Genomic DNA, 115,343 nt, shown 5'->3' on the forward strand with positions numbered 1-115,343 from the left:
TGCTCACGAGAGGGTCGTCATGCGCGAAGTAAGCCTTCGCCGCGTTCCAGAACGTCCTCAACATTCCCGATCGAACCGGCGTTTCCAATCTCATGCGGCCGCGCGCAGGCGATAGTGGCTGACGCCCCATTCCTCGCCATTCTTGTGTCCGAACAGCCCGGCGGTGGCGAGAAAAAACAGACGCCAGCGCCGGCGCCAGATCAAGGCCTCCTTGCCGTAGACCTCGGCGAGAATGCGGTCGATCTCGGGCAGGTTGGCGTCCATGTTGACGAGCCACTGGTTTGCGGTGCGCTGGTAATTGCGGCCATTCCATCGCCATTCCTGCTCGACGTCGAACAGGGCCGGGAAATGCCGGATCAGATCGTGGCTCGGCATGATGCCGCCGGTGAAGAAGTGCTGGGCAATCCAGTCGGATTTGTCGCGATGGTCGAATCGATAAGACCGGCTCTTGTGGGTGAAGACATGGATGAAAAGCCGCCCCTCCCGCGTCAGCCAGGAGTGCACGCGTTCGAGCAACTTTTGCCAGTTCGACATATGCTCGAACATCTCGACCGAGACGATCCGGTCGAACATGCCGTTCGGATGAAAACTGTTCATGTCGGCAGTGATGACGCGGATGTTGGCGAAGCCCCTCTCCCGAGCCTGCGCTTCGATATACGCCCTCTGAGGTGCCGAGTTGGAGACCGCGGTAATCCTGGCGGCGGGAAAACGCTCCGCCATGAACAGCGTCAGCGAACCCCAGCCGCAGCCGAGTTCGAGGATGTCCTGGCCATTGGCGAGATCGGCGTGAGCAACGGTTTCCTCCAGCGCGAGCAGCTCGGCCTGCGCCAGGCTTTCATCACCGCGCCGGTAAAGACAGGAGGAGTATTTGCGCCGCGGCCCGAGCACCAGCCCAAAGAAAGCCGGCGGCAATTCGTAGTGCTGTTCGTTGGCGGCTTGCGTGTGCTCGGCTATCGGATGATCGGCCATCGCGTGAACGAAGGCCTGCTCATGCATACCGGGGTTTTCGAGTAGATTTCGGCGCGTGCGTCCGACCAGGAAGTCGATCCCCGTCCGGGTCACGGGATCGGGAAACGGGCTGCGTTCGACGGTGCGTATGGCGGATGCGATGAGGCTCACGATGCCTGGCCTTTCGATGTCTGTGGAGGGATATTGCGGGGCGGCCCCGGCCAGAACGCATTGACGCGCGCCTGGTAGGTTCGGAACGCTTCGCCACGCGATTTCAGCATGTGCGCTTCAAGCGGCGGGATGCCGGACACATGGACCAGGAGCCAGTACATGAAGATCGGGCCCGAGATGGCGACCCAGCCCCATGGGTAGGCACCGGTGAGGTCCAACGCGATCGCGACATAGGCCAGCCAACCGAACCACTCGAAGAAATAGTTGGGATGGCGTGAGAGCCCCCAAAGCCCGACGTCACAGACTTTTCCGCTGTTAGCAGGATCTTTGCGAAACAGCGCAAGCTGGCGGTCGGCCAGGCCCTCGCCAAGAATGGCAATCGCCAGGATCGCGATGCCCAGCCAGTCGCCGATTTGCAGATGCGGCGCCGGATTGCGGGCTGCGGCGAAGATGGACAGCACAAGCAGCAAGGCAGCGCCGGCCTGCACCTGCAGAAACAGAAAAAGCCGGCGTGGAAAATCCTTACCCCATTCGCTGCGCAATTGCGCGTAACGCGGATCGTCGCCACCGTGCAGGGTCCTGGCGACGATATGCCAGCCAAGCCTGACCGACCAAATCGCCGCGAGCAGGGCGACGATGACAGGCCTTGTCATCGATTGCTGCCAGCCGGACAATGGAACCAACGCCATGGCGATGCCGGCGGCGCCCACCGCAAACGACCAGATCGCATCCACCCAGCCGGACTTGCCGCTTCGAATGGCAATCGCCCACGCGATCGCCATCACAAGCGACAGACAAATGGCTGCACCGAAAAACAAGCTTGCAAACGTCACATCGTAGCCCTGCACGATCATCGCGATCTGTTGCGTGAGGTACGGATCGGTGTGGAGGCAAGTTTCCCGCGCCCCACCCAAATGCGAACCGGCAAGCCTGCCACAAGCTTGTTGAGGCATGGTCAGGCTAAGGAAACCCGGCAAAAAGGCGGACTTTCTTGGCGATTTCACCACCCAGCGAGCGCCGGGCAAGAAAGTCGGCCTCATTGCCGCGGCAAGCGTGCGCACCGACATGGTCGAGCGCCTACAAGGACGTGCGCAACCGCGACGAACACGAGAGCACCGACCGCGAGCGTCTGGGCCTGATCGCGCAGAAGCGCCACGAGGACTAGCTGCGGAACCTGGTATGATCCGGAATTGACTCTTACGGGCGGCGCGACGTGAACGACTGTCGCTTGCGCCATGCAGTGAAGCCTGGCCCGAATCGGTTCAAACTCTAAATCTTCATACTGATGTCAAACCCCGTAGTGAACGTTTACCGTTCAACCAATTCAAGATCGTACTTCACATCGATCCAGATCCAGTGTGAATATGGTTTTGGCAAACAGCCTGCAAAAAGAAACACGGCATCGGTGACCTCTTGCTTCCGCATATTGTTGCGAATTATAGTTTCTGCTAGTTGTCTCGCTGCCATCCGAATTATCAATTTAATTGCACGACGCATTGACAATCGGCGCCAGCCTGGAAAGAGCCGAAATGGATAACACTGATCCGCGTCCGGAAGAATCGGCGCCACTGTATTCAGAATATACGGTGTCGGTCGAAAATGCTCCGCCAGGCCGCGTGAGATTTTTTATCCGGTGCGAGGCTAATGGCAAGTATAGAAACTGGGAAGGCTGGCAGGATGAGGAGTTCTGGTTCCCTCCGTCAATGCTTCACATCAAAAATGATAACTGCGTGTCCTTTTCCCGCGCTCTGGTGTGGGATGTAGAGGATCAAGAACGCATGCTTTTGGGACTGGATGGAGAGTCCTCTTTCAAGTTTCCATTTGTTTACTCTGCTCCAGCCGCGTCGCCAACGAAAGCGAACGCGGATCCCTTGAGCATGCTTCTCGCAGAAATGAACCGCGCTGATGCGAGCGTCCAAAGTATTGCCAATACTCAGGCGGGCAATGGCAGCCTGAACGCACCATCGGCCAAAGGTCCCACATCCACTGCGCCCAAACCTCGAAAGCTGCTGATCACCACGATTGCGGTCGCTGCGGTTGCGTGTTGCCTGATTGTTGTTGCCATTAATCTTAACGCCAGCCGGTTGGCCTCGGGCAACGGGGACAAAAGCGGGGCGTCGCAAGAGGTTGTGGCTGCACAAGATGCGACACCGGAACCATCGCCAGCAAAGCAAGCAAGCGCTCCATCAATCGACTCTCAGACGGCGACAGCTCAATCGGCACCATTGGCGACTGTCGCCGAGGCGCAGAACCTGCGGCGTGAAAAGGAAACGCAGCCGGCAGCTCAGCAGCCGCGCATTGCCGAACAGCCTCCTATTGCCGAGCACCCGCCCGTTGCTGAACAGCAGCTCGTTGCCAAGCATCCGCCCGTTGCCGATCAGCCGCCCGCTGCCGACCAGCAGCGCATTGCTGAGCAGCAGCTAGCTGCTAAGCACCCACCCGTTGCCGATCAGCCACCTGTTGCCGACCAGCAGCGCATTGCTGAGCAGCAGCGTCTTGTCGACCAACAGCGTCTTGCCGACCAGCAGCGCCTTGCCGAGCAGCAGCGTCTTGCCGAGCAGCAGCGTCTTGCCGACCAGCAGCGCCTTGCCGACCAGCAGCGCCTTGCCGACCAGCAGCGCCTTGCCGACCAGCAGCGTCTTGCCGACCAGCAGCGTCTTGCCGACCAGCAGCGCCTTGCCGACCAGCAGCGCCTTGCCGACCAGCAGCGCATCGCCGAGGAGCAGCGAAAGGCGCAAGAGTTGGAGCTGGCCCGCAAGGCACAAGATGAACAAGAAGACGTACTTAGACAGAAGGAACAGCAGCAACAGGAAGACAATCGACAAGCTGCGGAGCAATGTGATCTTTTGGCGGGAAATCCTAACGATCCGCGGCGAACAGGCGACGGAGCTTCCTTTGACGCCCTGAAGAACCAGGTCCAGGCAGCGATAGCGGCCTGTAATCGGGCCACATCGGCTTTCCCTAATGAATTGCGGTACCAGTACCAACTAGCGCGGGCAACACAAGCGGTTGACAAGCCCAAGGCCTTCGGGATGCAGAAGAGGGTTGCCGCGCAAAACTATCCTGCGGCCTTCGACAATTTAGGCTGGCTCTATATGATTGTGGCACGGAACAAGGCAGCCGCCGTTAAGCAGTTCCGGATTGGAGCCCAGCTCGGCGATCCGGATTCGATGGTGAGTCTCGCTGAGATGATTGACAAGGGGATCTATCGTCCGGCTGACCCGGTCGGCGAGAAGATCCAACTTTATACACGCGCAGCCTCACTGGGTCATCAGGGTGCTGTATTGGCACTGGAGGATGCAAAGCAGGAGGCTTTTCAGATGGAACAACAGCGTGCATCGGATCAGCAGGCCCAGCAGATGTTGCTGGGAGTGTTCGGCGCGGTGCTGAATGGGGCGCTGAAGAAGAACTGAGTAAGACGCCATAGATCTACGAAATTATATTACCGTCAACGGCCGCGCGGCCGATCTTTTTGGCGCTTGATGGTACGATCTGTTTTGGGGGGCTGTAAACTCGGACTCGTGTTGTTTTCTGGAACCGGTTGCCGTTGCGGAATTTCCGAGGCACGCCCCGCCGAACGGACCTCGCGGCCCAGCTTTCTCGATCGCTCCCGATCTTCGGCCAATTGCCCAGCGGCATCCAAGGCAGTATCTGACGCATGCTCTTTTTTTTCTCGCCTTTGCTCAACAAGCTCCTTGGCAGCATCGGGTTCTAGTTTCCTTTGCTCTTCGCCAGTCAGTTGTGGAGTGTAGACAGAGCCCCGCGCCACTAAACTGATACCTATCAAGCCCATTCCCACTGCTGAAGTGACTTGATCTCCCAACGCTTTGCGAGGCGGTCGCCCGGTCGGCCGTCCATCTCCCATGAGAAATTCCCCCTGCTTTAGAATGAAACAGTATTAGCATGGACAGCTCGGTTGTCCGCGAGATCGAATTTCAACCTCAATCACTCTTCGACTGTCAATTGACACGAATTTTAGCTCTTGCTCAAGGCCGAGGATTGCGAATTCTGCAGTCGTCGGGTATCGCTGGAATATACCATCGCGGGTTCTTCTAAACTGGTGAGCGCTTGTCGTACCTGAAGGTTCTGGGCTCGGTTGCAAACCTAGTTGCCGCGGTGGCAAACAGCAGACGCTATCGCAGCGCTGTTCGCAGCCTGGCCAACAGCGATGCACATGGCAGCGCACGATTCCTTACACCAGCCGAAATAGTCGATGAAGAGCTTACTGTCACTGCGATAGGACAACCGAACGGCTTACTTTTGGGTGGCAGTGATCCAGAAGAAGGCGGAGAAGTTGTCATCTGCTATCCCGGCGATAGGCATCTCATCACGTTTGCCCCAACGCGATCAGGCAAAGGAGCCTGCCACGTCGTTCCCAATCTACTTTTTTACACCGGTACCGCGTTCATCATCGACGTGAAGGGGGAGAACTTCCTGGCAACCCAGCGTCGGCGGCGTGCGTTCAGTCAGGTCCATGCCTTCGCACCTTACGATACCAGAATTCCTTCTTCACGGATCAACCCCATGGATTTTGTCCGGGTTGGTACAGTCAATGAAGCTGATGACGCTCGCACCCTTGCAGCATTGCTCGTCGAGGCAACCGGCTCAGACAAGGACAAGTTCTGGGAAGAATACGCACGCACCCTGCTGAGTGGGCTGATCCTCTTCATGGCCCATGAGGGCTCGGCGACCCAGCGCACCATATCCGGCGTGGTCAAACTGTTGTCGATGCCGGTGGATAAGCTGGAGGCAATCGTCCTTGCCATGAGCGGTCACCACGTGGGCGCGGTCGCGACGACTGGAGCGACCTTCGCCAGCATGTCCGAAGACATGTTTCGCAACGTTCTGGCAAGCCTTGCGCCTCATCTCGCTTGCTGGGCACCAGGTGGCCCCCTCGAGGCGCTGACTGCCGAGAGCGATCTTTCCTTGGAGACGCTTCGCGACCAGCCAACCAGTTTCTATCTGATCATCCCGCCTGAGCGCATCAGGGAAAACCGGAGCGCTCTCAGAGTGTTAAGTGGGATCGCGGTGCGCACGCTCGCGCGGTCTTGGCCAAAGCCTGGCGACAAGCCCATCCTCTTTGTATTGGATGAGTTCGCCAACCTTGGCCGAATGGAAGATATCGAGGATGGCATTACATACCTGGCAGGAAGCGGCATCCAAATTTGGATGATTGTGCAAGACTTCAGCCAATTAAAAAGCATATACAAGGAAAAGGCAGACACTATTTTCTCCAACTGCGGTGCCCGTATATTCTTTAGTATCCAGGATCTCGATACAGCCAAAAAAGTCTCGGAAATGATCGGCAACCGCTCAATTTTGATTGAGACACCCACGAAAAGCGGCGGTGGCTTCCTGAACCCAGGAACTGTTAGCACAAGTCATTCCGTCACAGCTCGCCCCTTGTTGAGCCCGGACGAGTTGATGCGGCTCGACCGGCGAAAGCAAATCATATTCCTTGACGAAAAGCGGCCCATCTCGGGGCAGAAATGGTTCTATTTCGAGCGCCCCGAAATGCTTGGTCTTTACGATGATCCCCGACCTCTGCTGGGCGCCAAGAGCTTGTCGCTTCCGCCACGGCCAAGTCCTCCACCCGGGCCGGTGGCTTTGGCCACGCCAGCTACCACTTCTTCCGCTCCTCCTGTTTCCGTGTCCTCGCCGCCGTCAGCCGCCTCCCGGCAGGTTGTGGGGCGCCCGGCGCGCGGCTTGCCGTCACCTCAGATCCCGAGCCCCCCTGCTTCACCAGGCAAGGTTGCCGGCAACTCGGGGCAATTGAAGGGGCGGCCACCTCGAGTGGCACCCGGGAAGAGCTGACTTGGAGAATCGGGAACATGCTCTTTTGCTGAGCTTGTAAAAGCGTGCGACTTAGACCAGACGTGTTAACTTCCAATTCTGATGACATATGAGGGGCAAAAGGTATGTCGAGCAAAAAGGTAGATGACTTCGAGTTTGCGTTGAACCAGGAAGACCGCTGTCCGGTTGTCTTGCTTCTGGATGTGTCTGGCTCCATGAATGAAGACGGAAAGATAGATCGTCTCAACGAGGGCCTTTCTGTATTCAAGAGCGAGATTCTGGCCGATGCAATCGCTGCGCTGCGGGTGGAAATCTCGGTTATCACCTTTGGTGATGGGGTCAGCGTGGTGCATGAATTCTCTTCCGCAGATACGATGAATTTGCCCACTTTGCAGGCTAGTGGTCTGACCCCGATGGGCGAGGCAATGGACGCAGCCCTTGCCGAAATCGAGCTTCGGAAAAATGACTACCGTGCCAACGGCGTAAATTACTACAGGCCCTGGATCTGGATCCTCTCCGACGGATCGCCGACCGACAACTGGCAGCCTTCTGCCGAGCGCGCACGGCGCGCGGAAGCCGAAAAGAAGGTCAGAGTCTACTGCGTCGGTGTGGGCCAAGACGCCAACACGCAGATTCTCGGCCAATTTTCAGCAAGTACGCCGCTAAAGCTTGAGGGATTGCAATTCCGAGAGATGTTCAAATGGTTGTCATCATCTCTGGCGAAGGTCTCACAGGCGAAGGCGGGATCGGGCGATCAAGTCGCCCTTCCTCCGGTTCAAGGATGGACGAACGTGCTGGCGTAAGGAGAGACATGCATGTCATGGCTCGCTGGTCATGCCAGCACGCGCGGCGTTGGCCACATAATCAATGGAACGCCCTGCCAGGATTCTTCCAATATCTGGCAATCGCCCGATGGACGGTTTCTGGTGGGCGCTGTCGCGGATGGTGGTGGTTCTTTGACTCGATCCGAGATTGGCTCGGCGATAGCCGCCTCGCTCGTCGTATCGGCAACCGCGGCCAAGCTCCAAAGTGGCTTTCTTGAAACAGGATCGAGCCACGATTTCGAGCTCCACTGGCGCTCCGTTATTCGTGATGTTCGTGCCACTATCGAACTGGAAGCACGGATGACACCCGGCGCGTCCGCGCGGGATTACGGAACCACGCTTATTGCCTTTGCGATGATGGAAAACCGGTGCGCAGCCGTTCAGGTCGGCGATGGGTTTCTGGTTCTTGGTTCCGACTCAGCCAAAGACAATCCGAACTACCAACTCGTGTTCGACGCGAGACCTGTTGAACATGTTGGAGAAGTGGTCTGGTTGACGAGTTCTGCTTGGGAGGAAGACTTTCGCTGCGCATTGCTCGAGACCGACGCCGACCTCGTGGTGGTTTCGACCGATGGCTTGGAGAAAGTCGCCATCCTGCAGCGCGGTCAGACACCATTTCCCGGCTTCTTCACGCCGCTGGCGCAGCGAGTTCGTCAGGCCCGGTCGGGCGAAGACGTAACAACTCTCGTGACTTCCATCGTGACGATGAAGGAGCTTGATACCAAGACCGACGATGACAAGACACTCATTGTGGCGACGCGGCTACCATGAGCCAGCGCGGGGCTCTGACAGGTCAAACGTTCCTGCACGGCGGCAGCAAACGCTTGTCGGTTAAACTGACGACTTTGATCGCGTCGAGTGGGGAGGGCTTTGTCTACAATACCAGTCAGACGGGAAGTGTTGCCAAAATATACAATGCGCCGCAGGCCGATCATTTTCGAAAACTTTCGGTTATGATTGCCAATCCCCCGCGCGACCCCGCTGCCCCGGCTGTGTCCATCGCTTGGCCGACATCTATACTGACGCGCGCTGGAGGCGAACCGGTAGGCTTTCTCATGCCGGAGATTGCCGACGCCAAGCGACTTGTTATCCTTTATGTGCCCAAGACGCGACTTGCCAGTGCTCCCGGAGTGGACTGGTTTTATCTACATTCCGCGGCGCTCAACTTGGCACGGCTTTTCCGCACCATTAATGGCTTCGGTTACGTCGTAGGCGACGTGAAGCCCGAAAACCTGCTTGTCAATTCTTCGATGCAGATTTGCGCAATTGATACGGACTCGTTTCAAGTCAAGGATCCCATCACCGGAAGTGTCTATCGATGTCCCGTTGGCACTGCAGATTATACACCCCCAGAACTGTTCGGACTGGAATTCAAGGAGGTCGATCGGACGGCCTCCCACGATCTCTTCGGGCTGGCAGCTTTGATTTACCTGTTCTTGTTCGGGAAGCATCCCTTCAGCGGAGGTCGCCTTCCTGATCGCCTGGTCGGCATGGAAACAGCCGAACGGATAAAGAACGGCTTGTGGCAATGGAATCGAGCCAACCCTTTGGCCCCTCATCGCGGTTCGTTGCCGATTGACATTGTACACCCCAAATTGGAACAGCTTTTCAGGAGATGTTTTGACCGCGGTGCGCAGAAACCTGAAATGCGACCTACAGCCGAAGAGTGGGAGCGCACACTTGAAACGGCGATCGATGATCTGGTCTGGTGCAAGACGTCGTCACTACATGTCCACGCTAGCCATCGCGGTTGCCCCTGGTGCAAGAGCGTGCGCCAAGGCGTCGACCTCTTCCCCACCAAACCCGGACTGTCGAGTTCCTCGTTTTCAAACGTCCTCCGTCGTCTTGATCTGCACATCCAAAACGGCGATTTGACAGCGGCTGCAAGTATTATTGAAAAAAACCCCCAGCTTAAGACGGATATTCGCGCCACGAAGGCGCGCGCTGCGATAAATAAAAATGCTAAAATTTTGACTCAATTTACGCGGTTCAAAGAAGCTATTTGCCGAGCTCCAGAACATGATATCGAGAACCTGGCGGCATTGCGATCCGTGCCGCAAGAGCTGCTCTCTCTGGCAGAAAAAAACCAAGCGACAGCCCAGCCGCTTCTGCGTTTGCGGCAACTGGCACTAGCTATCGACGATGTCGAAAAAGCGGTCCAGAGTGCGAGGCCAAAAAATGCACTCTATGGCGCAAAGGGCGAAGAGGCCTTGCTTGCAGCCGTGCGTACCTATGCGCAGGTGCTAGCCAGCTCCCCATCCACCTTCCCGCGCTATAAGGACCGTCTGCGTGATGCGTGGGCGCGCACAGAAGCGATGCAGGCGCTTACCAAGGCCGAGGGACACGGCCAGTTGAGGGCGACGGCACTTGCGCTTGCTAGCCATTGGAGCCGCCTTAACGAGCTTGCGGAGTTTCGCGCGCGCGAAACGCACTACCGCGAAGTTCGCGAACTTGCAGATAAGATTGCAAGCTTCGTTGCGACCGCCGATCGGCCTGGCGCGGATCCGGACGTGGTTTGCGCCATTTGGGAGGCCGCCCCCGATCTGGCCACCTCCGGCCTAGCGAGAGAGCCGCTGGCAAACGAAGACAGACGCACCCCCAACGCCATCTACGAACAATTTGTGAGCCGCCGACAGGAGTTGAAGCACCTGTCCGAAACGCTCAATACGATCGTACCGCCAGGTCACCCATACACCGAAGCCGCCCTCAAGGCCGCATCCACCCGGGTCAAGAGCCACATAACGAAACATGGCGAAATCCCCGCGCTTTCAGCGCTTTTTGGACGGATTGCGACGTTGAATACCGCAGCGGGGATGTTCGCCGACATCCGCAAGCTAGTTGAGGGTGGAGAGGAGCGGCTGTTGGACCTTGGGCTGACTTACCGCGGCTATGACGGTCCTACACTTACGGTGGCTCCTGATCTCGACTCAGCCATAAAGCGAGCTGCCGCACTTCTTTCTTACGTGGAAGCCTTTTCTTCTGCCGCTGCCGACCCGGCGAAAACCGAGGCGGATCTGGTGCACCTGTGGACCAGCGGGAACCTTGCACATCCGGCGGCCGCAAACACGCCGATCAACGGTTCGACAATTCAGGAGCGAGTTGCCCTGGCTTCACGTCGAATAACTGTCGGCGCAGAGATAGAGGCCGCCATCGCCACTGCCGATTCGGACCCGATGCGCACGCACGAAGCCGAATCCGCGATTCTCAAAATTTGGGCCGACAGCCATGAACTGCTGGCTCCCTGGGGCGGTGCCCAAGTCCGATTGCGGCCAAGGGTGGAGGCTGCGCGAGACCGGCTGATGCGGGCTCGCGCTTTCATGAAAGCTCTAGCTGAAGAGAAACCGGAAGAGGCGGCGCGTGCTTGGGGGACGGATGGCTGTCTTGAAACATTCGAACAAACCAGCGAGTACGCTCGGACGGCTGTGGAGGCAGCCACGGTAGTAGAGACGGCAGAGCGAGTTGTGTTACAACTGGCGGCGGCCCCGAGCGATGAACAGAGTGCTGTTGAAATGATCGCGCCAGCAGTCGAAGCTCATCCAATATTTTCGAAGGCACCGTTGTCTGGGCTCAAAGGACGCTCACTAAGCTTGCTGCTGGACCACTTGCGCGCGCGCGCCGCATTCCGCAGAAAGCTGGAAGCGTGCGATATGGCACGAGGCCATGAGCTTTTCGCCCTTGCCAACGACTGGGACCATACATACGGCCAAGATGACCCTCAACTCGCCGCCACGACAACGCTGAAGGAAGCCGTCGCGCTCAGGGCCAGATGGACGCTTCTCTGCAATGCCTTGCGCGAGAATGATGATGGCACGGTTGCAAAACTCTGGGGGGACGCCCGCCTGGAGGGCGCTGCGGATTTCAACGCCAACGCAGGCGCTATCCAGGGCTCATTGCAGCGTCACCTCGATTCTAAATCGCGCTTTCAGCCTCTGGCCAGAGACGCTGTGAAAGCGCACTCCTTCCAGAAGACTTGTCTTACTTGGCAATGGGAAGATGCCTGCGTAACACATGCGGTGATTATGCTTGGTGACAGGGCCGTCGACGCAAGCGATCGACAGAAAACGATAACTCGTCACGTTGTGAGCCGCGCAGCATTCGAGTCTGAAGGCGGGGCACTTCTCCCCTTCTCCGGCCGAATGATGACGGCACTGGTTTTTCCAGCTTTCAAGATTCGTGACTTGCTGGTGCATGCCGCAGAGCCGATCGCGTTACAGGAGCAAATGCGTCGACATTTGCGTTACCGGGTGCAAGGCAATGCCCCGCACAGCAAGACGCGGGAGCTAGAGCTCATCGCAGATCGGTCGTTGCTTCTTCCTCCACTTTGCCTGGTGGTCGACGAAGCAGGAACCTCCGCTGAGATCGTGGCGCATTTCCCATCGGTCGCGCTCGATAAGGATGCACGCATGGTCCTGCCGCTCTCAAGTCGGTCGAGCTTATTAAGTGTCAAGAAGCTCGTTCGGCTGGACTACGGCACGCCAGAGGACGCGGAGTGGCTTCAAATTGAGCATCCGGACCCCGCAGATCGCAAAATCGCAGTGGCGAGATAGCCGATGACGGATGAACGCAACAAGTGGTCGAAACACGAGTTGGCTCTATTGGCAGCTTCGCATTTGGTGAAGGAGTTGCCGGTGTCAGCCTTGGAAAATCACCATGCCGCGGAGCCGGAGCCATGGGTTCTCGACTTGATTGCACGCGCTGAACAGACTTGGAAGCATCGGTCGAGTCCTGCACCCTTGGTCCAGTCGATCCAAGAGCATCTCGGCTCTGCGTCCGATGACGAGAAATGCATGGCACTCGCGGCTGTGCTCAAGCTCGGAGCTGTCTCTCCAGAGGCGCAGGCCATGGTAACGGGCGGTATCTGTGCGGAGTTTACGACAATCGTGGCCGCCGATCCCGCACTTGGCCCGGCGCTGGAGGGGGCTTATCAAGTCTGGCCAAGGACTGCACAAATTCTCTATACAATCCGCCTCCTGCGATCGCCCTTGGCGATCGGTGCGCCAATAACTGACTTGCTAGGCTCGATTGGTGCACTCATTGAAGCGTGCTCACACAGTGAGAGACCGGAAGATGTCCCATTCGAGATGAGTCTTGGGTTTCTTCAAGCCGTAAATTCGTCTGACTTGCTTCCGCAGAAGCAGCGCGACGCCGCACTGCTAGGAGCAGATGCATTGCTGTTGATGCGTCGAGAAGTTTGCCCGTCTGTCTTAAGCCGAATCCTGCATCGGCATTCTGAAAGAATCCATGAAATAAGTGCTTTGGCTCGCACGAGGAGGATTGTTGAAAGTTCAAATATAGTTGATTCACTCACAAACCCCCTTTTAGTGCATGTCGCCATCCTTATTCTCTTTGAAGAAACCAACCTGGACGTGAGGGAGGTGTATGCCACCCTGAGAGGGATAGCGGAGGAGAGCAAGCAATGGACACCTGGCTGCCAACTTGAAATCTCGTTCAATGAAGCGGCGGAAGCCACCTCGGACGGCATGTTCTGCCGCGAATTCATCGGCGCCCCGGCATCAACGCGATTTTGATATGCCCTCGCCTCTGGTGGGAGCGTTTTTAGCTAATTTGAATCAGAAGCTTGATCTGACGTCTGCTAAGCCGCATATCGGGTCAGCAATCCGCTTGCAGCCCGAAGCGGATATCCGATCCCACCTCTCCTCCCCCGCAAGCCTGCCACAAGCTTGTTAAGGCATGGTCCAGCTAAGAAAAACCGGCAAAAGGCGGACTTTCTTGGCGATTTCACCACCCAGCGACATCGTTATGGATGTCGCCCGAGCTGCCGATCCAATGGATATCGAGGCTGCCCGCGCCGCGCTGACCAAGCGTGCGGGCGGCGCCGCTGGCACGTTCTCGGTCGACACCGCGGCATCCGTCGATGCCGGCTCGATCCTGTCGCGCGCCACGGCCGACAAGGCGGCGGCGACAGCCGATCCGGCCAAGAAATTCAAGAAGTTCGAGGCGATGGTCTTGCAGACCTTCATCCAGAACATGCTGCCCAAGGACACCGAGGGCGTCTATGGCAAGGGCCTCGCCGGCGACATGTGGAAATCGCAGCTGGCCGAGCGCGTCGCCGACGTCATGGCCGAGCGCGGCGGCATCGGCATCGCCAAGTCGCTGCTCGCCGACCACTATATGGACGGCAAGCGCAAGGTGCCGATCGGCCCGGTCTCAAACGGACCGGAAAAGACCGAGATCGATCAGCAAACCCGTCTGTCCACCTCGCTCGTCCAGGAATTGCAGCGCAAGGCCGCCAGGTCGATGACCGGCGACGAGACAACCATAAAAACAGATATCAAGATCTAGGCTGGGAAACACCATGACCGACTCTTCCGAATTCACCGCCAACCTGCCGGCGCGCACCACCGCGTCGGAAGCTCCGATACCGTTCGCACGGCCCGGGAACCTTGCCGCCATCATCGGCCGCATCGAGGAGGTGGTCGAGGAAGAGACCGCCGGCATCCGCAGCGATACCAGCTATGACCTCAAGGCGTCGAACGCCCGCAAGAGCCGCTATCTCTACGAACTGACCCGCGCCATGAAGGGCGGCAGCGAAGCCGAGTTCCTCGAACAGCACCGCGAAGGCCTGACCCGGCTGCGCCAGAAACTGGCGAAGAACGAGGCGGCGATCCTGGCGCATCTGAGCGCCGTCAACGAGGTCGCCAGCCTGCTGCGCAGTGCCATCCAGCGCGCCGAAACCGACGGCACCTACTCCGCCGGCGAATTCGGCCGGATGAAAGGCTAGAGCGCGATGAAGTCGGGCTCGGGCTCTGAATGATCAAGGTCATCGCCATCGCGATCTGGGTCTGCGCCGCCACGCTCGGCGCGGTGTTCTATTCGTTCCAGGCCGCCGGTGAAAAGGGCGTCGGCGAAAAACCCAAACCGATGCTGGGCGGGCTGGATTACGTCAAGACCGACGTCATTTCGGTGCCGCTGATCCGCGACTCCAAGATCGGCGGCTATTTCCTGGCCAAGCTGGTCTACACCGTCGAGCCGGAGCAGATAAAGAAACTGTCGATCCCGGCCGAGGCGCTGATCACCGACCAGGTCTACAGCTACCTCTACTCCAATCCCCAGATCGACTTCACCAAGAAGGCGACGATCGACCTTGATGCCTTCCGCACCGCGATCCGGGACGCCATCAATACCCGCGTCGGCGCAACCCTGGTGCATGAGGTTCTGATCGATCAGGTCAACTTCCTGGGCAAGGACGAGATCCGCGACAACTGGCTGCGCCGCCGGCAGGATTCCGACACCACGGCGTCCGATACCGCCAAGCCGGTCGAAGCAGAGGCGCCGCCGGCCCACTGACCACTGATGCCCCACCAGCTTGCCCGGTGCGGCGATAGGATCCAGCCCCGAGGATTCGCGTTGACGTAAACGTCAACCCGAAGCTATATGCGGCAGCGATCATAATCGCCGAAGAGGCAGCATGGGTTTCGGTCGGACCGGAGCACCGTCGCGACAAATGCAACCAGACAGGAGAACAGCGTGAGCGTTCAGGAGATTGCCGAGAAGATCAAGTCGCGCGTGGCCAGCAGCGGGTTCGATCGTTCCGTGAAGTTCGACACCGGTAGCGACGGCGTAATCGTCATCGACGGCGCAACCGTCTCGAACACCGATGCCCCCACCGATTGCACCATCAAGCTCTCGCTCGACGATCTCGATTCGCTGATCGCTGGCGACCTGAACCCGACCATGGCGTTCATGACCGGCAAGATCAAAGTCGAAGGCGACATGACCGTGGCCATGGCGCTCAGCCAGTTGATCGGCTGACGGCATGGATGTCGCAAGCCATACGGTGGCTTGCGCAGACATGCATTAAGACAAGGCCGAAGCGCGCCACATGATCCATCTGGACGTGCTTTGGCCCTTGTCGGGACACCGTTTTCAAGACGGCACATTCGTTCCACAGGCTTCGGCAATCTTGGCACGAAACCTTCACGCGGCAGGGAACCGCAAGCTGCTCATACCTTTGATTGTGAAATCATCCATTTAGTCTGACCTCGGCTCCATAAGGGCGGCAAAGCAGCGAGGTCGATAATGAATATCCATAGTGTTCGAGCAGTGGCGCGCGCGGTGCTCATCGCTGCCGTGGTTTCGGTGACAGCGGCGGCCGCCGCCGACGAACATGTCCTGATTTCCTACGAAGCCACACCTTCCCTGGGCTTCGACCTGCCAAAACTGAAGACGGCCGGCTACGCTGAACGGGCCGCCTTTTCGGCGCAGGTGCTTGAGAAAATCGTGCCAAAAATTGTCGCCAGCATAGGCGTCGATCCTGCGGTGCTCGAGACGGAAGTCACACCGGGCGGCTACCTCCTCAAGACCAACGCCTCGCTGCAGACCGAGGCAACGCTCGACGACGCGACCGCCGATCGACTGGCCGCCGCCTTCGGCTACATTTTCCACCAGCACAGCGTGCTTGTCTCTCGGCTGGACGACAGCAGCGGCAGCACCGGCTTCGTCACCGTCCGCTTCCCCAAGGATACGCTCGATGCCACTGTGGCGCAGCGCTTCTTCGAAAAAGCCGATGCCGTGGAAAAGGGCCTGGGCGGCGGTTACACCGCCTTTGGCGACGAGCAGATATTCCTCAATGTCGTGGACGGCAACGGCAAGCCCTATAGCGGCCTCGACAATGCAGCATTTCTGGATGGGCTGAAGCGCACCGCAGCCACGTTCGGGCCGCCGGCGCCGCAAGTATCGGACTCCGGAACGGCAGCGGCCCGCTTCATCGGCAACGACTGGGACAAGGCCCCCAAAGGCGAGGACTACTTGGCTCGCCTCGGAGGTGCCGGTTCCCCGGCCGTGACCGGCCTGGATGCCGTTGCGGCCGAGTATGCCGCGCTGGTTTCAGCCAGCGCGTTGCACTTCGGCTGGAACTGACAGCTTGCGGCCGGACGCCTTCAGCGTGCCGTGCACGCCATCAAGCGCGCCGTCCACCAGTTCCAGCGCCAGCAGTCGGTGCCGCTCATAGGGGCCAGGCATCGCCAGCCGGCCCGTCTTGTCGGCCGAGAAGCCGAAGCGTCCGTAGTAGGGCGCATCGCCGACCAGCAGGATGGCCGCGTGGCCGAGACGCGCCGCCTCGGCAACGGCATGGCGCATCAGCGCCGAGCCGATGCCGGCATTCTTGAGCGACGGATCGACGGCGAGCGGGCCAAGCAGCAGCGCTGCCGGACCGTCCTCGCCCAGCCTGACATCCCATAGCCGCACCGTGCCGGCGACGCCGCCCGACGCATCGCGCGCGACGAAGGCCAGGCCTTCCGACGGCCGGCGGCCCCGCCGCAGCTTCTCGGACGATTTTTTTCGCCGCATCGGGCCCATGGCACGATCAAGCAAGGCTTCGCGCGCAGCTATGTCGGCGACGGTTTCGGCGACCATGGAGAAGGCCGGCGCATGAGCTACGATTTCAACTGACATTTCCATTTCCGCAATCCCTGGCGAGCGGAGATCTGTTCCACAAGCGAAGCCGGGCGGACGACAAGCGCCCGCGCCGGATGATCTGATCGGCTCTCTCAGCGCATTTTCGGGCGAAGTGGTGTCCGAAAATGTACCAAATAAAGAACCGTCAGATCACGTAGGATCGGAGAGGCTCGAAGCCGTTGAACGCGACCGCCGAGTAGGTGGTCGTGTAGGCGCCGGTGCCTTCGATCAGCACCTCGTCGCCGATGGTCAGCGACAGAGGCAGCGGGTACGGTGTCTTCTCGTACATCACGTCGGCCGAATCGCAGGTCGGGCCGGCGAGCACGCAAGGCGCGGTCTCCGAGCCGTCATGGCGGGTGACCAGGGGATAGCGGATCGCCTCGTCCATCGTCTCTGCCAAGCCGCCGAATTTGCCGATGTCGAGGAACACCCAGCGCACATTGTCGTTGGCGGCCTTCTTCGAGATCAGCACGACTTCCGACTTGATGACACCGGCATTGCCGACCATGCCACGGCCCGGCTCGATGATGGTTTCCGGAATGGCATTGCCGAAATGCTTGCGCAGCGCCGAGAAGATCGCCTGGCCATAGGCCTGCGCCGCCGGCACGTCACGCAAATATCGCGTCGGGAAACCGCCACCCATATTGACCATCTTCAGCACAATGCCTTCCTCGGCGAGCGTGGCGAACACCTTCTTGGCGTCGGCCAGCGCACGGTCCCAGGCGGTCAGGTCGGTCTGCTGCGAGCCGACATGGAACGACACGCCATAGGCGTCGAGGCCGAGGCCCTTGGCATGGCGCAGCACGTCGACGGCCATCGCAGGCACGCAGCCGAACTTGCGCGACAGCGGCCATTCGGCGCCCTCGCCATCGGTCAGCACGCGGCAGAACACACGCGCGCCGGGAGCGACGCGGGCGATCTTGTCGACTTCCTCGACGCAATCGACGGCAAACAGCCGGATGCCGAGCTGGTAGGCGCGTGCGATATCACGCTCCTTCTTGATGGTGTTGCCGAAGGAGATGCGGTCCGCGGGCGCACCCGCGTCCATCGCCATCTCGACTTCGGCAACGGAAGCGGTGTCGAAGGACGAGCCCATCGCAGCAAGCAGGCGCAGGATTTCCGGCGCCGGGTTTGCTTTCACCGCATAGTAGATCTTGGAATCGGGCAGCGCCTTCTCGAAGGCGCGGAAATTGTCGCGCACGACATCGAGGTCGACGACAAGGCAGGGGCCGGACGGACGTCGGGTGGCGAGGAAGTCGAGGATGCGCTGGGTGGCCATAGGATATCTCCAAACACGCCTTTCGGCGCGCACAAGGGTGCGGACGCGGGCCTTCGGCCTCGCGAACACGCGGTCAAACAAAGGCGGGACGGAAATTCATGGACCCAGCCGGTGGAGACCCCGGAACCATGAAACGCCGTCTCGCGGCGATGAACCTTGGCCTTGCCCGGCTTCGGTTCGCTTTGTCTGCCTTGGCTTGGATTGGGAGAACCCCGTTCCGCACTGCCGGCAATGAAGGTGTGCCTCTTTAGTAACCCCGGTCTTTGGACAACCGGAAGAGAACCAGAAAGGCCCGCACCGTCGTTGCTTCAAGGTGTCCTCGGGCTGGCGGTTGGCCGCTAGACCGACTGGAGGGGTTGGCTCCAGTTACCTTACCGATTTCCCTCACCATTCGAGGATCGGCGGACACCCACAGGCACGTGCGACTTTGGGCAAGCGCGATATATGGCTGGTTGCCGTCACAATCAATAAAAATCGTATCCAAGGTTGTAAAATTTCTGGCATCGAACAATGTTGGCGCAACCGTATACGGATATCGAACGATGACAGGCACGCACGGCCCCTACAACGCCTTCCTCGATCTCCGCCAGATGCCGGTGGCCCATGCCGAACTCGGCCCGCTTGCCGGCCTGCGGCTGGCGGTCAAGGACATTTACGACGTTGCCGGCTACCGCACGGGTTGCGGCAATTCCAGGAAATTCGCCGAAAGCCATGCCGCCTCGCGCACGGCGCCCGCCGTGCAGACGATTCTCGATGCCGGCGCACGCTTCGTCGGCAAGACGCAGACCGACGAGCTTGCCTTCGCGCTGTTCGGCCAGAACGCGCATTTTCCGTTTCCGGTGAACCCGGCCGCCCCCGACCGTGTCACCGGCGGCTCGTCGTCCGGATCGGCTTCGGCGGTGGCGGGCAGGCTGGCCGACATCGCCACCGGCTCCGACACTGGCGGCTCGATCCGCGCCCCGGCGAGCTTTTGCGGACTGATCGGGCTGCGCACCACGCAGGGCCGCATTGCGCTCGATGGCACGATGAAGCTTGCGCCAAGCTTCGACACGTTCGGCTGGTTCGCCGACGACATCGAGACCTACGAGACGGTCGGCAAGCTGCTGCTTGGCCGCGATCCGCATCAGCATATCCTGGACCGGCCGCTGTCGCTCACCTGGCTGGACGAGATGGTCGCCCGCCCGGCGCTTGCCGAATATGCCGGGATGAAGGGACTGGCGAGCGCGGTTTTCGGCGCGCCGGCAACGCCGGTGATGCATTTCAGCTCTACCCCCGATGAACTCTACTGGTGCTTCCGCCGGCTGCAGGCCAGGGAAGCCTGGGGCGTGCATGGCGACTGGATCACCAGCGGCGAGCGCGACCTGGGCCCCGGCGTCGAGGAGCGTTTCGGCTTTGGCCGTGCCGTCGATGACCGGACGGCCCAGGCCGAGAAGGTGCGCCGGCTGACCTTCCGCGGCGAACTGAGCGCCCTGCTCGGCAAGGACGGCTTCCTTGTCCTGCCAACGGTGCCGGGCCCCGCCCCCTATGTCGACTCGACGCCGGAACAGTTCCAGGCCTATCGCGAGCGGGCGCTGCATTTGCTGTGCCTAGCCGGCCTGTCGGGCTTTCCGCAAATCACCTTGCCCATCGGTTCCGTCGCCGGCGCTCCGTTCGGCCTGTCGTTGTTAGGCCCTTCCGGTAGCGACATTGCCCTGATACGGCTCGGCCGAAAACTTCTCGACGCAGCACAAAGGGCCTGAGCCATGGACACACTGACCCGCATGCGCGCCTTCATCGACGTCGTCGAGGCCGAGGGCTTTTCGGCGGCGGCGCGCAAGATCGGCCGCTCCAAGGCGCTGCTGTCAAAGTATGTGCGCGAGCTGGAGGACGAACTCGGCGCCCTGCTGCTAAACCGCACCACACGCCAGTTCTCGATGACCGAGGCCGGCCACACCTATTACCGGCGAGCCTCGGAGATCGTGCGCGAGGTCGACAGCCTGGCCGACGCCGTGCGTGAATCCTCCGGCGACGTGCGCGGCAGGATCAAGCTGTCGGCGCCGCGCACTTTCGCCGACGCGCCGATCGGCCAGTCGCTGATCGACTTCGCCAAGCAGCACCCCGACATCGTGCTCGACATCCAGCTCGATGACCGCTTCGTCGACCTGGTCGAGGAAGGCTTCGACCTCGCGGTGCGCATCTCGCGCCTGGAGAATTCGTCGTTGATCGCCAGGCGGCTGGCGCCATTCTCCATAAAGCTCTGCGCCTCGCCCGAGCTGATCGCCAAGCACGGCATGCCGACGCGGCCGCAGGATCTCGGCCACATGCCTTGCATCGTCGACACCAATGGCCGCGGGCTGAACAACTGGGCGTTCAAAGGCGACAACAACGATCAACTGAGCGTCGCCGTGTCGGGCCCGATCGAGGTCAACAGCCCGATGGCGGCGCGGGCCGCGGCCCTGTCCGGGCTTGGGTTTTGCATCCTGCCGGATTTCATCGCCGCCCCCGATCTCAAGAGCGGCCAGTTGGTGACGGCGCTCGACGACCGCATCCTGTCCGGCGGCGGCATTTTCGCCGTCTACCCGCACCGCCGCTATCTGCCGGCCAAGGTCCGCGTTTTCGTCGACTTCCTGGTGCAGTGGTTCAGGACTCGTGAGGTCGTTTGACCTGCCCCGGGCTCTTGTTGCGTGCCTGTCGTAGTCCCAAAACCGCTGCACACTTTTGGGTGACACGCTTTGAGCCTTATGCGTGTCATTCCCCCAAAACCGCTGCACACTTTTGGGTGACACGCACTGGCGGTCCCATTTTCGCCCCCTTTCTGGTAACCTTCGGTTTCTCGCCAAAGCCAAGGGAATCGCGACCGGGAATGCACCTCAAACGGCACGCAATCATACTGGCTTCGGCCTTGGCGGCGACCTTTGCCGCCACGGGGCCGGCTTATGTGCATCCGCACGTTTTCGCCGAGGCCCGCCTCGACGTGATCCTCTCCCCGGATCACCAAAGTGTGAAAGCGCTGCGCCATCTCTGGCGCTTCGACGATCTGTTTTCGAGTACGGTGATGATGGAGTTCGACAAGAACTCCGACCTGAAGCTTGACGACAAGGAGCTGAAGGATGTCGCCGACACCGTTCATGCCTCGCTGGCCGAGTTCAACTATTTCCAGCTCGTCACGCAAAACGGCAAGGATGTGGCGATGACGCCTCCACCGCATCTGATGGCCAATTTCGACAACGACCAGTTGATCATCCTGTTCGAGTCCGAACCCAAAGTGCCGATCAAGCTGACCGGCACGATCGATATCGGCGTCTACGATCCGACCTTCTACACGGCGATCGACTTCACCGAGGATTCCAACATCACGGTTGAAGGCCTGCCGTCGAATTGCACCAGCAAGGTGATCCGTCCGGACCCCGATGAAGCCATCAAGGAAAACCAGAAGACCTTGACGGACGCCTTCTTCAACGACCCGACAGGCACCGACATGAGCAAGATCTTTGCCACCAAACTCGAACTGACCTGTCAGCCAGAAGGATGAAGCCGGTGACGAAACCGTCCCTGCGTTTGGCACTCGGCCTGTTGGCCCTCACCGTTGCCGCGATGCATTTCGCCAATGCCGCCCATGCCCAGTCCTCGCTCGGCATCGGCGTCAATGACGGCATGGCGCCGACCACCGGTCCGTTCGCCCACATCCTGATGTGGATCAATCTCAGGCAACAGGAATTCTATCGCGCGCTGGCGACAGCCATGAAGGCGATGCGCCAGGACAACAGCAAGATCTGGATCCTCATCGGTCTGTCCTTCGCCTATGGCATTTTCCACGCCGCCGGCCCCGGCCACGGCAAGGCGGTGATCTCGTCCTACATGGTGGCCAATGAAGTGGCGCTGCGGCGCGGCGTTCTGTTGTCCTTCGTCTCGGCCCTGCTGCAGGGCCTGACGGCGATCGCGGTCATGCTGCTCGCCTATTTCGTCCTGCGCGGCACCACCATCTCGATGACCGACGCGGCCTGGTTCATGGAGATCATGAGCTTTGCCCTCGTCACCCTGTTCGGCGCCTGGCTGCTATGGCGCAAGCTCGGCCCTTCCGTCCTGCGCCTGTTCGGCAAGGCACCGGCCTACAGCCTGTCGGCGGCCCATGCCGGACATTCGCATGGTGGCCACTCTCACGCCGGCCACTCTCACGCCGGGCATTCTCACGCGGGTCATTCCCACGCCGGCCATTCGCATGCCGCGCACAGCCATTCGGCAGATGCTCATTCGCATGCGCTGCAAGTGCATGACGACCACGACCATGTGCATGAGCATTCGCACGATCACCACGACCACGGCGTGCACGATCATGATCATAGTGCACATGATCATGCGCATCATGACCATTCGCATCACGACCATGCGGCGGACGAAGTCTGCGAAACCTGTGGCCACTCGCATGCGCCGGATCCGGCGCTGCTGTCGGGCGATCGCTTCGACTGGCGCACCGCCTGGTCGGCGGTGGCCGCCGTCGGCATCCGCCCCTGCTCCGGCGCGCTGATCGTGCTGAGCTTCGCCCTCCTCAACGGGCTCTGGCTCGGCGGCCTGCTGTCGGTGCTGGCGATGTCGCTGGGAACCGCCATCACCGTCTCGGCACTGGCAACGCTCGCCGTGACGGCCAAGAACTGGGCGGTGTATTTCGCCGGCGACGGCCGCATGGGCAACCGCATCCATTCGATCGTCGAGATCGGCGGCGCCGCCTTCGTCTTCCTGTTCGGATTGCTGCTGTTGTCGGCCAGCCTGACGGGCAGCGTTTGACCATACGCAGCACCCGAAGGTGTGTTGAGATTCAGGTCAGGCCGTGCCGAGAAGGGTTGATACCGAGAACCGGAGCGGAGCGTACTGTTCGTACGTGAGCACCGGAAGCGCAGGTATCAGCCGTTCGCAGGCCGGCATCACCTGAATATCAATACACCTTGCCGCCCAGCTCATCCTCGATATGGGCGCGGATGATCTCATCAAAGCTCTTCTCGGCGCTGAAGCCGAGTTCCCGTGACCGTCTCGCCTCGAAGCGGGTCGGCCAGCCCTTGACGATCGCCCAGATCGTCTCGTCCGGCTCCTCGCGGATCAGGCTTACCGTCTTCGGCCCGGCGATGCGCTCCAGCGCCTCGATCTGCTCACCAACGGTGACGGCGACGCCGGGCATCGTCAGATTGCGGCGCGGCCCGACGGCAGCGCCGTCGATCCCGGCTGCATGGATGAGGAAATTCACCGCCGAGCGCGGGCTGGCATGGGTGTGCACGACCGAGCGCGGCACCGGCAGGATCGCCTCATGGCCGCTCAACGGCTCGCGGATGATGCCGGAGAAGAAGCCGGAGGCCGCCTTGTTCGGCTTGCCGGGCCGCACGCAGATCGTCGGCAGCCGGATGCCGATGCCGTCGAAGAAGCCGCGCCTGGAATAGTCGGCGAGCAGCGCTTCGCTCATCTGTTTCTGCGTACCGTAGGAGGTCAGCGGCGTCGGATGGAATTCATCAGGGATGACATCCGGGAACGGTGCGCCGAACACCGCGATCGACGAGGTGAAGACGACGCGCGGCGCAAAGCCCGCTAGCCGGATGGCATCGAATAGGGCGCGCGTACCGTCGAGATTGACGCGGTAGCCGAGATCGAAATTGGCTTCCGCCTCGCCCGACACGATGCCGGCAAGATGGAAGACGACGTCGGGGCGCGACGCGACCAGGCTTTCGGCGGCGCCCGCCGTGGCGAGGTCGCCGGTATTGGTGTTGATGCTGACCCCATCCATGGCCGGGGCCTGTGGCGGCACGATGTCGTGCAAATCGAGCGCGGTGATCTTCTTACCGCGCAGCTTGCCGTCCTTTGCCAGCCTGGCGATGAGCTTGCGGCCGACCATGCCCGCGGCGCCGGTGATCAGAATGCGCATGTCAAAATTCCCTTACTTGCCCTGATTTTTGCGCTGGGTGCGCGCGCGCAGCCAGAACACGAGGAAAAACGCCAGCACGAAGACAATGCCGAAGATACCCGCCAGCACGGTCGAAAAACTGCCGAGTGCCAGCATCACCGTCGGCAGGTAGAACGCCGCAATGCCGAACAGCAGCATGATCCAGACCGCCGCGATCGCCGCATTGCGCGTGTCACGGTCCATCATGCCGCACCGGAGCGGCGGTCGTTCGTCGGGCTGGGTTTCAAAGCTGGAGAACTCCTGAGGCAGGTCCGATCAATGGTCATCAATCGGGCCTAGTGATGGTGGCCGTGATGCGCAGCCGCATCGTGCTCATGCTCATGCTCGTGGTCGTGGTCGTCGCCGTCATCGGCGCATTGGCCGAATTCCGGTTCCACGGTGGCATGGCTGATGCCGTGCTCGCTGGCAAGCCGCTTCTTGATGGCGCTGACCGCCTGATACGCATCGACGCCCTCGTCGAGGCAGGCATGCAGCGTCGCCATGTTGCTTGACCCATCGAGCGACCAGACATGCATGTGGTGCACTTCGCGCACGCCCGGGATCGTCGTTTCCAGGTCCTTGGCAACCAGGTCGCGGTCGAGACTTGGCGGCACGCCCTCGAGCAGAACATGGGCCGCGGCGCGCATCAGCGACCAGGCCGTGGACAGGATCAGCAGCGAGACCAGCACCGACAGGATCGGGTCGATCGGCGTCCAGCCGGTGGCAAGGATTACCAGTGCCGCCACGATCGCCGCCGCAGAGCCGAGCAGATCGCCCAGCACATGCAGGATGGCGCCGCGCATGTTGAGGCTTTCACGGTCGCCGCCATGCAGCACGAAGAAGGAGCCGAGATTGACCAGCAGGCCGAGGATCGCCACCACCAGCATCGGCCCACCCAGCACCGGTGCTGGTGTGAGCAGGCGGTCCCACGCCTCGTAGCCGATCCACAGCGCGATAACGAAGATGGCGATGCCGTTGGTATAGGCGACCAGTGTCTTGACCCGGCCGAAGCCATAGGTGAGCTGGCCGGTCGCCGGCCGTCCCGCAAGATGGAAGGCATACCAGGCAAGGCCGAGGGCGATAGCGTCGGCAAGCATGTGGCCGGCGTCCGCCAGCAGCGCCAGCGACCCGGTGAAGAGACCGCCAAGCGCTTCCGCCACCATGAAGCCCGCCGTCAGGCAGGCCGCGATCAGCACGCGCTTCTTGTCGGTCGAGCCATGCACATGGCCGGCGCCGCCGTGGTCATGCCCGCTATGGTCGTGGCTGTGTGCCAATGGCAAATTCCCGTTATGCGCCGAAGCTCAGGCGCCAAATTCCGCGCGACAATCCTCGAGACGTCGCTTCTGCTGGCCGTCGCCATCGAAATTGGCCGGATCGAGCCACGCCTCATAGGCCTTGCGCAAGGCCGGCCATTCCTTGTCGATGATCGAATACCACGCAGTGTCGCGGTTTTCACCCTTGACGATGAGGTGCTGGCGGAAAATGCCCTCGAACTTGAAACCGAACCGTTCGGCGGCCCGCTTCGACGGCTCGTTGCGGTTGTTGCATTTCCATTCGTAGCGGCGGTAGCCGAGCTCGTCGAAAATGTATTTCATGAACAGGAACTGCGCTTCCGTCGCCGCAGGTTTGCGCGAGATCAGCGGCCCCCAATAGATGTTGCCGATCTCGATGACGCCATAGGCTGGATCGATACGCATCAACGTCTGGCGCCCGGCGATCTTGCCGCTGGCTTTGTCGATGACGGCAAAGAACAGCGGGTCTTCGCTCGCGGCCGATTTCTCCAGCCATGGCTGCAAGGCGGCACGGTTCTCGGGCACGGTGTCGAAGAGCCAGCGAAACCGCGTGTCGCCATCGGCGACAGCCGAGGCCTCGTACAGGCCGTCACCATGCTTTTCAGCGCTCAACGGCTCAAGACGGACAGTGCGCCCCTCCAGAACTTTCCGTTCCGGACGCGGGCGTGGCTGCCAATTCGCGAGATTTTCCGACACCCAAAACTCCAATCCGTTTGACTTTTGCCTGGTGAAGCTCACAAAAACGCAACCCAACAGCAAGAACCACACGGACGGGAAAAATGCTCCACACGATTTCGGCCTTCGACCGTCTCGGCGAGGAAAATGCCTTCGCGGTGCTGGCGCGGGCGACCGCATTGGCGAGCCAAGGCCGCGACATCGTCAATCTCGGCATCGGTCAGCCCGACTTCAAGACGCCGCAGCACATCGTCGAGGCGGCGATCAAGGCGCTGCGTGACGGCCACCATGGCTACACGCCGGCCAACGGGCTGCTGGCGACGCGCGAGGCGGTGGTGCGCCGCACGCTGACCACCACCGGGGTCGAGGTCTCGCCCGAGACGGTGATGATCCTGCCCGGTGGCAAGCCGACCATGTTCGCCGCCATCCTGATGTTCGGCGAACCCGGTGCCGAGATCCTCTATCCCGATCCCGGCTTTCCCATCTATCGCTCGATGATCGAGTTCACTGGTGCCGCACCGATACCCGTGCCAATGCGCGAGGAGAACGGCTTTGCCTTCTCGGCCGAGGAGACGCTGGCGCTGATCACCTCGAAGACCAGGCTGCTGATCCTCAACTCGCCGGCCAATCCGACCGGCGGCGTCACGCCGCGCGCTGAAATCGAGAAGCTGGTCAAGGGCCTGGAGAAGCACCCCGATGTCGCGATCCTCTCCGACGAAATCTACGACGTCATGACCTATGACGGCGAGACGCATTGCTCGCTGCTCGCCTACCCCGAAATCCGCGACCGGCTGATCGTGCTCAATGGCTGGTCCAAGACCTGGGCGATGACCGGCTGGCGCATGGGCTGGTCGATCTGGCCGAACGGCGACAAGGGCGCACATCTCTATGACAAGGTGCGCAAGCTGGCGGTCAATTGCTGGTCCTGCGTCAACGCGCCGAGCCAGTTCGCCGGCATCGCGGCCATCGACGGCCCGCAGGACGACGTCGACACCATGATGCGCGCCTTCGACAACCGCCGGAAGATCGTGGTGGAGGGGCTGAACGCTCTGCCCAACATTTCCTGCATCACGCCCAAGGGCGCGTTCTATGCTTTCCCCAATGTGTCGAAGACTGGCTGGAAGGCCAAGAAGCTTGCCTCCGCGCTGCTCGACGAGGCAGGCGTGGCGCTGATCGGTGGCCCCGATTTCGGCATTCTCGGCGAAGGCTACATCAGGCTCTCCTACGCCAATTCCGAAGAGAACATTTTGCGCGCGCTGGAACGGATCGGGGCGTTCCTGGCGAAGTAATGTTCAGCTAGTGCTGTCGAGATAGGCTCTTGCGATCGACCGAAGCTCGTTCTGGTCGATCGGCTCGCCGTGCCCGCAATAGGCGCGGCTGAACTCGACCTGCAAAAGCCGCTGCATCGTCTTCCGGTAGGCCTGCACGTCCGAACCCGGAAGATCGTCGATCAGCCGGCCGCGATAGATCGCATCGCCGGCAAAGAAGTCGCCACTTTTTTCATCGAGAAGCCCGATCGATCCCGGCGAATGACCCGGCAGATGCAGAACCTGAAGCGACTTGTCGCCGGTTTCGATCCAGTCGCCCTCGTCCAGAATGCGGGTCAGCGGCGCCGGCCTGACTTGGAAACGCTGCGATGACCATGCCCCGTTCGGCAAGCAGTCGACGGCTTCCGGTTGCGCACGAAAGAGATGCGCCAACGTATGTTCATCCGCCATGTCTTCGAAAAAAGCAGCCTCCTGGCGGTGGCCGGCTCTGGTCGCGAACTCGCTCAAACCGCCGACATGATCGACATGGATGTGCGTCGCGACGGCCAGGACCGGCTTGGACCGGGGCAGGCTCAGCCCCGGCCTGAGAGGCACGAGGCCCATGCCGGCATCGATGACTAGATCGACATCGCGCCCGCCAACATGAAAGATATTGCTTCTGAAATAGGGATGGACGTGCTGCTCCCATATCCGCGTGATGTCCCGCCCCACGACTTCGTGGGAAAACCAGTCGGAAGCCTGGGTTGGCGCGATCGCCGACATCAACGATGGCCTCGCGCAAGCAAGCGCTCGAGCTTGATCTGGACGACGGTCAGCACTGAAACCATCGACATGTAGTAGATCAGCGCCGCGCCATACCATTCCAGGAAACGAAAGCTGGTGGCGATGGCAAACTGGGTAACTGTCATGAGTTCCTTCAAGGAAATGACCGTCGCCAGCGACGTTGCCTTCAGCAACGAAATGAACTCGTTGACCAGCGCTGGCAGCGCGACGCGAAGCGCCTGGGGCAGGATGATCAGGAAGAATATCTGGCCCCGATGCAGGCCAAGGGCCGCCGCACCCTCGGACTGCCCCTTGCCGATCGATGCATAGGAACTGCGCAGGATCTCGGTCAGGTAGGCGATCTGGATCAGGGTCAGGGCGAGAAACGCCGCCACGAACGGGCTGAACCAGTCCGACCGGAACACCGCCGAGATCTGCGGCAGCCCATTCCAGATGAACAAAAGCACGAGCAGTGCCGGCGCACCGCGAAAGAGCCAGACAAAGGCGGCGATCGACAGGCGGATCCAGCGCCGCTTCGACGTCGCAAGTGCCGCCGTTGCCAGCGATATCGCCAGGGCAACGGTCATCACAAGGACCGAAAGCACCAAGGTCAGCAAAGCCCCCTTGGCGAGGGGCCAGCCGAACAGGGCCGTCATGAAGAGCTTGCTGTCGAACACCTCGCACGTCCCTTAATTGGTCGCGTGCTTGACGTCGGTGGCGGTCTCGGGAAGGTTCCACTTCTGCAGCAGCGCCTTCATCTCGCCATTGGCTTGCAAGGTCTCGATGGCCTTGACCAAGGCCGCGCGGTTGTCGCCACCCTTTCTCAGATAAATCCCATAGGTTTCGCCGTCGCCATAGTTGTAGGGGACCTGCAGCCGGCCAGGCATCTGCTTGATGCGGAATGCCGCCGTCGTGTCCTGGGTAATCGTCGCCGCGGCCCGGCCGACCAGGATCTGCTCGATGACGCCGGAGGCGGACGGATAGGTCTGTATCTGCACCGGCGGCTTGCCGGCATTTGCCAGTTCTGCGTTCAGCTCCGCCGCTGTCTTTTCGTAGGTGGTGCCCGCTTCGATCGCCAGCACCTTGCCGCTGAGGTCGAGTGGCGACTTGGTCTCGGAATCCGAGGCCGATGTCACCATCACCACGTTGGAGACGAAGTAGGGAACAGCATCATAGGCCTTGAGGCGCTCCTTGGTCACCATGATGCCGCTTGCGACGAGATCGCAGCGCTCGGCGCCGAGCGATGGCAGGAGCCCCTTGAAGTCGCCGACCACATATTTTGTGGTGCCGCCCCATTGTTTGGCGATGGCGTCCACGACATCGACTTCGAAACCGACAAGCTTCTCGTCGCCGGGATTCTCATAATATTGCATGGGCGGAAAATCGCCGCCGGTGCAGACATTGAGCACGCCGTCACGGACGAGACCCCCGGCCTGCGCTGCCGGCACGGCGGCGGTGAGGGTCATGACGACCAGTCCACCAAAGCTGATTTTCGCTGCGAAGGCGATGCGCGTGTGAAGCATATGCAGTTTCCCATTTTTTGTTTTGCGATGCCGTTTTTCGGCTGCCGGGGACCTTATGTTGCGATTATCTGGAGACAAGCTAAATCTTTAGTGGCAATAAAGAGCAGTTTTTCTAAACTAAGGTGCTGAATGGCCGTTCCTTCCCTTCATTCGCTGCGAGCCTTCGAAAGCGTTTCGCGGCTGGGCAATGTCGCTGCCGCGGCCGCCGAGTTGCATGTGACGCCGGGCGCCATCAGCCAGCAGCTGCGCGCCTTGCAGCTGTCGCTGGGCATCGACCTGTTTCGGAAAAGCGGCCGCCGCCTCGTGCTGACGGAACGCGGCGCGACGCTGCAGAAGAGCGTCGGCATGGCCATGCATCAGATCGCGGATTCGATCCGCGACATTTCGGCCAATGCCTACGCCACGACCGCGAGGGCGGAGCTGCGCGTATCGGCGCCTTCGGTCTTTGGAACAACCTGGCTGGCGGCGCGGATCTTTCAGTTCCTGGATGCCAACCAGGACATTCGCATGCAGATGCTCACCGCGGTGGCATTCGAGGACCTTGACTGGCGAAAGGTCGACGTCGCCATCGTCTACGGCAGTCCGCCCTGGCCCGGATTTTCGTGGCAGCTGCTCCACAACATGCACGCGGCGCCAGTCTGCAGCCCGCAATTGCTGCGCGGGCCGCACGGCATCCGCGAACCGCGCGATGTCCTGCATCATCGCCTGCTCCATGAGGACGACGGCAGCCAGTGGCGGCAATGGCTGATGCAGGCGCGCGTGCCGCACACCATGCAGTCCGACATCTATTTCGACAATTTTGCCATGGTGCTTCAGGCAGCCCGCGACGGTCACGGCGTTGCCCTGACCAACGACATCATATCTTTTCGCGATCTGGATGAAGGGCGCCTCGTCCAGCCGCTCACCCTGTTCACACCGGCGGCCCGAAACTACTATTGCATATGCCACGAAGAGGGCCTGGCGAACCCGGTCATCGCACGGTTTGTCGACTGGCTTGTCGATCAGGCGACGAAGCCATCGCGCTGAGATCGAGCGGGATATTCTCTTGTTCCCGTTCGCCCGACTTTCTACGATCGGCCTGTTTGAATGACGTTTCGAAAGGGTGATGTCGGATGTTCTATGCAATCCTTGCCTATCACGTGGAAGATGCGATCAAGGCGCTGACGCCGCAGGAAGATGCGGCTCTGATGGCCGAGTTGCTGAAGATCAACACCCAGCTTCATGAGGAAGGCACGCTTGGACCGTCCGCGCGTCTGGGGGCGACACAGGATGCCATCACCTTGCGCGGCCCGGGCGACGGCGTGATCATCGACGGTCCTTTCGCCGAGACCAAGGAACAGTTGCTCGGCCTCTATGTCGTTGACTGCGCCACGCGGGACGAGGCCATCGCGATCGCCCGTGACCTTCGCCGCGTCAATCCGACCGCCGTTTACGAGATCAGGCCCATTCTGCTGTTCAAGCCCGGCGTGCCACTTGCGGGCAAATGAGCTGGCGGCGCCAGAACCCGCCGCTCACCCACGTCCCACGAACGGCATCTTGGTCGCCATCACGGTCATGAACAGCACATTGGCGTCGAGCGGCAGGCTGGCCATGTGGACGACGGCGTCGGCAACGCGCTGGACGTCCATCACCGCTTCGGCGGCGATCGAGCCATTAGCCTGCGGCACGCCCACGGTCATCGGCTGCGCCATGTCGGTCAGCGCGTTGCCGATGTCGATCTGGCCGCAGGCGATGTCATAGGGGCGGCCGTCGAGCGCCAGCGTCTTGGTCAGCCCCGTAATGGCATGCTTGGTCGCCGTATAGGGCACCGAGCCCGGGCGTGGCGCATAGGCCGACACCGAACCGTTGTTGATGATGCGGCCACCCATCGGCCGCTGCTTGCGCATGGCGCCGAAGGCGGCGCGGGCGCACAGGAACGAACCGGTGAGATTGACGCCGACGATATCGTTCCACACCTCGACCGGAATCTCGTCGATCGGTGTCGACTTGTAACCCATGCCGGCATTGTTGAAGAGCAGGTCGACGCGGCCGAACGCTTCCGTCACCGTCTCGAACAGATCGTCGACCTCGCCGGCCTTGCTGATGTCACAGGCAACCGCCAATGCCTTGGCCTCAGTCGGGCCTGCCTCGGCGATCGCGGCATCCAGCACCTGCTTGCGGCGGCCGCAGAACACGGTGTTCCAGCCGGCCTTGAGCAGCGCCGTGGCGACGCTCTTGCCGATGCCGGTGCCGGCGCCGGTGACGATGGCGGTTTTTTGCTCGGTCATATCTATCCTCCGGCAGCGCCGCGCGTGCCTAACTTATTTCTGGGGATTTGGCTCGGGAAGAAGGCATCGCAAATGACGGTAGCTATGGCAAGCAGGCCGTCGGGCCGTGATCCCGAAAAGCTCGATCAGTTTTTGGGGAGCCCTGACAAGGACCGACAAAAAGGGCGGTCATTGGCGACCGCCCTGATCTGAACCGGGCTTGGGAGGAGGAAAAGCCGATCCGACTGTTAGAATCATGCGCTTCCTGAGTTAACGAAAGGTTAACGCCGGAAAGGCGGCCTGTCCCGATCTGACCCTACCAGCGCGGATTGGGCGAAGTCCCGGTCTTTGCTGAGGGACCCTTGGCGGCCGAAACCGTCGCCTCGACATGGTCGACAAGCGCATCCGGCAGGCCAAGCCGGCCGGCGAGCAGGTCGAGATAGCCGCGCTCGGCGCGCGTGTCGGGATCGATGGTGAGCCGCGAGGCCGTATAGAGCTCGAGCTTCTGCGCCTCGGTCTTGGCGCCTGCCACCAGCGTGTCGAGATCGAGCGGGCTCTCAAGCTCCGCCATCAGGAACTTCTCGGCATCGGAGCCGATCCCCGAAAGGCTGAGCTTGCCGGCGATCTTCTTGCGCTCCTCGTCGTCGACATGGCCATCGGCCTTGGCCGCCGAGATCATTGCCCGCACCAGCGTCAGCGTGAACTCATCCTCGCCCTGCGGCGCCTGCGACGGGTGGAAGGCGGTGTCCTTGGGCGGCGGCAGCAATTCCGGTTCGCCGGCTGCGGGCGCCTGTTCCGGCGCATTGCCGGCCTTGTAGTTCTGGTAGGCCTTGTAGGCGAGGCCACCGATCGCGGCCAGGCCACCGAGCTTCACCGCGGCACCGGTCACTTCGCGGCCGGCACCTGTTCCAAGCAGCACTGCCGCAAGCGCACCGGCGGCCAGCGGGTTGTCCTTGGCCATCTGCACCGCTTGTCCAGCCTTGTCGCGGACGGTGCCGCTGGTGCCGGGAATTTGCGAGCCGAGCAGATCGTCGAGAAGCTTCTTGGGATCGAACATTCAGTGCCTCCAGCATATGCCCGGCCGAACGGGCAGGTTTCGAACGCCGAAGACGTAGGTCCCGAAGCTTGACATTGCAATGACAGGCCACCGCTTTGCCCCGGCCACGGTGCCCGGATCAGGACCCGATATGCGGCCCCTTGCCCCGCGCCTCAGCGAGTTCGACCTGCCGCTGGCGCTCGGCATAGCGCTGGCGGTCCTCGTCGGTACGGGCATCGAAACAATGCGGGCAAGAGACGCCTGCGGCATATTTCGGCGACGCCAGCTCGCTTGCCGTCAACGGATGGCGGCAGGCGCGGCACAGTTCCGCGTCACCCTCGGCGAGGCCGTGCGACACCGAAACCCGCTCGTCGAAGACGAAGCACTCGCCTTGCCACAGGCTCTGTTCAGCCGGAACCTCCTCCAGATATCTGAGGATGCCGCCCTTGAGATGGAACACGTCCTCGAAGCCGAGCGACTTGACGTAAGCCGTCGCCTTTTCGCAGCGTATGCCGCCGGTGCAGAACATCGCCACCTTGCGGCCTTCGAGGTCCGACCGGTGCGCTTCAACCCAGGCCGGGAACTCGCGAAAGCTCGCTGTCGCCGGATCGACCGCGCCCTTGAAGGTGCCGATCGACACCTCGTAGGCGTTGCGCGTGTCGATGACGATCGTGTCTGGCTCGGAAATCAGCGCGTTCCAGTCGGCGGGCACGACATAGGTGCCGGCGCTCGTCGCCGGATCAATGTCCTCGACGCCCATGGTGACGATCTCGCGTTTCAGCCGCACCTTCATGCGGTGGAACGGCATGTCCGCGGCTGCGCTGTACTTGACCTCGAGGCCGGCCAGACCGTCGACGGCTTCGATATAACAGATGAGCTCGGCGATCGCGGCTTCGCTGCCGGCGACGGTGCCGTTGATACCTTCATGCGCCAGAAGCAGCGTGCCCTTGATGCCGCGTCCGCAGCAGAAGGCCGCGAGCGGCGCGCGCAGCGTCTCGAAGGCGTCAAGCCGGGCAAACCGGTAGAGCGCGGCGACGCGAACGGGCTGGAATGGAGCGGACTGTGTCATTGCCAGAGCAACTAGACGCTCGTAAAAGCCGTTTCAAGGCGAAACGGGCCTCGGTGCCTGTCATGACCTTGTCGGCGAACAGCCCGTAAGCTGTCCGACAGCGCGTGACATCGCGACACGCCTGGTTTCGTGGACAGGCAAACACCCGTCTGCTAATCGGTTGAAATGACGCCTGCTATAGCTTGATACGGAGAGACAGATGCCCAGCAAGACCGAAAAACTCCTGTCGCTCCTCAACGGCCAGCCGGTCATCCCGGTGCTGAAGATCACCGATGTCGCCAACGCGGTGCCATTGGCCCGTGCGCTGGCACGCGGCGGCCTGCCGGCAATCGAGATCACGCTGCGGACCGCTGACGCGCTGGAAGCGATCCGGCGGGTGGCGGCCGAAGTCGAGGAAGCCATCGTCGGCGCCGGCACCATTCTGGATGCCAAGCAGTTCGACGAAGCAGCCAGCGCCGGCTCGCGCTTCATCGTCAGCCCCGGCATCACCCGCGAGCTTCTGGCCGCCGCCGCCGACAGCGAGGTTCCGCTGCTGCCCGGTGCCATCACGCCCGGCGAGATCATGGCCGCGCGCGAGGCCGGCCTGCGCTTCCTGAAATTCTTCCCGGCCGAGCAGTCCGGCGGCATCGCCTCGCTGAAGGCCTTCGCCTCGCCGCTGGCCGATGTCAAATTCTGCCCGACCGGCGGCATCACCGGCAAGAACGCCGCCGACTATCTCAGCCTGTCCAACGTCATCTGCGTCGGCGGCTCCTGGGTTGCGCCCGACGATCTGGTCAAGGCCGGCAAGTGGGACGAAATCGAAGCCCTCGCCCGCGCTGCCAGCCAGCTCGGGAAATAGCCTTCGCTCACCAGGGCAACGGACCGTTCTCATCGAAATAGCCGCCGGTAGGCCCGCCGGCCTTCAACGTCGCCAGCTGCACGATGATCCCGGCAGCCTGCTGCACTGTTCGGCCACCCTTGTGTGCGTTGAGATCCGTCGCGGTGTAGCCGGGAGCGGCGGCGTTGACCATGATGCCGCGCGGCGAAAGCTCCCGGGCGAAGGCCACGGTGATGGCATTGAGCGCTGTCTTCGAGCTGCCATAGCCCATGACATTCGGCGACTGACTGTTGCCCTCAGCGCGCGCGATCGAGCCGAGATTGCTGCTGACCATGACGATGCGGGCAGCAGGCGATGCCAGGAGCAGCGGCAGGAATGCCTGGGTGACGCGGACTGGGCCGAAGACGTTGACGTCATAGGTGGCCTTCATATCAGCGACATCCTCGCGGCTTGGCGGCCGTTCGTAGCGGCCGTCCGGGCCGAGTGCGTCGACATAGCCGGGCGCAATGCCGGCATTGTTGACCAGCACGTCGAGGCTGGATAGCTGCGCCGTCAAGGCCCTCGCCGCGGCAGCCACACTGTCGTCGCTGGCGACGTCAAGCTCGAGCCATTCGACGTCGAGCCCTTCGTTGCGCAAGGCCTTTGCCGCGGCCTCCCCGCGCTCGGCATCGCGGGCGCCGAGCCAGACCTTGAAGCCTTTTGTCCCCAGCCGGCGAGCGGTCTCGAGGCCGATGCCCTTGTTGGCGCCGGTGACCAGCGCATTCATGCTCGTCGTCATGTCCATGTCTCCTTCTTGGTGACTGGATTTGACGTGCGTCGGCCAATTTCGCGCGCCGGATACTCGCGCCCTCTTGCCTAATCCTCTCAACCGGTTGCGCAGTTCGCATGGATCAGCAATGCTGAAGACATGGAAGAAACCTTGCAGGAATTGATCGCGATCGCCGGCCGCCATGCGCATGGGCGGCGCACCAAAACAGCCATCCCGCGTGTCACCATCGGCCGCAGCGAGGTTCCGACCTCGCCGCTGCCCGAACTTTGCCAACCGACGGCGCTGTTCGTGCTGCAGGGGACGAAAACAGTGCTGATCGGCGACCGCACGCTGCGCTACGGCGCCGGCAGCTATTTCGTCTATGCGGTGGAGACGCCCGCCACCAGCCAGCTGCTCGAGGCGAGCAGCGCCCGTCCTTATGTGGCCATCGCCTTCGCCCTCGATATCGAGCTGATCGCCGCCCTGATCATCGACCACAAGCCGGCGCTCGAGGGCGACAGTTTCGTGACCAACCGGGCCGATGACGAAATGCTCGATGCCTGGCACCGCATGCTGCGGCTGCTCGACCGGCCAGCCGAAATCCCCGTGCTCGCGCCCATGCTCGAACGCGAGATCGCATTCCGCCTGTTGCAAGGTCCGCAAGGTGCGAAGCTGCGCCAGCTTGCGCGTGCTGACGGCCGCCTGTCACAGATCCGCCGCGCCACCGCCTGGATACCATCGCACTACAACGAGCCCATCGACGTGACGGAGCTGGCTGGGCTCGCGCATATGAGCAATGCTTCGTTTCACCGCCACTTCAAGGCGGCGACCGCCATGAGCCCTATCCAGTATCAGAAACAGGTCCGTCTGCTGGAGGCGCGTCATCTGCTGATCGCCGAGCCGGGCAACGCCACGCGTGTCGCCTTTGCCGTAGGCTATGAGAGCACTTCCCAGTTCAGCCGGGAATATGCGCGCCATTTCGGACTGCCGCCGGCACGTGACGCCGCCCGGCTTCTGGCAAAAGGCGAGGCCGCCACGCTGGAAATCGACTGATGCATGTCGCTAAGAAGTGACTATGGGCACAAATGAAAAGCCCGGTCGACTCTCGCCGACCGGGCTTTTTCTCCGGATCCTATCGGTTCCGGATCAGTGGCAGACCTTGACCTGCTCGGTCACCCTGTGATGGTGAACCCAATGCGTGACCAGCTTGGTCCTGCAGTGATGCCTGCCATTCTTGATGATCACGGTTTCGGCTTGCGATGGAGCGATCGCAGCCGATGCTGCAACCAATGCCAGAACTGATGCCAGTAGTATCTTCTTCATGAATATCCCCAGGTTGGAACGCACCCTTACTAACCCGGAAATGGGCCGGCCGTTCCGGCTTCACGAGAAGTTCAGCCGCGCGTGATCTGCAGCGATCGGGGCGCTACATCGATCGCGCCTTTGGGCAGCAAAAAAGCCGCGCCGGTCGCCCTGCGCGGCTTCGGTCATATCTGGCCGGTCCGTTACTTCGTCTGGAAGCGGGCGACCGACATGAACTTGACGGCATTGCCGGTGAAGCGATTGACGTCGGCCACCTCGTTGCTCGGCTGGAAGCCGGCCGTGTAGACCTCGCTCGGCGGCGTATGCACGATATTGTAGGCGTAGCCCGGCGCCGTCGTCGCGCTCGAAACGGCAGCGACGTTCTCACCGCTGGTCAGCGCCCAGCGGGCGGCCTGCGGTGCCGCGGCGACCACCATGGCCCTCGGGCCGGGCTTCTGGTCGCGGGCTGTGGCCCTGGCTTCCTTGCGAGTCGTCTTCACGCCGGCGCCGATCGCGGCGGCCGGATCGGAACCAGCCGGACGGCCGGCGACGGCCTGGCGCGGCGTGGCGACATCGACATAAGACGGATCGTTGAAGGCCGAGCGCGGTTCTTCGGGCAGCGACGCAACCTGATATTCGTCGGCATTGCCGGCCTGGGCGCTGACTTGGGCGTTGGCCTCGTCGAGCACGGCCTTGACGGCATCCGGCTTGGCCGGCTCGGGCCGCGCCGAAGGCAGAACCGAGAACGCATCGGTCGCGGTGCTGCCTTGTTCGGCCGTATCCGCCAGCGCCATCAGCACATCCTTGCTGGGCGGCGGTGCGAGTTCCGCCGGCAGCGTGCGTTCGGGACGCCATGTCGGCAAGGGGATGTTGTTGACGGCAACCTGCGCCGGATCGGCTGCAGCAGCCGCCGATGCCGCGACAGGGTCAGCCTTGCTGAAAGGCATGTTCGCCGGCGCCTGCGCGGTCGCCACGGCCTGTTCGGTGGTCGCCGTCGCGTCCGCCATGGCGAACGGAACATTCTCAGGCTGCGCGCCGACATCGACCTTCGGCCGCGGCGCGAAATCGGGCACCGGAATTTCCTTGGCCGGCAGCGCGGCAATGATCGTTTCCGGCGTATCCTTTTCCGGTTCCGGAGCCTGCTCGTCGGCAATCTGCGGAATGTTGGCGCGCTGCGCTTTGTCAGGCGCGACGATGGCAATGCCAGGCAGGTTGCTGCTCTTGGCGGCAGCGGCCGGCTTCAGGTTTCTCGGCTTGGGCGCGGGAGCAGCCGAAGCGGTCTGGGCATCGGCGCTGTCATCGGCCTCGTCGTCGCCGCCACCGCCGAAGAAGGCAGAGAGGAACCCGCCGGATTTCTTGCTGCTGCCGCCGGCGCTGGCCATTTCGATGTTGGGTGTGCCGGAGCCCTTGCGGGACTTGTAGGACGCAAGCGCCTGTTCATAGCCGGGCAGCGGCCGGCCGTCGCTTGGCACATGCAGCGTCTTGCCGTTGGGGAACAGGCTGACCAGTTCCTGGCGGCTGATGCCGGGCCAGTGGCGCACATTGCCGACATCCATATGCACGAACGGCGAACCGGAGGTCGGATAGTAGCCGACGCCACCGCCCTGCATCTTGAGGCCGATGTTGCGCAGCTTCTTCAGCGGCACGCCGGGAATGTAGAAATCCATCGCCTTGCCGAGCATATGCTGGCTCTTCTCGGCGACACCCCGGCTGCGGCTGCGCAGCATCGAGTTGGTCGACGGCGAACGGTAGCCGCACACGACCTGGATATAGTCGGTGGCGCCGCTTTGGCGATATGCCTCCCAGACCAGGTCCAGCAGGCGCGGATCCATCTTGGTCGGCTCGTTGCGGCGCCAGTCGCGCAGGATGATGTTGATCTTGCGCAGGCCCTCGGGATCGTAGCGGCCATTGCGCTTGTAGACGATCTCCGCCTTCTCATGCGTGTGGAGGTGGTAGAGCTTCAGCGAACGAACTTCGGCCTGGGCGCCCGTGGCGACCGCGGCAACCAAACCAAAAGCGACAATCACCGCTGCCAGCCATCTCGGCCAGACGCTCAAATGATGATGCCGCCCGTTTGTGAGTCGTTCGATTCTGTTCAAATCAAAAGGCCTTGCAGGCTGCCGTTTGTCCCCGGATTTGCCCAAACGGACGTGTGGTTTTCACATCCGAATATCGATCCTAATGGTTAATCATCGCTTATTGAAGCCGAAATGCGGTAACACCATGGCGATATCCCGTCAAAAATTGTTCACAAGGTTTCTTGGTAAACCGCTGGTTTAGATCAGGATTCCGGCTTTGGCCGAACACGATCTGTTACCGTTAGCCTTAATGCGTGAACAGAGCTGTCCACAGGCTTGCCATATTCCAGTCGAACCCTCCGATACAGGGCCAACTCTGGCATTGCAAGCTGGTCCCGGCCTTGCGGCGGAAGCGTGATCGCGACCTTCAGTCCAGGTGGGGTGCAAACGAACAGACAGAATCCGGATCGATGGATGGAACCCGCTCTAGGAGGCGAGCCGGTCGACGCGACCGGTTTCCGGGTCGATGCCGTATTCCTTGAGCTTGCGGTAAAGCGTCGAGCGGCCGATGCCGAGGCGGCGCGCGACTTCGCTCATCTGGCCGTTGTAGTGGTCGATGGCGAGCTTGATCATCTCGAGTTCGACGTCAGCCAGCGCCCGCACATTGCCGCGTTCGTCGAGCGCCCGCAGCGTACCGAACCTGGGCTGAAGCACGGCTGGCCGGTCCGGCTCGGCCATCGGGATGGAATCGCCGTCCGCGATCTCCTCATCGCGCGGTCCTGGAGCAGATGAAAAATGCGGTGCCACATCGTCCGTTTCGAGATTGACGGTGCCTTCCACCTGCGCCCGGATCTGTGGGAAATCATCGACATCGAGCACGTCGCCGTCACACAGCACCGAGGCGCGGAAGACGGCGTTTTCGAGCTGCCTGATGTTGCCCGGCCAGTCATAGGCCTGCAGCACGGCAAGGGCTGCCGCCGAAATGCCTTGCAGGCGGTGGCGCGGGTCGGCGGGCGCCACCTTTTCCATGAAGTGCGTGACCAGATGCGGAATGTCGTCGCGGCGGTCGCGCAGCGGCGGCACGAAGATCGGATAGACGTTGAGCCGGTAGAACAGATCCTCGCGGAACTTGCCGTCCTTGACCTGCTGCAGAAGATTGCGGTGCGTCGCCGAAATCAGCCTGATGTCGACCCTGACGGTCGAGCGGCCACCGACCGGATCGACCTCGCCGTCCTGCACGGCGCGCAGCAGCTTGACCTGTACGTCGAGCGGCAAATCGCCGATCTCGTCGAGGAACAGCGTGCCCGAATGCGCTTCGACGAACTTGCCGGTGTGCTTGTCGGTGGCGCCGGTGAACGAGCCCTTCTCATGGCCAAACAGGATCGATTCGACCAGATTGTCGGGAATGGCGCCGCAATTCACGGTAACGAACGGTTTCGAGCGGCGGTCGCCGGTGCCCTGGATGGCGCGCGCCACCAGTTCCTTGCCGACGCCGGATTCGCCTTCGATCAGGATCGGGATGTTGGAGGCGGCTGCTTTCTGTCCAAGGCGTATCACCCTGTCCATGGCCGGACTGTGGGTGATCATGTCCCTGAAGGTCAAAAGCCCGCCGCGCTTGCGCGATGTGCGCTTGACCTCGCCCTCGACTGCCTCGACCTTGAGCGCATTGGCGATCGACGCCTGCAGCCTGTCGGGCGACGCCGGCTTGACGACGAAATCGAAGGCGCCGTGCCGCATCGCCGACACCACGGTTTCGATGCCGCCCTGCGCGGTCTGGACGATGACCGGGACGGTGATGTCGCGTTCGCGCATCGCCTTCAGCACGCCGATGCCGTCGAGACCGGGCATGACCAGGTCGAGGATCACCACCGAGACGTCGCGGGCGCCGGGTCCGTCGAGCACGTCGAGGCCGGCGGCGCCGCCGTCGGCGACGATTGCCGTGTGGCCGAAGCGCGTCACCGCGGCCTCGAGCAACCGGCGTTGCACGGGATCGTCATCGACTATGAGTATGGAACCTGTCATGACTTTCTCAGTCGCCCGCTCGAAATCCCCATGGATCATCTTGGCACAGGGTTCTAAATAAGGTTTCAAAAAACCCGGTGAACGAATTGCTTAGGATTTGACCGGCTTCTCTGTTCCCCCTTGAATTCTCTCTCCTTGATGCAAAGAAGGTATTGTCGATGCGCATGATGTTTGGTCGGCGGCTTGCGGCACCAGCGTCCGGTCAGGGCGCGGCCGAGCTTGGCGATCTGCCGGAATGGAACCTTGCCGACCTCTATGCCGGCATGGAAGCCCCGGAACTGAAGCGTGACATCGCCAGGGCCGCCGCCGACGCGATCGCTTTCGAGAGCCGCTGGAAGGGCACGCTCGCCGCCGAGGCCGGGCGCGGCAGCACCGGCAAGCTTGGCGAGGCGCTGGTCGCCTACGAGGCGCTGGAGGAACTGATCGGCCGCATCGTCTCCTATGCGGGCCTGGTCTACGCCGGCAACACCGCCGATCCGCAACGCGCCAAGCTCTATGGCGATATCCAGGAGAAGATGACCGACGCCAGCGCGCATCTTCTGTTCTTCGCGCTCGAACTGAACCTGATCGAGGACGCCGCGATCGAAGGCGCACTGGCCAGCGATTCCGCTTTCGGCCACTACCGGCCCTGGGTGCTCGACCTCAGAATGGACAAGCCCTACCAGCTCGAGGACCGCGTCGAGCAGCTTTTCCACGAGAAGTCGATCACCGGGCGCGGCGCCTGGAACCGCCTGTTCGACGAGACGATGACCGACCTCCGCTTCGACATCGATGGCGAGGAACTGACGCTGGAGCCGGCGCTCAATCGTCTGCAGGATGCCGACAGCGAGGTGCGCCGCCGCGCCTCCGAGGCGCTGGCCGCGACCTTCCGCAAGAATTTGCGCACCTTCACGCTGATCACCAACACGCTGGCCAAGGACAAGGAAATATCCGACCGCTGGCGCGGCTTCGAGGACATCGCCGATTCCCGCCATCTCGCCAACCGCGTCGAGCGCGGCGTGGTCGATGCGCTCGCCACCGCAGTGCGCGAGGCCTATCCGCGCCTGTCGCATCGCTACTACGCGATGAAGGCGCGTTGGCTCGGCATGGACGTGATGAACCACTGGGACCGCAACGCGCCGCTGCCGGAGACACCGCAGGCGGTGATCGGCTGGGACGAAGCCAGGAACACAGTGCTGTCCGCCTATCAGCGCTTCTCGCCAGAGATGGCCGAGATCGCCCGCACCTTCTTCGACCGCAACTGGATCGACGCCCCGGTCCGCCCGGGCAAGTCGCCAGGCGCTTTTGCGCATCCCACCGTGCCGTCGGCCCACCCCTATGTGCTGCTCAACTACATGGGCAAGCCGCGTGACGTGATGACGCTCGCGCATGAACTCGGCCACGGCGTGCACCAGGTGCTGGCCGCCGGCCAGGGCGCGCTGATGGCCTCGACGCCGCTGACGCTGGCCGAGACGGCTTCCGTCTTCGGCGAGATGCTGACCTTCCGCTCGCTGCTCGAGCAGACCTCCGACCGGCGTGAGCGCAAGGCCATGCTCGCCCAGAAGGTCGAGGACATGATCAACACAGTGGTGCGCCAGATCGCCTTCTACGAATTCGAGCGCAAGGTGCATGCCGAGCGCCGCAACGGCGAACTGACGTCCGACAGGCTCGGCCAGTTCTGGCTGGAAGTGCAGGCCGAAAGCCTCGGTCCCGCGATCAAACTGCGCGACGGCTACGAGGTGTTCTGGACCTACATCCCGCACTTCATCCACTCGCCCTTCTACGTCTATGCCTATGCGTTCGGCGACTGCCTGGTGAACTCGCTCTACGCCGTCTACCAGAACGCCGAACGCGGTTTTCAGGACAAGTATTTCGAGATGCTGCGCGCCGGCGGCACCAAGCATCATTCGCAGCTTCTGGCGCCCTTCGGCCTCGACGCCACCGACCCCGCCTTCTGGCAGATCGGACTTGGTGTCATCAGTGGCCTGATCGACGAACTGGAAACGCTCGACGGTTGAGACCTCCGCCTGCGAAAAACAGTTTCGCCGGAATGCATGTTTGGGCCGCACTATTCCTGCGCTAAATATTTGTTCTTGAAGAACTCTCGACGGACGTTTTCCCGTAGCTTTCCGCAAGCTCTATGATAGCCTTCGCCGCAAGCTCAGCCGGAGCGCATGCGGATCGGCGAGGGAAAATCTCAGCCGGACGTGACGCTCAGGCGAACGCGACGACGGCCGTTGGCCATGGGCAAGCAAAGCCGATCGCCGACCGCTCGAACCGAAGCCGGCTGTTCTGCGAACCCGCGGAACCATCATCGAGTAGTCCATCGCCAAAGGTCATGACCCACGGCAGACGGATCTGACTGGAGAGAGACAATGGGCACTTTTTTCTATGTGGTCCTGGCGTTCCTGGTAGGCGTGTTGGTCGGCTGGTTCATCTGGGGTCGCCTGCGTGGTGAGCTTGACAGTCTGCGCGGCGACCTCGACCGCACCCGCAGCGAGCGCGACCGGCTGCGCGCCGACAGCGATCGCCTGACCGGCGAACTCAATGCATGCGGCAAGACCCGCGCGGACCTCGAGCGCCAGTTGCGCGACGCGCAGGCTTCGACGGGTGGCGGAGCAAAGGCCGCCAGTCAGCCGCCGGCAGCCCTGTTGTCGACGCCGGCCGCGGCCAAATCCGCTCCGGCGGCAGCCAAGCCAGCGCCTGCCAAACCAGCCGCGAAGGCCGCGCCGGCGAATGCCACCACCGCCAAGTCGGCAGCACCGAAGCCAGCGGCCGCTAAACCCGCCGCGAGCAAACCTGCAACCGCCACGGCTTCGGCGGCGAAGAGTTCGCCCGCGCCCGAGCCAGCAGCCGCCAAGAAGGCTGCACCGGCGGCAGCCAAGCCAGCCGCAGCCAAGCCAACGGCGGCCAAAGCCGACAATCTGCGCCGGCTGATCGGTATCGGCCCGGTCAACGAAAAGCTGCTCAAGGCGCAAGGCGTCACCAGCTTCGCCCAGATCGCCGCCTGGACCGCAGCCGACATCAAGCGGATCGAGGATGTGATGAACTTCGACGGCCGCATCGCGCGCGAACGCTGGATCGAGCAGGCCAAGCTGCTCGCCGCTGGCAACGAGGCGGAATTCGCCAAGCAATTTCCGACAGCCGGAACCGCCAGCAACACCTGAGCCACACAGGCAGACTGTTAAATCGGCGGGGCCAGAAAGCCCCGCCGATTTGTTTTGGCAGGCAAGGCCGCCAATAGGTCGGCTTTGAGGGGCAAGGTGCCGTTCCCTCGATTGCACGCGGGCGGCCCCCCATATAGAGCGGTCAACGGCTTCATCGATCCCGGTTCCCATGTCCCTGCCCGCCGCCATTTTCCGCAACGACGAAAGCGCGCGCCAGCTCGTTTTCGACCGGCCGGCCGACATCATCGTGGCGCATGAGGCAAAGGACTTCCCGGCGGCATTGCAAGCAGCACAGGCCGCGCACGATGCCGGCAAATGGCTGGCCGGCTATTTTTCCTATGAGGCGGGTTACCTGCTCGAACCGAAACTCGTTCCCTTGCTGCCGAAGGGACGCCGCGCACCCCTCATCTGCCTCGGTGTCTTCGACGCGCCGGCAGAAGAGGCGGTGCCGCCGCGCAGCACAGCGGCGACCAATGGCCCGATCTTCGATGCAAGGGCGGCCTGGTCGTTCGAGGATTACGAGAAGCGGTTCTCGCGGCTGCACCAGCACATCAGGCAAGGCGATTGCTACCAGGGCAATCTGACCTTTCCGGTGCAGGCGCAATGGTCCGGCGATCCGCTCGCCGCCTTCGATGCGCTGACCGAACGCCAGCCGGTGAAGTATGGCGCGCTGGTGGCGCTGGGTGACCCGATCGTGCTGTCGCGCTCGCCCGAACTGTTCTTCGAGATCGATGCCGCGGGGATGATCGAGACCCATCCGATGAAAGGTACGGCACCGCGCGGTGCGACCAAAGCCGAGGACGAGCGGCAGAAGACCTTCCTGCGCAATGACGAAAAGAACCAGGCCGAGAACCGGATGATCGTCGACCTCCTGCGCAACGACATCTCGCTGATCAGCGAGGTCGGCACCTTGGAGGTGCCGGAACTGTTTCGCATCGAGACCTACCCGACCGTCCACCAGATGGTGAGCGACGTCAGGGCGAAGCTGCTGCCGGGGCTCTCGATCCGCCAGATCCTTGCAGCACTCTTTCCCTGTGGCTCGATCACCGGCGCGCCGAAAATCCGCGCCATGGAAATCCTGCACGACCTGGAGGGCACGCCGCGCGATGTCTATTGCGGCGCCATCGGCTGGATTGCACCTGGCGGCACGATGCGCTTTTCCGTGGCGATCCGCACCATCTCGCTCTTTGCCAGCGGCGAGGCCGTTTACAATGTCGGCGGCGGCATCGTCTTCGATTCGACGCCTGAGGAGGAGTATCAGGAGTGTCTGCTCAAAGCCCGCTTCGCGACGGGGACACCGCCGATTTCGAGCTGATCGAGACCATGCGCTGGCAGCCCGAGACTGGCTTCCTGCGCTTCGATCGCCACCTTGCGCGCCTCTATGGCTCGGCTGCGGAGCTTGGCTTCGCCTGCGATCCGCAGGGAATGGGCGCGGTGCTGGGCAACGCCATCGACGGCTCCCGAACCGCCATGCGCACGCGGCTCGCCTTGGCGCGCAACGGCGAAGCCACCGCCTCGGCGCAACCCTATGAACCGCTCACCGCCGACAAGGTCTGGATACTACGGCTGGCGCGGACGCGGCTTGATTCCGGCGACACGCTGCTGCGCCACAAGACCAGCCGGCGGCAGCTCTACACACACGCCCGTTCCGAATATCTCGTCACCCAGGCCGACGAGGTGATCCTCGCCAATGAGCGTGGCGAAATCTGCGAAGGCACCATCACCAATGTCTTCGCCGATTTCGGCGATGGCGTGCTGGCAACGCCCCGGCTCGATTGCGGCCTGCTGCCTGGCGTATTGCGCGCCGAGCTTCTGGATGAAGGCCGGGCGCAGGAAGCGATCTACAGCTATGACGATCTGAAGTCGGCCAAGGCAGTCTTTGTCGGCAATTCGCTGCGCGGCTTGATCCCCGCAAGGCTGGCGTGACCAGGAGAATGCCATGTTCGTCGTATCGCTGAACTACAAGGTGCCGCTGACCGAGATCGACCAACTGCAGGCGGCGCATATCGAATGGCTGACGGCCTGCTATGCGGAGGGTGTCTTCATTGCCTCCGGGCCGAAGAAGCCGCGGACCGGCGGCGTCATCGTCGCGCAATGCCCGCGCGAGATCCTCGACGCCAGGCTGGCTGCCGACCCCTTCGCCAAGGCAGGCGCCGCGGACTACGATGTCACCGAATTCCTGGCCAGGATGACCGCCACCGGTCTCGACGCTTTTAAGGAAGCTTGAGCTTGGTCGAGGCCCTGCCCACCCATACCCCCTATGACGGCTCGTCGAAGCTGTTCAATATCGGCCTGAAGCCGCTCGACCCCGCAAACTGGATCGAGGTCGACAGCCATCTCCTGCCCTATCTCGCCGAGAAGCGCCGGCTTTATGCCGAAATCCCCGAACGGGTCTTCGTCGAAGAGGACGGCACGCGCGACGCCCAACGGGAAGTGCTAGACTTGCTCGGCGCGTATCTGCCGGAGCGCTTTCCGAACACCCATCGCCGCACCGATGCGGGCATCGAGGTCGTGGGCGCCGCGAACCACCCTGCTTTGCCTTCGGACCTTGCCGACGCGCCGCTGGTCGCAGCCTCGCTGCTGGTGCAGGAAGACCTGATCCTGATGCGCCGCGACGACAGCGGCTGGCGGCTCGCCGCCGGTTCCCTGTGCTTTCCCTCATCCTGGTCGCTCACCGAAAAATTCGGCAAGCCGCTGCAGCAGATCCACGAGCCCGTGCCGGGCTTCGGTCCGGGCACGCGCCCGGCCGCATTGATCAACCGCATGTTCGACGGCCTGCAGGGCCAGGCGGTCGAACGCTTCAACTGGTCGATCCAGGCCGACAATGCGCTCTACCATCCGCTGTCCAATGTCGAGCGCATCGACCGCGCCACCAACCGGCCGACACGCTTCCCCGACGGAGACGTCAAAGCGCATGCCTTCATCCGCGTCGAGCGTCAGACGCTGCGCAAGCTGCCGTCCTCACGCGACATCCTGTTCACCATCCGCATCCATCTCGACCCACTTGCCGTACTGGCGCGGCACCCCGACCGGGCGACCCTCGCAGTGTCCTTTGCCGCCCAGCTCGAAGCGCTTGATCTCGACCAGCTCGACTATAAGGGCCTGACATCAGACCGCGACCGGCTGATCGAACTTTTGAACACGATGACGCGCTGAGCCACGCTACAGGCTGCCCGCCAGGAAATCGACGAATGTCCTTGCCCTGGCGCTCGCCTTGCGTCCGGCAGGAAACAGCGCCCACAGTTCAACAGGTGGCAGCGCCCAGTCGACCAGGATCGGCCGCACAGCGCCGCTGCGCAGGTCCCGGTCGAACATCCATTCGGAGCCGACCGTGAAGCCGATGCCGGCAAGCACCGCCTCACGCACTCCTTCGGCCGACGTCACGCGCAGCCGCCCCTGCCCAGCAAGCGAAACCTCTTCGGCGCCTCGCCGGAACGTCCAGCGATTGGAGACGCCTGCCTGGACGAAAAGGATCGCCTCGTGCCGCGACAGCTCATCCGGCGCCATGGGTTCGCCCTCGCGCGCGAGGTAGGAGGGTGCCGCCACCACGAGACGACGACAGGTGGCGATCTTGCGCCCGATATGAGCGGCGGCGAAGCTTTCACCCAGACGCAGCATGACATCCACCCCTTCCTCGACGAGGTCGACATTCCTGTCGTCCATCGCCACCTCGACGTCGAGCTTCGGGTGAGCGTCCAGAAAGGCTTTCAGCCGCGGCACGACATGCAGGCGGCCGAAGGTTACGGAAGTGCCTATGCGCAGCAAACCGGTGAGTGCCGCCGCCGCGCCCCGCGCCGCGTTCTCGGCTTCGTCGGCTTCATCGACCGCACGTTTGGCGCCTTCGTAGAAACCCAGGCCGGCGTCGGTCGGCGACAGACCTCGGGTGGTGCGCGACAGCAGCCGCACGCCGAGCCGTTCCTCTAGCTGCGCGATCGCCTTCGAGACGGCAGGCTGCCCGACGTGCAAATGCCGTGCGGCGGCCGAGAACGAACCGGTTTCGACGACCCGTATGAAGGTGTTCATCGCTGCCAGCCGATCCATCTATTCTCTCCAGGAATTAGTTATATGGCAATTATCGATCTACCTGAATGATTTTGGAATAGCCAATTGCCCTGATGTCAAATCCATCCAGCTATTCGGAGAAACAAAATGGGCAAGCTCAAGAACAAGGTCGCCATCGTCACCGGCGCCGCGCGCGGCATCGGTGCGGGCATCGCTAAGCGGTTGGCGGCGGAAGGCGCCGCCGTCGTCGTCAACTACGCCACCAGCCATGAAGCCGCCGAACGCACGGTGAAGGAGATCGTCGCCAGCGGCGGCAAGGCGACCGCGGTTCAGGGCGATGTGGCCGAGGCCGCCGATGTCGAAAGAATTTTCGAGGCTGCAACGATCGCATTCGGCAAGCCAAGCATTCTGGTCAACAATGCCGCCACGGCGGTCTTCGGCGCCTTCGAGGAAGCGAGCGAGGCGGACTATCGCCGGTTGTTCGACACCAACGTGCTGGGCACCATCCTGACCATCAAGGCGGCGATGCGGCACTTCCCTAAGAGCGGCGGCAGCATCGTGAACATCGGCACGATCAGCAGTTGGAACCCGGTGCCAAACACCAGCCTCTATTCCGCGAGCAAGGCGGCGATCGACACGCTGACCCTCAGCCTGTCGAGGGAACTTGGGTCGCGCAATATCCGGATAAACATCGTGGCGCCCGGCTACACCCATACCGAAATGACCGAGGGCATGGTTGGCACCGATTTCGGCAACATGCTGATTGCCGGCGTCCCACTTGGTCAGCGCTTCGGTAAGCCCGAGGACATTGCTCCGAGCGTGGCCTTCCTCGCCTCGGATGAGGCGGCCTGGCTGACCGGCGAGCGCATCAGCGCATCCGGAGGCGCTCGCTGATACAACGCCGGCTCAACATTCGCCATCGGGCAGGCCGCGGCCTCCCGATGGCATCGACGAACGCCTCCGACACGGGCCAGCCCGAGCGTTTTCGCTGCTTTTCCCTTTATTGTGACAATGATCTATGGTTTGTCGCGCGGCGGCCAGGCTGCCGTGGTGAAGCGTTGTCCGAAGGAGTGCTCGATAAAATGGCGAATGAAAACTGGCCCGTTTACGGTGAGATCACCGGCCCCGTGGTGATGATCGGCTTCGGCTCGATCGGACGGGGAACGCTGCCGCTCATCGAACGCCATTTCAAGTTCGACAAGTCGCGCATGACGGTCCTCGACCCACGCGATACCGACCGCAAGCTGCTCGACGAGCGCGGCATCGCCTTCGTCCAGGAAGCGGTGACCGAGAAGAACTACAAGAAGCTTCTGACGCCGCTGCTGACCAATGGCGGCGGCCAGGGCTTTTGCGTCAATTTGTCGGTCGATACCGGCTCGGTCGACCTGATGCGCCTCTGCCGCAAGCTCGGCGTGCTCTACATCGACACCGTCGTCGAGCCGTGGCTCGGCTTCTATTTCGACGCCAAGGCCGACAATGCCAGCCGCACCAACTATGCGCTGCGCGAGGCGCTGATCAAGGAAAAGCACGACAGGCCGGGTGGCGCCACCGCCGTCTCCACCTGCGGTGCCAACCCCGGCATGGTCTCGTGGTTCGTCAAGCAGGCGCTGGTCAATCTCGCCGCCGATCTTGGCCTCGAATTCTCGGAGCCCGCGCAGGAGGACCGCGAGGGCTGGGCCAAGCTGATGAAGAAGGCCGGCGTCAAGGGCATCCACATCGCCGAGCGCGACACCCAGCGCGCCAAGAAGCCGAAGCCGATGGATGTGTTCTGGAACACCTGGTCGGTAGAGGGCTTCATCTCCGAGGGCCTGCAGCCGGCCGAACTCGGCTGGGGCACGCATGAGAAGTGGATGCCGAAGAACGGCAAGAAGCACAAGCACGGCTCCAAGGCCGCGATCTATCTGGAGCAGCCCGGCGCCAACACGCGCGTGCGCTCCTGGTGCCCGACACCAGGCCCGCAATACGGCCTGCTGGTGACGCATAACGAGGCGATCTCGATCGCCGATTTCTTCACCGTGCGCTCCAAGAAGGGCAAGGTCCAATACCGCCCGACCTGCCACTACGCCTATCACCCCTGCAACGACGCGATGCTGTCGCTGGACGAGATGTTCGGCGCCGCCGGCAAGCCTCAAGCTGTGCACCATGTGCTCGACGAGAACGAGCTGGTCGACGGCGTCGACGAGCTCGGCGTCCTGCTCTACGGTCACGACAAGAATGCCTACTGGTACGGCTCGCACCTCTCGCTCGCCGAGGCGCGCAAGCTGGCGCCCTATCAGAACGCCACCGGCATGCAGGTCACCTCCGCGGTTCTGGCCGGCATGGTCTGGGCCCTGGAAAACCCGGATGCCGGCATCGTCGAGGCCGACGAGATGGACTACAAGCGCTGCCTGGAAGTGCAATCGCCCTATCTCGGACCGGTCGAAGGCCATTACACCGACTGGACGCCGCTCGACAAACGCCCGGGGCTCTTCCCGGAGGACCTCGACCGCAGCGATCCGTGGCAATTCCGCAACATCCTCGTCCGATAGCACGCAGCAGAACACGCCTCCCTGCCTTGCAATCGCCCGGAAATCGGGCGATTGAAGGCATGCGGACTGAGGAGAGGATTTTCATATGAACATTGCGCGCAAGATTGTTTCGATGAGCGTTGCAGCAGTTGCGTTGGCGGGGCTTACTGCCTGTACGACCAGCGGCCCCAGTGAGCCGCCGATGGCAGCGGCGCCGAAAGGCGTCGAAGGCTCGTGGATCGACGGCACGGGCAAGGCGCTTTCGACATTCAACGGCGGAAAATACAAGACTGTTTCCGCCGAAACCGGAGAGCCGTTCGCCGAGGGCACTTACGCCATGACCGGCGCCACATCGCTCGAGATCACCGGCACCTCGTTGATCCGCCACACGCAGATCAACACCAACTGCCTGATGGTGTCCATCAATCAGCTCAACTGCACGGACTCGGCCGGCAAGAACTTCGTGTTTACGCGTCGTACTTGAACCAACGCCGATCAGGCATAAAGATTGGGACGGCGGCCACTGGCCGCCGTCCTTTTTTGCGCCGGCAAAATCTTCCGGTTTTGCGCTCGCAAACAACCCCCGGGCATTTCCGCTTGCGTCAGCCGGAACGCGATGGGAACATGGTCAAAACGCTGGCTGTTATACCCCAGTCAAGCAAAGGCGCTAAACGCCTCTGGTCAGCCTACCGGGAGACGAAGATGAAGAAGCTTGCCGCCATTGCCGCCCTGTCCGTATCGACGCTTGGCCTGTCGGCCGGCGCATCCTTTGCCGACTACACACTGAACATTTTGCATTTCAATGATTGGCACAGCCGCATCGAAGGCAACAACAAATATGAATCGACCTGTTCGGCCGACGAAGAGACCAAGGGCGAATGCATCGGCGGCGCCGGCCGGCTGATCACGGCGATCGCCCAGGAACGCAAGAAGCTCGAAGGCCAGAACGTGCTGCTGCTCAATGCAGGCGACAGCTTCCAGGGATCGCTGTTCTACACCACCTACAAGGGCGCCGTGGAAGAGGAGTTCCTCAATCAGATCAAGCCCGACGCGGTGACGCTCGGCAACCACGAATTCGACGACGGCGAGAGCGCGCTGGTGCCTTACCTCGACAAGGCGAAGTTCCCGATCGTCAGCGCCAATGTCGTACCCAACGACAAGTCCGGCGCGGCCAGCAAGATCAAGCCGTCGATTGTCGTCGAGGTCGGCGGCCAGAAGATCGGTATTATCGGTGCCGTGACCAACGACACGCCCGAACTCGCTTCCCCCGGCCCCAACATCGCCATCGCGGACGACGTCAAGTCGATCACCGCTGAAGTCGAGAAGCTGAAGGCACAAGGCGTCAACAAGATCATCGCCGTGACCCATATCGGCTATAACAGGGAGCGCGACGTCATCGCCAAGATCCCGGGCATCGACGTCGTCGTCGGCGGCCACAGCCACACGCTCTTGTCGAACACCGATCCGAAGGCGGCAGGCCCCTACCCGACGATGGTCGACAACCCCGACGGCTACAAGGTGCCGGTGGTGCAGGCGGCGTCCTATTCGAAATATCTCGGCGAGTTCAAGATCGTGTTCGACGACAATGGCGTCGTCAAATCCGCCAGCGGCGACCCGATCTATCTCGACAAATCGATCACGCCCGATCCCGCCGTGCTCGCCCGCATCAAGGAGCTCGGCGCGCCGATCGAGGCCCTGAAGAACAAGGAAGTGGCCGAGACCACCGACGTCATCGACGGCAGCCGCGAGAATTGCCGCACCAAGGAATGCGCGATGGGCAACCTCGTCTCCGACGCCATCCTCGACCGCGTCAAGGGACAGGGCGTCGAGATCGTCATTTCCAATGGTGGCGGCCTGCGCGCTTCGATCGACAAGGGCACCGTCACCATGGGCGAGGTGCTGACCGTCCTGCCGTTCCAGAACACGCTGGCGACCTTCAAGATTTCCGGCAAGGACCTGGTGGCAGGTCTCGAAGGCGGCCTCAGCCAGATCGAGGACGGCGCCGGCCGCTTCCCGCAGGTTGCGGGCCTCAAATATTCCTTCGACAAATCGGTCGCGCCCAATGCCGGCCGCGTCAAATCCGTCGAGGTGATGGAGAACGGCGCCTGGACACCGATCAATCCCGACAAGGACTATCTCGTCGCCACCAACAACTATGTCCGCCAGGGTGGCGACGGCTACAAAATCTTCGCCGAAAAGGCCAAGAACGCCTACGACTACGGTCCGGGCCTTGAGCAAGTGGTGGCCGACTATCTCGGCGCCCACCGACCCTACACGCCCAAACTCGACGGCCGCATCACCGAGATCGCCGCGACAGTCGCGGCGGCGCCTGCCGCCGAGCCTGCCAAGCCAGCCGAACCGGCAAAGCCCGCGGATGCGGCTCCGGCAATGCCCGCATTGCCCGCCAACTCGGGCGATATCGCCAACACACCACCGGCCATATCGACGGAGGCAGCGCCTCCGCCACCGGCCCCGCCGGCTCCAGCGGCTCCAGCACCTGCACCAGCCGAGCCGGCAAAACCGGCAGAAGCGGCACCAGCGGCACCGGCACCGGCGCCGGCAGAACCCGCGAAGCCAGCCGAAAGCAGCCATGTCATCGTTGCCGGCGACACCTATTGGGATCTGGCCAAGAAGGCCTATGGCGACGCGACGAAGTGGAAACAGATCTATGACGCCAACAAGGGCCAAAGGCCCCACCAGCTCAAGCTTGGCGCGACGCTGACCATCCCGGCCAAGTAATCTCGCTTCGCCTTTTCAGGAATGAAACCCGCCTGGGAAACCGGGCGGGTTTTGCGTTTTCGGCCTAAGGTGCGGCCAGACGCGGCATTGAAAGCCCGCGCAAGATGGTTAGGTTCGCGTCTCCTGGAGAAACCCGTATGACGCTTTCCACCCCTGTCGATCCCAAAGCCGCGAAAGCCCTCGGCCCGCAGCCGGCCGGGCATCCGCCGGTCAAGACTGGCAAGATCGGCGTCATGCTGGTCAATCTCGGCACGCCTGACGGCACCGATTTCAAGCCGATGTGGCGCTATCTCCGCGAATTCCTGTCCGATCCGCGCGTCATCGAGCTCAACAGGGCGATCTGGTATCCGATCCTCTACGGCCTGGTGCTCACCACGCGGCCGAAGAAGTCGGGCGCCAACTATGCCCGGATCTGGAACCGGGAGAAGAACGAGTCGCCGCTGCGCACCTACACCCGCGCCCAGGGCGAAAAGCTGGCCGAGGCGTTGCGCGACCTGCCCGATGTCGTCGTCGACTGGGCGATGCGCTACGGCAATCCTTCGACCGCCAGTGTCACTGAGAGGCTGGTGGCACAGGGCTGCGACCGTATTCTTTCGTTCCCTCTCTATCCCCAGTATTCGGCAACCACGACGGCAACCGCCAACGACCAGCTGTTTCGCGCTTTGATGAAGATGCGCCGCGCGCCTGCCGTCCGCAGTGCGCCGCCTTACTATGACGAGCCGGTCTACATCGAGGCGCTGGCACGTTCGATCGAGCAGCATCTGGCGACGTTGGATTTCGAGCCGGAGGTGGTCATCACCTCCTATCACGGCATCCCGAAGCCCTATTTCGAGAAGGGTGATCCCTATTATTGCCACTGCCAGAAGACGACACGGCTGTTGCGTGAACGGCTGGGCTGTGATGACAAGAAACTGATCATTACCTTCCAGTCGCGCTTCGGCGCACAGGAATGGCTGCAACCCTATACCGACAAGACGGTTGAAAAGCTGGGCCAGGACGGCGTGAAGTCGATCGCCATCGTCAATCCCGGCTTTTCCGTCGACTGCATCGAGACGCTGGATGAGATCGGCCGGGAAGTGGCCGAGACTTTTCATCACGCCGGCGGCAAGAACTTTGCCCACATCCCTTGCCTCAACGACAGCGCCGAAGGCATGGCGGTGATCGAGGCGATGGTGCGGCGTGAACTGTCCGGCTGGGTCTAGGAGAAATTCCAGGAAAAGTGTGAACGGTTTTCCGTCCGGAATTTCGTCAACCAGAGAGTTAGAGCGGCTTGCCGCTCTAACACCGGAACAACGCTCGCTTCGGGGCGTTGAACGGCACCCTCCGGAGAACTTGATGCCCCGCAAACTCGACCTCAGAACTGGCCGGCCCGTCTGGTCCGCCTATCGCGCCCCTGCCGTGCCGACGTCGGCACTGACCCGCGACGCCAAGACCGACGTGCTGATCATCGGCATGGGCATCAGCGGCGCCATGATGGCCGAGGCGCTGACGGCGGACGGCCATGCGGTGATCTGCATCGACCGGCGCGGGCCGCTGAAGGGCTCGACGCCAGCGACCACAGCACTGGTGCAGTTCGAAATCGACCAGCCGCTTTCGACGCTCTCGAAGATGATCGGCAAGACCTCTGCGCAACAGGCCTGGCGACGCTCGCGGCTAGCCGTGACCAATCTTGCTGGCCGTATCGCGGAACTTGGCATCAGCTGCGGCCCAAATCGCACCCAGTCACTCTATCTGGCAGGCACGGTGCTGGGTCCGTCGGAACTGCGGGAGGAAGCCGACGCGCGACGGCAAGCTGGCATCAGGGCGACCTATCTCACGCCGGCGCCGCTGGCCGAGCGATACGGCATCGACCGGGAAGGCGCCATCCTCAGCCACGACAACATCGCGCTCGACCCGCGCAAGCTGACAGCCGGGCTCCTGCTCGAGGCTCTGGAGCGCAAGGCGCGCTTCTACGCCCCCGTCGAAGCGACGGCGATCAAGGACAGTGCCGACGAGGTGGTTGTCACCACAAAGGACGGTCCGACCATTACGGCGCGACATGTCGTTTTGGCCACCGGCTACGAACTGGTCGACATCGTACCGGCAGCCGCCCACCAGATCATCTCGACCTGGGCGATCGCGACGCGCCCGCAGCCCCAAAAACTCTGGCCGGGTGCGGCGTTCATCTGGGAGGCGTCGGATCCCTACCTCTACATGCGCGCGACGGCCGACGGCAGGGTCATTTGCGGCGGCGAGGACGAGGATTTTGTCGACGAGACGCGGCGCGATGAACTGATTGCCGACAAAAGTGCCCGCATTGCCGAGAAGCTAAACCTGATGTTTCCGCATCTCGACGTAAGGCCCGAATTTGCCTGGACCGGCTCCTTCGGCACCACGTCCACCGGCCTACCCTATATCGGCGCCATCCCCAGGCATCCCTGCATCCATGCCGTGATGGGCTATGGCGGCAATGGCATCACCTTTTCGCAGATCGCTTCCGAGATTGTCTCGGCTTCGATCAAGGGACTTGCAGACACGGATGCAGAGCTGTTCGCCTTCAACCGGTGAGTGCAAACCGACAAACAATCCTTCATCACCTGATTGTAACGCGCCTGAAACACACTTAAGTCTTTGGTGAAGTCGGCTGCGCGGGAACGGCTCTCGCGGTCCGCTTCTGAGGGAGAGCCAAATGGGTTTCGGTGGTTTTGATATTGCGATTGGTGCACTTGCGCTTCTGGTACTGGTGCTTCTCATCAAAGGCATCAGGACTATTCCGCAAGGCTACAATTATACGGTGGAGCGTTTTGGCCGTTACACCAAGACACTGAGCCCGGGCCTCAATTTCATCTTCCCGTTCGTCGACCGCATCGGCGCCAAGATGAACATGATGGAGCAGGTGCTCGACGTTCCAAGCCAGGAGATCATCACCCGCGACAACGCCATTGTCGGCGTTGACGGCATCGCCTTCTTCCAGATCCTCAACGCAGCGCAAGCCGCCTACCAGGTTTCCGGTCTGCAGAACGCCATCCTCAACCTGACGATGACCAACATCCGTACCGTGATGGGCTCGATGGACCTCGACGAACTCCTGTCCAACCGTGATGCCATCAACGAGCGGCTGCTGCGGGTCGTCGACGAGGCGGCGCATCCGTGGGGCATCAAGATCACCCGCGTCGAGATCAAGGACATCAACCCGCCGGCCAACCTCATCGAATCGATGGGCCGCCAGATGACCGCCGAGCGTAACAAGCGCGCGCAGATCCTGGCCGCCGAAGGTCTCAAGCAGTCGCAGATCCTCGAAGCCGAAGGCCGCAAGGAAGCCGCCTTCCGTGACGCCGAGGCCCGCGAGCGCTCGGCCGAGGCCGAAGCCCGCGCCACCCAGGTGGTGTCGGAAGCGATTTCCAAGGGCGATGTACAGGCGCTGAACTACTTCGTTGCGCTGAAATACACCGAAGCACTTGGCAGAATCGGCACGGCCACCAACAGCAAGATCGTGCTGATGCCCTTCGAGGCGTCATCGCTGATCGGCTCGCTCGGCGGCATTGGCGAGATCGCCAAGGAAGTCTTCCGCAGCGAGGGCACGACCGGCGCGCAACGCCAGACCGCTCGCCCGCCGGTCGTGCGTCCAACCGACAATTGATGTCTCCAACAGAGGAGAACGCCATGCTCGACCGCATCGTTTCCGAACTCGGCCCGTGGAACTGGATGGTTCTCGGCTTCGTCCTGCTGGTGATGGAAGTTATCGCGCCCGGCATCTTCATGCTGTGGATCGGCATCGCCGCGCTTCTGATCGGCGCCGCTTCGCTGCTGCTCTGGGATGCCGGTTTCTGGACCTGGCAGGTCCAGGTCCTCACCTTCCTGGCGCTGTCGCTGGTCTCGGCCTTTGTCGGCAAGAGGCTGGTCGGCAGCCGCAATGATCCGACCGACCAGCCGCTGCTCAACCGGCGCGGCGCGCAGATGGTCGGCCGCATGGCGACGCTTGCCGAACCGATCGCCAACGGCCGCGGCCGCATTAAGCTCGGCGACACGCTATGGCGCGTCTCCGGTCCGGACCTGCCGGCCGGCACGCAGGTTCGCGTGACAAGTGCGGCCGATACGGACCTGGAACTGACGGTGGAACGGGTCTAAGCGGCGCCAATGCGCAGCAGGTCATGGAAGTGAACCACGCCTAGCGGCATGTTGTTCTTGGTCACCACCAGCGCGCCGATATTGTACTCATTGAGCAGCGCGATCGCCGTGCCGGCAAGCGTCTGCGGGTCGACCGTCTTGGGCGTGCGGGTCATCACCTCGTCGACGATGACGTCGGCCAGGTGGCGGTGCAGGTTGCGCGCGACATCGCCGTCGGTGATGATTCCGGCCAATTCGCCATTGGTGTCGACGATCAGCACGCAGCCGACCTTCTTCTGTGACAGCGTCATCACCGCTTCCGGCATCTTGGTGCCGAGAAGCGCCAGCGGAATCTGGTCGCCCACCCGCATGATCTCGGAGACCAGTGTCAAATTGGCGCCGAGCTGGCCGCCGGGATGGAAGGTGCGGAAATGGTCCGGCGTGAAGCCGCGCGCCTCGAGCAGCGCGATCGCCAGCGCATCGCCGATGACCAGTTGCAGTAATGTCGATGTCGTCGGCGCCAGGCCGTGCGGGCAGGCCTCCGGGGTGCGCGGCAAAAGCAGCACGACGTCGGCCGCACGCGCCAGCGCCGATGTCTCCCCAGCGGTTATGGCGATAAGCGGAATGGAGAAGCGCCTGGAATAGGCAATGATGCCCTTGAGTTCGAGGCTTTCGCCCGACCACGACATGGCGATGATGGCATCGTCCTTGGCGATCATGCCGAGATCGCCATGGTTGGCCTCGACGGGATGAACGAAGAAGGCCGGTGTGCCTGTAGAAGCCAGCGTCGCCGCGATCTTCGAACCGATATGGCCGCTTTTGCCGACGCCGGTGACGATCAGCCGGCCTTCGATCTTCGAGATCATGTCGACGGCCTGCGCGAAAGGCGCGGCCAGCCCGTTCTCGAGCGATTCGGCCAAGGCGGCGATCCCGGCCTGCTCGGTTGCCACCGTTCTCAGTGCCGAATCAATCGACGCTTGCCTGTCCAGGGGCTTCTTATCCAAGGATTTCGCATGCATGGGTGATGCGATTAGCGCTTTGCCGCCCGCCTGTCCAACAGAAATGGCTGTGGCGCCCTGGGGGCAGAGACCTCGGACGCGCCGCTCGATCCCGCAAACAGCGGCACTTTAACCGGATGAACGATCGCTGCCTCAACCCTCCGTTAACCATCCCCATTTACGGTTCGGTAAGTATGGCGCGCATAGCGCCGCGCAAGCAGTGGTGGCGATGTCCGGGGCTCAGCCAGAAAAATCGAGAGGACGACAGGGCAAGGCGGTCTGCGCCCTGCTGCTGGCGACCAGCATGCTTGCCTTGCTGCGCCCGAGCGCCCTTCATGCCCAGGAAACCGAGCTGCGCGGCGAGGTTTCCGACTCGGCGATCCTGTCCGACCAGCAGCGCAAGGCAAGGCAGCTCGCCCTTGCCACCCAGGGCCAGCAGACACCGGCCAACGCCGCGCAGGACAATACGCCGCCGCCCACCTATTTGCCGGCCAGCGCAGGCGCCGTCCCCGACGACACCGGCACCGATGCCGCCACCGGCAGCGTTTTCGATCCACCGCAGGCGACCGACGACACGGCCACCGACAATGCAACGCCGCCCAAGCCTCGCCGCCGCCCATCGAGCGCCAGGCAGAACGCGACGGATCAGGACAAGGCCAAAGCGGGCATCAAGACGGCCGACAAGTCGAAAAAGAAGAAAAAAACGACGGCTGCAGCCACCGACACCACCGCTTCAACGACGGCCTCGACGACGGACGCTGCCGGTACGACCGACGCTGATGAGGAGACGGCCAACCGCCGTGCCCTCACCGTCGACAGCGCTGACAGGCAGAAGCTCGACCCCGGCGCCGAGCGCACTGCTGCCATCGAAGGCCAGAACAAGAAAGCCGAAGAGGATCCGTTCGCGCCGACCGGCGTCAAATGGGGCTCCTTCATCATCCGGCCGTCGATCGAACAAGGGCTGACCGCCACGACGAATGGCGATTCGAGCAGTGCCGGCACATCGGCACTGCTGTCGGAGACGGCGCTGCGCTTTTCCGCCGTTTCCGACTGGCGTGAAAACTCCGCCACCATCGACGGCTATGGCCTGTTCCGCGAAACCGTGTTGGGCTACCCGGTTCACAATGCGCAAGGCCGCATCGAAGGCCAGCTCAATGTCGACCTCGATAACGAACTGCGCGCCATCGCCAAGCTCGGCTACGAAGCCGTGCCGGAATCCGCATCGTCGCCCGATGCCATTGCCGGCGTCAGCAGCCAGCCTCTGCGCCAGACGATCGACGGCAGCCTCGGCGTCGAAAAGCATGTCGGCAAGATGCAGTACACGCTGACCGGCGCGGTCTCGCACGACTTCTATGGCGACGCCGAGCTTTCGGACGGCACGTCGCTGTCGCAGAAGGATCAGGACAACACGCTCTACACAGCGACCTTGCGCACCGGTTACGAAATCTCTCCGGCCCTCACCCCGTTCACCGAAATCGAAATCGGCCGCCGCGCCTACGATCAGCGCATCGACAATGAAGGCTTCGAGCGCTCCTCGACGCGGCTCGGCGCCCGCGCAGGCCTGCAACTCGACATGGGTGAGAAGCTGTCGGGCGAATTCTCGGCCGGGTGGCTGAGGGAAGCGATCGACGACAAGAACCTGGACGCGATTTCGGGCGCCACCCTCAACGCCGACCTCAAATGGTCGCCGGAGCGCGGCACCACGATCGGCCTGACCGGCAAGACCACCGTCGAGACCACGACCACATCAGGGGAAAGCGGCGATATCCTCTACTCCGGCCGCCTGACCGGTGAACGCCAGATCCGTGCCAATCTGACCGCAAATGCGGCGCTCGGCCTCGACTGGCGCCACTATGTCGGCATCGATGGCCATGACCAGATCTTGAGTGCCGAGACAGGGCTGACCTGGTGGCTGAATCGCTATGCCGGTCTCACCACAAGGGTGAGGACCGAGAAGCTGACCAGCAACCTGCCCGGCCGCGACTACACCGCCAACAGCATCTATCTCGGCCTGAAAGTGCAGCGCTGAGGACGCCCGAGCTTCGTGGGGCCTAGAAGGTCGCCTCGCGGCGCTCCGACGGCTTCATCTCGTCGAGCAGCGTGCGGATGACGCCGGCCATGTTCTCGTTCATGTCGCTGCGCCACAGCGCGAAGGCGACATTGGCCTCGACAAAACCTTCCGGCGAACCGCAATCGAAGGTGCGGCCCTGATAATGGTAACCGTAGAAGGCCTGCTGCTTTTCCAGCTTCAGCATCGCATCGGTGAGCTGGATCTCGTTGCCGGCGCCCTTTTCCTGGCCTTCGAGGATCTTGAAGATTTCGGGCTGCAGGATGTAGCGGCCGTTGATGTAGAGGTTGGAGGGTGCCGTGCCGGTCTTCGGCTTCTCCACCATCTCGGTGATGCGGAAGCCGTGATGCGTATCCTCGCCGCGGCCGACGATGCCATATTTGTGGGCCTCTGCCGGGTCGCATTCCTGCACGGCGATGATGTTGTTGCCGGTTTCCTCGTAGAGCTCGACCATCGACTTCATGCAGCTCTTTTCCGACTGCATGATCATATCGGGCAGCAGAAGCGCGAACGGCTCGTCGCCGACCAGTTCGCGCGCGCACCAGACGGCATGGCCAAGGCCCATCGGCACCTGCTGGCGGGTGAAGCTGGTCTGCCCCGGCGCCGGCTGCAGCCGCTGCAGGCGGGCAAGCTGCTCGTCCTTGCCACGCTGGGCCAGCGTGTCGTAGAGCTCGAACTGGATATCGAAATGGTCTTCGATGACCGCCTTGTTGCGGCCCGTCACGAAGATGAAATGCTCGATACCGGCTTCGCGCGCCTCATCGACAACATACTGGATGACCGGCCGGTCGACGACGGTCAGCATCTCCTTGGGAACAGCCTTGGTGGCCGGGAGGAACCGCGTGCCGAGACCGGCGACCGGGAAAACTGCCTTGCGAACTCTCTTCATGCTTTCAATTATCCGTTTGCTGCCCGGCTCCGCAATCCCTGTATCGCGACATTTTCACGCCGGAATTGAAGATTACTGGAACGGGTGAGGGAAACTTCCACCGGTTAAAGCATCGAGGGTGTCTTTTCGTTCCAGGCGACACCTATGGTAAACTAATTCCTAACCCGGTTCGGCGATGAATGGTCTTTCCTGAGACAGAGAAGGAGGAAAAGATGTCCGTTCGCAATGCCGCAAAACGTTTCACCAGCGTCATGACGGCCGCCAGCCTCTCGCTCGCTCTGCTGATGCCTGCCGGACCAGCCTTCGCCGACGCCGGTTTCCGGCAATGGGTCGCCGGCTTCCGCGCCACCGCGGTGGCGGGTGGCGTTTCGGGCGCCGTTTACGACCAGGCTTTCCGGGACATCAAGGAGCCCGATCCGGTCGTGCTGGAAAAGGCACGCACCCAGCCTGAATTCACGGCACCCGCCTGGGATTATTTCGACAATCGCGTCCACGACCAGTCCGTCGCCGTCGGCCAGCAGATGGCCAAGAAATGGAAGCCTTGGCTGGACAGGATCGAGGCGCGGTTCGGCGTCGATCGCTACATCCTGCTCGCCATCTGGTCGATGGAATCGAACTATGGCGAGATCCTCAAGCGTGACGACATCATGCGCAATGTCGTGCGCTCGCTGGCGACGCTCGCCTATGGCGACCCGAAGCGGTCGAAATATGCCCGCACCCAGCTGGTCGCGGCGCTCAAGATCCTGCAGACCGGCGACATCGACGAAAGCCATTTGATGGGCTCCTGGGCCGGCGCCATGGGCCAGACCCAGTTCATTCCCACCAGCTACCAGCACTATGCCGTCGACATGGACGGCAACGGCAAGCGCGACATTTGGAATTCCATCCCCGATGCGCTGGCGACATCAGCCAATCTGTTGAAGAAGAATGGCTGGCAGGCCGGCAAGACCTGGGGCTACGAGGTCACGATACCGGCCGGAAAACTGCCCGCCGGATCGAAGACGCTGGCGCAATGGCAGGCGCTCGGCGTCGCCAGGGCCAACGGCAAGCCGTTCAAGTATCCCACCGACAAGGCAACGCTGAAAGTGCCGGATGGCCGTGGCGGGCCGGCCTTCCTGATGATCAGGAATTTTTCCGTCATCAAGGCCTACAACAATGCCGACAAATATGCCCTGGCGGTCGGCCTTCTTGCCGACGAGATCGCCGGCTCCAGTGGGCTCGTGCAGGACTGGCAGCGGCCCTTCACCAAGCTCTCCTTCGAGGAAAGGCAGGAGTTGCAGAAGCGGCTGTCGCAGCACGGGCTCTATGACGGCAAGTTCGACGGCAAGATCGGTGACGGCACGAAAACAGCCATCATGACCTATCAGGCAAAGGTCGGCTTGACCCAGGACGGCTATCCGAGCATGGAAGTGCTCAAATGGCTCAGACAAAAATAGGGCCTGTTACCGACTAGGGAGGAATGTTTGGTCTGGGCTAAGCGCATTGGGACGTTCGTTCGTCGCATGCCGGTGCTGATCCTGGCCATCGTCGTGCTCGCCGTTGCCGTCGCCGGAGCCTTCCATGCGCCGGCCATGGCGCAGGAGCAGCCGCAGCAAAATCGTGGATGGTCGTTGCGCGACCTTCTGTTTCCGCGTCGCAGCGAGCGCGTCGAGCCACCGCTCGACATCCAGAAGGCAAAGCCGAAGCCACGCAAACCCCGGGTCCCACGTGCACCCGTCGAACCACAAGTGCCGATAGTTGAGAAGGCGCCGGACGCTCGGACTGTGCTGGTGGTCGGCGACTTCATGGCGTCCGGCCTCGCCGAAGGCCTGGACACCGCCTTTGCCGACAATCCGGCCGTCCGGATCATCGTTCGCTCCAATGGTTCATCCGGCTTCGTGCGTGATGATTTCTACAACTGGCCCGAACAGATCAAATCGTTGATCGAGACCGAGAAACCGGCCGCGGTGGTCGTCATGCTGGGCTCCAACGACCGCCAGCAGATGAAGGTGGGGGATCTGCGCGAGCAACCCCGGTCGGAGAACTGGACCAAGGAATATGAACGCCGCACCGACGAACTCGGCAAGGCCATTGCCGACGCAAAGGTACCTTTCCTGTGGGTCGGCATGCCGGCCTTCCGCGTGCCGAAGATGACCTCCGACATGCTGGCCTTCAACGATATCTACCACCAGGCCGCCGAAAACCATGGCGGCGAATTCGTCGATGTCTGGGACGGCTTCGTCGACGAGAACGGTGCTTTCATCACCACCGGCCCCGACATGAACGGCCAGCCGGTGCGGCTGCGCGCCGATGATGGCATCAACGTCTCCAAGGCCGGCAAGCGCAAGCTCGCCTTCTACACCGAAAAACCGCTAGCCAAGATCCTCGGCCTGGCCGCACCCGGCAGCGTGGCTCCGGCGACAGCACCCGCGGGTGCCCCCGTCGAGGCACCGGCGCCGGCCGCCGCACCCATCGTCATCGACCGTACCGTACCGATGCTGCTCAGCGACCCGGCGCTCGACGGCGGCACCGAACTGCTCGGCGCCGCGCCGCCGGCAAAGGCCAATCCGGCTCTTCCCGGCGAAAGACTGGTGATCGAAGGCAAGGCGCCTCAGGCTTCGCCCGGTCGCGCCGACGATTTCGCATGGCCGCCGAAGGCGGAGCCGCCGGCGACGGCCGCGGCAGCCGACACGACGACGGCGATCACCCCTTAATAGCTTGGAGCTCTCCGAGACCGTACGGTCTCAGCGTGGCAGGACGCTCGTCCCCATCAGCGCCTCGTCGATCGAGCGCGCTGCCTGGCGGCCCTCGCGGATCGCCCAGACGACCAGCGACTGGCCGCGGCGCACATCGCCCGCCGCATAGAGCCGGTCGACGCTGGTCAGGTAGTCGCGGTCATTGGCCTCGACATTCCGGGAACGCCGGCTGTCGGTGGTGATCTTCATCTCGCCCTCCAACTCCTTCGCCACGCCAGCGGCCGCCGGTCCGGCAAAGCCGATGGCGATGAAGGCGAGATCGGCGCGGATGACGAATTCGGTGCCCGGGATCGGCTTGCGCTTGTCGTCGACCTCGCAGCATTTGACGCCGGTCAGCTGGCCTTCTTCGCCGATAAATTCGAGCGTCGCCACCTGGAACTCGCGCTCGGCGCCCTCGGCCTGAGAGGACGAGGTGCGCATCTTGGTCGCCCAGTAGGGCCAGACCGAAAGCTTGTCTTCCTTCTCCGGCGGCTGCGGGCGGATGTCGAGCTGGGTGACGCGCACCGCGCCCTGACGGAAGGCGGTGCCGACGCAGTCGGACGCGGTATCGCCGCCGCCGACGACGACGACATGCTGCCCGCCGGCGATGATCGGATGCGACGGCCATGCCACCGACTGGATCGGCTCGCCGCCAACGCGGCGGTTCTGCTGCACCAGATAGGGCATCGCATCATGCACGCCGCCGAGGTCGTCGCCCGGAATTCCGGCCGCGCGCGGCGCTTCGGAACCGCCGCAATAGAGCACGGCGTCATGTTCGGCGAGCAACTCGGCGACAGGCTTGTCGACGCCGACATTGACGCCGCAATGGAAGGTCACGCCCTCGCCCTGCATCTGCTCGATACGCCGGTCGATATAGTGCTTCTCGATCTTGAAGTCCGGAATGCCGTAACGCATCAGCCCGCCCGGGCGGCTTTCGCGCTCATAGACATGGACATCATGACCGGCGCGGCCGAGTTGCTGGGCCGCCGCCATGCCGGCCGGGCCGGAACCGATGATGGCGACCCGCTTCCCGGTCTTCTTCTCCGGCGGATAGGGCCTGATATGGCCAGTCTCATAGGCCTTGTCGGCGATCGCCTGCTCGACCGTCTTGATGGCAACCGGGATGTCCTCGAGGTTCAGCGTGCAGGCTTCCTCGCAAGGTGCGGGGCAGATGCGGCCGGTGAACTCCGGGAAATTGTTGGTCGAATGCAGGTTGCGGATCGCGTTGTCCCAGTCCCTGTTGTAGACGAGGTCGTTCCAGTCGGGGATCTGGTTGTGGATCGGACAGCCTGTCGGCCCGTGACAGAACGGGATGCCGCAATCCATGCAGCGCGCGGCCTGTTTCTCGACCTCCTTGTCCGACATCGGCAGCGTGAACTCGCGGAAGTGCCGGATACGATCGGAGGCCGGCTGGTACTTGTGCACCTGCCGGTCGATTTCGAGAAAGCCTGTTACCTTGCCCATGGTCCAGTTCCTGCTGTCCAGATGGTGCGGGTTTCGCCGCACCCGTTAACCTCTTGAGGCAGCCATGGCAAGCTTGCGCCCGAGGTCAAATTGACGATGAAGATGGGCCGGGAAGCCTGGGCTCCCCGGCAATTCTCATAAGCCTATTCGGCCGCGACGCCCATGCGCATGCGTTCCATCTCGATCAGCGCACGGCGGTATTCGACCGGCATGATCTTGCGGAATTTCGGCCGGAACGTCGTCCAGTCGTCGAGGATCTCGCGGCCGCGCACCGAACCCGTGAAATGAACGTGGTTCGAGATCAGCTGGTAGAGCCGTTCCTCGTCATGGCTGGTCATGTCGCCCGAGACGTCGACGCGGCCCTTGTGGTCGAGATCGCCGCCATGGTGCAGCAGCCTTTCCATCAGATCGTCTTCTTCCGGCACCGGCTCCAGCTCGACCATCGCCATGTTGCAGCGTTCGGCGAAATCGCCCGCCTCGTCCAGCACATAGGCGACGCCGCCCGACATACCGGCGGCGAAGTTGCGGCCGGTCTTGCCGATGACGACGACGATGCCGCCGGTCATGTATTCGCAGCCATGGTCGCCGACGCCTTCGACGACGGCGGCGACGCCTGAATTGCGCACCGCGAAACGCTCACCGGCGACACCGGCGAAATAGGCCTCGCCCTCGGTCGCGCCATAGAGCACCGTGTTGCCGACGATGATGGACTCGGCCGCAACGATCTTTGCCTCTTCCGGCGGCCGGATGATGATGCGTCCGCCCGACAGGCCCTTGCCGACATAGTCGTTAGCGGCGCCGACGAGCTCAAACGAGATGCCACGCGCCAGGAAGGCGCCGAAGGACTGGCCGGCGGTGCCGGTGAGCTTCACCTGGATGGTGTCCTCGCGCAGGCCCTTGTGCTTGAAGCGCTTGGCGACTTCGCCCGACAGCATGGCGCCGGTCGAACGGTCGACATTGCGAATGTCGACCGCGATCTTGACCGGCTGCTTGCTCTCAAGCGCTGGCTTGGCCAGTTCGATCAGCTTGCGGTCGAGCACATCGTCGATCGGGTGCTTCTGCCGTTCGGTCCAGTGCACCGCTTCGTGCGGCGCATCGGGCTTGTAGAACATCCTCGAGAAGTCGAGCCCGCGCGCCTTCCAGTGCACGATCAGGTCGCGCTTTTCCAGAAGGTCGGTATCGCCGATGATCTGGTCGATATGCGTGAAGCCCATCTCGGCGAGCAGCGCCCTCACCTCTTCCGCGACGTAGAAGAAGAAGTTGATGACGTGCTCGGGCGTCCCCTTGAAGCGCTTCCGCAACACCGGGTCCTGGGTGGCGACGCCGACAGGGCAAGTGTTGAGATGGCACTTGCGCATCATGATGCAGCCGGCCGCGATCAGCGGCGCGGTCGAGAAGCCGAACTCGTCGGCACCAAGCAGCGCACCGATGATGACGTCGCGGCCGGTGCGCAGGCCGCCATCGACCTGCAACGCAACGCGTGAACGCAAGCCGTTCAGCACCAAGGTCTGGTGCGTTTCGGCAAGGCCCATTTCCCAGGGGCTGCCGGCATGCTTGAGCGAGGTCAGCGGCGACGCACCGGTGCCGCCATCGTAGCCCGAGATGGTGATGTGGTCGGCGCGCGCCTTGGCGACACCGGCCGCAACCGTGCCGACCCCGACTTCCGACACCAGCTTGACCGAGACGTCGGCCGCCGGATTGACGTTCTTCAGATCGTAGATCAGCTGCGCCAGATCCTCGATCGAATAGATGTCGTGATGCGGCGGCGGCGAGATCAGGCCAACGCCCGGCGTCGAGTGCCGGACCTTGGCGATGGTGGCGTCGACCTTGTGACCGGGCAACTGACCGCCTTCGCCAGGCTTGGCGCCCTGCGCCACCTTGATCTGCATGACATCGGAATTGACGAGGTATTCTGCCGTCACGCCGAACCGACCCGAGGCGACCTGCTTGATCGCCGAGCGTTCCGGGTTCTTGCCGCCGCCGGGCAGCGGCAGGTAGCGGTCAGCCTCTTCGCCACCCTCGCCGGTGTTCGACTTGCCGCCAATGGCGTTCATGGCGCGTGCCAGCGTCGTGTGCGCCTCACGCGAGATCGAGCCGAACGACATCGCCCCGGTTGAGAAGCGCTTGACGATGTCGGCCGCCGACATGACGTCGTCGAGCGCGACCTTCTTGCGCCCGGTCTCGTCGGCCAGCTTGATCTTGAACAGGCCACGGATGGCCTGGGCACGCGCGGTCTCGCTGTCGATCTGCGCGGAATACTCCTTGAACGTCTCCCACGAGCCCTGGCGCACGGCATGCTGCAAGGTGGCGACCGCGTCGGGCGACCACATATGCGCCTCGCCGCGCATGCGGAACAGATATTCGCCACCGACTTCGAGGCTGTTGCGCAACACCGGGTCATTGCCGAAGCCCTCGGTGTGACGGCTGACCGTCTCGCCGGCGACTTCTTCCAGCCCAACGCCTTCGATCAGCGTCGCGGTGCCGGTGAAATACTGCTGCACGAAATCGGTCTTCAGCCCGATGGCGTCGAAGATCTGCGCGCCGCAATAGGACTGGTAGGTCGAGATGCCCATCTTCGACATCACCTTGAGGATGCCCTTGCCGATCGACTTGATGTAACGCGACACCACTTCGTAGGCGTCGACCTCCTCCGGCAACTCGCCGCGCTTGTGCATGTCGAGCAGCGTGTCGAAGGCGAGATAAGGATTGATCGCTTCGGCGCCATAGCCGGCGAGGCAGCAGAAATGGTGCACTTCGCGCGGCTCGCCGGATTCGACGACAAGGCCGACCGAGGTGCGCAGCCCCTTGCGGATTAAATGATGGTGGACTGCTGCAGTCGCGAGCAGCGCCGGAATGGCGATGCGGTCCGCGCCGAGCTGGCGGTCGGACAGGATGATGATGTTGTAGCCGCCGGCGACCGCCGCTTCCGCCCGCTCGCACAGCCGGTCGATGGCGCCCTGCATGCCGGCTGCGCCCTCGCTCGAGCCATAGGTGATGTCGATCGTCTTGGTGTCGAAACGGTCTTCGGTGTGGCCGATGGAGCGGATCTTTTCGAGATCGCCATTGGTCAGGATCGGCTGGCGCACTTCGAGCCGCTTGCGGCGCGAATTGCCGACCAGATCGAAAATGTTCGGCCGCGGCCCGATGAAGGACACCAGGCTCATCACCAGCTCCTCGCGGATCGGATCGATCGGCGGGTTGGTGACCTGGGCGAAGTTCTGCTTGAAATAAGTGTAGAGCAGCTTCGACTTGTCCGACATCGCCGAGATCGGCGTATCGGTGCCCATCGAGCCAACGGCTTCCTGGCCGGTGGTCGCCATCGGCGACATCAACAGCTTGGTGTCTTCCTGGGTGTAGCCGAACGCCTGCTGGCGATCGAGCAGGCTGACATCCTTGCGCAGCGCGCGCGGCTCGACCGGCTTCAGATCTTCGAGAATGAGCTGCGTGTTGGCGAGCCAGGTCTTGTAGGGATGCTTGGTCGCGATCTCCGACTTGATCTCCTCGTCGGGCACGATGCGGCCCTTGGCAAGATCAATCAGAAGCATGCGGCCGGGCTGCAGCCGCCACTTCTTGACGATCCTCTCCTCCGGCACCGGCAGCACGCCGGCTTCCGAGGCCATGATGACGCGGTCATCGTCGGTGACGATGTAGCGTGCCGGGCGCAGTCCGTTGCGGTCGAGCGTGGCGCCGATCTGGCGGCCATCGGTGAAGGCGACCGCCGCTGGCCCATCCCATGGCTCCATCAGGGCTGCATGGTATTCGTAGAAAGCCTTGCGATCGGCATCCATGAGCTTGTTGCCGGCCCAGGCTTCCGGGATCAGCATCATCATGGCGTGGCTGAGGCTGTAGCCACCCTGGAACAGGAACTCGAGCGCATTGTCGAAGCAGGCCGTGTCCGACTGGCCGTCATAGGAGATCGGCCAGAGCTTCGAGATGTTGTTGCCGAACAGTTCGGAATCGACCGAGGCCTGGCGCGCCGCCATCCAGTTGTTGTTGCCGCGCACGGTGTTGATCTCGCCATTGTGCGCGACCATGCGGTAGGGATGCGCCAGCTTCCATGATGGGAAGGTGTTGGTCGAAAAGCGCTGGTGGACGAGGATCAGCGCGGTCTCGAAGCGCTGGTCCTTGAGATCCTTGTAGTAGGCCCCAACCTGGTAGGCCAGGAACATGCCCTTGTAGACGATGGTGCGCGCCGACAGCGACACGCAATAGGCGCCGATGTCCTTGTTGTCGTTCTCGGCATAGATGCGGCCGGATATGACCTTGCGCAGCAGATAGAGCCGGGCCTCGTACTCTTCGTCGTCGGTAATGTCTGGTGTGCGGCCGACGAAGATCTGGCGATGGAATGGCTCTGACGCAACGATATCAGGCGCCTTCGACAGCGACGAATTGTCGACGGGCACGTCGCGGAATCCGAGCAGCGGCAGCCCTTCGGACTGCGCCGATTCGGCGATGATGTCCTCGATATGGGCGCGCAGCGCGGCGTCCTGCGGCATGAACCAGTGTCCGACGCCGTACTGGCCCGCCGCTGGCAGTTCGATGCCTTGCGCCGCCATTTCCTCGCGGAAGAACTGGTCGGGAAGCTGCACCAGCACGCCGGCGCCATCGCCGACCAGCGGGTCGGCGCCGACGGCGCCGCGATGCGTCAGGTTTTCAAGCACGGCAAGGCCGTCCTTGACGATCTGATGCGACTTCACGCCCTTCATGTTGACGATGAAGCCGACGCCGCAGGCGTCATGCTCGTTGCGCGGATCGTAGAGGCCCCGAGGGGCAAAACCGGTTTGGCCAATGTCGGTTCGGCCAATGGCGGTTCGCGACGTATTTTTGACGGCAGCCGCTTTCGTCTGCGCGGCCTGGCCGTTCGTCGCAGAGAGCGTCATGTCCGTCATTGTCCTGTCCTCCATCCCAGCCCTTCAGGCGCTGGCCATTCTTCGGTCGCTGATTTGCCTCGGCAAGCGCTTGGCTCACCCTGATCCTCAGGCGGCTTTCCGCACGGTTCGCATCTGGTATCGTACAGGCCAGCGTCTGGCCGTCCACCTGTCGCTCGCAGCAACAGCCGGAGAGGCCAATATGTTACGCCAATCCAGCCTGTTTTGTGCGACAAAATAAGACAGCACTACTGTCCTAAATTTTTATGGCAGAATTCCCCGACGCACACAAGACCGATTCACAAAAAACTTGGGGCTCCCGCGACATAAAATGTCGTGAAGTTGAGGAAAAACGTAAGCTTCCGTCGTCGATCCCGACCCGTTCGGCTTGGCTGGCTTTAACGGTTTTCCGGCATCTGGCCCTTGCGGTTGGCCTCTGAAACCAGTCAACTCCGCACCGATTTCCCCCAAACACAGGCAGACGCATGTTCTTCGCTTCCGACAATTGGGCAGGCGCCCATCCCAATATCGTTGCCGGCCTGTCGGCCGCGGCCGGCGGCTTTGCCACCGCCTATGGCGACAGCGCATTCGACCAGGCGGTCTACACCAAGTTCAGCGAGATTTTCGAACGCGAGGTCGCGGTGTTCTTCGTGGCGACCGGCACCGCCGCCAATTCGCTGTCGTTGACCACCTTCAACAAGCCCGGCGGCATTTCGTTCTGTCATCGCGAATCGCACATCGTCGAGGACGAGTGCGGCGCGCCGGAGTATTTTTCCGGCGGCTCGCGTTTGCATGCCATTGACGGCGCACTGGGCAAGATCGACCCGCACAATCTGGAGCGGACCATCGGCCGCTTCGCTCCGGAAATCGTCCACTGGGGACGGCCTATGGCGGTTTCGATCACCCAGTCGACCGAGGTTGGCACCATCTACGGCCTGAATGAGATCGAGACGATTTCGGCCATCGCCAAACAACATTCCGTGCCGCTGCACATGGACGGCGCCCGCTTTGCCAATGCGCTGGTTGCGCTCGACACGACGCCGGCCGAAATGACCTGGAAACGCGGTGTCGACATCCTGTCCTTCGGCGGCACCAAGAATGGCTGCTGGTGCGCCGAGGCGATCGTGCTGTTCGACCTCGACCGCGCCAAGGAATTGGCCTTCCTGCGCAAGCGTGCCGCGCAGCTGTTTTCGAAGTCGCGTTTCGTCGCCGCGCAGTTCGAAGCCTATTTCAAGGACGGCCAATGGCTCGACACCGCCCGCCACGCCAACGCCATGGCCGCGCGCCTCGCCGCGGCAATCGAGGATTCGGCCCACGCCAAGCTGGCCTGGCTGCCGCAAGCCAACGAGGTGTTCGCTGTGATCAAGAAGACCGAGGCCGACAGGCTGCAGGCGGCGGGTGCTGCCTTCTACGACTGGCACAAACCGCATGGCTTTGACGGCCATATCGGCGAGGACGAGTTGCTCTACCGCTTCGTCACCAGCTTTGCCACGACGTCAGAGGACGTCGACCGCTTTGGCCAGTTGATCGCCTGAGCCCCGAGATCGTGAGCAAGCAAATGACCAAGCCGCCTCTTGGCTCGACAATGCGGCTGGTCCGTCCAGCACCAAACGTCCTTGGCTTCTACGATGGCCGCATCGACGGCGCTCGCGCCTGGTCGGACGCACCAAACTGGCTCGACGATGGCGCCTATGCGCTGGGCATATGCACCTACGCTATCGTCGATGGGTCGCAGGCGCTTGTCTATGACACACACATTTCACTGCCCCATGCCCGTTTCATCAGGCAAACGCTTGAAGCCATGGGGGTAACCTCGATCCGGGTTGTGCTCAGCCACTGGCATGACGACCATATTGCAGGCAACGAGGTGTTCCAGGATTGCGAGATCATCGCCAACGACCTGACGGCCGCGGCCCTGGCGAGCAACCGCGCTGAAATAGAAGGTGGCAGTCCGCCGATCATGCCGCTCGTCCTGCCGAACAGGACTTACGCCGGCAGCCTCAGCCTGATGGTTGGATCGATCGCGGTCGAGCTTCACCAGGTCGAAATCCACAGCCATGACGGCAGCGTGCTGCTCATGCCCGGCACCGGCCTGCTGCTGGCGGGCGACACGCTCGAGGATCCGATCACCTATGTCGCCGAACCGGAGCGGCTGGCCGAACATTTGATCGATCTCGAACGCATGGCCGGCTGGAAAATAAACCGGATACTCCCCAATCACGGCTCCCTGGAAGCAATCGAGGCGGGTGGCTATGACACAAGCTTCATTGCAGCGACGCAGGCCTATGTCGGCAAGCTGCTTGCCTGTAGGCACCAGCCCGATCTGGCAAGGCAGGATCTGAGAACGTTCGGCGCCGACATGTTCGCCACCGGTGCGGTGGAGTATTTCGCGCCATACGAGGCCGTTCACCGGCAAAACGTCGAAGCCGTTATCGCCAGAGACCAATAAAAAAGCGGCGCCTCTCGGCGCCGCTTTCGTCTCGGGAGGAGACGCTTCTATTCCTGGGCTACGTTACGCGGCCGTCTTGGCCTCGATCTGCTTGGCCTTGGCCGGAGCCGAAGTGATCGCGATCTTGCGCGGCTTCAATTCCTCGGGGATGTTGCGCTTGAGGTCGACGAAGAGCAGGCCGTTCTTCAGCGCAGCGCCGACGACTTCAACGTGGTCGGCAAGCTGGAAGCGGCGCTCGAAGGCCCTGGAGGCAATGCCGCGATAAAGCAGCTCGGAGCCTTCGCCGGTGCCCTCGTCCTTGCGCTCGCCCTTCACGGTCAGCACGTTGCGATGGGCTTCGATCGAGATCTCCTCGTCCGAGAAGCCGGCGACCGCCATCGAAATCCGGTAGGAATCCTCGCCGGTGCGCTCGATGTTGTAGGGCGGATAGGTCTGCGCGCCATCGGGCTGCGCAAGCGAATCCAGCATGGTGAAGAGACGGTCAAAGCCGACGGTCGAGCGGTAGAGCGGGGAAAAATCAACGTGACGCATGAGGTGTTCTCCTGTTGAGCAACATGGTTTGCGTATGGCCGGTGCGAAACCCGTAAGCGGCGTTTCGGGAGGACCAGCGGCCCCGACATTGGCGACCGCAACCCACATCTGGGGAGCGCCGGAATGCATTTCAAGCTTCGCCTGGCGGCAAAAACTGAAACGGCCTGCCCTTCATGAACGGCAGATGAACCGGCGCTTCGGCGCCCGTTCAGACAGCCCCCGCTAAAGTATCCTCAAGATCAAGGACAGGCGGCACCAGAGTTTACAGAGGTGCCGCGACGAGGCCGACCGGGTGTTAACGTCCCTTCCTCCCGGATCGACAGGGGCCGGAAGTACGCCTTCGAGCGGCTTCCGGCCTTCCCAATTGCAGGCCCGGCATAAGCCGGATTTGCTTTGCTTTTGATGCATTGGCGTCTATCACCTTGGGCGGGGCCAGCCGCGACAGGCAGGCACGTGAAGACGCCGAGCACAAAGCGCCGAATGACGGACCTTTTTCACGACACGCCGCTTTTCCACGAAACCGAGGGCAATCCGCGACCGGAAAACGCCACCGGCGGCTTCTTCGTCACGCGTGATCGCAAGAATATCCGCTATGGCCTGTTCGGGGCGGTGACGCGTCCGATGCGGGGCACCGTGGTGCTGCTGTCCGGCCGCAACGAGTGTATCGAGAAATATTTCGAAACCATCCGCGACCTTGCCGCCCGGGGTTTCGGCGTCGCAACGCTCGACTGGCGCGGCCAGGGCGATTCCGACCGGCTGATCCGCGATCGCCAGCGCGGCTATGTCAGGTCCTTTCGCGACTACACCGCCGATCTGGAGCAGTTCTTCGAGGAGATCGTGCTGCCCGATTGCCGCGGACCGTACTACATCCTCGCCCATTCCGCCGGAGCTGTGATCACGCTGCTTGCCGCACCGTCCATGGTCAACCGCGTGCGGCGCATGGTGTTGATCGCGCCCTTCCTGACGCTGCCCGACCTGCCGGTCTCAATCAGCACCGTCCGCCGCGTCTGTTCGCTTTTCTGTTTTTTGGGCCTTGGCCGACTCTATTCCGCATGGGGGCCACGGCCGAGACAGACGCTACCTTTCGAGGCCAATAAGGTGACCTCGGATCCGCAGCGCTACCGCCGCAACACCCGCATCTATGAAGAGTATCCACAACTGGCGCTTGGCGGGCCGACGATCCGCTGGCTGCAGGCAGCGGCGAAGGCGTCGGAGGCCGTCAGCGACCCCGATTTCATGGCCCGGATTCAGGTGCCTCTGCTGATCATCGCCGCCGGCGCCGACCAGGTCGTCTCGACCAAGGCGGTCGAGGCCTACGCCAGAAGTCTGAGGCTCGGCTCGCTGTTGATGATCGACGGCGCCAAGCACGAAATCCTGCAGGAAGTCGACCTCTACCGCGAACAATTCCTCGCCGCCTTCGACGCCTTCATTCCCGGCTCCGACGACCCGACGGCCTGACCGGTAGCACGGCTCTTTCACCGAGCCGGCATAGCTGACACACCGTTGTCAGGATGATCGGGTGGCAGTGCCCCGTGGCACGCAAACTGCTAAAGATTCTGACAGCCCGCGCCCACCCCGGAATGCTCATCTGCATGCGTCGAATTGAACGCTATGGAGATGAGATCATGACCGAGAAAACCTGCGCCGCCTGCGATTGCCAACTCGATGCCAACCCGATCCGCGTCAAGGTCGGCGGCAAGACCGTCGAGGTCTGCTGCGAGGAATGCGCCCAGGCGCTGAACGAGGCCGGCGTCTCGGCGGCCGGCACCGGGAAGGATTGAGCCATGCGCACCGATCATGCAACAGCACAACGCCTGGCCGGCCAGGTCCCGGCGCCACCATCCCGCACCACCATCCCGCATTTCTTGCACGCTCAATGCATCGCCGTGGCCAGATGGCTCGCCCGCCAGATGGAGAAACGCCGAAGCCGGCTTGCCTTGCTCGAAATGACCGATGAACAGCTCAAGGACATCGGTTTGTCACGCGGCGATGCCTATTCGGAATTCAGGCGGCGCTAAAGCAATTCCGGGAAAGACGCGCAGCGCTTTCCCTGGGGAATTGCGTCAAAACAAAAAGCAAAAGCAGTTCGCCGGTTCCATGAAACGGCGAACTGCTTTTGCGGGATTGAGCAGCGCTCGCCGACAAGTCTCCTGACAGGACTGGGCAGGCCCATTGCGTAGAATGCTCCTCGCGCCGCCGGAACTTTCCGGCGCGGGGAAAGAGCTCAACGGCCATGTCGCAATTCACAGTTCAGCTCCTTCTCGATACCGGCATCGTCAAGGTGCGGAATGTCGTCTGCAGCGGCGAATGCCGGCACAGGAGCGATGAAGAATGCACGTCGGCCGCGCATCTGGTGTTTCCCTATCGCGGCGTCTTCGTGCGCCATGTCGGCCGCAATGACGCCGTCGCGGAAGCCAATCAGCTGCTGTTCTTCAATCAGGCTGAGGCCTACCAGGTCAGCCACCCCATCGAGGGCGGCGACGCCTGCCTAGACCTCGTCATCGAGGAAGGCCAATTGCGCGAGCTGGCGCCGAAGGGGCAGTTGCGAGCCAGTGGCATCCTGGCGTTTCGTCGCCAGCGCCGGCGCATCGATCCGCGCGCACAGGCCTTGGTGGCATTGCTGCGCCACAGCCTGAGCCGCAATGTCGCCGAAACGCTTGAGGCCGAGACGCTTGCCCTGACGCTGGTGCGGCGCTCGCTCGGCGAGCGCACCTCGCATGTCGCGGGCGCCAGCCCCGGGCGGCAGAAGCTGGTCGACCGCGCCAAGCTCGTGCTGTCGTCGGACCTGTCGCGGCGCTGGACGCTGGCCGAAATTGCCGCCGAGGTCGGCGTTTCGCCGGTCTATCTGACGCAAATGTTCCAGCAGGTCGAGGCCATGCCGCTCTATCGCTATCATCTGCGCCTGCGGCTGGCGCGCGCGCTCGACCTGCTTGGCCGCTACGACAATCTGACCACGCTTGGCATGGACCTTGGCTTCTCCAGCCACAGCCATTTCAGTGCGTCGTTCAGGCAGGTCTACGGACGCACGCCGGCGGAGTTCCAGCGCTCGATCAAGCCGCGCTGAAGTAGGGAAATGTCAGCCGCGCAGGGCAGCCATGGCGGCCGCGTGAAGCTCCGGCGTCGCCGCCGCCAGAACATCGCCACCCTTTTCCGCCGGCCCGCCATCGAAGGTGGTGATGACACCGCCCGCCTTCTCGATGATCGGGATCAGCGCCACGATGTCGTAAGGCTTCAGGCCGGGGTCGGCGACGATGTCGACGCTTCCCGAGGCGATCATGGCGAAGGCATAGCAATCGGCACCGTAGCGGGCGAGCTGGACCTGTTTCTCGAACGCGTCATAGCGCGTGCGCGCCTCGCCCTTGAACAGCGCCGGCGTCGTGGTGAACAGCGTTGCCTCGTCGAGCCTTGTCGTCTTGCGGGTCGAAAGCTTGCGCGGTCCGCCCGGCCCCTCATAGTGCGAGCCCGAGGCGTTGGCGTAAAACAGTTCGCCGGTGAAGGGCTGCGCCATCATGCCGGCAACCGCGTCGCCATCGACCGTCAGCCCGACCAGCGTCCCCCACACCGGCAGGCCGGAGATGAAAGCGCGCGTGCCGTCGATCGGGTCGATCACCCAGACATGCCGGCTGGAGATGTTCTCGCTGCCATGCTCCTCGCCGAGAATGCCATGGTCGGGATACTCAGCCGATATCAGTGCCCGGATGGCGCGTTCCGTCTCGCGGTCTGCTTCGGTGACCGGGTCGAAACTGCCCTTTTCCTTGTTGGCCACGGCACCCTGGGCGCGAAAGCGCGGCAAGGTCTCGGCCGCTGCCGCTTGCGCGATACGGCGCATGAAATCGATACTGATGTCCAACTGATTCTCCCGCATTGCAGAGTGCCCAACTGGGCTCTGCCGACACTTTCCCGCCAAAACAAGCCTGTTTATCGATTTATTCGCCGTGACAGCTGTTGCCCAAATGTCACGCAAGCGTCATCGAAACGCAATTTCCACATCACTCTGAATTAAAAAAGCCTGAAGGTCGCTTGACATTTGTGCACCGCACAATACCCTCGACCTCGGACAGGTTTTCCTGTCCATGCCCTCCTTGGGCGTTTCCTCCCTAGACTTCGACCGTATCGTGCAAACGATGCGGTCTTTTTTTACGCCTTGCACTCTCGCCGGTTATTTTACTCCGCGGCCAGCGGCAGGTCGATGAAATGATGGTCGGGCATCGCCATCAGATCGGCTGAAAATCGCGTCAGGTCGTCGGCCAGCGCGTCGAAGCCGGCAGCCTTCTCGAATGTCCGCTCATTCATGTAAAGCCCGCGATTGACCTCGATCTGCAGCGCATGCAGATGGCGCGCCGGGCGGCCATAGTGCTCGGTGATGAAGCCACCGGCATAAGGCTTGTTGTGGGCGACGGTGTAACCCATGGCGGAGAGCAGGCCGATCGCGGTCTCGGTCAGCGCCGCGGTGGCCGAGATGCCGAAACGATCGCCGATGATGAAGTCCGGCCGCAGACCGCTGTCGCCGACACGGATGCTCGCCGGCATCGAATGGCAATCGATCAGCACGGCAAAGCCGAACCGGGCATGGGTCCTGGTCAAAAGCCGCTTCAGCGTTTCGTGATAGGGCTTGTAGACGGCCTCGATGCGGGCGACGGCTTCGGCCAGCGGCAAGCGGCCGGAATAGATGTCGAGCCCCTCCCCCACCAGCTTGGGCACGGTGCCCAGGCCGCCCGCCACCCGCGCCGAGCGGATATTGCAGAAGGACGGCACCGGCTCGGCGAACATGCGCGGGTCGAGTTCCCAGGGCTCGCGGTTGACGTCGAGATAGGCGCGCGGGAAATTCGCCGCCAGCATCGGCGCGCCAAGCGCCACGGCACCGCCGAACAGTTCGTCGACATAGCAATCCTCCGAGCGGCGGATGGCGTTGCGGTCGAGCCTTGCCATGGCAAGGAAGCGTTCGGGGTAGTAGCGGCCGCTATGCGGTGAGTTGAACAGGAAGGGGACGCGCTGCTCGGCGCCCGATCGGATTTCGAAGGGTGGAACGACCGAAAAATCCTCGGCTGCCGTCTTCAATTTGAACGAACCCGAAAACACCAGTGCATCATTGTATGAAACTGCCACCTTGCTGGCCGCATGTCCAGCATTTCACCGCGCACATGGCCTTGCCAAATGCGGATATTGCTTCGCCGCGTTCACTTGATGTTTACCGTCACCTCCTCATATACAGGATGGTTAACGGGCTGCCTCGGCGGCAGTCTCGGGCGGGTGATTCGGACGGGATATCATGGCACGCATTCTTCTGGCGGAAGACGACGACGATATGCGTCGGTTCCTCGTCAAGGCGTTGGAACGCGCCGGCTACCAGGTCAGCGATTTCGACAATGGCGCCAGCGCCTATGAGCGGCTGCGCGAGGAACCGTTCTCGCTGCTGTTGACCGACATCGTCATGCCGGAGATGGACGGCATCGAGCTGGCGCGGCGTGCCACCGAGATCGATCCGGACCTCAAGGTCATGTTCATCACCGGTTTCGCCGCCGTTGCGCTGAACCCGGATTCCAAGGCGCCGAAAGACGCCAAGGTGCTGTCGAAGCCCTTCCACCTGCGCGATCTCGTCAACGAGGTCGAGAAGATGCTGCAGGCGGCCTGAGCCGCCTTCCGCAAAGGCATCGCCGCTGCGGCGAGACGACGCCTTCTTTCCTTTTTCTCGCTATTGACGCGCCGAACCAAAAATGGTGTATGCGCGGCTTCGGATGGGCGTGTAGCTCAGCGGGAGAGCACTGCATTGACATTGCAGGGGTCACAGGTTCAATCCCTGTCACGCCCACCATCCAGACAAACCTTCGATATTGATTGACCGCATACAGGCGGCGTCGAGGCGAACCGATCGCCCGGTTGTGCTCGATCAGGACTCAGATCCAGGAGCCCTCGACCGGCCGGGCCGCCGCCGTGTCCAAGCGGCCGGATTTGGGCTTCTTGCCCAGCGTCAGTCCGCTCCGTCCAGGTTTCCATCATCGGCAACGGAATTCTGCAGCGCAGTCGGCCACCGGCCGCCGTCGAACATTACCACCCATTGGCCCGCCAGGCTGAGCCTCGCGGAAGCTCGCCGGGAAGCATCAAAATCAAGAAAACGTGTCCTATGTGAGCCGCAACTTATGTTGTGTGCCAGGTCGCGCCGCTGGTAGCGTCCCACCCATCAGTAAGGGAAGCTTATCATGAGATGAGTTAGCCCGCTGGACGTTGGTTGGCATGCCGCTCGATATCTGATTTCTGCCGAACGTATGATTCTTCAGTTGTTCCGGAGATTTCATCTCACTTGTCTTCGACCGTATCAATTCAAGAAAAATGTGGGTGCGATGTTGGAGCATGATCAGGGTCAAAAGTTCTATTATTCTGCCGCCAAACTCGTCAAACCGCTTGCCATATTCGCCCTGGTTTTAGGTATCGGAATTTTTTGCCTCCAGGATCAACATGCGCCGCCCCAACTTGTCCTTAGCGGATGGATTTGCGTGATTACCGGCGCTTTGATGGGCACGATGATGTTGCGTCGATTGGTGACGCGAGCACCTGCGCTGGTGCTTTCGCCGCAAGGCGTGAAAATTCCCTCTGTGGGCAACCTTGTACCCTGGAGCGCGATCACCAGGCTTTCTGAAGTGTCCACCAAGAGCTTCGTCAGTCTGAGGCTGGCCGTCGATCCTGCCTATGCCGAGAGTGTGCCGCGGCCATGGTATGCACTGCGGCGGCGTGGCAAATTGGCTCTTGCCATCCCGATCAGCCAGATAGATAGCGCGGGCACGGATATCACTCAGCTTTGCCGCACCTATATGGCGGCGCAACCATCAGCGCTCAATGCGATGCAGGAACAAGGTGGCCGCGATCTCGCCCCGCCCAACACGCAGCCCCTTGCTTCCTACGGGCTTATCGCTCTGCTGGCTGTGATCTATTGCGCCGAGTTGGCTTTTGCCATCAACCCCAACCAAGGCGGATCGCCCTCGACGCAAACCTTGGTCGCGCTCGGCGGCATGTTTCGATCTTTGATCTGGCAGGGCCAATGGTGGCGTTTGGTCACGGCTACATTGACGCACGCCAGCGTCGCGCATCTTCTCGGCAATAGTTTTGCGCTTTGGCGCGCGGGGCTTTTGTTGGAAGGCTTGGTCGGCCGCCTATGGTTCCTGGCTCTTTTTGCCGTATGCGCGCTGGGCGGTGAGGTCGCTTCGCTGTACATGACCCCGGCCAATGTTGTTGGGGTTGGCGCGTCAGGCGGCATTGTCGGCCTTTTTGCTGCGGCAATCGTGCTCAGCTTTCATTTCCGCTCCAGCGCCCAGCGCAGCATGATGCAAGCGCGCGCGATGTCGATTCTGGTTCCTGCAGTGCTGCCGTTTCTTTCGGCTTCCAATAAAGGCCTGAGGATCGACTATTCCGCCCATATTGGCGGTGCGATCGTGGGCGCCGTGCTGGCTCTGGCGCTGATGTCGTTCTGGTCCCGCGACCAGGCTCGTCCGCTCTACACGCGCGCTGCAGGCGTTGTTGCCGGCGCTTTCGCCTTGGTAGCGGTGGGCGCGCTTGTGCCGATCACACAAACCTATGCTGCCTATGCCACCTATGCTGCCTATCCGACAGAGAATGCCTTTGCAGCCTTCTTCAACGGCCGCTACAGCGATGCCGTGCGGATGTTCCGGCAGCAAAGCGAAATGCCGGACGCACAGGTGGCTTATGCTGATCTGTGGCGCATCATGGCCATGGGGTACGCGAAAGACCCGGATTTGCAGACGCAAGCACAGCAGGCACAGGCCAAACTCACCCCTGCCACTTGGCCCTATCCGGTCTTCGATCTGTTTATGGGCAAGCTGCCTCCGCAGGACTTGCAAATGAAAGCCATCGGCAACGATCAATTGTGCGAGGCGGTTTTTTATGGCGCTGAGGAAGATCTGATCGGAGGGCATATCGAAGACGCAAAGCCGCTCTTGAAGAATGCGTTATCGATATGCCCAAAGACGTTTATCGAATTTGACGGTGCAAAGTGGGAATTGCAACGGCTGCATTAACGGGGACGAAGTGGCTTGGGGATTGCCTCAAAACAAAGAGTTTAGAGCGAGCCGCCATTTGCGACATTGGCTGCCCGAACCGCCAATTCGATGTCCCGGAAAAGCCGGTTTCCGGGTTCTGCCTTGAGTGACAGCGCAGCCATTGCAAGAGCGTCGTCGGTTCTGCCCAGAGCCGTGTGAAGGATATGGGCCGAGCATGCCGCAGCGTAGGGATAGCCGGCCCTGGCCGCGGCAAAGTAGAATTCGAAGTCGCCCGCCATGGTGTGGCCGCGAGATGAGGGGCTGGTCAGAACCTCCAAAATCCGCATGGAATTTTCGGCGCGGACATCGACTTCCCTAAGCATGAACGCTTTCAGGACCGCTTCGCCGTCTCGGTAATTCTGTTCTCGAAAATAACCGGCCGCCAGCTTCAGCGCATAGGCGGGGTTTAGTGGATCGAGCTTGGCCGCATTTTCGAGAATTATCCTCGCCTGCGCTGGGCCAACGCTGTTTTCCATCAGCACGAAGGCCGACTGATAGCCAAAGGCCGCCTCCAGCGGATGGTAACCGGATTGTCGGGCCTTCAATTCGTCCAGTATGGCCATTGCTGTTCCGCGATCGCCAAACACAGCTTTTGGCCTGATAACCCTGATGCCACCCATCACCGACGCGATTGTCGCGAACACGCTGCTTCCCGCATGGATTTGCCGACACCGGGCCATCAGTGCCATTTCGAAAAAAGCCTTGAGTGTCTCGTCTTCAAACTGACTGGCGCCGAAGTCGTCGGCGAGGAAGGCTCCGGTCTCCGATTTGAGATAGTCGAGCGTTGCCCGGTCCTGGCCGATCACCAGCGTCGCCAGGCCTTTTGACGCCAGTTTCGCCACGATCGCCTTGGCTAGCGGCGCGGGAATGACCTTGTCGCAAAACTCCAGTTGCGAGCGGTAGTTGCCGTGGACAATATCGCCGCTGCGCAGATGCAACGCGGCCATCGGTCGGGAAAGCCGAATCTCCGCGGCGGCGGCGATCGTTGCTCGCACGGGTTCGGAAAAGCCAAACGTGCCAAACGTCCGATGCCTCGATCGGGCCGACCTGTTGGCGGGCAGCATCGCCCTGAACCAGCTCTGCCGGAACGATCTCAGAATGCGGAAACTATCGCAGATCCACCCCTCGTATCCGTTCCGACGGGCATCGACAATCAGGCTGGATCGGCTGAACCGACCACCGTCGAGGACCCCAAACCGGCTGGTGTCGATCTTCTCTCCCAGCCAGTATTTTTCGATGAAATCGGCGGCAAAAACCTTGTCGACGGAATCGACAATGTGGAACTGCATGTCGTCGATGGATCCGCGGTTCCAGGTGAAGCCGAAACGGCACCCCATTTTGTCGGCGAGACATTTTGCATTCACCATGGCAAGCAGGCGCCCTCCAAGGCCATCTGCCCTGGTCGCCGCCAATGTCTTCATGGAGAAATCGCTCAAGCGGCATCAACTTTCGGGTGCTGTCAGCCGGACCTGACCGGCTTCCATATGCTGGAGGAACCACGCATATGTCTGCTCCAGCCCGCTGCGCAGCGAGTATCGGGGACGCCAGCCGGTGGCAAACAGCCGCGTCACGTCCAGCAGCTTGCGCGGTGTGCCGTCCGGCTTGGTCGGATCGAACGCAATCTCGACGTCCCCGCCGACGATCGAAGCGACCGTCCTGGCCAATTCGGCGATGGTGATATCCTGACCCGAGCCGACATTGACATGGCTGTCGCTGCTGTAGGTTTTCAGGAGGCAAACCAGGGCATCGGCTGCATCGTCGACATACAGGAACTCGCGCATTGGCGTGCCCGTTCCCCACACTGTCAGCGTCTTGCGACCGACCTGCTTCGCTTCATGTGCCTTGCGCATCAACGCGGGTACGACGTGACTGGATTCGAGGTGGAAATTGTCACCTGGACCGTAGAGATTGGTTGGCATCGCAGAGATATAGTCGACGCCGTATTGGCGCCGGTAGGCCTGGCATAGCTTCAGGCCGGCGATCTTGGCGATCGCATACCATTCATTGGTTGGTTCGAGCGGACCAGTCAGCAGGGCTTCCTCGGAAATCGGCTGCGGCGCGAATTTCGGATAGATGCAGGACGAACCGAGGAACAGGAATTTACCCACTTCGGCGCGAAAGGCCCCCTCGATGAGATTGGTCTGCACGACGACATTGTCATACAGGAAATCGGCCGGAAGCCGATCATTCGCCAGGATGCCGCCGACCTTGGCCGCGGCCATCACCACGGCATCCGGCCGATGATCGGCCATCCAGCGCCGCACACCAGCCTGATCCAGGAGATCGAGCTCGGCGCGCGTCGCCGTCAGGATCTCGCAATCCTCGACAGCCAGCCTGCGCACGATGGCCGAACCGACCATGCCGCGATGCCCGGCCACGAATACCCGCTTGCCCCTGAGGTCGAAGGTTTCGCCCATAACCCTGCCCTTATGAAGAGCGGCGGCCTGACGACCGGCGCTCGACACCATGGAACCACATAGCTCTCTGTAACGACAACTGCGCCAGATAGACCCATCCTGGCCGTTTACCCGGTAATGCGGGCCCCTTTTTCTAAGCTCCCGCAATACAAATCCCCTGCGTGGGGATTCTTATGACCTAATCTCGCTCGAATCAAACGCCCGCCACGGCGCACAGGCTCTTCATCCGCGATATGGCAAGGTCGGGATCCGCCAGCAGGCCTGCCTGGTCGGCAAGGCGAAAGATTTCGGCGTAGTGGCGGATGCCGCGCGCCGACTGCATGCCGCCTACCATCGTAAAATGGTCCTGATGGCCGTTCAGCCACGCCATGAAGACGATGCCGGCCTTGTAATATTCGGTCGGCGCCTCGAAGATTTTTCGCGATAGCGGCACCGTCGGCGCCATCAGCGCATCATAGCCGGCATGGTCGCCCGCGGCGAGCCTTGCCAGGGCGGCGTTGGCGACCGGCGCGATGGCGTCGAAAATGCCAAGCAGCGCGTGCGAATGCCTGTTGCCGTCTCCGGCGATCAGTTCGGGATAGTTGAAGTCGTCGCCGGTGAACATCACGACGCCGTCCGGTAGCCGGTTGCGCAGCGCGACCTCCTTGCCGGCATCGAGCAGCGATATCTTTATGCCTTCGACCTTGTTTGCGTGGCGCTCGATGATGGCGACCACCGTATCGAGCGCGGTCTCGAAATCGCCGCTGCCCCAATAGCCCTTCAAGGCCGGGTCGAACATGTCGCCCAGCCAGTGCAGGATGACCTTGCCGGACGCCTGGCTTAAGATGCGGTCATAGACGGCGGCGTAGTCGTCCGGCCCCTTCGCCACTTCAGCCAGCGCGCGGCTGGCCATCATGATCGCCTTGCCGCCCTGCCCTTCGATGAAAGCGAACTGCTCCTCATAGGCGGCGATTACATCGTCGAGCGTCATGGCGGCGGACGGCGCCAGATGGTCGGTTCCGGCGCCCGAGGCAAGATCGGCGCCCGGAACCGTTCGCGCCTCGGCGATCGAACGGCGGATCAATTCCTTCGCGTTGGCCCAGTCGAAACCCATGCCGCGCTGCGACGTGTCCATGGCTTCGGCGATGCGGAAGCCGAGCCGCCACAAATGATGGCGGAACGCCATCGTCCTGTCCCAGTCGACGACGGGCCGCGACCATGGATCGGTCATTTCGTGGGGATCGGCAACGACATGCGCGGCGGCGTAGGCGATGCGCGAAAACCGCGCGCCGATGTCAGGCTGTACCGGTTGTCCGACAAGCACGTAACCGGTGCCGCGGGCACCCTCACCAGGCAAGGCAATGTCCATCGATCTCTCCCTTCGCAGCGCCTATTAAATGGAACGTTCCAATAAATCAAGAAACTTTAGATTGAGAGCGCATTGACGACCAAATGCTGCGTTGCAACACTGAAAGCCTTATAAGCTAGGCCATTCGAGTACGCACAATCGGTCTTTCAGGCCGAGAAAAAATCCCGATTGACTCCTCCATGGAGCAGAGATTAGAACGTTCCAATAAATCTGATTAAGAAAACCGGGAGGAGATATCAGGATGGCCAGCCGGGCCAAGGCGACGATCTTCGACATTGCCCGCGAGGCGGGCGTGTCCAAATCGACGGTATCGCTCGTGCTCCAGGGCAGCGGGCTGATCCGGCCTGAAACCGCGGTCAAAGTGCGCAAGGCGATCGAGGATGTCGGCTATGTCTACAACCGCGGCGCCGCCAATCTGCGCAAGGCCCATTCCAACGTCATCGGCATGGTCATCAACGATCTCACCAATCCCTTTTTCGCCGAACTGGCGGTCGGCATGGAGCGCGTCTTCCAGTCGGCCGGCATCGTGCCGTTCATCGCCAACACGGCGGAGAATCCGGTGCGTCAGGAAGAGGTTCTGAAGTCGCTGATGGAGCAAGGCGTTGCCGGCCTCATCGTGTCGCCGGCGCGCGGCACCACGCCAGGCGCCTTCCGCCGTCTGGAGATGGCGGGCTTGCCGGTGGTCTTCGCCATGCGCCGCTTGCCTGAGAGCCGCATCCCGGTGATTGCGCCCGACAATCATCGCGGCGCCTATCTCGCTACCGCTCATCTCATCGGCAAGGGACATCGCCGGCTGGTCTTCTTCGGCGGCTCGTCCGACCTGGTGGTCTATCACGAGCGCCTTGGCGGATTTCGCGAAGCCTGCGAGACGCAAGGCATCGCCGCGCGCGACACGCTGGTCGTCGAGGGGGAAACCAGCCGCAGAGGCGGTATCGCTTGCCTCGAAACGGCTCTGTCGATGGCTGAACCGCCGACCGCCGCCCTCTGCTTCAACGACGCCGTCGCCTTCGGCGCCATGTTGGCTTTGCGCAAGCGTGGACTTGAGCCCGGTACGGATTTCGCCATCGTCGGTTTCGACGACGTCGCCGAGGCCGAGCACTACATGCCCGCCTTGACCAGCGTCGCGGTGGACTCGGCGGGCCTCGGCGAACGCGCCGCCCACGTCATGCTGAAAATGATCCAGTCGCGCACCACTAGGGCCGAGGATCATATCGGCGCGGTCAATCTCGTGGTCAGGGAAAGCTGCGGTCCTGATCGCCGCACGCGAAACAGACCTACGGGAACCGGAGGCGCTGCATGAGCGTCAAATGGGGATTGATCGGCGCCAGCACGATCGCCAGGCAATTCATGATCAATGCCATCCGTGCGCAGGCCGATGGCAGGATCGCGGCGGTGATGAGTTCCAACCCGGAGCGGGCCCAGGCGTATGCCGTGGAAAACAACATTCCGCTTGCGGTCTCGACGCTTAACGATCTCCTCGATGAGGATATCGACGCCGTCTACATCTCGACCACCAACGAATTGCATCTCGAACAGGCGCTCGCCGCCATCAGAGCGGGAAAGCATGTGCTGTGCGAAAAGCCGCTGGCGCTGACCAGCGCTGATGCCCGCACAATGGTAGCAGCCGCCAACGCGGCGGGCATCGTGCTCGGCACCAACCATCATCTGCGCAACGCCGGAGCGCACCGCGCCATGCGGGATGCCATCGCCTCCGGCCGCATCGGCAAGCCGATCGCCGCACGCGTCTTCCATTCCGTCTATCTGCCCGAGACTCTGCAGGGCTGGCGTATCACCAGGCCCGAAGCCGGCGGCGGTGTCGTGCTCGACATCACCGTGCACGATGCCGACACGCTGCGCTTCGTGCTGGGTGACGATCCGGTCGAGGTCTCGGCCTTCACGCAAGCCGCAGGCATGGCCGGCAGCGGGCTGGAGGATGGCGCCATGTGCATCTGGCGCTTCAAGTCGGGCCTGATCGCCCAGTCGCATGAAGGCTTCACCACCAAATTCGCCGGCACCGGCTTCGAGGTGCATGGTTCGGAAGGCTCGCTGATCGCCAGCAATGTGATGACCCAGAAGCCGGACGGCTCGGTGCTGTTGCGCACTGACAAGGGTGAGGAGCAGCTGAGCTTCGACCACGAGAACCTCTATGTCAGGTCCGTGCGGCGGTTCCATGCCGCGATCCACGGCGACGGCCAGCCTTCCGCCACTGGCGAGGACGGCATCTGGTCGCTGGCATCAGCCGAGGCGGCACTGCAATCGGCCAGCTCCGGCAAGGCCGTCAAGATCGACCCGAAACTCGGGAGCATGAATTGAGCAAGGTCGTTTCCGCAGCGCAGGCAGCCAGCCTGATCAAGGACGGTATGGTTGTTTCCGTATCGTCGTCGAGCGGCCTCGGCTGTCCGGACGCGGTGCTGGCCGCCATCGGCGAACGCTTCGATACGGAAGGTCACCCGAAGAACATCACCACGCTGCACCCGATCGCCGCCGGCGACATGTATGGCATCAAGGGCATCGACCATTTGGCGAAACCCGGCCTGCTGAAGCGCACTTTGTGCGGCTCCTATCCGTCCGGCCCCTCTTCGTCCGAACCGCCGCAGATCTGGAAGATGATCGGCGACAATTCGGTTGCCGCCTATAACGTGCCGTCCGGCATCATGTTCGACATGCATCGCGAGGCTGCCGCCAAGCGGCCGGGCGTGCTGACCAAGGTCGGTCTCGACACCTTCGCAGACCCGCGTAACCAGGGCTGCGCCATGAACGCTGCCGCCAGCGAGCCGATCGTGTCGGTGCAGCAGTTCGACGGCGAGGAATGGCTCTACTTCCGTTCGATCGTGCCGCAGGTCTCGATCATCCGCGCCACCACGGCAGACGAGCGCGGCAATCTCACCTATGAGCATGAGGGCGCCTATCTCGGCGGCCTCGAACAGGCGCTCGCCGCCCGCAACAATGGCGGCGTCGTCATCGCGCAGGTCAAGCGCGTAGTCGAGAACGGCACGCTGAAGCCGCATGATGTGCGGGTGCCGGGCGTGCTGGTCGACCACATCGTCGTCGCGCCCGATCAGTTGCAGACGACGCTGACGCCTTACGACCCGGCGATTTCGGGCGAGATCTTCCGGCCGCTGTCTACCTTCCGCAATGCCGAGATGAACGTGCAGAAGGTGATCGCGCGCCGCGTTGCCATGGAGCTGCGCGACGGCATGGCCGTCAACATCGGCTTCGGCATCTCGGCCAATGTGCCGCGCATCCTTCTGGAAGAAGGTCAGCACGGCAAGGTCACCTGGGTGATCGAGCAGGGTGCCGTCGGCGGCGTGCCGCTGCTCGACTTCAAGTTCGGCTGCTCGTCCAACGCAGACGCCTTCATGCCCTCGCCGCACCAGTTTATCTATTTCCAGGCCGGTGGGTTCGACGCCTCGCTGCTGTCCTTCCTGCAGATCGACCGCCACGGCTCTGTCAACGTCTCGAAACTATCGGCGCGGCCGCATGTCACCGCCGGCGCCGGCGGCTTTGTCGACATCACCGCGCGGGCAAAGAAGATTGTTTTCTCGGGCTTCTTCAACGCCGGGGCCAAACTGTCGCTGGCCGATGGCGGTATCCGCATCGACCAGGAGGGCAAGGTCAAGAAGGTGGTCAACGAGGTCGAGCACATCTCCTTCTCCGGCAAGCGAGCGGTCGCGCAGGGACAGGACATCACCTATGTCACCGAGCGCTGCGTGATGAAGCTGACGCCTGATGGGCTGATGGTGACGGAACTGGCGCCCGGCATCGACCTCGAGCGCGATGTGCTGGCGCAGTCCGAAATTCCACTCGGCATCGCCAACGATCTCAAGGTGACGCCGGCGGCGCTGTATCAGGAGCAGCCGATCGGCCTGTCGCTCAATGGCGGCGCCTCGCTTGGAGGCGCGCATGGCTGAGCGCCTCGTCACCTTCGAGCAGGACGGCGCCATCGGCACCGTTACGCTGCGCCGGCCAGAAAAATTCAACGCGCTGGACATTCCGATGCTGCGCGCTCTGGAAGTCGCGCTCGACGAAGCGGAACTGGCCGAAGGTGTCCGCGTCGTGTTGATCCGCGGCGACGGCAAGGGCTTTTGCGCCGGCGGCGATGTCGAGGCCTGGGCCGCGATGAGCGCCGCTGATTTTCAGGTGCAATGGGTGCGCTACGGACACCGCGTCTTCGACCGGCTGGCCAGGCTCAGGCAACCGACCATCGCCGTGCTGTCGGGCCATGCGCTGGGCGGCGGGTTGGAATTGGCGGTCGCCTGCGATTTCCGCGTCGCGGAAACGCACGTCAAGCTCGGCTTCCCCGAAACCTCTATCGGCGTCGTGCCCGGCTGGTCCGGCACGCAGCGCGCCGTGCGCCGCTTTGGTGCACAGACCGTGCGGCGCATGGCGCTGGGTGGTGAAGTTTTCCTGGCGGCCCAGGCACTCGTTTTGGGCATCGTCGACAGAGTTGTCGAAACCGGTAGCGGGTTGGCCGAAGCCAGAAACTGGGCCGAAAAAATCGCCGAGCGCGGCCCGCTGGCGACGGAGGCGGCCAAGCTGATGATCGCGGTTGCCGAAGGCGAGGAAAGTGCCGCCGCGACCGAAGCGCTGGCCAGCGGCTTCATCGCGCTCACCGGCGATCTCAAGGCTGGCGTGACTGCTTTCAAGACCAAGCAGAAGCCGGCATTTTCAAGAAGCTAGAGAAAACAGTCCCGATGAACGCTCCCCTCAACATCGCCATGCCCGCCGAGGCGTCAGCCGCACCGAAAACTTATCGGCTGCTGATCGACGGCCAGCATGTCGACGCTCGCGATGGCCGTATCCTTGAGCGCAAGAGCCCCGGCCATGGCTTCACCGTTTCGCGCTATGCACAGGCCGGCGAGGCCGAAGTGGAGGCCGCGATGCAGGCCGCGCACAAAGCGTTCGAGACCGGCCCCTGGCCGCGCATGAAAGCCTCCGAACGCGCCGCGATCCTGCTCAAGGCGGCCGACCTGATCGAGGCGCGGCTGGAAGACATCGCCCGGCTCGACGCGCTGGAATCCGGCAAGCCGATCGCCCAGGCGCGCGGCGAGATCGGCGGCGCCGTCGACATCTGGCGCTACGCGGCATCGCTCGCCCGCACGTTGCATGGCGAGAGCTACGCCAATCTTGGCGACGCCATGCTGGGCGTGGTCGTGCGTGAGCCGATCGGTGTCGTCTCGATCATCACGCCATGGAATTTCCCGTTCCTCATCGTCAGCCAGAAACTGCCTTTCGCGCTCGCCGCCGGCTGCACGGCGGTAGTCAAGCCGAGTGAAATGACATCGGCCTCGACCTTCGTGCTGGGCGACATTCTGCTTGAGGCCGGCCTGCCTGCCGGCGTCGTCAACATCCTCGCGGGTCTCGGCGCCGATGTCGGCGCGCCGATGGTCAGCCATCCCCTGGTCGAGATGGTGTCGTTCACCGGCTCGACCCGCGTCGGCAAGATGACCATGGCCTCGGCCGCGCAGTCGCTAAAGAAGGTCTCGATGGAACTCGGCGGCAAGAACGGCCAGATCGTCTTCCCCGACGCCGACCTCGAAGCCGCCGCCGACGCGGCGGTGTTCGGCGGCTTCTTCAACGCCGGCGAATGCTGCAATGCCGGCAGCCGGCTGATCGTGCACGAGGCGATCGCCGACGATTTTCTAGCTGCCGTCAAGGCACTCACCGCCAGGGTGAAGGTCGGCGACCCGCTCGATGATCAAACCAAGGTCGGCGCGATGATCTCCTCGGATCATCTGACCAAGGTCACTGGTTACATTACGGCGGCCGCAGGCGAAGGCAGCAACGTCTTCAGCGGCGGCAGGCAATTGGCCTCAAATGCCGGCCAATACCTCGATCCGACGATCATCCGCGGCGTCACCGAAGATATGGCCATCGCGCGCGAGGAAGTGTTCGGACCGGTGCTCTCCGTGCTGACTTTTGAAACGATTGAAAAGGCGTTGCACATCGCCAACAACACGCCCTATGGTCTGTCTGCAGGCGTGTGGAGCGCCAGCATCGACACGTGTATGTCGGTGGCGCGTGGGGTGCGTTCGGGGACGGTTTGGGTGAACACATTCATGGAAGGTTATCCCGAGCTGCCTTTCGGAGGCTACAAGCAGTCCGGTCTCGGACGCGAACTCGGCAAACGCGCCGTCGAGGATTATACCGAGGAAAAGACAATCCAGTTTCATCGCGGCCAGCGCACCGGATGGTGGGTCGGCTGAGTTTGGAAGAACCCGGTGGGCTGCCACCGGTCGTGTAATGCAACAAGGGAGGAAGTACATGTTGCGCAAACTTCTTATCGGAACGGCTCTCGCATCGGGCCTGGCTTTCGCGGCCCATGCCGAGGACGTCAAGGAAGTGCAGATGCTGCATTGGTGGACGTCGGGCGGCGAAGCGGCTGCTCTCAACGTCCTCAAGGGCGATCTGGCCAAGGAAGGCTATGCCTGGAAGGACGTCCCTGTCGCCGGCGGTGGCGGCGACGCTGCCATGACCGCGCTGAAGGCGATGGTCGCGGCCGGCAACTACCCAACCGCCTCGCAGATGCTCGGCTACACCGTGCTCGACTATGCGGCGGCCGGCGTGATGGGCGACCTGACCGAGACGGCGAAGAAGGAAGGCTGGGACAAGTCGGTTCCGGCAGCCCTGCAGAAGTTCTCGGTCTATGAAGGCAAGTGGGTCGCGGCTCCGGTCAACGTCCACTCGGTCAACTGGCTGTGGATCAACAAGGCCGTCATGGACAAGATCGGCGGCACCGAGCCGAAGACCTTCGACGACTTCGTTGCCCTGCTCGACAAGGCCAAGGCGGCAGGCGTGATCCCGCTCGCTCTCGGCGGCCAGAACTGGCAGGAAGCCACCATGTTCGATTCGGTCGTGCTGTCGACCGGCGGACCTGAGTTCTACAAGAAGGCCTTCAACGACCTCGATGACGCCTCGCTCAAGTCCGACACGATGAAGAAGTCGTTCGACAATCTGGCCAAGCTCGTCACCTATGTCGACCCGAACTTCTCGGGCCGCGACTGGAACCTTGCCACCGCCATGGTCATCAAGGGCGATGCCCTGGTGCAGGTCATGGGCGATTGGGCCAAGGGTGAGTTCCACGCCGCCAAGAAGACCCCGGGCACGGACTTCCTGTGCTATCGCTTCCCGGGCACTGACGGCTCCGTGATCTACAACTCCGACATGTTCGGCATGTTCAACGTTCCGGACGACCGCAAGGCCGCCCAGATCGCACTGGCCACCGCCACTTTGTCGAAGAGCTTCCAGTCGGCCTTCAACGTCGTCAAGGGTTCGGTTCCGGCCCGTACCGACGTTCCGGACACCGACTTCGACGCTTGCGGCAAGAAGGGCATCGCCGACCTGAAGGCAGCCAATGACGGCGGCACGCTGTTCGGCTCGCTGGCCCAGGGCTATGGCGCGCCTCCGGCGGTCGCCAATGCCTACAAGGATGTCGTCTCGAAGTTCGTCCATGGTCAGATCAAGACCTCGGACGAAGCCGTGACCGAACTGGTCAAGGCGATCGACGACGCCAAGTAAGCGCTACGGCTAAAACACCTTCCCCGCTTCGGCGGGGAAGGTTTTATCCCAGGATTGGCCGGCTCGACACCATGCCGACCGAAGACCCGTACGCACGGGCCGCCTTGCCGCCTGACGGCAGAGCACGGACGACCCGAAACGGGAGGAGCCTCAATGAGCAGTGTAGCGACAACACAGATCAAGCTGACGCCGGAGCGGCCGCGTGCCTCGGTGCGCTCGCGCCTGCAGGACGCTCTGCCCAAGATCGTGCTGGCGCCGAGCTTCGCCATCACCATCGTCTTCGTCTACGGATTCATCCTGTGGACGATCTATCTGTCCTTCACCAATTCCAAGACCTTCCCGTCCTATGTCATCACCGGCTCGCGCGCCTATCAGCGGCTGTGGGGCTGGACTTTCGACACCGACCCGCCATCGAGCTGGTACACGTCGATCACCAATATGGGCATTTTCGGCTTTCTCTACATCGCCATCTGCCTGGCGCTCGGCCTGTTCCTGGCCATCCTGCTCGACCAGAAGATCCGTGGCGAAGGCGTGCTGCGGCCGATCTACCTCTATCCGATGGCGCTGTCCTTCATCGTCACCGGCGTCGCCTGGAAATGGTTCCTCGATCCCGGCCTAGGCCTTGAACAGACCTTGCATCAGTGGGGCTGGACGAGCTTCCACTTCGACTGGATCAAGAACAAGGATTTCGTCATCTACACGGTGGTCATCGCCGGCGTCTGGCAGGCCTCCGGCTTCATCATGGCGATGTTCCTGGCCGGCCTGCGCGGCATCGACGGCGAGATCATGAAGGCGGCGCAGATCGACGGCGCCACCACCTTCCAGCTCTATCGCCGCATCGTCATTCCGCTGCTGCGGCCGATCTTCCTGTCGGCCTTCATCGTGCTCGCGCACCTCGCCATCAAGTCGTACGATCTGGTGGTCGCGCTGACCTCCGGCGGCCCCGGCGGCTCGGCCTGGCTGCCGTCCAACTTCATGTATGAGTACACTTTCAAGCGCAACGAGATGGCCGTCGGTTCGGCCAGTGCGGTGATCATGCTGATGACCATCGTCGCCATCATCGTGCCCTATCTCTATTCGGAACTGCGGGAGAAGCCGCGATGAGCGCTGTCACCACCCCCGCCCGCCAGGCCTCTAGCGGCATGAGCACCAAGACCCTCAACCGTGTCGTCATCTACGGACTGCTGGCGCTGTTTGCGCTGTTCTATCTGATGCCGCTCTTCGTCATGCTGGTCACCTCGTTCAAGACCATGGACGAGATCCAGAACGGCAACATGCTGGCGCTGCCCAAGGCACCGACTTTCGACCCGTGGCTGAAGGCGTGGGGCGAGACCTGCGTCGGCCTCACCTGCGCCGGCATCAAGGGCTATTTCTGGAACTCCATTAAGATGGTGGTTCCGGCCGTGCTGATCTCGACCATGCTTGGCGCGCTCAACGGCTACGTGCTGACCAAATGGCGCTTTCGCGGCGCAACGCTGGTCTTCGGGCTGATGCTGTTTGCCTGCTTCATCCCGTTCCAGTCGGTGCTGCTACCGATGGCGACGATCCTCGGCAGCCTCGGCCGCTTCGGCGTGACCTTGCAGAACTCGGTCGGCACAAGCTTCGGCCTCGGCAACCCGACGGTCAATCTGGTCTTCGTCCATGTCGTCTACGGCCTCGGCTTCACCACGCTGTTCTTCCGCAACTACTACGAGGCGTTCCCGACCGAGCTGATCAAGGCCGCACAAGTCGACGGCGCCTCCTTCTTCCAGATCTTCCGCCGCATCATGCTGCCGAATTCGATGCCGATCTTCGTCGTCACCGTGATCTACCAGTTCACCAACATCTGGAACGACTTCCTGTTCGCTTCCGCCTACGCCGGCACCGGCGACGCCATGCCGATGACGGTGGCGCTGAACAACGTCGTCAACACCTCGACTGGCGTCGTCGAATACAATGTCAACATGGCGGCCGCGATGATCGCGGCTCTGCCCACCCTGATCGTCTATGTCGTCGCCGGCCGCTATTTCGTGCGCGGGCTGATGGCGGGCGCGGTCAAAGGCTGAGCTATCAGGAAGGAACGACCCATGGCTTTTCTGGAAATTGATGGGCTGAAGAAGCGCTTCGGGAATGTTGAGATCCTGAAGGGCATCGATGTCGAGCTCGAAAAGGGCGGCTTCCTGGTGCTGGTCGGTCCGTCCGGCTGCGGCAAGTCCACACTGCTCAACACCATCGCCGGCCTGGAGCAGATCACCGAGGGCGAGATCCGCGTCGACGGCCGCGCCATCAACGATCTGCACCCTTCCAAGCGCGATATCGCCATGGTGTTCCAGAGCTACGCGCTCTATCCGAACATGACGGTGGCCGGGAACATCTCGTTTGGCATGGAGATGCGCGGCGTGCCGGCCGACGAGCGCCAGAAGGCGATCGACAAGGTGGCCAAGGTCCTGCAGATCGGCCACTTGCTGCAGCGCAAGCCGAGCCAGTTGTCCGGCGGCCAACGCCAACGCGTTGCCATGGGCCGGGCGTTGGTGCGCGACCCCAAGCTGTTCCTGTTCGACGAGCCTTTGTCCAACCTTGACGCCAAGCTGCGCGTCGACATGCGCATTGAAATCAAGCGCCTGCATGCCACGACAGGCACAACAATCGTCTACGTCACCCACGACCAGATCGAGGCGATGACGCTGGCGACCAAGATCGCCGTCATGCGCGACGGCGAGGTGCAGCAGTTCGGCACACCGGCCGAAATCTACAACAACCCCACCAACCTGTTCGTCGCCGACTTCATGGGCTCGCCGGCGATGAACCTGATCCCGGCGACCATCGCCACATCGGGCAATGCGCTGTCCGTCGTGCTGCAGCGCGAGGCACGCGAGCCGATCACGCTGCCGATGGCCAATGCGCCGGCGGGTCTCTCGGCATTCCAGGGCAAGCCGATCATCTTCGGCGTCCGCCCCGAAGCGCTGACCGATCCGGAAGGCGCCGAGCGCAATGCCTCGAACATCGCTACCGCCGAACTGCACATCGAGGTCGTCGAGCCGGCGGGATCCGATACCTTCGCCGTCACCAATCTCGGCGGCAAGGGCGTTGTCGCGCGGCTGCGCGCCGACGCCAACATCCAGCCGGGCACCAGCACGCCGCTCGCCTTCAACCTGACCAAGGCGGTGTTCTTCGATCCGGCGACAGAGAGCCGCATTCGCTAATGTATGTCGCCCAAAAATGGATCCGGTTTTGGGGCAACGACATGCATCAAAACAAAAAACCTAAAGCGCGTCGGGACGCGATTTAGGCCATGACAAATCCGGACATCGTCATCATCGGCTCCGGCATCGGCGGCGCCACGATCGCCTCCGGTCTGGCCGGCAGCGGTGCCTCCATCCTGATGCTGGAGCGCGGCGAGCCTTTGCCGGCAACCCCGCATGCGCGCGACACGCGCTCCATCTTCGTCGACGGCCACTACCGGCCAAAGGAGATGTGGCGCGAGGCCGGCGGTGCCGCCTTCAACCCCGGCAATTACTACTATGTCGGCGGCAATTCGAAATTCTACGGCGCGGTGCTGATCCGCTACCGCAAGGAAGATTTTTCGGCCATGGAACACTTTGGCGGCGTCTCGCCAGCCTGGCCATTTTCCTATGACGAATTCGAGCCCTGGTATTCCAGGGCCGAGCAGCTGTTTCGCGTGCGCGGCACGCTGGGCGAGGATCCGACCGAACCGTTCCACTCGATCCCTTATGCCTTCAAGCCGGTGCCCGACGAAGCGCCGATCGCGCGCGCCCGCGCCGAGCTTAGGGGACTCGGCCTGCATCCGGCCTCGCTGCCGCTCGGCGTCGACATCGACACCTGGTTGAAGGAAGGCAAGACCGGCTGGGACGCTTTCCCCAACACCGGCCAGGGCAAGATGGACGCCCAGACAGCACCGCTGGTGGCGGCGCTGAAGGACAGCAACATCCGGCTCGAGACCGGCTGCTATGTCGAGTATCTCGAAGCGGCACCCGATGGCAAAACCATCGCCGCGATCCATTACCGCCAGAATGGCGAGGCGAAGATAGTGTCGCCGAAGCTGGTCATTCTGTCCGCGGGCGCGGTCAATTCGGCCGTCATCCTGCTGCGTTCGCCTTCACCGGATGGCAAGGGCCTTGCCAATCGTTCCGACCAGGTCGGTCGTAATTTCATGAACCACAATTCCAGCGCCATGCTGGCCATCGACCCGCGCCGCAGGAACGATTCCGTCTACCAGAAGACGTTGATGCTGAACGACTATTATCTCTCCGACGGCAAGGGCGGCAAACCGCTCGGCAATGTTCAGCTTCTCGGCAAGATCGACGGCAACATGCTGAAGGCCAATGTGAAGTCGGTGCCGAAATTCGCACTCGATTACATGGCCGGCCATGCCGTCGACTGGTACCTGATGTGCGAGGACCTGCCCGATCCGGAAAGCCGCATCATGGTCGACGGCAAGGACATCGTCATGCAGTGGCGGCGCTCCAACATGCAGTCGCTCGACGGGCTGACCAAGGTGATGCGCGAAAACTTCCGCGCCTGCGGTTATCCCCTTGTGCTGTCGCGCCCGTTCGACAAGCGCACGCCCTCGCACCAGTGCGGCACGGTCAAGATGGGCGACGATCCGGCGACCGCGCCGCTCGATCCGTTCTGCCGCGCCTTCGACCACCAGAACCTGTTCGTCGTCGACGGCAGTTTTCTGCCGAACTCGGCTGCGGTGAATCCGGCACTGTCGATCGCCGCCCAGGCGCTGCGTGTCGCCGACCACATCCGCAGGACGGAGCTTGCCGCATGAGCCGCCCCGCGGCCATCGTCACCGGCGGCGCGCGCGGCATTGGGCTGGCTTGCGCCGAGGCTCTGGCCGATGCCGGCTTCGACATTCTGGTCGCCGACCTTGCCGAACAGGCGCCTGATGGGCTGGCCGCCAACATCACAGCGCGTGGCGCGAAATTCGCCTATGGCAGCTGTGACATCGCCAATCTCGACAGCCACGCCATACTTGTCGACGCCGCCATCAGCGCCTTCGGCCGCATCGACTGTCTCGTCAACAATGCCGGCGTGGGCGCCGTGGTGCGCGGCGACCTGCTGGAGCTCAAGCCCGACAATTTCGACCGCACACTGGGCATCAATCTGCGCGGCACCGTGTTCCTCAGCCAGGCCGTCGCCAAGGCGATGCTGACCACCCCTGGCGATCATCCCCGATCGATCATCACCATCACATCGGTCAGCGCCGAGATGGCCTCGCCGGAACGCTCCGACTATTGCATCTCGAAGGCCGGCCTATCGATGTGGGTGAAGAACCTGGCGCTGCGGCTCGCCCCGGAAAACATCGGCGTGTTCGAGTTGCGGCCGGGCATCATCCGCACCGACATGACGGCAGGCGTGACCGCCAAATATGACGCCCTCATCGAAGGTGGACTGGTGCCGGCAAAACGCTGGGGCGAAGCGTCAGACATCGGCGCGGTGGTGGCGACGCTCGCTGCCGGCAAGCTCGGCTTTTCGACCGGCTCGATCATCAATGTCGACGGCGCGCTCTCCGTGCCGCGGCTCTGAACGGATGAAAAAATGACCGACTATATCATCGTGGGCGCCGGCCCGGCCGGCTGTGTTCTGGCCAACCGGCTGAGCGAGGATCCCTTGAATTCCGTGCTGCTGCTGGAAGCCGGCGGCAAGGACTGGCATCCCTACATCCATATGCCAGCGGGCTTCGCCAAGATGACCAAGGGCATCGCCTCCTGGGGCTGGTCGACCGTGCCGCAGAGAAACATGAAGGATCGCGTCTTCCGGTACACGCAGGCCAAGGTGGTTGGCGGCGGCTCCTCCATCAACGCCCAGATCTACACGCGCGGCAACGCCCGCGACTACGACGCCTGGGAGAAGGAAGAGGGTCTCGCCGGCTGGGGCTATCGCGACGTGCTGCCCTACTTCAAGCGCGCCGAAAACAACCAGCGCTACGCCAACGATTTTCACGGCGACCAGGGTCCGCTCGGCGTGTCCAACCCGATTTCGCCGCTGCCGATCTGCGAGGCCTATTTCCGCGCCGGCCAGGAGATGGGCATTCCCTTCAACCCGGATTTCAACGGCGCCAGCCAGGAGGGCGTCGGCTACTACCAGCTGACCCAGAAAGACGCCCGGCGTTCCTCCGCCTCGGTCGCCTATCTCAAGCCGATCCGCGCGCGCAAGAATCTCACCGTCAGGACCGACGTGCTGGTGACCCGAATCGTCGTCGAAAAGGGTCGCGCCATCGGCGTCGAGATCATCGACAAACCGGGCGGTCAGACAAAAATCCTGCGCGCCGAGCGCGAGGTGATCGTCTCGTCCGGCGCCATCGGCTCGCCCAAGCTGCTGATGCAGTCAGGCATCGGCCCGGCCGATCACCTGAAGTCGGTCGGCGTCACGCCGGTGCATGACCTGCCCGGGGTCGGCTCAAACATGCAGGATCATCTCGATTTGTTCGTCATCGCCGAATGCACCGGCGATCACACCTATGACAACTACGCCAAGCTGCACCGCACGGCCTGGGCCGGCCTGCAATATCTGCTTTTGAAGAAAGGACCGGTGGCCTCCAGCCTGTTCGAGACCGGCGGCTTCTGGTACGCCGACCCCACCGCCGCCTCGCCCGACATCCAGTTCCATCTCGGCCTGGGCTCCGGCATCGAAGCCGGTGTCGAGAAGCTGAACAATCCCGGGGTCACCTTGAACTCGGCCTTCCTGCGGCCGCGCTCACGCGGCACGGTGCGGCTGAAGAGTGCCAATCCGGCCGACCATCCGCTGATCGATCCCAACTACTGGTCCGATCCCTATGATCGCGCCATGTCGATCAAAGGGCTGCGGTTGGCGCGCGAGATCATGCGGCAAAAGGCGCTTGCCCCTTACGTGCTGCGCGAAGTGTTGCCTGGCCCGTCACTCGCCAGCGACGACGAACTCTTCGACTATGCCTGCCGCACCTCCAAGACCGACCATCACCCCGTCGGCACCTGCCGCATGGGCCATGACGACATGGCCGTCGTGACCCCGGACCTGCGGCTGCGCGGCATCGAAGGTCTGCGCGTCTGCGACGCCTCGGTGATGCCGCGTGTGCCCTCCTCCAACACCAATGCCCCGACCATCATGGTCGGCGAAAAGGGTGCCGATCTGGTGCTCGGCCGCGAGCCGCTGCCGCCGGCTGTGTTTTCCGGAAACCGGGCTGCTTAGGAGCAAAAAAGATGATCAGGCACTGTGTCTTCGTCAGGTTTCGCGACGATGTCCCCGACGGTGAGCGCGCGGCGATCCATGCCGACCTCGAGGCGCTGCGAAAGGTGATCGATGGCATGGACACCGTCCAGTTCAGCGCCAATGTCAGCCCTGAACCCTTCGCGCGCGGCTTCAGCCATGGCTTCACCATCGATTTCCGCGATGCCGCCGCGCGCGACGCCTATCTCGTGCACGAAGCCCATCGGCGCGCCGGCGCCCGGCTGGTGGCCGCACTCGAAGGCAGCACCGACGGTTTGATGGTCTTCGATCTCGATCTTACGAAAAAGTGACCGCCGGTTCTTCGAAAGCCGGCTGATCGCTGTTCTCTTTTGCTAACCGGGCGACATATCGTTGCTCCGGGGAGCCAAAGGAGGACGCCTTGAATCTCACTGCCGAGCAGAAGAAAACCGTTCTGGCCTCATTCCTGGGCTGGACGCTCGATGCTTTTGATTTCTTCCTTCTGACATTCCTGCTCACCGATATTGCGAGTGAATTCCAGACGGATGTCCCGGCAGTCTCAAAGGCATTGTTCCTGACCTTGGCAACGCGCTTCATCGGCGCGTTCTTCTTTGGCATGCTCGCCGACAAATATGGGCGCAAGCCCATCCTCATGCTCAACATTGTCAGCTATTCGGTGATCGGCGCGCTCGCCGCCTTCTCGCCCAATCTCGGCATTTTCCTCGCCTTGCGTGCCTTGTTCGGCATCGCCATGGGTGGCGAATGGGGGCTTGGCAGTTCGCTCGCCATGGAATCCGTCCCGCCCAGCGCACGCGGCATTGTCTCGGGCATCCTGCAATGCGGCTATCCGGCCGGCTACCTCCTGGCGGCCGTGGTCTATGGCCTGCTCTATCAGCAGACGATCGGCGGCTACACGATCGGCTGGCGCGCCATGTTCCTGCTCTCCTTCATCCCGGCGCTGATCGTGCTCTTCATCCGCTCGCACGTGCCGGAATCGCCTGCCTTCGTCGAGGCGCAGAAGGCACCCAGGCCTGGCTTGCTGGAAACGCTGCAGAAGCATTGGGGTGTCGCGCTCTATGCCGTCGTGCTGATGATGTTCTTCAACTTCTTCAGCCATGGCACGCAGGACCTCTACCCGACCTTCCTGAAGAAGCAGCACGGCTTCGATCCGCACACGGTGAGTTGGATCACCATCGTCGCCAATCTCGGCGCCATTGTCGGCGGCCTGACATTCGGCGCACTGTCGGAGAAGATCGGCCGCGTCAACGCCATCACGCTCGCCTGCGTGATCGCCCTGCCGTCGATCCCGCTGTGGGCCTACTCGACCACGCCGTTCATGCTGGCCATCGGCGCCTTCATCATGCAGGTCTCGGTCCAGGGGGCCTGGGGCGTCATTCCGGTGCACCTCAATGAACTCTCGCCCGGCGCGGTGCGCGCGACCTTGCCCGGCTTCATCTACCAGGCCGGCAATCTCGCTGCCTCCTATGGCGGTCCGTATCAGGCCGGGATCGCGGAAAGCGCCGGAGGCAGCTACGGCTATGCGCTGGCGCTCTTTGCCGGCGTGGTTGCCGTCTGCATCATCGTCGTCATCCGCTTCAGTCCGGAACGGCGTGGCCAGGTGATGACGGTTCTGGAGCGCAGCTAACCCAGCCGCAGCGCGATAACCCCGGCGACAATGCTGAGCGCGGCGGCACCGCGCCAGCCCGTCATCTTCTCGCCGAGCGCGTAGACCGAGATCATCATGGCAAACAGGATCGAGGTCTCGCGCAGCGATGCCACCGAGGCGATCGGCGCTTTGGTCATAGCCCACATCACAATCCAGTAGGCGGCACCACTGAGCACGCCGGTGAACAGCCCGGCTTTCCAGTCGCGCGCCAGCACAGGCAGTGCCTTGGGCCCACGGAAGATGAGGCACAGCACCAGCGCGCCAAAGGCGTCGCAGATGAACAGCCAGGCGGCATAGCTCTGCGCGGTTGCTGCCAGCCGCGCGCCGCTGCCGTCCGAGAGCGTATAGCTGGAGATGAAAATCGAAGTGCCGAGCGCAAAGCCGACCGCGCGCAGATTGATCCGCTCCAGATGCGCGCCGCCGCGAAACGACATCACCAGCGTGCCGGCCGACAGTAGCAATATGCCGAGGATGGCGAACGGCGCCGGCATCTCCTGCACCACAACAACGCCGCCGAGCGCGGTCAGCAGGGGCGCCGTGCCCCGCGCCAGCGGATAGGTCTGGGCGAAATCACCGGCCTTGTAGGCGCCGATCAGGAAGGTGCGGTAGCCCATGTGGAAAATGACAGAGGCGATGATGTAGGGCCACACCTCCGCTTTCGGAAACTCGACGAAGGGCAGCACCACGAGGGCGGCGGCGCCCATGCCGAGCGTCATCAGCGTGATCGACAGAAAGCGGTCGAGGTGGACCTTGACCAGCGCGTTCCAGATCGCGTGCATGGCGGCGGCGGCAAGCACCGCGAAGAAGACGAAAAGCGTCATTTCGGGCTTACCGACCTCCCAAGCCGAGCGGCGGTTCAAGATCGACATCGATCCTGACCGGGAAGTGATCGGACGCCACCTCGCCTATATCAGATCCGACCGAACGCACTCGCCCGGCGAACATGCCGCCGACGAAACAGTGGTCGAGCCGACGCTTTGCCAGTCTGCCATCGATGATCTTCTCATGGGTGTGGAAGTCATCAGCCGATTCGATCGCCACCGCGGCGGCATCGACGAAGCCGTCGAGATAGGCCGCACCGCGATGATAGGGCGTGCTGCCGACGATGCGCCGGTATTCGGCGCTGCCCGGCTCCATGTTGAAATCGCCCATCCAGATCGCCGCCAGCGGGTTTTCCGGCTCGGGCTCGCCGCTGGTCCAGTTGCGCGCAGGCTCGTCGTCGGTACCGCTCCACGGCCCGCCGTCGGTGGGCGCGCGGCGGTGTTGCGCGAGCAGATAGTCGATCTGCTCCAGCCGCTCTTCGGCCGCGATATGCGCGAGATGCAGCGACAGTATCCGCACCGGGCCAGCCGGCGTGCGGATCATGCATTCGAGTGCCGCATTGCGGGTGTTGAGCGGCTGCAGAGTGCGGCGCATTGGCAGCGCATGCAGCCGCGACCAGACGATCGGCAACTTCGACAGCACCATGGTGCCGAACTGTCGGCGCCGGTTGACCAGGCGGCCGTCGCGCCGCTCGCTGGCATCCATGTCGAAGGCCGGGCCGTAGACCCAGTGATAGTCGGGCAGCAGGCGCGACAGCAGCTCCGGCTGGTCGTCGAAATTGCTGCGCTGCCAGTGCCGCTCGACCTCCTGCAGCGCAATGATGTCGGCGCCAGCAACGATCCGCGCCGCGCGCGAAAGGTCGTAGCGACCATCACTGCCGAACCCGTACTGGATGTTGTAGCTGACCAGCTTCATTGCTTATCCGGCTCACTTTCGGTGATGGCAGTAGCGGTTCAATGGATTGGTTGCAATGTGCAGGAGAATGGCAGCGGCTTGTGCCAGACGCCTCCCCCGCCCCTTGCTGCGCGATCATGCAACGATTCCGGGCCGCTTCGGTATCCTCCGCGCGCCGGAAAACGCCGCGAGTTTTTCGCGACACCATTGGGTCAGGTCTGCCCGGTGAACCGTCCTAATAGGTCGTCAGCGGCTGGAACCGGCCAGCCGGAGACGCCGCCAGTTCCGCCCAGTCGATCTCTTCCTCAAGCCGGTGATAGGCTTCATCGCCGATCGTACCGTTGCGGCGCAATTCCTCCAGCGTGTCGCGCTGGCGGTTGATGGCATAGAGACGCAGCCGGTCGTATTCGGTCGCGGCTTGAGCGTCCTCCGGGTTTTCCGCGATGACGCGCTGAGCTTCGTACTGCTCGCGCACGACAGCCGCCGCGGCCGATGTCTTGCGGCTCAGCACATCGAGTGCTGCCTGCATGATGGCAACGCGCGCCTGCGCCACTTCGCGATCAACGGTCGTATCCGGGTCGAAGTTGAGTATCCGCAGCAGAGGCTTGAGCGTCATCCCCTGCAGCACCAGCGTGCCCAGAACCACGGCAAAAGCGGCAAGCACGATCGGGTCGCGGCCGGGAAAGCCGGCCGGCAGAGCAATGGCCACCACCAGCGTCACCAGCCCGCGCATGCCGCACCAACCGACGAGCACGGCGCCGCCAAATGTCGGCGCATCCCGCCTTGCGTCTTCGCTGCCGAAGCGGGAAACCCACCGAATGATCGCAACGTAACTCGCCACCCAGACGAGACGCGCCACGATGACGACGACGAGCACCGTGGCGGCGAACAGAAAGGCCTGGCCTTGCCCCTCGCCCGAAAGCCGGCCGACGATCGATCGCGCCTGCAGGCCCATCAGCACGAAAGCCAGCACGTTGAGCACGAACACCGCCGTCTCCCAGACCGAATAGGTGCTGACGCGCCGCCTTGCCGACATGTGGCGTGGCGCCCGGCGTGCAAGCGTCATGGCGTAGACGACGATGGTGATGATGGCCGAAAGGCCGAGCTTGTCGGCCAGGATCCAGACCCCGAAAGTTCCAGCGAATTGCACCACCGTGCTGCTCGCCGCATCCTCTATCTTCGTGAGCGTCAGCAGCGAGAAGCGGCCAAGCAGATAGCCGGCGATGAGGCTGCCTATGGTGGATAAAAGGATCGTCGGAATGGCGTTGCTCAGCATGATCGTGCCGAGCGCCGCCGAAACCGCCAGGCGGTAGATCAAGAGCGCTGTGGCATCGTTGAGCAGGCTCTCGCCTTGCAGGATGGCGGTGATGCGGTGCGGCACCTTGAATTGCCCTAGCACGGCGGATGCCGCCACCGCATCCGGCGGCGCGACGATGGCGCCGAGCGCGATTGCCGCGGCTATCGGCAGGCCGGCCATCTTCCAGCCGACGAAGGCAACCACGACAGTGGTGAAGACGACGGCGCCAAGCGCCAACAGCGCCAGCGACAGCCGGTAGCGCTTGAGGTCGCGCAGCGACGTGTCATAGGCGGCATCGAGAAGCACCGGCGCGATGAACAGGGCAAGCGCCAGTTCCGGATCGATCTCGATCGTTGGCGCGCCAGGCACGAAGGCAATCGCGACCCCGGCCAAGGCCAGCAGGGACGGATAGGGTATCTCCAGCCGCCGCGACAGCGCCGTCAGCGCAACGGCTGTCAAAAGCAGGATAAGGGTGAGTTCAAAAAGAGCCATGGGCTGTTACTTCAGTGAGACGGGATTGCCGGCGCAGATATACCTGCAGGATGCGGTGGATTGGCCATCAAACTCAAGCCCTCTGGCCATACGCCTCAAACCACCTCTTGCCGTACAACACGGCATGATCCTCATCGGCCAATATGACTCGCCTTTCGTGCGCCGTGTCGGCATCGCGCTGACCCTCTATAGCATCGCCTTCGAGCACCGTCCGTGGTCGGCCTTCGGCGATGCCGATGAGATTCGGCCCTACAACCCGCTGACGCGGGTGCCGACCCTGGTGCTGGACAATGGCGAGGTACTGATCGAAAGCCATTTGATGCTCGACTATCTCGATAGTTTGGTCCCAGCCGATCGAAGCATGTTTCCGAAGACGGAGCCGGCGCGCCATCAGGCGCTGAAGGTGTCAGCCCTGGCCACCGGGCTCGGCGACAAGGCGGTGAGCCTGTTCTACGAGAAGCGGCTGCACGAGAAGGTCTCCGACGTCTGGGCCGGGCGCTGTCGCACGCAGATCGAGGCCGTGCTTGCCGTGCTGGAGGCCGACCGTGCCAAATGGTCGACACCTTACTGGTTCGGCGAGCGCATCGGCCATGCCGATATCGCAGTTGCCGCCGTGCTGCGCTTCATCGGCGAGGCGCATCCAGTGCTCATTGCGCTGGCTGACTTCCCGGCGCTGGACGCGCACGCGGCACGAATGGAAGCCCTCCCGGTCTTTCAGGAGATATCACAGCCGTTCATCGCACCGGCTTGAGAGCGCCCACTTTTGGACAGGCTCCGGGTGTGCTGAGATTCAGGTCAGGCCGAGCCGGAGTCGAGACGGGCGCGAAGCGACCAAACTGGGTGGCTTCCGAGAACCGGAGCGGAGTGTACTTTTGGGTACGTGAGCACCGGAAGCACAGGAAGCCGCCATTTGCAGGCCGGCCTCACCTGAATATCGGCACAGCCTAGTGCAGCACCAGCATATCGTCGGACGAGAACGAAATCTCGGCCTTCTCGCCAACGGCGGGTGGCGGCGTCGCCGGGCTGTTGAACGTATCGAGCGAGACCGTATTGCCGCCGATGCCGACGCGGACGCGGATCACCGAACCAAGGAAGTGCACTTCGGAAATCTCGCCGGACAGGCTGGAATCGCGGCCAGGCTGACGGCCGAGTGAAATCGCTTCCGGCCGCAGCGCCAGCGACAGCGTGTCGCCGGACTTCGAGCCGTTGAGCTTGCCCTTGAGCGAGACTTGCTGCGTGTTGACCTGCACCGTGCCGGCCGCGGCATCGGTGACCTTGCCCTCGAGCACATTCAGCGTGCCGACGAAATTGGCGACGAATTTGGTCGCCGGCCGGTTGTAGATCTCGAACGGCGTACCAACCTGCTCGGCCTTGCCGCCATACATGACCGCGATGCGGTCGGAGATCGACAGCGCCTCTTCCTGGTCATGGGTGACGAAGATGGTGGTGATGCCGAGCTTCTTCTGGATCGAACGGATTTCTTCACGCAGCGAGACACGGACCTTGGCATCCAGCGCCGACAGCGGCTCGTCGAGCAGCAGCAGCTTCGGTTTCGGCGCGATCGCACGCGCCAGCGCGATACGCTGCTGCTGGCCGCCCGAGAGCTGGTAGGGGTAGCGGTCCGCCATCTGCGGCAGCTTGATGATACCCAGCATCTCGGCAACGCGGGCGTCGATGTCCGCTTTGGGCATGCCGGCGACCTTCAGGCCGAAACCGATGTTCTGCGCCACGGTCAGGTTCGGAAACAGGGCATAGGCCTGGAACACCATCCCGACATTGCGCTGATTGGGCTTCAGCCTCGTAATATCCTTGCCGCCAACGACGATCTTGCCGGCGCTCGGCTCCTCGAAACCCGCGACCATGCGCAGCACCGTTGTCTTGCCGCAGCCGGATGGTCCGAGGAAAGAGACGAATTCGCCACGTTCGACGTCGAGATTGAAATCCTCGACCACCGTGGTGGTGCCGAAGGATTTCCGAACGTGCTGGATGGAGAGGAACGGGTCGGCCATGGTGTTGTTCTTTCGATCAGTACTTTTCGATCAATTGGGGCGGTTCGCCGATCTCGGCGCAAAGCGGGACAATATCTGGATCAGCGACATGCAGCCCCAGGTGATTGCGAAGGCGATGATGGCAAGCGCCGCCGGTTCATAGGCGCGGTTGGCGCCGATGTTCTGCAGATAAGGGCCGAAGGCCGGACGGTTGAGCAGGCTTGCCATGGTGAACTCGCCGATAACGATCGCGAAGGTCAGGAATGCACCCGACAACACCGCGATCAGCACATTGGGCAGGATAACCCGGGTGATGATCGTCCCCCAGCCAGCGCCGAGAATCTGCGCCGCTTCCGTCAACGTACGCACGTCGATGGTGCGAAGCCCGGTGTCCACCGCGCGATACATATAGGGCAGCGCCAGCGTGGCATAGCCGATGACCAGCAAGGCATTGGTGCCCGTGTCGGTCGCCAGGAAGGGCAGCGGCGAATTCGAGCCGTACATTCTGATGTAGCCGAAAACGATGACGATGGCCGGGATGACCAGCGGCAGCAAGGTGATGAACTCGACGATGGGGCGCAGCTGCGGCAGGCGCAACCGGATCCAGTAGGCGGCGGGCACCACGATGAGCACGCCGAGAATGATGGTGAAGACGGCGGCAAGCACCGAATAGCCGAAGGTCGCCTGGAAGCGTTCGTCACCCAGCACGACCTTGTAGGCGTCAAAGGAATAGGCGCCGCGCCGCATGCGCATGGAGAACTCCACCGTCGCGATCAGCGGAATGAAGAAATAGGCCGCGCCCAGCGCGAAGACGACCCAGGCCCAGAACTTGCCAGCCTTCATTTGAGCCACCTCTCGGAACGGGTGCGGAACCAGATGTAGAAGACATTGGCAAGACCGGTGATGAGGATCATGCCGAAGGCGATGGCATAGCCGAGATGGGCATTGTGCAGCACGTCGCCACGGATCTGGGCATAGAGCAGGATCGGCACGATGTTGAGCGACGACCCGGTCAGCGCATAGGCGGTGGCGATGGCGCCGAAGGCATTGGCGAACAACAGGATCACCGTGCCGAGGAAGCTCGGCCAGATCACCGGAATGACCACCATGCGCCAATACTGGGACATGGTCGCACCCAGCGTTGCGGCGGCCTCGCCCCATTCCTTCTTCAGCCCGTCGATGGCCGGCACGATGATGACCACCATCAGCGGAATCTGGAAGTAGACATAGGTCAATGTCAGGCCCCAGAACGACAGGATGTTGAAGCCATGCGCGTAGATGTTGAGACCGAACAGCGTGTTCAGTATCACGGTCGCAAGGCCGAGCCGGCCGAGTGTGGCAAGGAAGGCGAAGGCCAGCGGCACGCCGGCAAAATTCGAGGCGACGCCGGAAAACGTCAGCGTCGCCGAGCGTATCCAGTCCGGCAGGCCGCCGCGTACGATGGCAATGGCAATCGCCAGCCCTGCAAAGGCGCCAATCAGCGATGAAGCAAGGCTGACCTTGATCGAAATCCAGTAGGCGGCAACGATCGACGGCTGCGCCAATGCAACTATGTTTTCGAGTGTGAATTCACCAGCATCGTTCTGGAATGCGCCCAGCATCAGGTAGAGCGTGGGCAGGATCAGGAACATGATGGCGAAGATGAAGAAGGGCGCAACGCCGAGCCATTGCGTCGGCAGCCTCATGCTGCGCGCCTCGGCGGGAGGCGCGGTCTTCCCGGAAACAGCGTGGTCGGACATTGAGATATCGGTCATGCGCCGGCTACCGTCTTCGAGAGAAAGACTTCGAGAGAAAACCGGGCGGCCGTGAAGCCGCCCGGTCGATTTCAACTGTTACTTGACGTTGGCACCGACAACGGCGTCCCAGTTCTTGGTGATGGCTTCCTTGGCCTTGCCCTGCTCGTCGAGCGTCGGGAACACCGCGGCCGCGTAGGACTCAGCCGGCGGCAGCTTGGCCAGCACGTCCGCCGGAATCTTGCCGTTCTTGGCGAGATCGTTGAAGCGGATCGGGTGGCAATAGCCCTTCAGCCAGGCGATCTGGCCTTCGTCGGAATACAGGTATTCCAGCCAGAGCTTGGCTGCATTCGGATGCGGCGCGTAGGCGCTGATCGCCTGCACGTAGACACCGGCGACGACACCGGTCTTCGGCACGACGACGTCGACGGGCGGGTTGCCCTTCAGCGTGTCGCGGCCGGCGAGCGCGTTGTAGTCCCAGGTGACGAGGATCGGCGTCTGGCCCTGGGCCAGCGTCGCGGCCTTGCCGATGACCGGCACGAAATTGCCGGCGGCGTTGAGCTTCTTGAAGAAGTCGAGGCCAGCGGTGCCGGCAGCTTCACCAGCAGCCGCACCCGTCGACAAGCCGGCGGCATACACCGCCTGGATGGCCTGGTTCGAAGCGCGCGGATCACCGGCAAGAGCGACCGAGTTGGCGAATTCCGGCTTCAGCAGGTCTGCCCAGTCCGTCGGCGACGTCTTCACCAGGTCCTTGTTCACCTGGAAGGAAAGCACGCCGTAGTAGTCGCCCGTCCAGAAGCCGTCGGCATCCTTGGCGCTGTCGGGGATCGAGTCCCAGGTCGAAACCTTGTAGGCCTGGATCAGACCGTCCTTCTTGGCGGACGGACCGAAGGACAGACCGACGTCGATAACGTCGGGCGCCTGCGGGCCCTTATTGTCCTTGTTGGCCTTGATCGCCTCGACCTCGTCGCCGGAACCGGCATCGGGGTTGAGTTCGTTGATGGTGATTTCCGGATACTTCGCCTTGAAGCCGGCGATGACGTCGCCGTAACCGCACCAGTCATGCGGCAGCGCGATGGTGGTGAGCTGGCCTTCGGCCTTCGCGGCCTTGACGAGATCGTCCAGCGAAGCGGCGGACGAAATCACCGACGACACCATAAGGGTCGCGGCCGAAAGGGAAAGCACCTTCCCCGTGAATTTGAACATGTGTTCTCTCCGTTGAACTGACGCCGTTGGACGCCTGCGATGCGGTATCGTTTTCATGTGACAGCCAGATGAAAGCTTTGTGAAACCGGCTGCTCGCAGTGCGAAAAAGTAAACTCTTTTTAACCGGTTGTAGCAATCGCCTCGCGATTCTTTTTCCGGCTAATTAGTTTGTGCCTTGCCCTTCATCCCCTCCCCTTGTTTTTCTACCCCTTTTTCAGATCAATTTCCTATGCGGAAAGCGTCTCAGACCGTGCCGGCGATGGCGTTTTCGAGCAATGTCAGCGCCGCCTTCTTGGTCAGCTTGACCGGGTTGCCACCGGCGGTAGGATCGACCACCGCCATATCCGCGATCAGCGCCTTGCGCTTCTTGTCCATGTCGAGCCCCTTGATCAGGCCCGGCAGCGCGTGCGGCACCTTCAACTCCTTGCGCAGCTTGATGATCGCCTTGGAGAAGCCGTCAAAGCCGCCCTTGATGCCGCAATAGGCGGCGAGCCGGGCAATACGCTCCTCGATGGAGTCCCGGTTGAAGGCGAGCACATAGGGCATGAACACGGCGTTGGTCATGCCGTGATGGGTATCGTAGAGCGCGCCGATCGGATGCGACAGCGAGTGAATGGCGCCGAGCCCCTTCTGGAAGGCGGCGGCGCCCATGGCCGCCGCACTCATCATATGGGCGCGCGCGACAAGGTCCTTGCCGTTGGCATAGGCCTTGGGCAGGTTCTCGAACACCAGCCGGACACCTTCGACGGCAATACCGTCGGCCATCGGGTGGTAGCCCGGTGCGCAATAAGCCTCGAGGCAATGGGCAAGCGCATCCATGCCGGTGCCGGCGGTGATGAAGCCCGGCATGCCGACCGACAGTTCCGGGTCGGCGATGACGATCGCCGGCAAAAGCTTCGGATGGAAGATGACCTTCTTGGTGTGCGTCTCCTCATTGGTAATGACGCCGGCGCGGCCGACTTCCGAGCCGGTGCCGGCCGTGGTCGGCACCGCGATGATCGGTGCGATCGCGTCCGAATTGGCGCGCGTCCACCAGTCGCCGACATCCTCGAAATCCCACACCGGCCGCGTCTGCCCCGCCTGGAAGGCGATCAGCTTGCCGAGATCGAGCGCCGAGCCGCCACCGAAGGCGATGACGCCGTCATGCTTGCCCTTCTTGAACACGGCGATGCCGGCGGTGAGGTTGGACTCGACAGGGTTCGGCTTCACCTCGGAAAACACGCCATAAGGCACCTTGGCATCGTCGAGGATTTTCAGCGTGGAAGCGACGACCGGCAGCTTGGCCAGGCCCGGGTCGGTGACGAACAACGGCCGCTTGATGCCGGTTGCCGCCAGCACCTCGGGCAGCTCGTTGATGCGCCCGGCGCCGAAGCGAACGGTGGTGGGATAGTTCCATTTGGAGATCAGCTTGGACATTGCTTGTCTTTCAAAAAATCAGATGGCTTCGCGCAGGTGGAAGGATTTCGGCCGGGTCAGGTTATCGTAGCCGATGGCCGACAGTCCCGCACCCTTGCCGGTGTCCTTGACGCCGGTCCAGACCAGCGCCGGATCGAGATAGTCGCAGCGGTTCATGAACACCGTACCGGTCTCGATGCGGTTGCCGATCGCCACCGCATGCTCGGTATCGCGCGTCCAGATCGAGGCCGTCAGGCCATACTGACTGTCGTTCATCAGCGCGATCGCCTCCTCATCGTTGCGCACCTTCATGATGCCGACGATCGGGCCAAAACTTTCCTCGCGCATGACGCTCATCTGGTGGTCGACTTGCGTCAGCACCTCAGGCGCCAGATAGGGCGAGCCGGCCTTGTCGTTGGCCACCTTCATGTTGATGTGCGCCACCGCACCTTTGCGCAGCGCTTCGGCCTTCTGCTCGCGGATCAGGTCGGCGAACCGCGCCTGCGCCATCGGCCCCATCGTCGTCGCCTGTTCCAACGGATTGCCGACGACATAGTTCTTGGTCTCGGCGATGAAGCCCTCGACGAACTCGTCATAGACCTTTTCATGCACATAGACGCGCTCGATGCCGCAGCAGCATTGGCCGGAATTGTAGAAGGCGCCGTCGACCAGATTGGCGACCGCATGGTCCAGTTTGGCGTCAGGCAGCACATAGGCCGGATCCTTGCCGCCAAGCTCGAGACCGAGCGTCATGAAGGTGCCCGCCGCCGCCTTTTCAATGGCACGGCCGCCGCCGACCGAACCGGTGAAGTTGACATGGTCGATCTTGCCCGAGCCAAGCAGCTTCTCGGTCTGGGCATGGTTGAGCACGACATTCTGGAACACGCCCTTGGGCAGCCCGACCTTGTCGAAAGCCTGTTGAAAACGCTCGCCGACCAGCAGTGTCTGCGCAGCATGTTTCAGGATAACCGCATTGCCGGCCATCAGCGCCGGCACGATGGTGTTGACTGCGGTGAGATAGGGATAGTTCCACGGCGCGATCACTATGACGACGCCGAGCGGATCCTTCTTCACGTAGCGGCGAAAGCCGTCCTTCGGGTTGGAGGCCGGCACGGATTTCAGCGCCTGCTCGGCGATCTCGACCATGTAAGTGGTGCGTTCCCTGACGCCGCCGAACTCGCCGCCATAGCGCACCGGACGCCCCATCTGCCAGGCGATCTCCGGCACGATCTCGTCGGTCATCGCCACCAGCGCCTCGAGCATTGCCAGCATGTACTTGCCACGCTCGACGATCGGCGTCTCGGCCCACTTCTCCTGCGCCGCCTTGGCGCGCTCGACAGCGGCGTTGATCGCCTGGTCCGTAGCCACGGGCCGCTCGGCATAGATCGAGCCATCGACGGGGGATATCAACTTGACCGTTTCGGTCATTCCTTCAGTCCTCGCACTTCATGAAATCTTGATTTTGACGTCGCCCGCCATTCAGACGATGGCTAAGGGAGGGCGACGCCGACATAGTCTAGTACCGCTCGAAACCCCTGTGCAGTTCCCAATCCGTAATGCGGCGGTCGTATTCGAACTGCTCCCACTTGGCGGTGTGGACATAGTGCTCGAGCACATCCTCGCCGAGCGCCTCTTTCAGCATCTTCGACTTCGCCAGCGTTTCGGTGGCATCGCGCAACGTCTTCGGGATCTCCGGCAGGCGCGAGGCCTGATAGGCATCGCCGACGAACGGCTTCTGCAGTTCGAGCTTCTCGTCGATGCCGGCAAGGCCGGCGGCGATCAGCGCCGCGAAGGCGAGATAAGGGTTGAGGTCGGCGCCGCCGATGCGGCATTCCATGCGGATGCCCTTGGTGCCCTCGCCGCACAGTCGGAAGCCGGCGGTGCGGTTGTCCTCGCTCCACATGATCTTGGTCGGCGCGAAGGTGCCAGCCTGAAAGCGCTTGTAGGAGTTGATGTAAGGCGCCAGGAACCAGGTGAATTCCTTGGCATATTTGAGCTGACCTGCCCCCCATTGCTGGCCAAGCGTCGACAGCGTCCAGTCCGCCTTCTTGTCGAAGAATAGAGCCGTCTTGCCGTCGGCGCTCCACAGCGAATTGTGGATATGGCTGGAATTGCCGGCGAGCCCGTAATTGTACTTGGACATGAAGGAGATCGCCTTGCCCTCGGACTCGGCAATCTCCTTGGCGCCGTTCTTCAGGATGACGTGGCGGTCGGCCATCTCGAGCGCCTCGGCATAGCGCACATTGATCTCTTCCTGGCCGGGGCCCCATTCGCCCTTGGAGTTCTCGATCGGAATGCCGGCCGCATCCATCTCGTTGCGAAGCCGGCGCATGACCCCTTCTTCCTTGGTGGTGATGCCGATCTGGTAGTCGCCAATATAGGGCGAAGCCGTGTCGAGACCCTGCCAATGCTTCTTGCGGGCGGAATCGTAGGTCTCGTTGAACAGATAGAATTCGAGCTCGGAGGCGAAATAGCCGATATAGCCGCGCTCCGTCAGCCGCTTGACCTGCTTCCTCAGGATGGCACGCGGCGAATGCGGCAGGTCGTCATGGGTGTGGTGGTCGAGCACGTCGCAGATCACCAGCGCCGTCTTTTCCAGCCAAGGAATGCGCCGCAACGTCGCCAGATCCGGCTTCATGACGAAGTCGCCATAGCCCTTCGACCAGCTTGCCGCCTTGTAGCCTGGCACCGGCTCCATATCGATGTCGGCGGCCAGCAGATAGTTGCAGCCATGCGTTTCGTCATGCGCGGAATCAACGAAATACTGCGCCAGGAAGCGCTTTCCGGCCAATCGTCCCTGCAGGTCGACGATGCAGGCCAGCACCGTGTCGATCTCACCGCTGGAGACCGCTTTCTTCAACTGATCGAATGAGAAATTTCCGGCCATTCCTTTGGCACTCCAGCGCTTGTCGTTTCGGGCTTGTCATATTGAACGGAAAAAACCGTGGCGAGCGAGCCCGCCACGGTTTGATTGGCTGTTTAGGCGGATTCGCCGACGGCCTTTTCGGCCGCTGCGATGGTCGCCGTGCGCTTGGCGATTGCCGCCTCGCCGATGGGCGGCCCCTGGAAGCGGCGATTTTCAACGGCGAACCACAAGACAATGAGCAGAACGATCAAGCCGATGGCATAGTTGATCAGGATGTCGAAGGGCGGCTGGATGCCGGCATACATCAACACCAGAACACCGATCACCGTGATCACAGCGAACGGCTTTGACCAGATGCCGAGCCGGAACGGCCCGAATTCGGTCCAGCTCTTTCCTTCCGCAAGAAGTCCGGCTGCGATCGGCATGGCGTAGGAGACATAGAGGAAGAGAGCGCAGCCAGCTGCCAGCGCCGCGAAAGCCGGCGAATAGAGCGTGGCGGCAATCGACAGCACGACGCCGAGCCAGATGGCCGGGACGGGCGTGCGCCAGGTTGGCGAAACCTGCTTCCACAGAGATGAACCCGGCAGACCTCCGTCACGCGAAAAGGCGAAGATCATGCGCGAGGTCGAGGTGAGCCCGGCCAGCGCGCACAGATAGTTCGCCAGCACGATGGCGATGCCGAGCAGAGCCTTGAGCCAGGTTGGCGCCGGCAGATTGTTGAACAGGTTGAACCAGGCATTGCCGCCGTCCTTGGCGGTCGCCACGAGATCGGGGCTGGCAAGGACGAAGGAGACCGCCATGATGAAACCGAAGACGAGAGACCACAGGACCGCGTGGATCATGCCTCTTGGCACGGCGACGCGGGCATTGTGCGTTTCCTCGGCGGTATGCGCCGAGGCGTCGAAGCCGG

The 115,343-nt window shown here is 62.4% G+C and carries 103 protein-coding genes and 1 tRNA gene (2 of these 104 only partly in view); 62 read left to right on the forward strand and 42 right to left on the reverse strand.

All coding sequences use genetic code 11. From position 1 onward, the window contains the following. The 3 genes from AC1DX4_RS08955 to AC1DX4_RS08965 form a co-directional block, all read right to left on the reverse strand. Positions 1-7: the beginning of a hypothetical protein gene (locus tag AC1DX4_RS08955; RefSeq protein ID WP_477219977.1), read on the reverse strand. It extends 497 nt beyond the left edge of the window; 7 of the gene's 504 nt are visible here — the first part of the coding sequence; the start codon lies at positions 5-7; its stop codon lies beyond the left edge, outside the window. A gap of 83 nt (positions 8-90) precedes the next feature. Then, the gene (locus AC1DX4_RS08960; protein ID WP_477219978.1) at positions 91-1,119 is read right to left on the reverse strand and encodes an SAM-dependent methyltransferase; all 1,029 of its coding nucleotides are present in this window, start codon (positions 1,117-1,119) and stop codon (positions 91-93) included. Then, the gene (locus AC1DX4_RS08965; protein ID WP_477220289.1) at positions 1,116-1,973 is read right to left on the reverse strand and encodes a DUF1295 domain-containing protein; all 858 of its coding nucleotides are present in this window, start codon (positions 1,971-1,973) and stop codon (positions 1,116-1,118) included. The genes AC1DX4_RS08960 and AC1DX4_RS08965 overlap by 4 nt, the downstream gene beginning before the upstream one ends. A 675-nt stretch (positions 1,974-2,648) precedes the next feature. Here AC1DX4_RS08965 and AC1DX4_RS08970 point away from each other — a divergent pair. Beyond that, the gene (locus AC1DX4_RS08970) at positions 2,649-4,532 is read left to right on the forward strand and encodes a tetratricopeptide repeat protein (RefSeq protein WP_477219979.1); all 1,884 of its coding nucleotides are present in this window, start codon (positions 2,649-2,651) and stop codon (positions 4,530-4,532) included. A gap of 35 nt (positions 4,533-4,567) precedes the next feature. On the opposite strand, the gene AC1DX4_RS08975 is transcribed toward AC1DX4_RS08970, so the two are convergent. Beyond that, positions 4,568-4,906: a hypothetical protein gene (locus AC1DX4_RS08975; RefSeq protein ID WP_477219980.1), complete on the reverse strand. Its 339-nt coding sequence runs from the start codon at positions 4,904-4,906 to the stop codon at positions 4,568-4,570. A gap of 281 nt (positions 4,907-5,187) precedes the next feature. Here AC1DX4_RS08975 and AC1DX4_RS08980 point away from each other — a divergent pair, with 281 nt between their 5' ends. The 10 genes from AC1DX4_RS08980 (at position 5,188) to AC1DX4_RS09025 (ending at position 16,616) form a co-directional block, all read left to right on the forward strand. Further along, the gene (locus AC1DX4_RS08980) at positions 5,188-6,933 is read left to right on the forward strand and encodes a type IV secretory system conjugative DNA transfer family protein (protein ID WP_477219981.1); all 1,746 of its coding nucleotides are present in this window, start codon (positions 5,188-5,190) and stop codon (positions 6,931-6,933) included. 104 nt (positions 6,934-7,037) lie between these two features. After that, positions 7,038-7,715 carry a vWA domain-containing protein gene (locus AC1DX4_RS08985; protein ID WP_477219982.1) on the forward strand — a complete coding sequence of 226 codons (678 nt, stop codon included), beginning with the start codon at positions 7,038-7,040 and terminating at the stop codon, positions 7,713-7,715. A gap of 12 nt (positions 7,716-7,727) precedes the next feature. Then, positions 7,728-8,507 carry a PP2C family serine/threonine-protein phosphatase gene (locus AC1DX4_RS08990; RefSeq protein ID WP_477219983.1) on the forward strand — a complete coding sequence of 260 codons (780 nt, stop codon included), beginning with the start codon at positions 7,728-7,730 and terminating at the stop codon, positions 8,505-8,507. Between the two features lie 53 nt (positions 8,508-8,560). Beyond that, a complete protein-coding gene (locus AC1DX4_RS08995; RefSeq protein WP_477219984.1) occupies positions 8,561-12,283 on the forward strand; it encodes a protein kinase domain-containing protein in 3,723 nt (1,240 codons plus the stop codon). A gap of 3 nt (positions 12,284-12,286) precedes the next feature. Next, the gene (locus tag AC1DX4_RS09000) at positions 12,287-13,264 is read left to right on the forward strand and encodes a hypothetical protein (RefSeq protein WP_477219985.1); all 978 of its coding nucleotides are present in this window, start codon (positions 12,287-12,289) and stop codon (positions 13,262-13,264) included. Between the two features lie 163 nt (positions 13,265-13,427). Next, positions 13,428-14,039 (forward strand): rod-binding protein, encoded by a 612-nt coding sequence (locus AC1DX4_RS09005; protein ID WP_477219986.1) that lies wholly within the window; start codon positions 13,428-13,430, stop codon positions 14,037-14,039. A 13-nt stretch (positions 14,040-14,052) separates the two neighbouring features. Next, positions 14,053-14,478 (forward strand): hypothetical protein, encoded by a 426-nt coding sequence (locus AC1DX4_RS09010; protein ID WP_027043086.1) that lies wholly within the window; start codon positions 14,053-14,055, stop codon positions 14,476-14,478. A gap of 29 nt (positions 14,479-14,507) precedes the next feature. Beyond that, on the forward strand, positions 14,508-15,044 hold the full coding sequence (locus tag AC1DX4_RS09015) for a hypothetical protein (protein WP_477219987.1): 537 nt from the start codon (positions 14,508-14,510) through the stop codon (positions 15,042-15,044). A gap of 180 nt (positions 15,045-15,224) precedes the next feature. Further along, positions 15,225-15,509, forward strand: a complete 285-nt coding sequence (locus AC1DX4_RS09020; RefSeq protein WP_013529756.1) for an SCP2 sterol-binding domain-containing protein — start codon at positions 15,225-15,227, stop codon at positions 15,507-15,509. Between the two features lie 267 nt (positions 15,510-15,776). After that, the gene (locus AC1DX4_RS09025; RefSeq protein WP_477219988.1) at positions 15,777-16,616 is read left to right on the forward strand and encodes a hypothetical protein; all 840 of its coding nucleotides are present in this window, start codon (positions 15,777-15,779) and stop codon (positions 16,614-16,616) included. Here AC1DX4_RS09025 and AC1DX4_RS09030 read toward each other — a convergent pair. Next, positions 16,584-17,156, reverse strand: a complete 573-nt coding sequence (locus AC1DX4_RS09030; RefSeq protein WP_477219989.1) for a GNAT family N-acetyltransferase — start codon at positions 17,154-17,156, stop codon at positions 16,584-16,586. The genes AC1DX4_RS09025 and AC1DX4_RS09030 overlap by 33 nt on opposite strands. A 142-nt stretch (positions 17,157-17,298) precedes the next feature. After that, positions 17,299-18,432, reverse strand: a complete 1,134-nt coding sequence (gene odc2 / locus AC1DX4_RS09035) for an ornithine/lysine decarboxylase (RefSeq protein ID WP_477219990.1) — start codon at positions 18,430-18,432, stop codon at positions 17,299-17,301. 542 nt (positions 18,433-18,974) lie between these two features. On the opposite strand from odc2, the gene AC1DX4_RS09040 reads away from it, so the two are divergent. The 4 genes from AC1DX4_RS09040 (at position 18,975) to AC1DX4_RS09055 (ending at position 23,193) form a co-directional block, all read left to right on the forward strand. Continuing rightward, positions 18,975-20,171: an amidase gene (locus AC1DX4_RS09040; protein ID WP_477219991.1), complete on the forward strand. Its 1,197-nt coding sequence runs from the start codon at positions 18,975-18,977 to the stop codon at positions 20,169-20,171. A 3-nt stretch (positions 20,172-20,174) separates the two neighbouring features. Continuing rightward, the gene (locus AC1DX4_RS09045) at positions 20,175-21,074 is read left to right on the forward strand and encodes a LysR family transcriptional regulator (protein ID WP_477219992.1); all 900 of its coding nucleotides are present in this window, start codon (positions 20,175-20,177) and stop codon (positions 21,072-21,074) included. A gap of 200 nt (positions 21,075-21,274) precedes the next feature. Next, positions 21,275-21,943, forward strand: coding sequence for a DUF1007 family protein (locus AC1DX4_RS09050; RefSeq protein ID WP_477219993.1), 669 nt, complete (start codon positions 21,275-21,277; stop codon positions 21,941-21,943). After that, positions 21,940-23,193, forward strand: coding sequence for a nickel/cobalt transporter (locus AC1DX4_RS09055; protein WP_477219994.1), 1,254 nt, complete (start codon positions 21,940-21,942; stop codon positions 23,191-23,193). Before AC1DX4_RS09050 ends, AC1DX4_RS09055 begins: the two co-directional genes overlap by 4 nt. Positions 23,194-23,341: 148 nt before the next feature. Here the strand turns inward: AC1DX4_RS09055 and denD are convergent, their stop codons facing one another. The 4 genes from denD to AC1DX4_RS09075 form a co-directional block, all read right to left on the reverse strand. Continuing rightward, positions 23,342-24,316, reverse strand: a complete 975-nt coding sequence (gene denD / locus AC1DX4_RS09060) for a D-erythronate dehydrogenase (RefSeq protein WP_477219995.1) — start codon at positions 24,314-24,316, stop codon at positions 23,342-23,344. Between the two features lie 12 nt (positions 24,317-24,328). After that, positions 24,329-24,541, reverse strand: a complete 213-nt coding sequence (locus AC1DX4_RS09065) for a hypothetical protein (protein ID WP_027030865.1) — start codon at positions 24,539-24,541, stop codon at positions 24,329-24,331. A gap of 89 nt (positions 24,542-24,630) precedes the next feature. Beyond that, positions 24,631-25,608: a cation diffusion facilitator family transporter gene (locus AC1DX4_RS09070; RefSeq protein WP_477219996.1), complete on the reverse strand. Its 978-nt coding sequence runs from the start codon at positions 25,606-25,608 to the stop codon at positions 24,631-24,633. Positions 25,609-25,635: 27 nt separating this feature from the next. Continuing rightward, positions 25,636-26,322: a GNAT family N-acetyltransferase gene (locus AC1DX4_RS09075; RefSeq protein WP_477219997.1), complete on the reverse strand. Its 687-nt coding sequence runs from the start codon at positions 26,320-26,322 to the stop codon at positions 25,636-25,638. Positions 26,323-26,405: 83 nt separating this feature from the next. Here AC1DX4_RS09075 and AC1DX4_RS09080 point away from each other — a divergent pair, with 83 nt between their 5' ends. Further along, positions 26,406-27,590 carry a pyridoxal phosphate-dependent aminotransferase gene (locus AC1DX4_RS09080; RefSeq protein WP_475457758.1) on the forward strand — a complete coding sequence of 395 codons (1,185 nt, stop codon included), beginning with the start codon at positions 26,406-26,408 and terminating at the stop codon, positions 27,588-27,590. A 3-nt stretch (positions 27,591-27,593) separates the two neighbouring features. Here AC1DX4_RS09080 and AC1DX4_RS09085 read toward each other — a convergent pair whose 3' ends face one another. Genes AC1DX4_RS09085 through AC1DX4_RS09095 form a run of 3 tightly spaced genes read right to left on the reverse strand, consistent with a single transcriptional unit; the run spans position 27,594 to position 29,854 of the window. After that, a complete protein-coding gene (locus AC1DX4_RS09085) occupies positions 27,594-28,331 on the reverse strand; it encodes an MBL fold metallo-hydrolase (protein WP_477219998.1) in 738 nt (245 codons plus the stop codon). Continuing rightward, positions 28,331-29,008 (reverse strand): amino acid ABC transporter permease, encoded by a 678-nt coding sequence (locus AC1DX4_RS09090; RefSeq protein ID WP_477219999.1) that lies wholly within the window; start codon positions 29,006-29,008, stop codon positions 28,331-28,333. Before AC1DX4_RS09090 ends, AC1DX4_RS09085 begins: the two co-directional genes overlap by 1 nt. Before the next feature lie 12 nt (positions 29,009-29,020). Further along, the gene (locus tag AC1DX4_RS09095) at positions 29,021-29,854 is read right to left on the reverse strand and encodes an ABC transporter substrate-binding protein (RefSeq protein ID WP_477220000.1); all 834 of its coding nucleotides are present in this window, start codon (positions 29,852-29,854) and stop codon (positions 29,021-29,023) included. A gap of 129 nt (positions 29,855-29,983) precedes the next feature. Here AC1DX4_RS09095 and AC1DX4_RS09100 point away from each other — a divergent pair, with 129 nt between their 5' ends. Next, complete coding sequence (locus tag AC1DX4_RS09100) at positions 29,984-30,880, forward strand: LysR substrate-binding domain-containing protein (protein WP_477220001.1); 897 nt, start codon at positions 29,984-29,986, stop codon at positions 30,878-30,880. A gap of 86 nt (positions 30,881-30,966) precedes the next feature. Beyond that, on the forward strand, positions 30,967-31,341 hold the full coding sequence (locus tag AC1DX4_RS09105; RefSeq protein ID WP_477220002.1) for a YciI family protein: 375 nt from the start codon (positions 30,967-30,969) through the stop codon (positions 31,339-31,341). 24 nt (positions 31,342-31,365) lie between these two features. Here AC1DX4_RS09105 and AC1DX4_RS09110 read toward each other — a convergent pair whose 3' ends face one another. From AC1DX4_RS09110 to trhO, 3 genes are all read right to left on the reverse strand, one after another. After that, the gene (locus tag AC1DX4_RS09110; protein WP_477220003.1) at positions 31,366-32,121 is read right to left on the reverse strand and encodes an SDR family oxidoreductase; all 756 of its coding nucleotides are present in this window, start codon (positions 32,119-32,121) and stop codon (positions 31,366-31,368) included. 295 nt (positions 32,122-32,416) lie between these two features. Further along, positions 32,417-33,157 carry a tellurite resistance TerB family protein gene (locus AC1DX4_RS09115; RefSeq protein WP_477220004.1) on the reverse strand — a complete coding sequence of 247 codons (741 nt, stop codon included), beginning with the start codon at positions 33,155-33,157 and terminating at the stop codon, positions 32,417-32,419. 118 nt (positions 33,158-33,275) lie between these two features. Beyond that, on the reverse strand, positions 33,276-34,205 hold the full coding sequence (gene trhO / locus AC1DX4_RS09120; protein WP_477220005.1) for an oxygen-dependent tRNA uridine(34) hydroxylase TrhO: 930 nt from the start codon (positions 34,203-34,205) through the stop codon (positions 33,276-33,278). Positions 34,206-34,404: 199 nt separating this feature from the next. Between trhO and AC1DX4_RS09125 the strand changes: the two genes are divergently transcribed. Beyond that, positions 34,405-35,043: a 2-dehydro-3-deoxy-phosphogluconate aldolase gene (locus AC1DX4_RS09125; protein WP_477220006.1), complete on the forward strand. Its 639-nt coding sequence runs from the start codon at positions 34,405-34,407 to the stop codon at positions 35,041-35,043. Between the two features lie 7 nt (positions 35,044-35,050). On the opposite strand, the gene AC1DX4_RS09130 is transcribed toward AC1DX4_RS09125, so the two are convergent. Beyond that, the gene (locus AC1DX4_RS09130; protein ID WP_477220007.1) at positions 35,051-35,800 is read right to left on the reverse strand and encodes an SDR family NAD(P)-dependent oxidoreductase; all 750 of its coding nucleotides are present in this window, start codon (positions 35,798-35,800) and stop codon (positions 35,051-35,053) included. A gap of 129 nt (positions 35,801-35,929) precedes the next feature. On the opposite strand from AC1DX4_RS09130, the gene AC1DX4_RS09135 reads away from it, so the two are divergent. After that, positions 35,930-36,823, forward strand: a complete 894-nt coding sequence (locus tag AC1DX4_RS09135; RefSeq protein ID WP_477220008.1) for an AraC family transcriptional regulator — start codon at positions 35,930-35,932, stop codon at positions 36,821-36,823. A gap of 93 nt (positions 36,824-36,916) precedes the next feature. Here the strand turns inward: AC1DX4_RS09135 and AC1DX4_RS09140 are convergent, their stop codons facing one another. From AC1DX4_RS09140 to AC1DX4_RS09150, 3 genes are all read right to left on the reverse strand, one after another. Then, complete coding sequence (locus AC1DX4_RS09140) at positions 36,917-37,093, reverse strand: hypothetical protein (RefSeq protein ID WP_477220009.1); 177 nt, start codon at positions 37,091-37,093, stop codon at positions 36,917-36,919. Between the two features lie 182 nt (positions 37,094-37,275). Further along, on the reverse strand, positions 37,276-39,129 hold the full coding sequence (locus AC1DX4_RS09145; protein WP_477220010.1) for a peptidoglycan L,D-endopeptidase MepK: 1,854 nt from the start codon (positions 39,127-39,129) through the stop codon (positions 37,276-37,278). Between the two features lie 447 nt (positions 39,130-39,576). Beyond that, a complete protein-coding gene (locus tag AC1DX4_RS09150; RefSeq protein WP_477220011.1) occupies positions 39,577-41,112 on the reverse strand; it encodes a sigma-54-dependent transcriptional regulator in 1,536 nt (511 codons plus the stop codon). Positions 41,113-41,270: 158 nt separating this feature from the next. Here AC1DX4_RS09150 and AC1DX4_RS09155 point away from each other — a divergent pair, with 158 nt between their 5' ends. From AC1DX4_RS09155 to AC1DX4_RS09180, 6 genes are all read left to right on the forward strand, one after another. Beyond that, positions 41,271-43,109 (forward strand): M3 family oligoendopeptidase, encoded by a 1,839-nt coding sequence (locus AC1DX4_RS09155; RefSeq protein WP_477220012.1) that lies wholly within the window; start codon positions 41,271-41,273, stop codon positions 43,107-43,109. Between the two features lie 357 nt (positions 43,110-43,466). Further along, positions 43,467-44,258 (forward strand): proton-conducting membrane transporter, encoded by a 792-nt coding sequence (locus AC1DX4_RS09160; RefSeq protein ID WP_477220013.1) that lies wholly within the window; start codon positions 43,467-43,469, stop codon positions 44,256-44,258. Positions 44,259-44,415: 157 nt separating this feature from the next. Then, the gene (locus AC1DX4_RS09165) at positions 44,416-45,573 is read left to right on the forward strand and encodes an aminodeoxychorismate synthase component I (protein WP_477220290.1); all 1,158 of its coding nucleotides are present in this window, start codon (positions 44,416-44,418) and stop codon (positions 45,571-45,573) included. After that, a complete protein-coding gene (locus tag AC1DX4_RS09170) occupies positions 45,522-46,184 on the forward strand; it encodes an aminotransferase class IV family protein (protein ID WP_477220014.1) in 663 nt (220 codons plus the stop codon). The genes AC1DX4_RS09165 and AC1DX4_RS09170 overlap by 52 nt, the downstream gene beginning before the upstream one ends. Positions 46,185-46,197: 13 nt before the next feature. Beyond that, a complete protein-coding gene (locus AC1DX4_RS09175; protein ID WP_477220015.1) occupies positions 46,198-46,485 on the forward strand; it encodes a YciI family protein in 288 nt (95 codons plus the stop codon). Next, on the forward strand, positions 46,482-47,414 hold the full coding sequence (locus AC1DX4_RS09180) for a heme-dependent oxidative N-demethylase family protein (protein ID WP_477220016.1): 933 nt from the start codon (positions 46,482-46,484) through the stop codon (positions 47,412-47,414). The genes AC1DX4_RS09175 and AC1DX4_RS09180 overlap by 4 nt, the downstream gene beginning before the upstream one ends. 6 nt (positions 47,415-47,420) lie before the next feature. On the opposite strand, the gene AC1DX4_RS09185 is transcribed toward AC1DX4_RS09180, so the two are convergent. After that, positions 47,421-48,299, reverse strand: a complete 879-nt coding sequence (locus AC1DX4_RS09185; RefSeq protein ID WP_477220017.1) for a LysR family transcriptional regulator — start codon at positions 48,297-48,299, stop codon at positions 47,421-47,423. A gap of 108 nt (positions 48,300-48,407) precedes the next feature. Between AC1DX4_RS09185 and AC1DX4_RS09190 the strand changes: the two genes are divergently transcribed. From AC1DX4_RS09190 to AC1DX4_RS09225, 8 genes are all read left to right on the forward strand, one after another. Further along, positions 48,408-49,154 (forward strand): SDR family NAD(P)-dependent oxidoreductase, encoded by a 747-nt coding sequence (locus AC1DX4_RS09190; protein WP_477220018.1) that lies wholly within the window; start codon positions 48,408-48,410, stop codon positions 49,152-49,154. Between the two features lie 188 nt (positions 49,155-49,342). After that, the gene (locus tag AC1DX4_RS09195; protein WP_477220019.1) at positions 49,343-50,788 is read left to right on the forward strand and encodes a homospermidine synthase; all 1,446 of its coding nucleotides are present in this window, start codon (positions 49,343-49,345) and stop codon (positions 50,786-50,788) included. Between the two features lie 85 nt (positions 50,789-50,873). Continuing rightward, on the forward strand, positions 50,874-51,251 hold the full coding sequence (locus tag AC1DX4_RS09200) for an Omp10 family outer membrane lipoprotein (protein ID WP_477220020.1): 378 nt from the start codon (positions 50,874-50,876) through the stop codon (positions 51,249-51,251). Positions 51,252-51,469: 218 nt separating this feature from the next. Then, complete coding sequence (locus tag AC1DX4_RS09205) at positions 51,470-53,506, forward strand: 5'-nucleotidase C-terminal domain-containing protein (protein ID WP_477220021.1); 2,037 nt, start codon at positions 51,470-51,472, stop codon at positions 53,504-53,506. Between the two features lie 137 nt (positions 53,507-53,643). Continuing rightward, entirely contained in the window at positions 53,644-54,708 is a 1,065-nt protein-coding gene (hemH, locus tag AC1DX4_RS09210; protein ID WP_477220022.1) for a ferrochelatase, read from the forward strand. A gap of 133 nt (positions 54,709-54,841) precedes the next feature. Next, positions 54,842-56,053 carry an NAD(P)/FAD-dependent oxidoreductase gene (locus AC1DX4_RS09215; protein WP_477220023.1) on the forward strand — a complete coding sequence of 404 codons (1,212 nt, stop codon included), beginning with the start codon at positions 54,842-54,844 and terminating at the stop codon, positions 56,051-56,053. Between the two features lie 121 nt (positions 56,054-56,174). Next, positions 56,175-57,125 (forward strand): SPFH domain-containing protein, encoded by a 951-nt coding sequence (locus AC1DX4_RS09220; protein WP_477220024.1) that lies wholly within the window; start codon positions 56,175-56,177, stop codon positions 57,123-57,125. A gap of 23 nt (positions 57,126-57,148) precedes the next feature. Beyond that, entirely contained in the window at positions 57,149-57,613 is a 465-nt protein-coding gene (locus AC1DX4_RS09225; RefSeq protein ID WP_477220025.1) for an NfeD family protein, read from the forward strand. On the opposite strand, the gene AC1DX4_RS09230 is transcribed toward AC1DX4_RS09225, so the two are convergent. Next, positions 57,610-58,611 (reverse strand): KpsF/GutQ family sugar-phosphate isomerase, encoded by a 1,002-nt coding sequence (locus AC1DX4_RS09230; protein ID WP_477220026.1) that lies wholly within the window; start codon positions 58,609-58,611, stop codon positions 57,610-57,612. The two genes, AC1DX4_RS09225 and AC1DX4_RS09230, sit on opposite strands and share 4 nt — an antisense overlap. A gap of 208 nt (positions 58,612-58,819) precedes the next feature. Here AC1DX4_RS09230 and AC1DX4_RS09235 point away from each other — a divergent pair, with 208 nt between their 5' ends. Next, positions 58,820-60,619 carry an outer membrane beta-barrel protein gene (locus AC1DX4_RS09235; RefSeq protein ID WP_477220027.1) on the forward strand — a complete coding sequence of 600 codons (1,800 nt, stop codon included), beginning with the start codon at positions 58,820-58,822 and terminating at the stop codon, positions 60,617-60,619. Positions 60,620-60,641: 22 nt separating this feature from the next. On the opposite strand, the gene galU is transcribed toward AC1DX4_RS09235, so the two are convergent. Continuing rightward, complete coding sequence (galU, locus tag AC1DX4_RS09240) at positions 60,642-61,547, reverse strand: UTP--glucose-1-phosphate uridylyltransferase GalU (RefSeq protein WP_477220028.1); 906 nt, start codon at positions 61,545-61,547, stop codon at positions 60,642-60,644. A 212-nt stretch (positions 61,548-61,759) separates the two neighbouring features. On the opposite strand from galU, the gene AC1DX4_RS09245 reads away from it, so the two are divergent. After that, complete coding sequence (locus tag AC1DX4_RS09245; RefSeq protein ID WP_477220029.1) at positions 61,760-62,983, forward strand: lytic murein transglycosylase; 1,224 nt, start codon at positions 61,760-61,762, stop codon at positions 62,981-62,983. Between the two features lie 27 nt (positions 62,984-63,010). Then, a complete protein-coding gene (locus tag AC1DX4_RS09250; RefSeq protein WP_477220030.1) occupies positions 63,011-64,240 on the forward strand; it encodes an SGNH/GDSL hydrolase family protein in 1,230 nt (409 codons plus the stop codon). 30 nt (positions 64,241-64,270) lie between these two features. Here the strand turns inward: AC1DX4_RS09250 and AC1DX4_RS09255 are convergent, their stop codons facing one another. Together AC1DX4_RS09255 and gltB are read right to left on the reverse strand one after the other, a co-directional pair. After that, a complete protein-coding gene (locus AC1DX4_RS09255; RefSeq protein ID WP_477220031.1) occupies positions 64,271-65,725 on the reverse strand; it encodes a glutamate synthase subunit beta in 1,455 nt (484 codons plus the stop codon). A 143-nt stretch (positions 65,726-65,868) separates the two neighbouring features. Next, entirely contained in the window at positions 65,869-70,614 is a 4,746-nt protein-coding gene (gltB, locus tag AC1DX4_RS09260) for a glutamate synthase large subunit (RefSeq protein WP_477220032.1), read from the reverse strand. On the opposite strand from gltB, the gene AC1DX4_RS09265 reads away from it, so the two are divergent. The 3 genes from AC1DX4_RS09265 (at position 70,604) to AC1DX4_RS09275 (ending at position 73,042) form a co-directional block, all read left to right on the forward strand. Beyond that, positions 70,604-70,834: a hypothetical protein gene (locus AC1DX4_RS09265; RefSeq protein ID WP_477220033.1), complete on the forward strand. Its 231-nt coding sequence runs from the start codon at positions 70,604-70,606 to the stop codon at positions 70,832-70,834. The two genes, gltB and AC1DX4_RS09265, sit on opposite strands and share 11 nt — an antisense overlap. 244 nt (positions 70,835-71,078) lie before the next feature. Then, entirely contained in the window at positions 71,079-72,128 is a 1,050-nt protein-coding gene (locus tag AC1DX4_RS09270; protein ID WP_477220034.1) for a threonine aldolase family protein, read from the forward strand. Between the two features lie 23 nt (positions 72,129-72,151). Further along, the gene (locus AC1DX4_RS09275) at positions 72,152-73,042 is read left to right on the forward strand and encodes an MBL fold metallo-hydrolase (protein WP_477220035.1); all 891 of its coding nucleotides are present in this window, start codon (positions 72,152-72,154) and stop codon (positions 73,040-73,042) included. Positions 73,043-73,105: 63 nt separating this feature from the next. Here the strand turns inward: AC1DX4_RS09275 and AC1DX4_RS09280 are convergent, their stop codons facing one another. Next, positions 73,106-73,573, reverse strand: a complete 468-nt coding sequence (locus AC1DX4_RS09280) for an Hsp20 family protein (protein WP_013893124.1) — start codon at positions 73,571-73,573, stop codon at positions 73,106-73,108. Positions 73,574-74,053: 480 nt separating this feature from the next. Between AC1DX4_RS09280 and AC1DX4_RS09285 the strand changes: the two genes are divergently transcribed. The 4 genes from AC1DX4_RS09285 (at position 74,054) to AC1DX4_RS09300 (ending at position 76,637) form a co-directional block, all read left to right on the forward strand. After that, complete coding sequence (locus tag AC1DX4_RS09285) at positions 74,054-75,031, forward strand: alpha/beta fold hydrolase (protein ID WP_477220036.1); 978 nt, start codon at positions 74,054-74,056, stop codon at positions 75,029-75,031. 167 nt (positions 75,032-75,198) lie between these two features. Then, positions 75,199-75,354, forward strand: coding sequence for a hypothetical protein (locus tag AC1DX4_RS09290; protein ID WP_477220037.1), 156 nt, complete (start codon positions 75,199-75,201; stop codon positions 75,352-75,354). Between the two features lie 3 nt (positions 75,355-75,357). After that, entirely contained in the window at positions 75,358-75,591 is a 234-nt protein-coding gene (locus tag AC1DX4_RS09295) for a DUF1127 domain-containing protein (RefSeq protein ID WP_477220038.1), read from the forward strand. Positions 75,592-75,806: 215 nt separating this feature from the next. Further along, positions 75,807-76,637, forward strand: a complete 831-nt coding sequence (locus AC1DX4_RS09300) for a helix-turn-helix transcriptional regulator (protein WP_477220039.1) — start codon at positions 75,807-75,809, stop codon at positions 76,635-76,637. A 12-nt stretch (positions 76,638-76,649) separates the two neighbouring features. Here the strand turns inward: AC1DX4_RS09300 and hisN are convergent, their stop codons facing one another. Continuing rightward, entirely contained in the window at positions 76,650-77,423 is a 774-nt protein-coding gene (gene hisN / locus AC1DX4_RS09305; protein ID WP_477220040.1) for a histidinol-phosphatase, read from the reverse strand. Positions 77,424-77,737: 314 nt separating this feature from the next. After that, positions 77,738-78,679 carry an N-formylglutamate amidohydrolase gene (locus AC1DX4_RS09310; RefSeq protein ID WP_477220041.1) on the reverse strand — a complete coding sequence of 314 codons (942 nt, stop codon included), beginning with the start codon at positions 78,677-78,679 and terminating at the stop codon, positions 77,738-77,740. 163 nt (positions 78,680-78,842) lie between these two features. Here AC1DX4_RS09310 and cpdR point away from each other — a divergent pair, with 163 nt between their 5' ends. From cpdR to AC1DX4_RS09325, 3 genes are all read left to right on the forward strand, one after another. Continuing rightward, on the forward strand, positions 78,843-79,205 hold the full coding sequence (gene cpdR, locus AC1DX4_RS09315; protein WP_006199474.1) for a cell cycle two-component system response regulator CpdR: 363 nt from the start codon (positions 78,843-78,845) through the stop codon (positions 79,203-79,205). A 105-nt stretch (positions 79,206-79,310) separates the two neighbouring features. Then, positions 79,311-79,385: transfer RNA gene (locus tag AC1DX4_RS09320), tRNA-Val, on the forward strand. A gap of 526 nt (positions 79,386-79,911) precedes the next feature. After that, positions 79,912-81,600 (forward strand): rhomboid family intramembrane serine protease, encoded by a 1,689-nt coding sequence (locus AC1DX4_RS09325; RefSeq protein ID WP_477220042.1) that lies wholly within the window; start codon positions 79,912-79,914, stop codon positions 81,598-81,600. Positions 81,601-81,641: 41 nt separating this feature from the next. Here AC1DX4_RS09325 and AC1DX4_RS09330 read toward each other — a convergent pair whose 3' ends face one another. The 3 genes from AC1DX4_RS09330 to AC1DX4_RS09340 form a co-directional block, all read right to left on the reverse strand. After that, on the reverse strand, positions 81,642-83,057 hold the full coding sequence (locus AC1DX4_RS09330) for an O-fucosyltransferase family protein (protein ID WP_477220043.1): 1,416 nt from the start codon (positions 83,055-83,057) through the stop codon (positions 81,642-81,644). A gap of 6 nt (positions 83,058-83,063) precedes the next feature. Then, complete coding sequence (gene fcl / locus AC1DX4_RS09335; RefSeq protein ID WP_477220044.1) at positions 83,064-84,038, reverse strand: GDP-L-fucose synthase; 975 nt, start codon at positions 84,036-84,038, stop codon at positions 83,064-83,066. A 193-nt stretch (positions 84,039-84,231) separates the two neighbouring features. Beyond that, a complete protein-coding gene (locus tag AC1DX4_RS09340; RefSeq protein WP_477220045.1) occupies positions 84,232-85,386 on the reverse strand; it encodes a dihydrodipicolinate synthase family protein in 1,155 nt (384 codons plus the stop codon). Positions 85,387-85,627: 241 nt separating this feature from the next. Between AC1DX4_RS09340 and AC1DX4_RS09345 the strand changes: the two genes are divergently transcribed. The 14 genes from AC1DX4_RS09345 (at position 85,628) to AC1DX4_RS09410 (ending at position 101,719) form a co-directional block, all read left to right on the forward strand. Continuing rightward, complete coding sequence (locus tag AC1DX4_RS09345) at positions 85,628-86,686, forward strand: LacI family DNA-binding transcriptional regulator (RefSeq protein WP_477220046.1); 1,059 nt, start codon at positions 85,628-85,630, stop codon at positions 86,684-86,686. Next, on the forward strand, positions 86,683-87,699 hold the full coding sequence (locus AC1DX4_RS09350) for a Gfo/Idh/MocA family protein (protein WP_477220047.1): 1,017 nt from the start codon (positions 86,683-86,685) through the stop codon (positions 87,697-87,699). Before AC1DX4_RS09345 ends, AC1DX4_RS09350 begins: the two co-directional genes overlap by 4 nt. Further along, positions 87,696-89,297, forward strand: coding sequence for an acyl CoA:acetate/3-ketoacid CoA transferase (locus tag AC1DX4_RS09355; protein ID WP_477220048.1), 1,602 nt, complete (start codon positions 87,696-87,698; stop codon positions 89,295-89,297). Before AC1DX4_RS09350 ends, AC1DX4_RS09355 begins: the two co-directional genes overlap by 4 nt. Continuing rightward, entirely contained in the window at positions 89,290-90,066 is a 777-nt protein-coding gene (locus tag AC1DX4_RS09360) for an enoyl-CoA hydratase/isomerase family protein (protein WP_477220049.1), read from the forward strand. Before AC1DX4_RS09355 ends, AC1DX4_RS09360 begins: the two co-directional genes overlap by 8 nt. 14 nt (positions 90,067-90,080) lie before the next feature. Next, a complete protein-coding gene (locus tag AC1DX4_RS09365; protein WP_477220050.1) occupies positions 90,081-91,592 on the forward strand; it encodes an aldehyde dehydrogenase family protein in 1,512 nt (503 codons plus the stop codon). A 58-nt stretch (positions 91,593-91,650) separates the two neighbouring features. Continuing rightward, a complete protein-coding gene (locus tag AC1DX4_RS09370; protein WP_032938068.1) occupies positions 91,651-92,904 on the forward strand; it encodes an ABC transporter substrate-binding protein in 1,254 nt (417 codons plus the stop codon). A gap of 153 nt (positions 92,905-93,057) precedes the next feature. Beyond that, entirely contained in the window at positions 93,058-94,008 is a 951-nt protein-coding gene (locus AC1DX4_RS09375) for a carbohydrate ABC transporter permease (protein ID WP_172224447.1), read from the forward strand. Next, positions 94,005-94,949, forward strand: coding sequence for a carbohydrate ABC transporter permease (locus tag AC1DX4_RS09380; protein ID WP_477220051.1), 945 nt, complete (start codon positions 94,005-94,007; stop codon positions 94,947-94,949). Before AC1DX4_RS09375 ends, AC1DX4_RS09380 begins: the two co-directional genes overlap by 4 nt. A gap of 21 nt (positions 94,950-94,970) precedes the next feature. Next, positions 94,971-96,086, forward strand: coding sequence for an ABC transporter ATP-binding protein (locus tag AC1DX4_RS09385; protein WP_477220052.1), 1,116 nt, complete (start codon positions 94,971-94,973; stop codon positions 96,084-96,086). An 89-nt stretch (positions 96,087-96,175) separates the two neighbouring features. Then, complete coding sequence (locus AC1DX4_RS09390; protein WP_477220053.1) at positions 96,176-97,678, forward strand: GMC oxidoreductase; 1,503 nt, start codon at positions 96,176-96,178, stop codon at positions 97,676-97,678. Further along, entirely contained in the window at positions 97,675-98,436 is a 762-nt protein-coding gene (locus AC1DX4_RS09395) for a 3-ketoacyl-ACP reductase (protein WP_477220054.1), read from the forward strand. The genes AC1DX4_RS09390 and AC1DX4_RS09395 overlap by 4 nt, the downstream gene beginning before the upstream one ends. Positions 98,437-98,448: 12 nt before the next feature. Next, entirely contained in the window at positions 98,449-100,077 is a 1,629-nt protein-coding gene (locus AC1DX4_RS09400) for a GMC family oxidoreductase (protein WP_477220055.1), read from the forward strand. A gap of 11 nt (positions 100,078-100,088) precedes the next feature. Next, positions 100,089-100,406, forward strand: coding sequence for a Dabb family protein (locus tag AC1DX4_RS09405; protein WP_477220056.1), 318 nt, complete (start codon positions 100,089-100,091; stop codon positions 100,404-100,406). An 89-nt stretch (positions 100,407-100,495) separates the two neighbouring features. Beyond that, complete coding sequence (locus tag AC1DX4_RS09410) at positions 100,496-101,719, forward strand: MFS transporter (RefSeq protein ID WP_477220057.1); 1,224 nt, start codon at positions 100,496-100,498, stop codon at positions 101,717-101,719. On the opposite strand, the gene AC1DX4_RS09415 is transcribed toward AC1DX4_RS09410, so the two are convergent. From AC1DX4_RS09415 to AC1DX4_RS09425, 3 genes are all read right to left on the reverse strand, one after another. After that, positions 101,716-102,561, reverse strand: coding sequence for an EamA family transporter (locus tag AC1DX4_RS09415; RefSeq protein ID WP_477220058.1), 846 nt, complete (start codon positions 102,559-102,561; stop codon positions 101,716-101,718). The two genes, AC1DX4_RS09410 and AC1DX4_RS09415, sit on opposite strands and share 4 nt — an antisense overlap. Before the next feature lie 7 nt (positions 102,562-102,568). Continuing rightward, entirely contained in the window at positions 102,569-103,477 is a 909-nt protein-coding gene (locus AC1DX4_RS09420) for an endonuclease/exonuclease/phosphatase family protein (protein ID WP_477220059.1), read from the reverse strand. 214 nt (positions 103,478-103,691) lie between these two features. Next, positions 103,692-105,245, reverse strand: coding sequence for a cation:proton antiporter (locus tag AC1DX4_RS09425; RefSeq protein ID WP_477220060.1), 1,554 nt, complete (start codon positions 105,243-105,245; stop codon positions 103,692-103,694). A gap of 124 nt (positions 105,246-105,369) precedes the next feature. Between AC1DX4_RS09425 and AC1DX4_RS09430 the strand changes: the two genes are divergently transcribed. Beyond that, positions 105,370-105,996, forward strand: a complete 627-nt coding sequence (locus tag AC1DX4_RS09430) for a glutathione S-transferase family protein (protein ID WP_477220061.1) — start codon at positions 105,370-105,372, stop codon at positions 105,994-105,996. Positions 105,997-106,189: 193 nt separating this feature from the next. Here AC1DX4_RS09430 and AC1DX4_RS09435 read toward each other — a convergent pair whose 3' ends face one another. From AC1DX4_RS09435 to AC1DX4_RS09470, 8 genes are all read right to left on the reverse strand, one after another. Next, complete coding sequence (locus AC1DX4_RS09435) at positions 106,190-107,254, reverse strand: ABC transporter ATP-binding protein (protein WP_477220062.1); 1,065 nt, start codon at positions 107,252-107,254, stop codon at positions 106,190-106,192. Positions 107,255-107,284: 30 nt separating this feature from the next. Continuing rightward, positions 107,285-108,076 carry an ABC transporter permease gene (locus tag AC1DX4_RS09440; protein ID WP_477220063.1) on the reverse strand — a complete coding sequence of 264 codons (792 nt, stop codon included), beginning with the start codon at positions 108,074-108,076 and terminating at the stop codon, positions 107,285-107,287. After that, entirely contained in the window at positions 108,073-108,987 is a 915-nt protein-coding gene (locus AC1DX4_RS09445; protein WP_477220064.1) for an ABC transporter permease, read from the reverse strand. The genes AC1DX4_RS09440 and AC1DX4_RS09445 overlap by 4 nt, the downstream gene beginning before the upstream one ends. Before the next feature lie 78 nt (positions 108,988-109,065). Then, positions 109,066-110,172 carry an ABC transporter substrate-binding protein gene (locus tag AC1DX4_RS09450; protein ID WP_096450001.1) on the reverse strand — a complete coding sequence of 369 codons (1,107 nt, stop codon included), beginning with the start codon at positions 110,170-110,172 and terminating at the stop codon, positions 109,066-109,068. Between the two features lie 243 nt (positions 110,173-110,415). Then, positions 110,416-111,588, reverse strand: a complete 1,173-nt coding sequence (locus tag AC1DX4_RS09455) for an iron-containing alcohol dehydrogenase (protein WP_477220065.1) — start codon at positions 111,586-111,588, stop codon at positions 110,416-110,418. Positions 111,589-111,606: 18 nt separating this feature from the next. Further along, positions 111,607-112,995, reverse strand: a complete 1,389-nt coding sequence (locus AC1DX4_RS09460; protein WP_477220066.1) for an aldehyde dehydrogenase family protein — start codon at positions 112,993-112,995, stop codon at positions 111,607-111,609. A gap of 88 nt (positions 112,996-113,083) precedes the next feature. Continuing rightward, complete coding sequence (locus AC1DX4_RS09465; RefSeq protein WP_172224395.1) at positions 113,084-114,454, reverse strand: glutamine synthetase family protein; 1,371 nt, start codon at positions 114,452-114,454, stop codon at positions 113,084-113,086. A gap of 92 nt (positions 114,455-114,546) precedes the next feature. Continuing rightward, positions 114,547-115,343 carry the 3' portion of an amino acid permease gene (locus AC1DX4_RS09470; RefSeq protein ID WP_477220067.1) on the reverse strand. It continues 745 nt past the right edge of the window, so only the last 797 of its 1,542 coding nucleotides appear in the window; the start codon falls outside the window, past its right edge; it ends in the stop codon at positions 114,547-114,549.

Source organism: Mesorhizobium sp. P3_A8, from assembly GCF_056402995.1.

What these genes read in the sequence shown, in the direction of transcription:
- AC1DX4_RS09255 (WP_477220031.1), bottom strand. Translation starts at nt 65,725, where the DNA reads ATGGGCAAGGTAACAGGCTTTCTCGAAATCGACCGGCAGGTGCACAAG.
- AC1DX4_RS09270 (WP_477220034.1), top strand. Translation starts at nt 71,079, where the DNA reads ATGTTCTTCGCTTCCGACAATTGGGCAGGCGCCCATCCCAATATCGTT.
- AC1DX4_RS09185 (WP_477220017.1), bottom strand. Translation starts at nt 48,299, where the DNA reads ATGGATCGGCTGGCAGCGATGAACACCTTCATACGGGTCGTCGAAACC.
- AC1DX4_RS09385 (WP_477220052.1), top strand. Translation starts at nt 94,971, where the DNA reads ATGGCTTTTCTGGAAATTGATGGGCTGAAGAAGCGCTTCGGGAATGTT.
- AC1DX4_RS08985 (WP_477219982.1), top strand. Translation starts at nt 7,038, where the DNA reads ATGTCGAGCAAAAAGGTAGATGACTTCGAGTTTGCGTTGAACCAGGAA.
- AC1DX4_RS09175 (WP_477220015.1), top strand. Translation starts at nt 46,198, where the DNA reads ATGTTCGTCGTATCGCTGAACTACAAGGTGCCGCTGACCGAGATCGAC.
- AC1DX4_RS09230 (WP_477220026.1), bottom strand. Translation starts at nt 58,611, where the DNA reads ATGCATGCGAAATCCTTGGATAAGAAGCCCCTGGACAGGCAAGCGTCG.
- AC1DX4_RS09395 (WP_477220054.1), top strand. Translation starts at nt 97,675, where the DNA reads ATGAGCCGCCCCGCGGCCATCGTCACCGGCGGCGCGCGCGGCATTGGG.
- AC1DX4_RS09195 (WP_477220019.1), top strand. Translation starts at nt 49,343, where the DNA reads ATGGCGAATGAAAACTGGCCCGTTTACGGTGAGATCACCGGCCCCGTG.
- AC1DX4_RS09340 (WP_477220045.1), bottom strand. Translation starts at nt 85,386, where the DNA reads ATGGACATTGCCTTGCCTGGTGAGGGTGCCCGCGGCACCGGTTACGTG.
- AC1DX4_RS09285 (WP_477220036.1), top strand. Translation starts at nt 74,054, where the DNA reads ATGACGGACCTTTTTCACGACACGCCGCTTTTCCACGAAACCGAGGGC.
- AC1DX4_RS09025 (WP_477219988.1), top strand. Translation starts at nt 15,777, where the DNA reads ATGAATATCCATAGTGTTCGAGCAGTGGCGCGCGCGGTGCTCATCGCT.
- AC1DX4_RS09350 (WP_477220047.1), top strand. Translation starts at nt 86,683, where the DNA reads ATGAGCGTCAAATGGGGATTGATCGGCGCCAGCACGATCGCCAGGCAA.
- AC1DX4_RS09290 (WP_477220037.1), top strand. Translation starts at nt 75,199, where the DNA reads ATGACCGAGAAAACCTGCGCCGCCTGCGATTGCCAACTCGATGCCAAC.
- AC1DX4_RS09455 (WP_477220065.1), bottom strand. Translation starts at nt 111,588, where the DNA reads ATGTCCAAGCTGATCTCCAAATGGAACTATCCCACCACCGTTCGCTTC.
- AC1DX4_RS09400 (WP_477220055.1), top strand. Translation starts at nt 98,449, where the DNA reads ATGACCGACTATATCATCGTGGGCGCCGGCCCGGCCGGCTGTGTTCTG.
- AC1DX4_RS09300 (WP_477220039.1), top strand. Translation starts at nt 75,807, where the DNA reads ATGTCGCAATTCACAGTTCAGCTCCTTCTCGATACCGGCATCGTCAAG.
- AC1DX4_RS09235 (WP_477220027.1), top strand. Translation starts at nt 58,820, where the DNA reads ATGTCCGGGGCTCAGCCAGAAAAATCGAGAGGACGACAGGGCAAGGCG.
- AC1DX4_RS09110 (WP_477220003.1), bottom strand. Translation starts at nt 32,121, where the DNA reads ATGACCGAGCAAAAAACCGCCATCGTCACCGGCGCCGGCACCGGCATC.
- AC1DX4_RS09405 (WP_477220056.1), top strand. Translation starts at nt 100,089, where the DNA reads ATGATCAGGCACTGTGTCTTCGTCAGGTTTCGCGACGATGTCCCCGAC.
- AC1DX4_RS09115 (WP_477220004.1), bottom strand. Translation starts at nt 33,157, where the DNA reads ATGTTCGATCCCAAGAAGCTTCTCGACGATCTGCTCGGCTCGCAAATT.
- AC1DX4_RS09275 (WP_477220035.1), top strand. Translation starts at nt 72,152, where the DNA reads ATGACCAAGCCGCCTCTTGGCTCGACAATGCGGCTGGTCCGTCCAGCA.
- AC1DX4_RS09160 (WP_477220013.1), top strand. Translation starts at nt 43,467, where the DNA reads ATGGGCACTTTTTTCTATGTGGTCCTGGCGTTCCTGGTAGGCGTGTTG.
- AC1DX4_RS09465 (WP_172224395.1), bottom strand. Translation starts at nt 114,454, where the DNA reads ATGGCCGGAAATTTCTCATTCGATCAGTTGAAGAAAGCGGTCTCCAGC.
- AC1DX4_RS09055 (WP_477219994.1), top strand. Translation starts at nt 21,940, where the DNA reads ATGAAGCCGGTGACGAAACCGTCCCTGCGTTTGGCACTCGGCCTGTTG.
- AC1DX4_RS09420 (WP_477220059.1), bottom strand. Translation starts at nt 103,477, where the DNA reads ATGAAGCTGGTCAGCTACAACATCCAGTACGGGTTCGGCAGTGATGGT.
- AC1DX4_RS09155 (WP_477220012.1), top strand. Translation starts at nt 41,271, where the DNA reads ATGCGCATGATGTTTGGTCGGCGGCTTGCGGCACCAGCGTCCGGTCAG.
- hemH (WP_477220022.1), top strand. Translation starts at nt 53,644, where the DNA reads ATGACGCTTTCCACCCCTGTCGATCCCAAAGCCGCGAAAGCCCTCGGC.
- AC1DX4_RS09295 (WP_477220038.1), top strand. Translation starts at nt 75,358, where the DNA reads ATGCGCACCGATCATGCAACAGCACAACGCCTGGCCGGCCAGGTCCCG.
- AC1DX4_RS09205 (WP_477220021.1), top strand. Translation starts at nt 51,470, where the DNA reads ATGAAGAAGCTTGCCGCCATTGCCGCCCTGTCCGTATCGACGCTTGGC.
- AC1DX4_RS09225 (WP_477220025.1), top strand. Translation starts at nt 57,149, where the DNA reads ATGCTCGACCGCATCGTTTCCGAACTCGGCCCGTGGAACTGGATGGTT.
- trhO (WP_477220005.1), bottom strand. Translation starts at nt 34,205, where the DNA reads ATGACACAGTCCGCTCCATTCCAGCCCGTTCGCGTCGCCGCGCTCTAC.
- AC1DX4_RS09105 (WP_477220002.1), top strand. Translation starts at nt 30,967, where the DNA reads ATGTTCTATGCAATCCTTGCCTATCACGTGGAAGATGCGATCAAGGCG.
- AC1DX4_RS09000 (WP_477219985.1), top strand. Translation starts at nt 12,287, where the DNA reads ATGACGGATGAACGCAACAAGTGGTCGAAACACGAGTTGGCTCTATTG.
- AC1DX4_RS09435 (WP_477220062.1), bottom strand. Translation starts at nt 107,254, where the DNA reads ATGGCCGACCCGTTCCTCTCCATCCAGCACGTTCGGAAATCCTTCGGC.
- AC1DX4_RS09125 (WP_477220006.1), top strand. Translation starts at nt 34,405, where the DNA reads ATGCCCAGCAAGACCGAAAAACTCCTGTCGCTCCTCAACGGCCAGCCG.
- AC1DX4_RS09010 (WP_027043086.1), top strand. Translation starts at nt 14,053, where the DNA reads ATGACCGACTCTTCCGAATTCACCGCCAACCTGCCGGCGCGCACCACC.
- AC1DX4_RS09280 (WP_013893124.1), bottom strand. Translation starts at nt 73,573, where the DNA reads ATGCGTCACGTTGATTTTTCCCCGCTCTACCGCTCGACCGTCGGCTTT.
- AC1DX4_RS09200 (WP_477220020.1), top strand. Translation starts at nt 50,874, where the DNA reads ATGAACATTGCGCGCAAGATTGTTTCGATGAGCGTTGCAGCAGTTGCG.
- AC1DX4_RS09380 (WP_477220051.1), top strand. Translation starts at nt 94,005, where the DNA reads ATGAGCGCTGTCACCACCCCCGCCCGCCAGGCCTCTAGCGGCATGAGC.
- AC1DX4_RS09265 (WP_477220033.1), top strand. Translation starts at nt 70,604, where the DNA reads ATGTCCGTCATTGTCCTGTCCTCCATCCCAGCCCTTCAGGCGCTGGCC.
- AC1DX4_RS09440 (WP_477220063.1), bottom strand. Translation starts at nt 108,076, where the DNA reads ATGAAGGCTGGCAAGTTCTGGGCCTGGGTCGTCTTCGCGCTGGGCGCG.
- AC1DX4_RS09150 (WP_477220011.1), bottom strand. Translation starts at nt 41,112, where the DNA reads ATGACAGGTTCCATACTCATAGTCGATGACGATCCCGTGCAACGCCGG.
- AC1DX4_RS08990 (WP_477219983.1), top strand. Translation starts at nt 7,728, where the DNA reads ATGTCATGGCTCGCTGGTCATGCCAGCACGCGCGGCGTTGGCCACATA.
- AC1DX4_RS09360 (WP_477220049.1), top strand. Translation starts at nt 89,290, where the DNA reads ATGGCTGAGCGCCTCGTCACCTTCGAGCAGGACGGCGCCATCGGCACC.
- AC1DX4_RS09345 (WP_477220046.1), top strand. Translation starts at nt 85,628, where the DNA reads ATGGCCAGCCGGGCCAAGGCGACGATCTTCGACATTGCCCGCGAGGCG.
- AC1DX4_RS09460 (WP_477220066.1), bottom strand. Translation starts at nt 112,995, where the DNA reads ATGACCGAAACGGTCAAGTTGATATCCCCCGTCGATGGCTCGATCTAT.
- AC1DX4_RS09005 (WP_477219986.1), top strand. Translation starts at nt 13,428, where the DNA reads ATGGTCCAGCTAAGAAAAACCGGCAAAAGGCGGACTTTCTTGGCGATT.
- AC1DX4_RS09370 (WP_032938068.1), top strand. Translation starts at nt 91,651, where the DNA reads ATGTTGCGCAAACTTCTTATCGGAACGGCTCTCGCATCGGGCCTGGCT.
- fcl (WP_477220044.1), bottom strand. Translation starts at nt 84,038, where the DNA reads ATGGGCGAAACCTTCGACCTCAGGGGCAAGCGGGTATTCGTGGCCGGG.
- AC1DX4_RS09375 (WP_172224447.1), top strand. Translation starts at nt 93,058, where the DNA reads ATGAGCAGTGTAGCGACAACACAGATCAAGCTGACGCCGGAGCGGCCG.
- AC1DX4_RS09130 (WP_477220007.1), bottom strand. Translation starts at nt 35,800, where the DNA reads ATGACGACGAGCATGAATGCGCTGGTCACCGGCGCCAACAAGGGCATC.
- AC1DX4_RS09445 (WP_477220064.1), bottom strand. Translation starts at nt 108,987, where the DNA reads ATGACCGATATCTCAATGTCCGACCACGCTGTTTCCGGGAAGACCGCG.
- AC1DX4_RS09425 (WP_477220060.1), bottom strand. Translation starts at nt 105,245, where the DNA reads ATGGCTCTTTTTGAACTCACCCTTATCCTGCTTTTGACAGCCGTTGCG.
- odc2 (WP_477219990.1), bottom strand. Translation starts at nt 18,432, where the DNA reads ATGGCCACCCAGCGCATCCTCGACTTCCTCGCCACCCGACGTCCGTCC.
- AC1DX4_RS09135 (WP_477220008.1), top strand. Translation starts at nt 35,930, where the DNA reads ATGGAAGAAACCTTGCAGGAATTGATCGCGATCGCCGGCCGCCATGCG.
- AC1DX4_RS09140 (WP_477220009.1), bottom strand. Translation starts at nt 37,093, where the DNA reads ATGAAGAAGATACTACTGGCATCAGTTCTGGCATTGGTTGCAGCATCG.
- denD (WP_477219995.1), bottom strand. Translation starts at nt 24,316, where the DNA reads ATGCGCATTCTGATCACCGGCGCCGCGGGCATGGTCGGCCGCAAGCTC.
- AC1DX4_RS09065 (WP_027030865.1), bottom strand. Translation starts at nt 24,541, where the DNA reads ATGATGGACCGTGACACGCGCAATGCGGCGATCGCGGCGGTCTGGATC.
- AC1DX4_RS09215 (WP_477220023.1), top strand. Translation starts at nt 54,842, where the DNA reads ATGCCCCGCAAACTCGACCTCAGAACTGGCCGGCCCGTCTGGTCCGCC.
- AC1DX4_RS09220 (WP_477220024.1), top strand. Translation starts at nt 56,175, where the DNA reads ATGGGTTTCGGTGGTTTTGATATTGCGATTGGTGCACTTGCGCTTCTG.
- AC1DX4_RS09030 (WP_477219989.1), bottom strand. Translation starts at nt 17,156, where the DNA reads ATGGAAATGTCAGTTGAAATCGTAGCTCATGCGCCGGCCTTCTCCATG.
- AC1DX4_RS09050 (WP_477219993.1), top strand. Translation starts at nt 21,275, where the DNA reads ATGCACCTCAAACGGCACGCAATCATACTGGCTTCGGCCTTGGCGGCG.
- gltB (WP_477220032.1), bottom strand. Translation starts at nt 70,614, where the DNA reads ATGACGGACATGACGCTCTCTGCGACGAACGGCCAGGCCGCGCAGACG.
- AC1DX4_RS08965 (WP_477220289.1), bottom strand. Translation starts at nt 1,973, where the DNA reads ATGATCGTGCAGGGCTACGATGTGACGTTTGCAAGCTTGTTTTTCGGT.
- AC1DX4_RS09390 (WP_477220053.1), top strand. Translation starts at nt 96,176, where the DNA reads ATGACAAATCCGGACATCGTCATCATCGGCTCCGGCATCGGCGGCGCC.
- AC1DX4_RS09415 (WP_477220058.1), bottom strand. Translation starts at nt 102,561, where the DNA reads ATGACGCTTTTCGTCTTCTTCGCGGTGCTTGCCGCCGCCGCCATGCAC.
- AC1DX4_RS09190 (WP_477220018.1), top strand. Translation starts at nt 48,408, where the DNA reads ATGGGCAAGCTCAAGAACAAGGTCGCCATCGTCACCGGCGCCGCGCGC.
- AC1DX4_RS09015 (WP_477219987.1), top strand. Translation starts at nt 14,508, where the DNA reads ATGATCAAGGTCATCGCCATCGCGATCTGGGTCTGCGCCGCCACGCTC.
- cpdR (WP_006199474.1), top strand. Translation starts at nt 78,843, where the DNA reads ATGGCACGCATTCTTCTGGCGGAAGACGACGACGATATGCGTCGGTTC.
- AC1DX4_RS08970 (WP_477219979.1), top strand. Translation starts at nt 2,649, where the DNA reads ATGGATAACACTGATCCGCGTCCGGAAGAATCGGCGCCACTGTATTCA.
- galU (WP_477220028.1), bottom strand. Translation starts at nt 61,547, where the DNA reads ATGAAGAGAGTTCGCAAGGCAGTTTTCCCGGTCGCCGGTCTCGGCACG.
- AC1DX4_RS09085 (WP_477219998.1), bottom strand. Translation starts at nt 28,331, where the DNA reads ATGTCGGCGATCGCGCCAACCCAGGCTTCCGACTGGTTTTCCCACGAA.
- AC1DX4_RS09100 (WP_477220001.1), top strand. Translation starts at nt 29,984, where the DNA reads ATGGCCGTTCCTTCCCTTCATTCGCTGCGAGCCTTCGAAAGCGTTTCG.
- AC1DX4_RS09430 (WP_477220061.1), top strand. Translation starts at nt 105,370, where the DNA reads ATGATCCTCATCGGCCAATATGACTCGCCTTTCGTGCGCCGTGTCGGC.
- AC1DX4_RS09080 (WP_475457758.1), top strand. Translation starts at nt 26,406, where the DNA reads ATGCTCCACACGATTTCGGCCTTCGACCGTCTCGGCGAGGAAAATGCC.
- AC1DX4_RS09325 (WP_477220042.1), top strand. Translation starts at nt 79,912, where the DNA reads ATGTTGGAGCATGATCAGGGTCAAAAGTTCTATTATTCTGCCGCCAAA.
- AC1DX4_RS09045 (WP_477219992.1), top strand. Translation starts at nt 20,175, where the DNA reads ATGGACACACTGACCCGCATGCGCGCCTTCATCGACGTCGTCGAGGCC.
- AC1DX4_RS09040 (WP_477219991.1), top strand. Translation starts at nt 18,975, where the DNA reads ATGACAGGCACGCACGGCCCCTACAACGCCTTCCTCGATCTCCGCCAG.
- AC1DX4_RS09365 (WP_477220050.1), top strand. Translation starts at nt 90,081, where the DNA reads ATGAACGCTCCCCTCAACATCGCCATGCCCGCCGAGGCGTCAGCCGCA.
- AC1DX4_RS09450 (WP_096450001.1), bottom strand. Translation starts at nt 110,172, where the DNA reads ATGTTCAAATTCACGGGGAAGGTGCTTTCCCTTTCGGCCGCGACCCTT.
- AC1DX4_RS09095 (WP_477220000.1), bottom strand. Translation starts at nt 29,854, where the DNA reads ATGCTTCACACGCGCATCGCCTTCGCAGCGAAAATCAGCTTTGGTGGA.
- AC1DX4_RS09245 (WP_477220029.1), top strand. Translation starts at nt 61,760, where the DNA reads ATGTCCGTTCGCAATGCCGCAAAACGTTTCACCAGCGTCATGACGGCC.